General features: G+C 37.9%; 76 protein-coding genes, 4 tRNA genes, 1 pseudogene and 1 riboswitch. Of the genes and pseudogenes, 37 read left to right on the forward strand and 44 right to left on the reverse strand.

What is annotated here, in order from left to right; genetic code table 11:
• Positions 1-119: 119 nt before the first annotated feature.
• Both purL and ACIQ32_RS00010 read right to left on the reverse strand, forming a co-directional pair.
• Positions 120-3,800 carry a phosphoribosylformylglycinamidine synthase gene (gene purL / locus ACIQ32_RS00005; protein WP_396193575.1) on the reverse strand — a complete coding sequence of 1,227 codons (3,681 nt, stop codon included), beginning with the start codon at positions 3,798-3,800 and terminating at the stop codon, positions 120-122.
• A gap of 77 nt (positions 3,801-3,877) precedes the next feature.
• Complete coding sequence (locus ACIQ32_RS00010) at positions 3,878-5,374, reverse strand: hypothetical protein (protein ID WP_396193576.1); 1,497 nt, start codon at positions 5,372-5,374, stop codon at positions 3,878-3,880.
• Positions 5,375-5,579: 205 nt separating this feature from the next.
• On the opposite strand from ACIQ32_RS00010, the gene ACIQ32_RS00015 reads away from it, so the two are divergent.
• The 4 genes from ACIQ32_RS00015 to ACIQ32_RS00030 all read left to right on the forward strand — a co-directional run bounded on the left by ACIQ32_RS00015 (position 5,580) and on the right by ACIQ32_RS00030 (position 7,989).
• Positions 5,580-6,005 (forward strand): PaaI family thioesterase, encoded by a 426-nt coding sequence (locus tag ACIQ32_RS00015; protein ID WP_396193578.1) that lies wholly within the window; start codon positions 5,580-5,582, stop codon positions 6,003-6,005.
• Positions 6,002-7,066, forward strand: coding sequence for a chorismate-binding protein (locus ACIQ32_RS00020; RefSeq protein ID WP_396193579.1), 1,065 nt, complete (start codon positions 6,002-6,004; stop codon positions 7,064-7,066). Before ACIQ32_RS00015 ends, ACIQ32_RS00020 begins: the two co-directional genes overlap by 4 nt.
• A gap of 45 nt (positions 7,067-7,111) precedes the next feature.
• The gene (gene bshB1 / locus ACIQ32_RS00025; RefSeq protein WP_396193581.1) at positions 7,112-7,828 is read left to right on the forward strand and encodes a bacillithiol biosynthesis deacetylase BshB1; all 717 of its coding nucleotides are present in this window, start codon (positions 7,112-7,114) and stop codon (positions 7,826-7,828) included.
• A gap of 85 nt (positions 7,829-7,913) precedes the next feature.
• Positions 7,914-7,989, forward strand: a tRNA-His gene (locus ACIQ32_RS00030).
• Between the two features lie 53 nt (positions 7,990-8,042).
• Here ACIQ32_RS00030 and ACIQ32_RS00035 read toward each other — a convergent pair.
• Together ACIQ32_RS00035 and ACIQ32_RS00040 are read right to left on the reverse strand one after the other, a co-directional pair.
• On the reverse strand, positions 8,043-9,068 hold the full coding sequence (locus ACIQ32_RS00035; protein ID WP_396193583.1) for a M28 family metallopeptidase: 1,026 nt from the start codon (positions 9,066-9,068) through the stop codon (positions 8,043-8,045).
• Positions 9,069-9,070: 2 nt separating this feature from the next.
• Positions 9,071-10,174, reverse strand: a complete 1,104-nt coding sequence (locus ACIQ32_RS00040; protein WP_396193584.1) for a DUF3667 domain-containing protein — start codon at positions 10,172-10,174, stop codon at positions 9,071-9,073.
• A 71-nt stretch (positions 10,175-10,245) separates the two neighbouring features.
• On the opposite strand from ACIQ32_RS00040, the gene ACIQ32_RS00045 reads away from it, so the two are divergent.
• From ACIQ32_RS00045 to ACIQ32_RS00060, 4 genes are read left to right on the forward strand one after another with little or no spacing between them, the layout of a single operon-like run.
• A complete protein-coding gene (locus ACIQ32_RS00045; protein WP_396193586.1) occupies positions 10,246-10,701 on the forward strand; it encodes a DUF1801 domain-containing protein in 456 nt (151 codons plus the stop codon).
• A 2-nt stretch (positions 10,702-10,703) separates the two neighbouring features.
• Positions 10,704-11,201: a GNAT family N-acetyltransferase gene (locus ACIQ32_RS00050; protein ID WP_396193587.1), complete on the forward strand. Its 498-nt coding sequence runs from the start codon at positions 10,704-10,706 to the stop codon at positions 11,199-11,201.
• Between the two features lie 5 nt (positions 11,202-11,206).
• The gene (locus ACIQ32_RS00055) at positions 11,207-12,163 is read left to right on the forward strand and encodes an ion channel (RefSeq protein ID WP_396193588.1); all 957 of its coding nucleotides are present in this window, start codon (positions 11,207-11,209) and stop codon (positions 12,161-12,163) included.
• A gap of 11 nt (positions 12,164-12,174) precedes the next feature.
• The gene (locus ACIQ32_RS00060; protein WP_396193590.1) at positions 12,175-12,750 is read left to right on the forward strand and encodes a DUF5777 family beta-barrel protein; all 576 of its coding nucleotides are present in this window, start codon (positions 12,175-12,177) and stop codon (positions 12,748-12,750) included.
• A gap of 71 nt (positions 12,751-12,821) precedes the next feature.
• Here the strand turns inward: ACIQ32_RS00060 and ACIQ32_RS00065 are convergent, their stop codons facing one another.
• The 3 genes from ACIQ32_RS00065 to rmuC form a co-directional block, all read right to left on the reverse strand.
• Positions 12,822-15,281, reverse strand: coding sequence for an FG-GAP-like repeat-containing protein (locus ACIQ32_RS00065; RefSeq protein ID WP_396193592.1), 2,460 nt, complete (start codon positions 15,279-15,281; stop codon positions 12,822-12,824).
• Between the two features lie 34 nt (positions 15,282-15,315).
• Positions 15,316-16,443 carry a hypothetical protein gene (locus tag ACIQ32_RS00070; RefSeq protein ID WP_396193594.1) on the reverse strand — a complete coding sequence of 376 codons (1,128 nt, stop codon included), beginning with the start codon at positions 16,441-16,443 and terminating at the stop codon, positions 15,316-15,318.
• Positions 16,444-16,577: 134 nt separating this feature from the next.
• Positions 16,578-17,903, reverse strand: a complete 1,326-nt coding sequence (gene rmuC, locus ACIQ32_RS00075) for a DNA recombination protein RmuC (protein WP_396193596.1) — start codon at positions 17,901-17,903, stop codon at positions 16,578-16,580.
• A 148-nt stretch (positions 17,904-18,051) separates the two neighbouring features.
• Here rmuC and ACIQ32_RS00080 point away from each other — a divergent pair, with 148 nt between their 5' ends.
• The 3 genes from ACIQ32_RS00080 to ACIQ32_RS00090 all read left to right on the forward strand — a co-directional run bounded on the left by ACIQ32_RS00080 (position 18,052) and on the right by ACIQ32_RS00090 (position 20,121).
• Complete coding sequence (locus tag ACIQ32_RS00080) at positions 18,052-19,011, forward strand: DUF4476 domain-containing protein (RefSeq protein WP_396193597.1); 960 nt, start codon at positions 18,052-18,054, stop codon at positions 19,009-19,011.
• Positions 19,012-19,080: 69 nt separating this feature from the next.
• Entirely contained in the window at positions 19,081-19,650 is a 570-nt protein-coding gene (locus ACIQ32_RS00085) for a pseudouridine synthase (protein ID WP_396193598.1), read from the forward strand.
• An 18-nt stretch (positions 19,651-19,668) separates the two neighbouring features.
• Entirely contained in the window at positions 19,669-20,121 is a 453-nt protein-coding gene (locus ACIQ32_RS00090; RefSeq protein WP_396193599.1) for a tRNA (cytidine(34)-2'-O)-methyltransferase, read from the forward strand.
• An 8-nt stretch (positions 20,122-20,129) separates the two neighbouring features.
• On the opposite strand, the gene ACIQ32_RS00095 is transcribed toward ACIQ32_RS00090, so the two are convergent.
• The 3 genes from ACIQ32_RS00095 to ACIQ32_RS00105 are packed head-to-tail and all read right to left on the reverse strand — an operon-like array spanning position 20,130 to position 23,082.
• Positions 20,130-20,915, reverse strand: coding sequence for an ABC transporter ATP-binding protein (locus ACIQ32_RS00095; protein WP_396193600.1), 786 nt, complete (start codon positions 20,913-20,915; stop codon positions 20,130-20,132).
• On the reverse strand, positions 20,916-21,944 hold the full coding sequence (locus ACIQ32_RS00100) for an iron chelate uptake ABC transporter family permease subunit (RefSeq protein WP_396193601.1): 1,029 nt from the start codon (positions 21,942-21,944) through the stop codon (positions 20,916-20,918).
• A 1-nt stretch (position 21,945) separates the two neighbouring features.
• Positions 21,946-23,082 carry an ABC transporter substrate-binding protein gene (locus tag ACIQ32_RS00105; RefSeq protein ID WP_396193602.1) on the reverse strand — a complete coding sequence of 379 codons (1,137 nt, stop codon included), beginning with the start codon at positions 23,080-23,082 and terminating at the stop codon, positions 21,946-21,948.
• Between the two features lie 262 nt (positions 23,083-23,344).
• Positions 23,345-23,543: riboswitch (cobalamin riboswitch) on the forward strand.
• A 159-nt stretch (positions 23,544-23,702) separates the two neighbouring features.
• On the opposite strand from ACIQ32_RS00105, the gene ACIQ32_RS00110 reads away from it, so the two are divergent.
• On the forward strand, positions 23,703-25,655 hold the full coding sequence (locus ACIQ32_RS00110) for a TonB-dependent receptor plug domain-containing protein (protein ID WP_396193603.1): 1,953 nt from the start codon (positions 23,703-23,705) through the stop codon (positions 25,653-25,655).
• Positions 25,656-25,726: 71 nt separating this feature from the next.
• Here the strand turns inward: ACIQ32_RS00110 and ACIQ32_RS00115 are convergent, their stop codons facing one another.
• A complete protein-coding gene (locus ACIQ32_RS00115; RefSeq protein ID WP_396193604.1) occupies positions 25,727-27,127 on the reverse strand; it encodes a S41 family peptidase in 1,401 nt (466 codons plus the stop codon).
• A 121-nt stretch (positions 27,128-27,248) separates the two neighbouring features.
• Here ACIQ32_RS00115 and ACIQ32_RS00120 point away from each other — a divergent pair, with 121 nt between their 5' ends.
• The 4 genes from ACIQ32_RS00120 to ACIQ32_RS00135 are packed head-to-tail and all read left to right on the forward strand — an operon-like array spanning position 27,249 to position 29,334.
• Positions 27,249-27,758 (forward strand): RNA polymerase sigma factor, encoded by a 510-nt coding sequence (locus tag ACIQ32_RS00120; protein ID WP_396193605.1) that lies wholly within the window; start codon positions 27,249-27,251, stop codon positions 27,756-27,758.
• The gene (locus ACIQ32_RS00125; protein ID WP_396193606.1) at positions 27,745-28,191 is read left to right on the forward strand and encodes a hypothetical protein; all 447 of its coding nucleotides are present in this window, start codon (positions 27,745-27,747) and stop codon (positions 28,189-28,191) included. Before ACIQ32_RS00120 ends, ACIQ32_RS00125 begins: the two co-directional genes overlap by 14 nt.
• 60 nt (positions 28,192-28,251) lie before the next feature.
• On the forward strand, positions 28,252-28,794 hold the full coding sequence (locus ACIQ32_RS00130) for a DUF4252 domain-containing protein (protein WP_396193660.1): 543 nt from the start codon (positions 28,252-28,254) through the stop codon (positions 28,792-28,794).
• A gap of 6 nt (positions 28,795-28,800) precedes the next feature.
• Positions 28,801-29,334, forward strand: a complete 534-nt coding sequence (locus ACIQ32_RS00135) for a DUF4252 domain-containing protein (RefSeq protein WP_396193607.1) — start codon at positions 28,801-28,803, stop codon at positions 29,332-29,334.
• A gap of 34 nt (positions 29,335-29,368) precedes the next feature.
• Here the strand turns inward: ACIQ32_RS00135 and ACIQ32_RS00140 are convergent, their stop codons facing one another.
• From ACIQ32_RS00140 to ACIQ32_RS00170, 7 genes are all read right to left on the reverse strand, one after another.
• Complete coding sequence (locus ACIQ32_RS00140) at positions 29,369-29,812, reverse strand: sterol desaturase family protein (RefSeq protein ID WP_396193608.1); 444 nt, start codon at positions 29,810-29,812, stop codon at positions 29,369-29,371.
• 4 nt (positions 29,813-29,816) lie between these two features.
• On the reverse strand, positions 29,817-30,656 hold the full coding sequence (locus ACIQ32_RS00145) for a phytoene/squalene synthase family protein (protein WP_396193609.1): 840 nt from the start codon (positions 30,654-30,656) through the stop codon (positions 29,817-29,819).
• A gap of 13 nt (positions 30,657-30,669) precedes the next feature.
• On the reverse strand, positions 30,670-32,127 hold the full coding sequence (locus ACIQ32_RS00150; RefSeq protein ID WP_396193610.1) for a phytoene desaturase family protein: 1,458 nt from the start codon (positions 32,125-32,127) through the stop codon (positions 30,670-30,672).
• A gap of 48 nt (positions 32,128-32,175) precedes the next feature.
• The gene (locus tag ACIQ32_RS00155; RefSeq protein ID WP_396193611.1) at positions 32,176-33,072 is read right to left on the reverse strand and encodes a MerR family transcriptional regulator; all 897 of its coding nucleotides are present in this window, start codon (positions 33,070-33,072) and stop codon (positions 32,176-32,178) included.
• 196 nt (positions 33,073-33,268) lie between these two features.
• A tRNA-Leu gene (locus ACIQ32_RS00160) sits at positions 33,269-33,350 on the reverse strand.
• A gap of 41 nt (positions 33,351-33,391) precedes the next feature.
• Positions 33,392-33,464 (reverse strand) — tRNA-Lys (locus ACIQ32_RS00165).
• Positions 33,465-33,490: 26 nt separating this feature from the next.
• Positions 33,491-33,563, reverse strand: a tRNA-Lys gene (locus ACIQ32_RS00170).
• A 127-nt stretch (positions 33,564-33,690) separates the two neighbouring features.
• On the opposite strand from ACIQ32_RS00170, the gene ACIQ32_RS00175 reads away from it, so the two are divergent.
• Positions 33,691-34,209, forward strand: a complete 519-nt coding sequence (locus tag ACIQ32_RS00175) for a shikimate kinase (RefSeq protein ID WP_396193612.1) — start codon at positions 33,691-33,693, stop codon at positions 34,207-34,209.
• On the opposite strand, the gene ACIQ32_RS00180 is transcribed toward ACIQ32_RS00175, so the two are convergent.
• Together ACIQ32_RS00180 and ACIQ32_RS00185 are read right to left on the reverse strand one after the other, a co-directional pair.
• On the reverse strand, positions 34,201-34,698 hold the full coding sequence (locus ACIQ32_RS00180) for a phosphoribosyltransferase domain-containing protein (protein ID WP_396193613.1): 498 nt from the start codon (positions 34,696-34,698) through the stop codon (positions 34,201-34,203). The two genes, ACIQ32_RS00175 and ACIQ32_RS00180, sit on opposite strands and share 9 nt — an antisense overlap.
• 29 nt (positions 34,699-34,727) lie before the next feature.
• Positions 34,728-35,108: an RNA-binding S4 domain-containing protein gene (locus ACIQ32_RS00185; protein WP_396193614.1), complete on the reverse strand. Its 381-nt coding sequence runs from the start codon at positions 35,106-35,108 to the stop codon at positions 34,728-34,730.
• 79 nt (positions 35,109-35,187) lie between these two features.
• Between ACIQ32_RS00185 and ACIQ32_RS00190 the strand changes: the two genes are divergently transcribed.
• On the forward strand, positions 35,188-36,216 hold the full coding sequence (locus tag ACIQ32_RS00190; protein WP_396193615.1) for an FKBP-type peptidyl-prolyl cis-trans isomerase: 1,029 nt from the start codon (positions 35,188-35,190) through the stop codon (positions 36,214-36,216).
• 47 nt (positions 36,217-36,263) lie between these two features.
• Here the strand turns inward: ACIQ32_RS00190 and ACIQ32_RS00195 are convergent, their stop codons facing one another.
• Both ACIQ32_RS00195 and ACIQ32_RS00200 read right to left on the reverse strand, forming a co-directional pair.
• On the reverse strand, positions 36,264-37,217 hold the full coding sequence (locus ACIQ32_RS00195; RefSeq protein WP_396193616.1) for a transketolase family protein: 954 nt from the start codon (positions 37,215-37,217) through the stop codon (positions 36,264-36,266).
• A 4-nt stretch (positions 37,218-37,221) separates the two neighbouring features.
• Entirely contained in the window at positions 37,222-38,067 is an 846-nt protein-coding gene (locus ACIQ32_RS00200) for a transketolase (RefSeq protein WP_396193617.1), read from the reverse strand.
• A 199-nt stretch (positions 38,068-38,266) separates the two neighbouring features.
• On the opposite strand from ACIQ32_RS00200, the gene tgt reads away from it, so the two are divergent.
• The 6 genes from tgt (at position 38,267) to ACIQ32_RS00230 (ending at position 45,508) form a co-directional block, all read left to right on the forward strand.
• On the forward strand, positions 38,267-39,397 hold the full coding sequence (tgt, locus tag ACIQ32_RS00205) for a tRNA guanosine(34) transglycosylase Tgt (RefSeq protein WP_396193618.1): 1,131 nt from the start codon (positions 38,267-38,269) through the stop codon (positions 39,395-39,397).
• Between the two features lie 62 nt (positions 39,398-39,459).
• Entirely contained in the window at positions 39,460-40,545 is a 1,086-nt protein-coding gene (locus tag ACIQ32_RS00210; RefSeq protein WP_396193619.1) for an LptF/LptG family permease, read from the forward strand.
• Positions 40,532-41,416 (forward strand): DMT family transporter, encoded by an 885-nt coding sequence (locus ACIQ32_RS00215; RefSeq protein WP_396193620.1) that lies wholly within the window; start codon positions 40,532-40,534, stop codon positions 41,414-41,416. Before ACIQ32_RS00210 ends, ACIQ32_RS00215 begins: the two co-directional genes overlap by 14 nt.
• A 104-nt stretch (positions 41,417-41,520) precedes the next feature.
• Positions 41,521-42,474, forward strand: coding sequence for an acetyl-CoA carboxylase carboxyltransferase subunit alpha (locus ACIQ32_RS00220; RefSeq protein WP_396193621.1), 954 nt, complete (start codon positions 41,521-41,523; stop codon positions 42,472-42,474).
• 141 nt (positions 42,475-42,615) lie between these two features.
• Positions 42,616-44,163, forward strand: coding sequence for a replicative DNA helicase (dnaB, locus tag ACIQ32_RS00225; RefSeq protein WP_396193623.1), 1,548 nt, complete (start codon positions 42,616-42,618; stop codon positions 44,161-44,163).
• An 85-nt stretch (positions 44,164-44,248) separates the two neighbouring features.
• Positions 44,249-45,508 (forward strand): asparagine synthetase B, encoded by a 1,260-nt coding sequence (locus ACIQ32_RS00230; protein ID WP_396193624.1) that lies wholly within the window; start codon positions 44,249-44,251, stop codon positions 45,506-45,508.
• A 58-nt stretch (positions 45,509-45,566) separates the two neighbouring features.
• Here the strand turns inward: ACIQ32_RS00230 and ACIQ32_RS00235 are convergent, their stop codons facing one another.
• The 7 genes from ACIQ32_RS00235 to ACIQ32_RS00265 all read right to left on the reverse strand — a co-directional run bounded on the left by ACIQ32_RS00235 (position 45,567) and on the right by ACIQ32_RS00265 (position 54,548).
• Entirely contained in the window at positions 45,567-47,699 is a 2,133-nt protein-coding gene (locus ACIQ32_RS00235; RefSeq protein ID WP_396193625.1) for a DPP IV N-terminal domain-containing protein, read from the reverse strand.
• Between the two features lie 58 nt (positions 47,700-47,757).
• Entirely contained in the window at positions 47,758-48,219 is a 462-nt protein-coding gene (locus ACIQ32_RS00240) for a DinB family protein (protein WP_396193626.1), read from the reverse strand.
• 60 nt (positions 48,220-48,279) lie between these two features.
• The gene (gene cphA, locus ACIQ32_RS00245) at positions 48,280-50,904 is read right to left on the reverse strand and encodes a cyanophycin synthetase (protein ID WP_396193627.1); all 2,625 of its coding nucleotides are present in this window, start codon (positions 50,902-50,904) and stop codon (positions 48,280-48,282) included.
• 251 nt (positions 50,905-51,155) lie between these two features.
• Complete coding sequence (locus tag ACIQ32_RS00250) at positions 51,156-52,001, reverse strand: alpha/beta hydrolase (RefSeq protein WP_396193628.1); 846 nt, start codon at positions 51,999-52,001, stop codon at positions 51,156-51,158.
• A gap of 31 nt (positions 52,002-52,032) precedes the next feature.
• Positions 52,033-52,812 carry a zinc ribbon domain-containing protein gene (locus tag ACIQ32_RS00255; protein WP_396193629.1) on the reverse strand — a complete coding sequence of 260 codons (780 nt, stop codon included), beginning with the start codon at positions 52,810-52,812 and terminating at the stop codon, positions 52,033-52,035.
• A 3-nt stretch (positions 52,813-52,815) separates the two neighbouring features.
• Positions 52,816-53,910, reverse strand: a complete 1,095-nt coding sequence (locus tag ACIQ32_RS00260) for a Nif3-like dinuclear metal center hexameric protein (protein WP_396193630.1) — start codon at positions 53,908-53,910, stop codon at positions 52,816-52,818.
• Between the two features lie 68 nt (positions 53,911-53,978).
• Complete coding sequence (locus ACIQ32_RS00265) at positions 53,979-54,548, reverse strand: hypothetical protein (protein ID WP_396193631.1); 570 nt, start codon at positions 54,546-54,548, stop codon at positions 53,979-53,981.
• Between the two features lie 57 nt (positions 54,549-54,605).
• Between ACIQ32_RS00265 and lpxK the strand changes: the two genes are divergently transcribed.
• On the forward strand, positions 54,606-55,625 hold the full coding sequence (gene lpxK, locus ACIQ32_RS00270) for a tetraacyldisaccharide 4'-kinase (protein ID WP_396193632.1): 1,020 nt from the start codon (positions 54,606-54,608) through the stop codon (positions 55,623-55,625).
• Entirely contained in the window at positions 55,597-56,409 is an 813-nt protein-coding gene (locus tag ACIQ32_RS00275) for a purine-nucleoside phosphorylase (RefSeq protein WP_396193633.1), read from the forward strand. Before lpxK ends, ACIQ32_RS00275 begins: the two co-directional genes overlap by 29 nt.
• On the opposite strand, the gene ACIQ32_RS00280 is transcribed toward ACIQ32_RS00275, so the two are convergent.
• The 4 genes from ACIQ32_RS00280 to ACIQ32_RS00295 all read right to left on the reverse strand — a co-directional run bounded on the left by ACIQ32_RS00280 (position 56,406) and on the right by ACIQ32_RS00295 (position 61,941).
• Positions 56,406-58,583: an ATP-binding protein gene (locus ACIQ32_RS00280; RefSeq protein ID WP_396193634.1), complete on the reverse strand. Its 2,178-nt coding sequence runs from the start codon at positions 58,581-58,583 to the stop codon at positions 56,406-56,408. The two genes, ACIQ32_RS00275 and ACIQ32_RS00280, sit on opposite strands and share 4 nt — an antisense overlap.
• A gap of 44 nt (positions 58,584-58,627) precedes the next feature.
• The gene (gap, locus tag ACIQ32_RS00285) at positions 58,628-59,623 is read right to left on the reverse strand and encodes a type I glyceraldehyde-3-phosphate dehydrogenase (protein WP_396193635.1); all 996 of its coding nucleotides are present in this window, start codon (positions 59,621-59,623) and stop codon (positions 58,628-58,630) included.
• Positions 59,624-59,740: 117 nt separating this feature from the next.
• Entirely contained in the window at positions 59,741-60,610 is an 870-nt protein-coding gene (gene lipA, locus ACIQ32_RS00290; RefSeq protein ID WP_396193636.1) for a lipoyl synthase, read from the reverse strand.
• Between the two features lie 86 nt (positions 60,611-60,696).
• Positions 60,697-61,941, reverse strand: a complete 1,245-nt coding sequence (locus ACIQ32_RS00295) for an MFS transporter (protein WP_396193637.1) — start codon at positions 61,939-61,941, stop codon at positions 60,697-60,699.
• Between the two features lie 157 nt (positions 61,942-62,098).
• On the opposite strand from ACIQ32_RS00295, the pseudogene ygiD reads away from it, so the two are divergent.
• Positions 62,099-62,931, forward strand: a pseudogene (ygiD, locus tag ACIQ32_RS00300) (4,5-DOPA dioxygenase extradiol).
• Positions 62,932-62,954: 23 nt separating this feature from the next.
• Here the strand turns inward: ygiD and ACIQ32_RS00305 are convergent.
• On the reverse strand, positions 62,955-64,046 hold the full coding sequence (locus ACIQ32_RS00305; RefSeq protein WP_396193638.1) for a C1 family peptidase: 1,092 nt from the start codon (positions 64,044-64,046) through the stop codon (positions 62,955-62,957).
• 126 nt (positions 64,047-64,172) lie between these two features.
• On the opposite strand from ACIQ32_RS00305, the gene ACIQ32_RS00310 reads away from it, so the two are divergent.
• From ACIQ32_RS00310 to ACIQ32_RS00340, 7 genes are all read left to right on the forward strand, one after another.
• Positions 64,173-65,015, forward strand: coding sequence for a 1,4-dihydroxy-2-naphthoyl-CoA synthase (locus ACIQ32_RS00310; protein ID WP_396193639.1), 843 nt, complete (start codon positions 64,173-64,175; stop codon positions 65,013-65,015).
• A gap of 31 nt (positions 65,016-65,046) precedes the next feature.
• Entirely contained in the window at positions 65,047-65,562 is a 516-nt protein-coding gene (locus ACIQ32_RS00315; RefSeq protein ID WP_396193640.1) for a PH domain-containing protein, read from the forward strand.
• Positions 65,562-67,061, forward strand: coding sequence for a PH domain-containing protein (locus tag ACIQ32_RS00320; protein ID WP_396193641.1), 1,500 nt, complete (start codon positions 65,562-65,564; stop codon positions 67,059-67,061). The genes ACIQ32_RS00315 and ACIQ32_RS00320 overlap by 1 nt, the downstream gene beginning before the upstream one ends.
• A gap of 99 nt (positions 67,062-67,160) precedes the next feature.
• Positions 67,161-68,084, forward strand: a complete 924-nt coding sequence (gene menA / locus ACIQ32_RS00325; protein WP_396193642.1) for a 1,4-dihydroxy-2-naphthoate octaprenyltransferase — start codon at positions 67,161-67,163, stop codon at positions 68,082-68,084.
• Positions 68,085-68,098: 14 nt separating this feature from the next.
• Entirely contained in the window at positions 68,099-68,776 is a 678-nt protein-coding gene (locus ACIQ32_RS00330; protein WP_396193643.1) for a metal-dependent hydrolase, read from the forward strand.
• Positions 68,777-68,849: 73 nt separating this feature from the next.
• Positions 68,850-70,049, forward strand: coding sequence for a hypothetical protein (locus tag ACIQ32_RS00335; protein WP_396193644.1), 1,200 nt, complete (start codon positions 68,850-68,852; stop codon positions 70,047-70,049).
• A gap of 3 nt (positions 70,050-70,052) precedes the next feature.
• Complete coding sequence (locus ACIQ32_RS00340; RefSeq protein WP_396193645.1) at positions 70,053-71,096, forward strand: o-succinylbenzoate synthase; 1,044 nt, start codon at positions 70,053-70,055, stop codon at positions 71,094-71,096.
• Between the two features lie 108 nt (positions 71,097-71,204).
• Here ACIQ32_RS00340 and creD read toward each other — a convergent pair whose 3' ends face one another.
• The 5 genes from creD to ACIQ32_RS00365 are packed head-to-tail and all read right to left on the reverse strand — an operon-like array spanning position 71,205 to position 74,311.
• Positions 71,205-72,560 (reverse strand): cell envelope integrity protein CreD, encoded by a 1,356-nt coding sequence (gene creD, locus ACIQ32_RS00345; protein WP_396193646.1) that lies wholly within the window; start codon positions 72,558-72,560, stop codon positions 71,205-71,207.
• Positions 72,561-72,573: 13 nt separating this feature from the next.
• On the reverse strand, positions 72,574-72,891 hold the full coding sequence (locus ACIQ32_RS00350; RefSeq protein WP_396193648.1) for a hypothetical protein: 318 nt from the start codon (positions 72,889-72,891) through the stop codon (positions 72,574-72,576).
• Positions 72,892-72,893: 2 nt separating this feature from the next.
• Positions 72,894-73,349 carry a hypothetical protein gene (locus ACIQ32_RS00355; RefSeq protein WP_396193649.1) on the reverse strand — a complete coding sequence of 152 codons (456 nt, stop codon included), beginning with the start codon at positions 73,347-73,349 and terminating at the stop codon, positions 72,894-72,896.
• Between the two features lie 54 nt (positions 73,350-73,403).
• Complete coding sequence (locus tag ACIQ32_RS00360) at positions 73,404-73,700, reverse strand: winged helix-turn-helix domain-containing protein (protein ID WP_396193650.1); 297 nt, start codon at positions 73,698-73,700, stop codon at positions 73,404-73,406.
• 2 nt (positions 73,701-73,702) lie between these two features.
• Positions 73,703-74,311 carry a hypothetical protein gene (locus tag ACIQ32_RS00365; RefSeq protein ID WP_396193651.1) on the reverse strand — a complete coding sequence of 203 codons (609 nt, stop codon included), beginning with the start codon at positions 74,309-74,311 and terminating at the stop codon, positions 73,703-73,705.
• An 86-nt stretch (positions 74,312-74,397) separates the two neighbouring features.
• Between ACIQ32_RS00365 and ACIQ32_RS00370 the strand changes: the two genes are divergently transcribed.
• A complete protein-coding gene (locus ACIQ32_RS00370) occupies positions 74,398-75,771 on the forward strand; it encodes a M28 family peptidase (RefSeq protein WP_396193652.1) in 1,374 nt (457 codons plus the stop codon).
• Positions 75,772-76,122, forward strand: a complete 351-nt coding sequence (locus ACIQ32_RS00375) for a DUF1801 domain-containing protein (RefSeq protein WP_396193653.1) — start codon at positions 75,772-75,774, stop codon at positions 76,120-76,122.
• 36 nt (positions 76,123-76,158) lie between these two features.
• On the opposite strand, the gene ACIQ32_RS00380 is transcribed toward ACIQ32_RS00375, so the two are convergent.
• The 5 genes from ACIQ32_RS00380 to ACIQ32_RS00400 all read right to left on the reverse strand — a co-directional run bounded on the left by ACIQ32_RS00380 (position 76,159) and on the right by ACIQ32_RS00400 (position 86,020).
• Positions 76,159-83,244: a gliding motility-associated C-terminal domain-containing protein gene (locus ACIQ32_RS00380; RefSeq protein ID WP_396193654.1), complete on the reverse strand. Its 7,086-nt coding sequence runs from the start codon at positions 83,242-83,244 to the stop codon at positions 76,159-76,161.
• A gap of 32 nt (positions 83,245-83,276) precedes the next feature.
• Entirely contained in the window at positions 83,277-84,122 is an 846-nt protein-coding gene (locus tag ACIQ32_RS00385; protein ID WP_396193655.1) for a hypothetical protein, read from the reverse strand.
• Between the two features lie 20 nt (positions 84,123-84,142).
• The gene (gene kdsA / locus ACIQ32_RS00390) at positions 84,143-84,961 is read right to left on the reverse strand and encodes a 3-deoxy-8-phosphooctulonate synthase (RefSeq protein WP_396193656.1); all 819 of its coding nucleotides are present in this window, start codon (positions 84,959-84,961) and stop codon (positions 84,143-84,145) included.
• A 68-nt stretch (positions 84,962-85,029) separates the two neighbouring features.
• On the reverse strand, positions 85,030-85,488 hold the full coding sequence (locus ACIQ32_RS00395) for a 2-dehydro-3-deoxyphosphooctonate aldolase (RefSeq protein ID WP_396193657.1): 459 nt from the start codon (positions 85,486-85,488) through the stop codon (positions 85,030-85,032).
• Between the two features lie 40 nt (positions 85,489-85,528).
• Positions 85,529-86,020, reverse strand: coding sequence for a DUF4199 domain-containing protein (locus tag ACIQ32_RS00400; RefSeq protein ID WP_396193658.1), 492 nt, complete (start codon positions 86,018-86,020; stop codon positions 85,529-85,531).
• A gap of 96 nt (positions 86,021-86,116) precedes the next feature.
• Here ACIQ32_RS00400 and ACIQ32_RS00405 point away from each other — a divergent pair.
• A partial coding sequence (locus ACIQ32_RS00405; RefSeq protein WP_396193659.1) for a YeeE/YedE family protein occupies positions 86,117-86,615 on the forward strand: 499 nt, incomplete at its 3' end.

An 86,615-nucleotide genomic window follows, 5' to 3' on the forward strand; every position in this document is an offset into this window, starting at 1 on the left:
ATGCAATGGTTCGCGTGAGGGATGGGAGAGGTTACCGTGTAACCCGGACAGCCCGGTCTCGTTTTTTGGAACGAGACACGCCCAAATAAAAAACCCACTCATTGGAGCGGGTTTTCAATTTATTTATCTTGATTTTCAATCCATTCTCTGGCATTGACAAAGGCTTCAATCCAAGGAGAAACTTCGTCTTTTTTGTCATTCGGATAATGCGCCCAATTCCATGGGAAAGTTGAACGTTCAATGTGTGGCATCATTACTAAATGTCTACCGGTTTTATCACACAGCATAGCAGTATTGTAATCGGAACCGTTTGGATTGGCCGGGTAACCTTCGTAAGCGTATTTGGCTACAATGTTATACTGACTTTCTTCATATGGTAAATTGAATTTTCCTTCGCCATGCGAAACCCAAACCCCTAAGGTAGTTCCGGCAAGTGTTTTTAGCATTACCGAATGGTTTTCCTGTACTTTTACCGAAGTGAATATGCTTTCGTGTTTGTGCGAATCATTGTGTTTCATCTTACCGTGAATCTCGTGTTCAGGGTTGATGACTTCTAGTTCCATGAACAATTGGCAACCATTGCAAATTCCGACTGAAAGCGTATCTTCTCTTTTAAAGAAGTTCTTCAATGCAATATTTGCTTTTTCATTGTATTTAAACGCTCCGGCCCAACCTTTAGCGGAACCTAATACGTCCGAATTAGAGAAACCACCCACAGCGCCAATGAATTGAATGTCTTCTAAAGTTTCGCGTCCCGAGATTAAATCGGTCATGTGAACATCCTTTACGTCAAATCCCGCTAAGTACATCGCATTGGCCATTTCACGTTCGGAATTGCTTCCTTTTTCACGGATTATAGCTGCTTTCGGACGTGGTTTAGTGTTGTCAATTATCGGCTTTATACCTGTAAAATGACTTGGAAATTGATATTGTAAAGGTTGGTGACTGTAGTTGTTAAAACGTTCTCTAGCGGTATTGTTTTTGGATTGTTTTTGGTCCAATAAATAAGAAGTTTCAAACCATACATCTCTTAAAGAACGAATATCAAGTACTAAATCTTCTATAGTTAAAGATTCTGAATCCAATACTTCTCCAATTTTGAAGAACTCTATTCCTTCTAAAGCTTTTTCAAATGTAGTATCGTTTTTCGCTTGAAGCACTAAGCCAATGTTTTCGGCGAATAAAATCTTCACTAAATCATTTTCTTCGAATGAACTGAAATTGATTTTAGCCCCTAAATTAGTATCGGCAAAACACATTTCCAATAGAGTCGTAATCAATCCCCCGCTTCCAATGTCGTGTCCGGCCAAAATTTGTCGGTCTTTAATTAAATCTTGAACGGTATTGAACGCTTTTTTGAAGAAAGCAGCATCTTTAATAGTTGGGGTTTCGTTTCCGATTTTATTCAACACCTGAGCAAATGAGCTTCCCCCTAATTTAAACTCGTCTTGTGACAAATTGATATAATAAATCGAACCACCGTTTCTTTGCAAAACCGGTTCAACGACTTTAGTAATATTGGAACAATTTCCTGCTGCTGAAATAATTACCGTTCCCGGTGCAATCACTTCATCGTTAGGGTATTTTTGTTTCATGGAAAGCGAATCTTTTCCGGTGGGAATGTTGATGCCTAATTCGATGGCAAAATCAGAACAAGCCAGAACGGCTTCGTATAAACGAGCATCTTCACCTTCGTTTTTACAAGCCCACATCCAGTTGGCTGAAAGTGAAACGCTTTTTAAATTTTCTTTTAACGGCGCAAAAACAATATTCGATAATGCTTCGGCAATCGCATTTCGTGTCCCGGCAGTTGGATTAATTAAAGCCGAAATAGGAGCATGGCCAATGGAAGTGGCAATCCCTTCTTTTCCGTTAAAGTCTAAAGCCATTACGCCCACATTATTCAATGGCAATTGCAATGGTCCGGCACATTGTTGTTTGGCGACTCTTCCGCCAACACAACGGTCGACTTTATTGGTCAACCAATCTTTACAAGCTACGGCTTCGAGTTTTAATACATCTCTTAAATAGTCTTGGATATAATCGTTGCTGTATTCTAAATCAGCGTAATTTCTATCAATGGTTTTATCCGTCATAATCGTTTTTGGCGAACTTCCAAAGAAATCTTCCAAAGCATAATCCATTGGTTTGACTCCGGATGTTTTGCTTTCAAAGGTAAAACGATGGTCGTTGGTTACATCACCAACTTGATACATAGGCGAACGTTCTCTGTCTGCTATGCGTTGTAAAATATTGATGTCTTTTTGGCCAATCACTAATCCCATTCTTTCTTGAGACTCATTACCAATGATTTCCTTGGCAGATAAAGTTGGGTCGCCTACAGGTAATTTATCCAAATCAATCAAGCCGCCGGTTTCTTCAACTAATTCGGAAAGACAATTCAAATGTCCACCGGCACCGTGATCGTGTATCGAAACAATCGGATTGTTATCACTTTCTACCAAACCACGAATGGCATTGGCTGCACGTTTTTGCATTTCAGGATTAGAACGTTGGATGGCATTTAATTCAATTCCGGAACCAAAAGCACCGGTATCTGCTGAAGAAACGGCTGCGCCACCCATACCAATTCTGTAATTTTCACCGCCAAGGATGACGATTTTGTCTCCGGCTGTTGGTTTCTTTTTGATGGATTGGTCTAATTTTCCGTAGCCAATGCCGCCTGCTTGCATGATGACTTTGTCGTAGCCTAACTTTCTATTTGTATTAGGTTCATCCTCAAATTCAGATGCTTCTTGGTGTTCGAAAGTTAAGATTGAACCCGTGATTAACGGTTGCCCGAATTTGTTACCAAAATCAGAAGCACCGTTAGAGGCTTTGATTAAGATGTCCATAGGCGTTTGGTACAGCCATTTTCTTTCGGTCATGCCATTTTCCCAAGTTCTATTGTCTTTCAAACGAGAATAAGCGGTCATATAAACGGCAGTCCCGGCTAATGGTAATGAACCTTGTCCGCCGGCAAGTCTGTCTCTGATTTCTCCACCCGAACCGGTTGCGGCACCGTTGAAAGGTTCAACTGTAGTTGGGAAATTATGGGTTTCGGCTTTTAAGGAAATTACGGAATCAAATTCTTTAGTCTCGTAAAAATCAGGTTTGTCAGCACTTTTAGGAGCGAATTGTGTAACTCTAGGTCCTTTGATAAAAGCGACATTGTCTTTATAAGCCGAAACAATATCATTTGGATTTTCAGCGGATGTTTTTTTGATGAGTTTGAATAGGGAAGTCTCTTTTTCTTGACCGTCAATCACAAAAGTGCCGTTGAATATTTTGTGTCTGCAGTGCTCCGAATTGGCTTGCGAAAAGGCAAAAACTTCTGAATCTGTTAGTTTTCTGCCAATTTTCATCGCTACGCCATTCAAATAATCTATTTCTTCATCACTTAGAGCAAGACCTTCTTGTTGGTTATAGGCTGCAATATCATCAATTTCCAAAATCGGTTCCGGCTGGATGTTGATAGTGAAAATTTCTTGGGTTAACTCGCTGTATTTTTGAGAAAGCATTGGGTCGAAATTGGTAAAATCAGTTGAAACCTTTTCGAATTCCTCAATTCTGATGATGCCTTCAATACCCATATTTTGGGTTATTTCAACAGCGTTTGTACTCCAAGGCGTTACCATAGCCGCACGTGGTCCAACAAAAAAATCCGTCAGGACGGATTTTTCTATTTTATTTGCTTTGCCAAAAAGCCAATTTAGTTTTGAGATGGTTTCTGCCGAAAGTTCGTTTTGCGTTTGTACGGCAAAAACGGTGGCACTTTCGTTTCCGAAGAAATGAATCATTGTGTTGTATTTAGTAGTTGTTGTTGGTGCAAATTTAGGGTAAAAAATGCGAATATGGAAAAAGGTTTTTCAACAAATTAATCCTCAAAAGTAGTCCAATTATAAGCACCTGCATCAAATGGTGAAACTCTCGGATTTCCTAAAATATCATTCGGAACGCCTACAGCATCGCCAAAACCTCTGGCGGCAGAATCATCTCCAATGTTGAGTTGGTTGTTTTGTACTCTCAAAAATTTAGGGTTTTCATTGCGCTTAATTTCCGGATTATCAAAAAGGAAGTTGTATAGCGGATTGGTGCTGCTGCCAAATTTTAATAAACATTTGGTGAATGAATGATTGAAAATACCTGTACTAGCAGGATCAAGAGATAGCTCGTATGTGTTACTACCGTAAATGATACAATTTTTAAAATCAGCCTGCGCCAAATCGAAGGGTACTTGAGCACCATTTTCATCTTCAAAATAATTGTTTAGTAAAACCGCTACTTGTCGGGAACTCGACCAATTGTTGTTAAACGTACAATGTTTGAATTCGTAACTTCCGCCTAATGTACAGGCTAACGAAGCAATACCGGCTGTATTGATTACTATATTTTCTCCTCTGATTTTAGCTGTTTTAGCATACAAACCAATCAAGGAAGAGTCGTATATCTGGGTGTTCTTAATGGGCATAAAATTACCATCATTGCTGTCGATGTTCAAACCTACCACCGCATTTTTGATAATAACATGATTGATTTCATTCCCTGTGCTTCCGGCGGTAAGCCAAATGGTTTGCCATTGACCTGCAACGTCTGAAAATCCGGGCTCTAATCGGTCGCCTTCAAAAATGATATTATTTTCCAAAGTACCATTAGCTTTAAATGAAGCGCCATTGCCCACAATTAATCCGGAATCGGCATGAAAATGCACTCGAGCACCGGGTTGTACATTTAAGGTTTTACCACCGGGAACGGCGGCATATCCATAAACAACATATGGCTTATTGTTACCCCAAATGTATTCGTTACCATTTACAGGATCATTTTCGTCGAGGAAAAATCCATAAACCGGTTCCTCAATACCTTCAATAGTTAAAGTTTCGGTTGTGCCATCGGCAAATCGTTTCGGATATAAAAAATAAGCATCTTGGATTAAGGTTACCAAGTCTACATCTTGAATTTCACCATTGGCGTGGCGGAATTCAATAATATCGGTATATAAAAAATCTGTCGGATTGGCTTCAGCTACATCAGAAGTAACTTCAACAAAAATGTACATACTGTCTTTGGCCAACAATTCTACATTATTGAACACTCGATTGTTATTGCCTACCATACCGTCAACTGTAATTCGGTATTTGGAAGCTTGTCCTTTTCCTAATTGAATCGTTGGGATTTCGATGTCTTTGTCGCTTCTGTTATACACTTTAAGGGTGTATGTACTGGAACCGATATTGGTGAAAACGGTATCTAAGTATACGGTGTCTTTAGAAAAAAACAAACCGCCGGTGCTGGGTTCAAATTCAAAATCTTGTCGACAAGAACTGTTGAGTAATGTTAAACCCACTATAAAAAGAAAAATAAGATAGCGCATTGGTGTTACGAATTTTTACGTTGTACAATTCGGCCTAAAGGCCTCGGGTGGTAAATGTAGGTATTAAAGTTTAATTTGAAAATAAGTCAATTTGAAAATTTGAAGATTGTCTCCCTAGATAACGATAAAAAGACAATTTTAGTATTTTGATTTTGCCTGCTTTTTTCCTTGTGCCAAATAAGTAGTATTTTTACAAAAAAAAGCTATGTCATTGGATAGAGAGAAAGTGTTGCAACTCTGCAACGAATGGAGTAAAAGCACTTTGATGGAAACCTTAGAAATTGAATATATCGACGCAGGAGAAGGATTCTTAACCGCTAAAATGCCGGTGAATTCCCGAGTGCACCAGCCAATGGGATTATTGCACGGCGGTGCTACAGTGGCTTTAGCCGAAAGCGTTGGCAGTGCCGCATCTTTGATGTTTATCAATACTGAAAAGCAAGAAGTAAGAGGCATAGAGATTTCAGCCAACCATTTAAAAAGCAAGCGAGACGGGACTGTATTTTGTACGGCGAAAATAATTCACCAAGGGAGAAGTATTCATTTGTGGGAAATTAAAATCACCGATGAAAACGGCAAACTCATTTCGCTTTGTAAGCTGACCAATATGATTTTACCCCGAAGAGCATGACCGATTTGTTTGTAAAAGTCAAAGTTCACCAAGAGCAACAATTACCGTTTGTATTGTATGTTAAGCCCAATGCTGATCGGGTTATTGGCGTATTTCAGGAGAACGATTATTTGTATTTTTTAGAGGATTTTAGTGAAAAAGGATTTGTTTTTGCCCCTTTTGATGGCGAGTCGATTCCTTTTATTCCACAAACGAAATCGGAGGTTTATGTTGAAAAGATTAGCGAGACGGACTTTATAATGTCTCCTAATCCAACATTCAGTATTGATGAAGAGGCTAAAATGTATTTTAAAGCATTAGTTGCAAAAGGCGTTGGTGCTATTATTAAAGACGAGTTCAAAAAAGTTGTTTTGTCACGTAAAGAAGTTGTTGAAGTCAACTCTTTTGAGATGGAAACCGTTTTTAAAAAGTTGGTTGCCTTTTACCCTACTGCTTTTAGATATTGTTTTTTTCATCCTAAAATCGGCATGTGGTTAGGAGCCACACCGGAGCAGTTTTTAAAAGTGAACCAACAAACCTTGCATACGGTAGCTTTGGCCGGCACTCAAGCCTCAACAGCATCAAACAATGTTGTTTGGCAAGATAAAGAAATTGAGGAGCAGCGATTGGTAACCGACTATATTACCCAAATTTTGGAAGACAAAGTTTCGGAGCTTACAGTATCGAGTCCGTATTCGGTAAAAGCCGGCAATTTATGGCACATAAAAACCGATATTTCGGCAACAATTGATAATGAAAGTAACTTAAAGGAAATTATTAAAACCTTGCATCCAACCTCGGCAGTTTGCGGTTTGCCCAAAGTTGCGGCTAAAGATTTTATTCTGCAAAATGAATATTATAATAGAGAGTATTACTCAGGATTTTTGGGAGAGTTGAATATCGATTTGGCGACTTTTAGAACCGATCAATCCGATTTATTTGTTAATTTGCGGTGTATGAAACGCAACGGTAAACAAGCGGAATTGTTTGTTGGTTGCGGGATTACCAAAGACAGTATACCGGAGGCGGAATTTATGGAAACGGTCAACAAATCAATGACCATGCGCAAGGTTTTGCATTAAGAGTTGTTAGTTGAACAACTTATAACCTATAACAAAATAAAAAATATGAAATTAGACATATTGGCTTTCGGAGCTCATCCTGATGATGTTGAATTGGGTTGTAGTGGCACAATCGCTAAAGAAGTTTCGTTGGGAAAAAAAGTTGGGATAATTGATTTGACGCGCGGTGAACTCGGTACGCGTGGTTCTGTGGAAATCAGAGACCAAGAGTCGAGTTTGGCGGCTGAGATTTTGGGAATTTCCGTTAGAGAAAATTTAAACATGCGCGATGGTTTTTTTGTCAATGATGAAACACATCAGATGGAAATCATCAAACGAATTCGCAAATACCAACCCGAGATTGTAATTTGTAATGCTATTGATGACCGTCATATCGATCACGGAAAAGGCAGCAAATTGGTTTCGGATGCTTGTTTTTTATCGGGTTTGAGAAAAATTGAAACCACTCATGAAGGTGTTGTTCAGGAAGCTTGGCGGCCTAAAGTGGTATATCATTACATGCAGTGGAAAAACATTACACCTGATTTTGTGGTGGACATCTCCGATTTTATTGATAAAAAAACAGCCTCTATATTGGCTTATGCCTCCCAATTCTACTCTGAAAATTCCAATGAACCGGTAACACCGATTGCCACTAAGAATTTTTTAGAAAGCATTCATTACCGTTCGCAAGACTTTGGTAGATTGATTGGCGTTGATTATGCAGAAGGTTTTACAGCCGAGAGATATGTGGCTGTCAAGAGCTTAGGAGATTTGATTTAAAAAATATAAAAAACCTTTGCAAAAGTTAAGTTTTGCACTATATTTGCACTCGCAAAAGCAACCTAGGTTGTGAATGCCCACAAATGGTGATTGTAGCTCAGTTGGTTAGAGCGTCGGATTGTGGTTCCGAAGGTCGGGGGTTCGAGACCCCTCATTCACCCAAAATTCAAAAGCCCCGTAATTCGGGGCTTTTTTTGTACCTGTAATTGGGTTTTTATTTATCGCTTTTGTCTACCACCAAACGTTTGTCTCTATTGGCAATTTCCCAAGCAATGGCAAAGGCATATTGGGTTCTTTTGGTTAAAGCATCAAATTCAATTTTGCTTACATCATCACCGGGTTTGTGGTAATCAGCGTGCGTTCCGTTAAAGAGGAAAACCGACGGGATATTGTGTTTGGCAAAGTTGTAATGGTCGGAGCGATAGTAAAATCGGTTCGGATCATTTTTATCGTTGTACTTGTAATCGATAGTTAAGTTTATGTATGCTTTGTTGACACTTTCACAAATGTTGTATAAATCCGTCGATAAATAATCGGAACCAATTACATAGACATAGTTGTTGCTTTCTTTGTGGAAGTCATCGCGTCTGCCAATCATGTCAATATTCACATCGGCTACCGTATTTTTAAGCGGAAACAATCGGTTTTCGGAATAATAACGAGAACCATGCAAACCGTGTTCTTCGCCGGTTACGTGTAAAATTAAGACAGAACGTTTAGGTCCGTTGCCTTCGTTTTTCGCTTTTTGAAAAGCGGCAGCCATTTCCATCAAGGCTACTGTTCCCGAGCCGTCATCATCGGCACCATTGTATACTTCTCCGTTTTTTACCCCAACGTGGTCGTAATGGGCCGAAAGCACTACAATTTCTTCCGGCTTTTCAGAACCTTCGATGAATGCCCAAATGTTCTCTGAATCGGGTAAGTTTTCGTTTCTTTTGGCATTTAAAAAAGCCGCCGGAACTTTTTGATAATAACTGTCGGCACCTTTTGGAAAAGGGATTCCGTTTTTTTTATAGAAATCGATGATGTATTGACCGGCTTTCTTTTGGCCTTCGCTACCGGTTTCTCTGCCTTCCATTTCATCGGAAGCGATATAAGTTAAGTTGGAGCGCAAACGTTCAATAGAGATTGTATTAAGATAAGCGTTCAAATCGACCGTCATCTTATTGCTTGATTTTGAAAGGCTACAGCTTGTTAAAAGAGCAATAAGCGCCAGTGAGAACAGTGTTTTTTTTAGCATGATTAATGAATATTAATGAATGAAAAGAAGAATAGACCAATCAAAATAATACTTAAGATGATCATATTGATGAAGAATATCAAAATTCCTTTGAGGATAGTTTTGAATCGGCTTTGCTCGTAAAAGCGATGGTGAGCCGGGAAAAAGTAATACAGCATGTACACAATAATGATCGTATCTACTACAGAAATGACTATGTCCAACACCCAATGATTGCCTAACAAACCAATGAAAGAATTAAACAATTCCAAGAGTAATGAGGCGAGCAACAAAAAAGAAAAGTAATGCAAAGTAAAAATACCATGGTCAAAATAGTACCAACGCTTTTTATTTTGAAACACCCAAAGTACGAAGGCAAATAAAGGCATATAGATAAATAAAGCTTTGGGTATATTACGGATAAAAACTTCTGACATTTTATCCATAACTTCATCTTTTGTTTTACCTTGTTTGGCCAGAAGTATTTTTTTGTGAAACCAATATCCTACATCACCAATTTTTTCCTCAGCTTTGCCATATTTTTGAATAGAATCTAATTGTGCTACCGAATGGTATCCGAAATTCATATAGGTACTGCTCTCATCAGTCAGATTTCTCTGTTTATAAGCATTTTGCAGAGAATCGGCCATTTTTTTATCGATATACCCCTTTTGTTCCAAATTGGCTATCCATTGCTGTCTTTGAATGCTGTCCTGAGCATTATCTATGGAATCAGTTTTGGAGTTTTCAACATGCTCCGTCTGCTTGTGACGATTGTTTTTTTGGGCTTCAGTTACTTCTTCATCTGAGCCGTCGGGAATGACAGAAAAAAGAAAGAAAGTCACAAAACTGATAAAAATATACAGTCGGATAGGAGCCAAGTAGGACATTCGTTTGCCGGAAAGGTATTCTTTAGTTAAGGCAGAAGGCTTAAAAATTAAGTTCCTGATAGTTTTCCAAAAAGAATTTTCGTAATGCGTCAAATCTTCAAAGAAATGAACAAATAACTGTACAAAGGTTTTTCGAGTATCGGTGTTTTCTTGCCCGCAATTGGGACAAAATCGTTCTGCTACCACATGACGACAATTCAAACACGTTTTATCTTTCCTTAATTCGTTTTTCGACATAAATTTGTAATAAAAATCAGTACGTAAATCTATAAAAATATTTCTATTTTTGAGAAACAAAATCTATTGTCATGCAATCCAAAGCTCAAACAACACAAGACTATATTAACGAACTTCCTGCCGATCGTAAAGAAGTCATTCAAAAACTCCAACAAGTCATTACTAAAAATCTCCCAATAGGTTTTCAGGAATCCATGGGCTATGGTATGATGGGTTATTGTGTACCACACGATATTTATCCGAGCGGTTATCATTGTAATCCCAAAGATCCGCTGCCGTTTATGGGCTTGGCCTCTCAAAAAAACTTTGTGGCTTTTTACCATATGGGCATTTATGCCGATCAAAAGTTGCACGATTGGTTTGTGGAAGAATACGGCAAACGATGTAAATACAAGCTCGATATGGGGAAAAGTTGTGTGCGTTTTAAAAAGATGGATGACATTCCGTATGATTTGATAGGTGAATTGGTGCAGAAAATTTCTGTTGAAGATTGGATTAAAACCTACGAATCAGCTTTTAAAAAGTAGTTATGTTTGAAATTATTCCCAATTTGGATGACCAATTCACTGAAGTAAGAAATATTGCTTTTGAAATTTGGCCTAAAACTTACGGCAATATTCTAACCGAAGCCCAAATTGAATATATGCTCGAAAGAATGTACAGTATACCGTCGTTACAAGAGCAAGCCAATACAAAAAACCATCATTTTATTTTGATTCGAGATCAAAACGAAACAGTTGGATTTGCTTCTTATGAGCACAATGCCGATTCTTTAAAAAAAACAAAAATTCACAAGATTTACATTTTGTCTTCCCAACAAGGGAAAGGAACCGGAAAAGCTTTGATTGATTCTATCGAAAATCAAGCTAAAGTCAATAATGATATTGCTTTGTTTTTAAATGTTAATAAAAACAATTCGGCCATTCAATTTTATGAAAAAGTTGGCTTTAAAATTATAAAAGAGGAGATAATTGATATAGGCAACAGCTATGTTATGGATGATTATGTAATGGAAAAAGCAATTTGATTACTATGGAGTTTTTAAAAAAAATTAATACCAAAGCCAAATCAGATAACAATACCGGTTTTGGAACTAATCCCGGGAGTTATGGTGGTAGGTTTTTAACTAAAACAGGAAATGCTAATATTAAAAGAACCGGTATAGGTTTTTTTGAAGGGATTAGTTGGTTTCATACCATGGTTAACATATCAAGATGGAAGTTTTTGTTGATAATACTCTTGTTTTATTTTATGGTAAACTTGTGTTTTGCCAGTATTTATTATTTAATTGGAGTTGAGCATCTTAAAGGGATTAATGCAGATACTCCGTTGGATAAATTCGGTCAAACTTTTTTCTTTAGCATACAAACTTATACAACGGTTGGTTACGGTCATATTAGTCCGAGTGGATTTTTGACCAGTTTTGTAGCTGCAGTTGAAGCTTTATTTGGTTTGTTGAGTTTTGCTATTGCGACCGGATTATTTTATGGGAGATTTAGTATGCCGAAAGCTTTTTTGCTTTTTTCTGAAAATGCTTTGATAACACCATATGCCTCAGGAACAGCTTTGATGATTAGAATGACACCATACAAAAATACTCATCTCACCGAAGCAGAAGTAAAAATGACCGTTGGCTTGAGGCTTGATGAGAATGGCCAATTGATCAATAAGTTTTATAATCTTGATTTGGAGTTGTCAAGAATTAATGCTTTAACGTTGAGTTGGACCTTGGTACATCCGATTACTGAAAACAGTCCTTTTTATAATTTATCGGCTAATGATTATCAAAAATTAAGTGGCGAAATTATGGTTTATGTAAAGGTTTTTGATGACCGTTTTAGTACTACAGTGGTAAAACGAACTTCGTATACTTTTGATGAGATAGTTTATGGTGCTAAATTCAACCCAATGTTTTCTAAAAGCCATGATGATAATCGAACTTTATTGCATATTGATAAACTAAATTCTTTTGAAAAGATTTCAATTTAAGGAAAAGCCCAATGGTTTTGCTTTTTTATCGGAGTGTAGCTTCGAGTGATACGGCAACCTTTTTAGTAAGTTTCTTGCTCACCACGGCCGGAATATCAATATCGAAATCATCGGTATTGACTGTGAAATCTGCTTCTATTTTAACACCGCCGTCTACTTTTTTTATTTTGGCAATAATTACTATGTCCTTCGATAACCGATTAATTTATGTTACCCAGCTTTTAATTTCTCGTAAAGTGAATACTAATTTGTCACTTGAATTAGCGCCGACCTATTTTCATGAGAATTTTGTACTTGATGATAATCAAGACAATGGTCAATATGCTATTGGGATGGGAGGAAGATACAAATTAGGCAAACGTTGGTCATTGAATATTGATTATGCCGCTCATTTAAATCGTTCGGATTCATCACCTTTTCGTGATCCGTTATCCATTGGGATAGATTTAGAAACCGGTGGCCATGTTTTTCAAATGCACTTCAGTAATTCACAAGGCATACACGAAGCCGGATTTTTAGGGAATACTACCGGTGATTGGGGTAAAGGAGATGTCTTTTTCGGATTTAATTTGTTGAGAGTTTTCTAATCCAATAAGTTCTTTAAATAAAAAAGTCCCGAATTAGATTCGGGACTTTTTTATTTAAATATAAGCTAACGTTATTCTTTGATGAATTTTTGACTGTAGTCTTTACCGTTATTGTCTCTCAGCATTAAAATGTAAGTTCCTGTTGAAAGATTGTCAACAGTAACTGTTCGATTTAATACTTTAGTTTGTTGTACCATTCTTCCGCTTAAATCATAAATTTGAGCCGCTACAAATTCAACCGGATTGGCTGTATTGATGGCAATATTGATAGTGCTTTTTACAGGATTTGGATAAACAGTAAATACGGTGCTTTCAAATGCCTCTAAACCTAAAGTAGCACCTTCAACCACATGCAAAGGTTGATTAGGAGTTACATTATTGTAAGTGTCAACTAATCCAGAAGGCCATCTAATAATTACTTGGTTGATTACACTGTGTGTTCCAATTCCGAAATGCGCATTTAAGGAGCTCATATAACGGAAACCTTCACCACTGCGGATGTCTCTGATTTGTTTTCCCCATGGGCCATAAATTTCAACACGAGCACCAATTCCGTTTCTGTTACTTTGAATCCCTTGTAATGTTACTTTTACCCAATTATTTCCATTAGGAATACCGTAGCGAACGGTAGTGCCGTTTTGGATGTCTAGGAATCCATCGTTATTTAAATCCCCAACAGCTCCTACGCTGATGGCATTGTAGTTTACCGGTGCGAAGACATTATTACCTTGGTTGAACATAATTTTGTTACCACCACCAAGAACATCCACTTTGCCATCATTATCAAAATCGTAGGCAATATTGTCGATGTTAGTAGAAGTATTTGTATCCCAACCAGAACCTGCTGTGATGTTGGTAAAAGCCACTGTTGAAGTTTCTAAGTTATTTCTAAAGAATCTGTGTGTTCCGGCACTGGCTGTGATAATAACATCCATATCGTCGTCATTATCAAAATCTGCAATAGCAGAAGACCAAGTTTGGATAGGCGTAACGTTGATTCCCGCTTGAGCAGAAATATCAGTAAATACGCCATTACCATCGTTTCTGTGTAATTCACATGGAGGACCGGAACATTTAGAAATAAACATATCTAAATCTCCGTCATTATCCATATCAGACCATAAAGAAGCGTAGTTTCCGCCACTAGGCGTAATACCTAGCATATAAGCGCCAGGTGTTCCTGATTGGTAATAAGTCATGTTGGCATTTCCATCGTTCAAATAATATACATTCGGATCAATATCATGACAAGAGAAAGCATCTAGATGTCCATCGTCGTTAATGTCAACAAAGTTGGTTCTTTGACAGAAGATATAATCTGAAGGATTAATGTTCGTATACTCCGTCCCATTGTTTGCTGATCTCCAAAAAGTTAATCCAGTTCCGCTACCCAAAAGAATATCATTAAATCCGTCTTTGTTGTAATCACCGGCAGCCAAACTCCAAGAAGGCATGTCACTTGTTCCTGTTATAGGGAAATCGGTTACTGTGAAAGTCCCCGGAGTATTGCCTTGGAAGTGTACTCTTAAGTTGTTGGTACTCACCCCAACAATATCATCTTTGTAATCTCCATTCATATCGACAATGGCAATGTTATAAATGTTATTACCGGTAGTGATAGTAGAAATTGTTTGATTGTTATAACTAATTGGAACTACAATTGGAGTTTCTGTAATGATAAAGTTGAAACCATCGGCACTCCATTTATTATCCCAAACAATGTAATAAGTGGTACCCGCTGAGGCTATGAAAGAGTAAGTTGAAAGGTTTGAGTTGCTGTTGCCTGTAGTACAAGCAATAACTCCGGAATTATCATCACTACCCACACAACTTAAGCCTGAAGTACAATTTCCGGTATATATACTAACATTAGTATCTTTACAGGTATTGATTACCAAGTCAGATGAGATGGTAACATTAGCGTTTACTGTTGGTGTGTAAGAATACCATTTTGACAATGAAGCCGTAGAACAACTGGTATTGATGTTGGTTTGGTCAATACTGGCTACATTTGTTGTTCCGGCGGAAATTGCGATTGCAGCATTACACGGGTTATAACCCGCTGGTATTTCCGTCACTTGAAAGTTAAAGCCCGTAGATTGGTATCGGTTATCCCATACAATATAATAAGTTTGTCCGGCAACCGCATTAAAGGTTGCTTTGGATAAAAAGGAGTTGGTGTTACCAGAATTACAAGCTAAAATACCGGAGTCATCATCGGCGGTAACACAAGTCATAGTTGTACAATTACCGGTGTAAATTCTTAGTCTAGTATCCCTACAAATATTTTCAGGCAAATCAGAAGATACAGTAACTGTATAATTTTGAGATGGTGTATAGGCATACCATTCTACTGCGGTTATGTTATTATTGCTGTAATTACAAGTAATAGTAGGAAGTTGTAACCCGTTTATTGCACTTATTGTATAAGTTCCTGCTGATGTTATAGGTGATGCCGTTGCACAAGTATCTTGGGCGAATGACAAAGCACTTCCTAAGAGCAAAGTAATTAAAAGTGTAATTTTTTTCATTTTTTATTTTTGGTTTTTTAATTGATTTAGTGTTTTATGGACAATTTTGTAAGGCATTAATCCATTCTTCTATCAAGGCAACACCTTCGTCATGAATCAATGATCTTCCGTGTAATGGCATCATATAGCTTTCATTGGTAGTGTTCATTCTGAAAAATAACATAGATTGTGATGGTTTGCTTGGTGTAATCAAATTATTCAATTCAGGATCAAAATCCTGCATGTCAACAGTAGAAACACAAACCCCCATATTAGTGTGACCGTTTATTCCACCGGTTTCAGTAAAACTCAAGCGTAACGGTCTGTAATCACAATGCCCTGATTCTCTGTGACAATGTGCACAGTTAATATCAAAATAGGAACGGGCTCTTTTTTCCAAAGGTTGGGTTGCGTCGGTGTAATTTATTGTGGTGTGATCAGCAGTCGGGAAAGTAAAACTGTTTTCCAAGTAACCTTGTTCTATCCACTTAGTTAATTGGTTTTTGGTTTCATTTCCGTAATTGTAATTAAAGTTAAGGTTTTGCGGTTTAATTCCAATTGGAATAAAAGTGGTTACTTCTTCTCCGTTAATTGTTTCTTTGTATTTGTGGCAAACAATACATTGCGCTTCAGAAGGTATTCTGTAATTTACATTGCGAAGAACGTTGTTGTCATCTTTAAAAGAAATTTGTTTGTAACTTCCGTTTAAATCCAAAAAAGCTTCTGTTTGCTCGTCATTCCATACATAATCAACAAACATCCAGCCATCAGCTTTTCGAATCATCAAACGTGTTTCAATTATGAAAGCTGTGTTTGAAGGTTGTATTTTGTCGTAGAAGAAATTCTTGATTAATACAGCTCCAACGGGTAAATTCAATACTTCATCGTCACCGTTAAAAGTGGCCTTTGTTCCATCAGGCATCCAAACAAATCTTTTTTTGTGAGCGTAATCGCTGAACAAAACGCTGGCAGGTTCATAAGGAATCACATTTAATGAAGGAGATAAATTTTTCATGGCACCTTCAAAAAATTTATAATCTGATAATTTAGGATAAGGTACTTGAGTTAAATCAACCACCACAGGTGATACCGGTGTGTATTCCTCATCATCATTATTAGAACATGATGAGAAAAAGGTTAACGTAAAAACTAAAAGGAGTGCTTGTAAGTAATTCTTTTTCATAGGATTTTTAAAATGCAGTCCAAATATAACAATATTTTGGTAACAATCTAAAAATTAACAATTTTCCTCAGAATACTTTTGGGTTTTTTAAGAAAAGATTTTATTTTGTGTATTTTTACTGAGGTTAATATCGATTATTCCAAATTTTTATCAGCGCGTTGCAAGATGTTTTCCGGTAATGATTTTTTAGCTTTGGCTCCCATTTTTTTCAATTTTTCCACACTGTTGATAAGATTTCCCTTGCCATCAAAAAGTTTGTTCATGGCATTGCCATATTCTACTTTAGCTTCGTCCATTTTTTTGCCGATTTTAACCAAATCCGACACGAAACCTTCAAATTTATCATACAAAGCTCCGGCTTGACGAGCAATTTCAAGCGCATTTTCTTGTTGTTTTTGATTCGTCCACATGCTGTCAATTGTTCGTAAAGTAGCCAGTAATGTGGAAGGCGTTACTATAACTATATTTTTCTCAAATGCTTTGTTGTACAGACTCGTATCTTCATTCAATGCCAAGGCAAAAGCTGATTCAATAGGAATGAAAAGCAATACAAAGTCAGGGCTTTCCATCTGATACAAATCGTGGTAGTTTTTTTCACTCAATTGGTCAATATGACGTTTGATAGCCAAGAGATGCTCCTTCATAAATTGTGACTTCTCGGTATCGTCTTCGCTATTTATGTATCGTTCATAGGCGGTTAAAGTTACTTTAGAATCAACTACCATTTTCTTACCATCCGGCAAATTAATCACTACATCGGGAAATACTCTATTGCCCTCTTCGGTTACAAAACTTTGCTGCACTTCGTATTCGCGGCCTTTTTCTAAACCCGATTTTTCCAAAACTCGTTCTAAAACCAACTCGCCCCAATTCCCTTGCATTTTACTGTCGCCTTTGAGCGCTTTGGTTAAGTTTAAAGTTTCCTTGCTCATTTGCTCATTCATTTCGCGCAAACCTAAAATTTGCTGACGCAAAGCCGCATGATAATCGATGCTTTCTTTGTGCGTGTCTTCGACTTTCTTTTCAAACAACTGTATTTTGTCTTGTAAAGGCGAAAGTATGTTTTTGAGATTTTCTTTGTTTTGTTCGGTAAACTTGACTGTTTTTTCTTCCAAGATCTTGTTGGCTAAATTTTCAAACTCTTTAGTGAACTTTTCCTGAAGTTTTTCTACTTCTTCTTTTTGTTCTTTGTGCCGTTCCCATAGATTTTCAAAATCAGTTTCTTTTTTGGATAACTGAATGGCCAACGCTTCTTTCTCAGTACGAATGTTTTCGCGCTCCAAAATGGTTTGACTGACTTGGTTTTTGAATTGCTCAATTTGTAGTAGCAAGCCGTTTACTTTTTCTTCCAATGAGGCTTTATCCGATTGCGATTTTGCGGCTAAAAGTGTTTTGCCCAAGAAAATTCCAATGGCTAAGGCAATAATAAAAGCGATGATTATCATTAGATTATCGTTCATGTGGTTTTAGAAAATAAAAGTCTAAATATACAGAGTTTTGAAATCTTTATGCAGTAATTTGAAAATTGTTTTTTAAATTGGCATCGTTTTTGAAAACTGCAAATTCAGAAGACAATAATTATTTAAACCTATTTTAAACCTTTAAGCTATGATTAAAAGAATTACCTTTTCAGCTCTTTTACTTTTCACTTCGCTTTCTTTTGCCCAATTGGGACCGGTTGGTCATTTGACAATTTTTTCGGAAGACGGTGATAAGTTTACCCTAATTCTTAATGGTGAAGTCATTAATGATGTTCCGCAAACCAACTTAAGAGTGGAAGATTTGAATCAACCTTACTACAATGCCAAAATCAGATTTGAAGATAAGAGTTTGATGGATATTACCAAAAACAATCTCATGTTAACCGATGTTGATGGTATTTTTGCGGATGTAACCTACAAAATTAGGAGAGACAAAAACAACAAGACCAAAATGAAGATGAACTATTTTTCATCTATTCCGGTACAACCTGATTTTATTCCGCCTTCCAATGTACATGTTATCCACTACGGACAACCTCGTCCGGTTCCTGTAGCTGTTCCGGTACAACAACCGGTTAGAGGTGTTACACAAACTACTACTACAACCACTACTCAAACAGGCGGTGCTTCCGTTGGCGTTGGGGTTAATGTTGGCGGTGTGAATATGGGAGTAACCATTAACGATACTATGGGCGGCGGAGCTGTAACACAAACTACCACTACCACTACAACAGTTGGAGGCAGTCATGCTATAGATTATGATGCTCCTGCACCGGTTAGAGGATGTAATGGAAGAAGTTGTATGACTCCTGGTAACTTTAATGCTGCTTTGGCCACTATCAAAAGTCAAAACTTTGAAGATACTCAACTGAAAACAGCCAAGCAGGTAATCACGGCAAATTGTTTGAATGTGGATCAAATTATCCAAATTGCAAATACCTTCAATTTTGAAGATAATAAATTGGAATTTGCTAAATATGCATACGATTTCTGTATAGAACCAAGAAATTATTTCAAGTTGAATGGTATTTTTTCTTTCAGCAGTAATGTAGATGCCTTGTCAGATTATGTTCAAAGCCGACAATAATTTTCTAAAATAATAGTTACTAAAGACCATCCGTTGCGATGGTCTTTCTATTTTTGTTCCAATTAAGTCATGAAACACCATCATTTTTTATTGCACAAACCACACGGCTATCTGAGTCAGTTTGTTTATGAAAAAAAACGGCACAAAAAGCTATTGGGAGCAATTTATGATTTTCCTGAAGGAACCATGGCCATAGGAAGGCTCGATGAAGATTCGGAAGGCTTACTTTTGTTGACCACAGATGGTATGATGAGCGAATTAGTGCGAAGTAAAACAATTGAAAAAGAATATTACGCACAAGTCGATGGTATCATAACTCCCGAAGCGATAGCACAATTAAAAAAGGGTGTCGAAATCGGATTCAAAGGGGTTCGTTATGTCACCAAGAACTGTGAAGCTCAAATCCTCTCTCAATTACCCGAATTCATAGGCGAAGGAAGAAAAATTCGAGACGAACGCCACGGACCAACGAGTTGGGTGTCTATAACACTTACCGAAGGTAAATTCCGCCAAGTTAGAAAAATGACTGCTGCCGTAGGATTTCCTACCTTGCGATTAGTCAGAATTCGGGTAGGAAACCTAACTTTGCAAAACCTAAAAGCAGGTGAAGTACTTAAACTAGATCAATTCGAACTCTAAAAATACAAATTCTCCAACATGTTAAATATCGTTCTTGTCGAACCCGAAATCCCTAACAATACCGGTAATATCGGTCGTCTTTGCGTTGGTACCGAAAACCGATTGCACTTGGTTAAGCCTTATGGTTTTGAAATTACCGATAAAAATTTAAAGCGTTCAGGCTTGGATTATTGGGTGCATTTGGATTGGAAAGAATACGATACCGTAGCCGATTGGATAGCACAAATACCTAACAAATCAAGAGTTTTTCTAATGAGTTCTCATGCTTCAAAATCGATTTATGAAACCGAATTTCAAGACGAAGATTGGTTGGTTTTCGGGAAAGAAAGCGTTGGATTAAGTCAGGAAGTTTTAGCCCAATTTGAAAATCATTTAACCATACCCATGTCGAAACTGATTCGTAGTTACAACATTGCCAATTCAGTAGCTTTTGTAGTTGGTGAAGCCAAACGCCAGCTTAGTTTGAAGTAGATTAAGTCTCAGGAAATGATAAACTTTCCTTTTTCGCCATCAAAAGTGATGGAGTCATCTTTAAAAAGGGTATTGAAAACGCCTTGTGAAATCAGGTTGCAAGGTTGGTCATAGTAGACTTTGCTATCGGTCATGACAATCATTTGATTACTGAGTTGTATGGCCAAGTCGACATCATGCGTAGAAAACAGTATGCATTTGTCGGTTTCCAAAGACAGCTTCTTCAACAGTTTAAAGACAGAAACTTTGTGCAACAAATCCAAATGCGTAGTCGGTTCATCTAAAATAATCAGCGGTGTATCCTGTGCCAAAGCTCTGGCTATAAGTACAATTTGCAATTGCCCATCACTGATTTCATAATGCTTTTTGGAAACCAAATGCTCAATATTTGTCAAGGCAATCGCTTGTTTTATTTTTTGATGGTCGTCTTCGGATAGTTGGCCGAGCCAATTGGTGTAAGGTTGTCTTCCCAAGGCTATCAACTCGTAAACCGTTAAGTTATTCGGCGGTAAATTTTCGGTTAACACCAAACTCAGTTTTTGTGCCAATTCAATTGTAGGGATTTGATGGATGTTTTTATCATTCAAATAAACCGATCCTTGCAAGGGTTTCTGAATCCCGGTTAAAGTCCGCAACAAAGTAGATTTTCCAATCCCATTTGCTCCAACCAACGAAATCAGTTGTCCTGAAGCCAAACCAAAATTCATTTGGTCTGCTATGGTATTGGTTTTGCCTTTGGCATGGTAACCAATGCTCAAATCTTTTGTTGTGATTATGTATTTATCGGAACCCATCTATGACAAACTTTTTTTTCTGACAATCAACCAAACTACTACCGGCGCACCAACAATAGAAGTGATGGCATTGATAGGCAATGTAAAATCAAAACCGGGCATTTGCGAAATTGTATCACAAAAAAGCATGATGATAGCGCCAATAAGCAAAGTACTGACAAATAAAATGCGATGGTTGCTGGTTTGGAATAATAATTTAGACAAATGCGGTACCGCTAAACCGACAAAAGCAATCGGACCGGCAAAAGCGGTAATACTTCCCGCCAAAATACTGGTGGCCAGTATGATTGCGTAACGGGCTTTTTTGAGGTCCAATCCCATACTTTTTGCATAGTTTTCGCCCAACAATAAAGCGTCTAACGGTTTTAAAGTTAGCAAACTCAGCAACAAGCCAACCGCAACCGAAATAGAGAGCAACAAGATACTTTCCCAAGACAAATTGCCGATGCTTCCCATAGACCAAAAGGTGTATTTTTGGAGTTGTTCAGCGGTACTGAAATAGCTTAATACACTTACAATAGCTCCGGTAAAACTGCTGAACATTAATCCGATAATGAGTATCGACATGGTATCACGCAGTCGTTGCGAAACTACCAAAATCATCAATAAAACAAACAAACTTCCCAAACAAGACGCTAATATGATACCGTAAGATGACAACAAAAATTGCGAGAAGAGTTTGGGTAAAAATCCGGCACCTAACAATACAAAAGCCACGCCTAAACTCGAACCCGAACTCAACCCTAACACATAAGGTCCGGCCATAGGATTTCGAAAAAAGGTTTGCATTAATAAACCGCTGACCGACAATCCCATACCAACCAATATCGCAGTAATGGCTTTAGGCAATCTGAAATTGACAATGATGTATTCCCAAGTTTCTTTTTCGGCTTGACCGCCAAACAAACTTTTAAATGTTTCTTTTATAGGAATGGCTACTTGACCAAAGGAAATATTCAAGAGCAATGCCAATAACAATAGCAATGACAAAGAGGTGAAGAGTAAAGTATTTCGACTTTGATTTTTCAAATTATTGTAATTTCTCGAAAAAGAATGGTTTGTAACTCGTCAGCAGTTCGGGATGTAAAATCTTGACAATGTCTTTCAAAACAATATCCGGACGATTCGGTGCCAATTCATAGTACAAGATACCGCCGGTTTTTCCTTTTCTGCCACTGAACGAATATACATTTTTATTTTGGAATGCTTTAAATTGAGCATAATGCGGGTTGGTCATTGTCATCTCATGCAATGAATCAAACTGTCCGGAAGTAATCCAAATATCGGCGTTTTGCGCTTTTTCCAGCACTGCTTCAAAGGAAAGTGATAAACTTCCGGTTCCTTTGGTAGCAGCCCACAAATATTGCCCTTTGGCTTCTTTTAAAAGTAAGCTTCCCCAACTGTTACCTTTGGGCAAATACCAACGGTCTTCAAACATGTCTCCGGCCAAAATGGTAGGTGTTGCCACAGCACTTTGGGCAATTTTAATGGTTTTCAAATACTCCTTTTCAATCTTAGCAAAGATTTCATTGGCTTTTTTTTGCTGACCGTACAAAGCCCCGAAAAACTTAATCCATTCGGCTTTACCTAAAGGAGTTTCTTCATTCCAGTCGCCGTTCAGCATGACTTTTAGACCGCTTTTTTGCAGATTTTCTAATGTTGGATTGTTATTGTCGATACCGTAACCGATAATCACATCGGGTTGCAAATTGAGCAGTACTTCGGTGTTTAAACTTTGGTTCATACCCAATTCTTTCACCTTTCCGGCTTCAATTTGGGCTCTGACTTTTTCAGAAGAAATGTAATTCAAGTGTGGAAAACCCACCAAAGTTTTCTCTTTTTTGAGTATTTCCAACGAGGGAATATGAGTTGTTGAGGTAACCACTATACTTTTAATCGGTACCGGAATAATAGTGTTTTGTTGTAAACTATCGGGTATTGTACCGTTTTTTTCTTTTAAAATATAAGTATAAGTTTTAGTGGCTTTAGGCCACGGATTTTGTACAGTTACTATGGTATAGCCTTCGTAGTTTTGAATGGAAAAACCTTTGGCATACCGTATAGTGTTTTCGGGAGTTATTACGTTTGAAGCGATGGTTTCTTTTTTGCATTGTACTGATGACAATCCAAGGACAACTAACAACAGGAAACGAATAAAGCTTTTCATCAAATGAATTTTTGCAAAAGTATAAGATTGTTGCTTAATATTTAGACTTTGGTAACATTTGCTGCCAAACCAAAACATTTCACGTTGTAAATTTACTGAAAATTAAACCCATGAGAGACAGTTCCAATACTTTCATCTATATCGTAGGCGCGATTATTCTATTGCATTTTTTGGTTGGATTTATTTGGTTGATTGTCAGGTTTTCCAAGAAAAAGGAAGAATAAATTCAGTCTTCAACTTTGAAGTTGCATTATTTCTTTTACATTTGCAATCGAATTAAGGTTGCGATTTCTGTTTTTCAAAATCGCATTAAAAGGGAATTTGGTGGAATACCAAAGCTGTTCCCGCAACTGTAAGCTATCAAGCTTGTTGTTATCTGCAACACCATTGTTCCGTTTAGGAATGAGAAGGTCAACAACAAGACGCGAGCCAGGAGACCTGCCTAATTCATTGAGTAACAAACTTTCGGGACAAAAGGTTTGGGTGTGGGTAAATTCTATGCTTTTCTCCCAACATTAGTAATTCAGTAAAATTGAAAATTATTTCTTTGTTTTACGCTGCTTTAATCAGTGTTACTGTTGAAATAGTCGTTTAGTTTTATTGACAGTGTTTAATTTAAAATGAAAAAAAACAGTACAATCAGTGCACTCTTCGCATTGATGGCAACTTGTGCTTGGACGCAAGAACAGGATTCCGTAAAAGTGAATCCTTTGCAGGAAGTAGTAATCTCGGATACCAAATTTGCACAAAGCAAAGAAAAATCGGGAAAAATCATCGAAGTCATTTCTGCCAAAGATTTGGAAAAGAAAACCGGTCAAAGTTTGGCCACGGTCTTGTCTCAAGTCACCGGAGTCGAAATCAACGGCAACCAATCGGCCAACGGTAAAAACTTAGGCTACTACATTCGCGGCGGTAAAAACCGACAAGTATTAATCTTAATTGACGGTATTCCGGTAACTGATGCTTCAGGAATCAGTTTGGAGTACGATTTGCGTTTACTTCCGGTAGAGCAGGTGGAAAGCATCGAAGTGATGAAAGGCGCTGCCAGTACTTTATACGGAACCGGTGCAGCCACCGGTGTAATCAATATCACATTGAAGAAAGGAACCAAGAAAACTATCGAAGGCAATGCTTATTTCAACATAGGTTCTAACAACACTGCTGACAATAAAAAATACAATGGGCAGGATTTTAACCAAGGAATTTCGGTAAACGGTAACTTCAAAAAAGTCAATTACTTTGCCGGTTTTAATAGTACCGAAACCGGAAATATGTCACAAATTGCAGCACCGAATACTTTAGTTTCATACGAAGAAGATCGTTTTTCACGTCAAAATGCTATCGCTAAATTCGGATTTAAAGCGACAGAAAAACTTACTTTAAATTTTTTCGGGAATTACGACCGATTGAAAAACGGCTACGACTTGACTTTCGACAATACCGGTTTTAATGACACCAACATCAACACGACCACTTCTGAACAGTTTCGCTTTGGGTTTTCGCCAAAATTTCAATACAACAAAGGCGAGTTTGTGTTGCATTCGGGTTTCAACAAAATCGTTCGCGATTATCAAGAGTTCAACAGTTTTTCAGCTACCACGGATTATTCCGTTTACGAGTCAAGAAATGTAGTGGTTGACGGAGTAAACAAATACAATATCAACAAAAGTTTTGCGGTGATTTTGGGTGTGAATTATCAGTTCAACGATATGTTGAGCGAAACGCCTTTCGGCAATATTGAAAACCAATCCACTAAGTTTAACATCCTCGACGGGTATTCGACTTTGGTCTATAATTTCGATTTCGGTTTGAATATTAATACCGGAGCTCGATTGAATAACCATAGTGCTTATGGCAATAATTTCGTTTACAATTTTAATCCGTCCTATAGTTTTAAAACGAGTTTTCCACTAAAGTTAGTTGCTTCCTACAGCACGGCATATATTACACCGAGTTTGTACCAACTCTATTCTGAATTTGGCAACGCTAATTTAACGCCTGAAAAAAATGCCACTGCAGAAGCAGGATTCGAAACCCAGTGGTTGTCGAAAAAACTGAGATTGGAAGCTGTTGCATTTTATCGTGACCAAACCAATTCTATCGATTTCTTTTACGATGCCAACACGTTTGAAGCTTATTATATTAACATCAACGGAACCAATAAAGCCAAAGGAGTTGAGACAGAAGTTGCCTATGAAGTCACTTCACAATTAAAGTTAAACGCCAACTATACTTTTACCCAAGTGGATAAAGCTTTAGACCGATTGATTCCAAAACACAAAGCCAATGCAAGTTTGGATTTTCAACCCAATAACAGAACACTGTTCAATATCAATTATCAATACTTTGATGCCAGAAACGATGTGTTTTTTGATGGCAATACTTTTGGTGTTACCGGCGTAAAATTGGATGCTTACCAATTGGTAAACTTTTTGGCCCAATACGAATTGGTTAAAGGAAGAACGACAGTTTTTGCCACAGCTACTAACTTATTTAATGAGGCGTTTACTGAAAATATCGGTTACTCCACCCGAGGAAGAAATTTCAAGTTGGGGATAAACATTGTTTTATAACATTGAAACAGGTTTAAATTTTTTGTGTTAAAAAAGGCTAACTTTTAGGGTTAGCCTTTTTTTTTTGCTTTCTATCTTCGATCAATGTACATCTCGCTTTTCAACGGAGACATCGCTTTGGCATCGGTAAAGTCGGGCTGAATATTGCTTGGTATCGGCTGAGTCATTCTGCCGCTGCCTATAATTTGATTGATAGCTTGGTTCAGTAAAGGCTCCTCAGGATTTCCTAAAACGCCTAAGTTTTCTAAATTTTCCGGCAAAACAGTTCCGGGTACTATACCCGAAGTATAATCTCCTGAACCATTTTTATTTACAATTTTTAAAACAATCGGTTGCATGGCATATTTATGGCGAGTATTGACATTTTGTTTGGCAAAAGTTGGGGAATCATATAAGGTAATAGAACCTACATTTTTTCCGGTTGTGGTAGTTCCGATTTGCACAACGGTAATATAAGGTTTTAAACAATTAATCACCAATTCGCTGGCAGAAGCAGTTGCGCTAGTAGTTAAAATGTAAACTTTATTTAAGTTTAAACTATTGAGGTTGCCCACAAATCTATTTTCTAAACTTCCCGGATTGTTGGTTTCAAAGTAGCTTTGCGCTTTGGCATTCCATTGCTGTTTGGCAAAAAGTTGTCCGGTAAATTGTCCGGTAATCATGCTGGCCAATTTGGTGGCGGTGCTAACAGAACCACCTGAATTATATCGTAAATCTATTACTAAATCGGTTACGTTTTGGGCTTGAAAAGTACCGAAAACCGCATTCAACTGGTTGTCAAAATTGGAATAAAAAGCATTGTACATTAAATAACCAATATTGTGTGTGCCTTCGTTGATAACACTGCTCAACAGTATCGGGTTTTCTGACAATGCTGTTTTGGTAAGTGATACCGATTGTCCGTTGGGTGTAATATTGCCACCATCGTAATCAGCTAAATTAATGGTATAAGTTTCATTGGCCAGCAAGCTTCTATAATTATTAACCGTTAGCGGAGTACCATTGATGGCGTAAAAAATATTGCCGCGTTGGATAGGTTTGGTCGAAGCGTCTGAGTTAGGAATGATGTAACGAACCCAACCATAAATATCAGTTGTACTGCCGGTTTTGTATCGCAATGCGAAATCCATTCCATTGTTGAGTGTATTGCCTGAAAGCGCTCCTTCTAATACTGAATAATCGCTGTAGATGACACTAAAACGGTCGATGGAGTTATCAACTCTTAAGGCATTGAATAAGGTTGTCGGATCCTCAAAACCATCCAAGAAAGTATTGAGTTCGTTTTGAGTTGCAAAACGGTCGTCTGCTAATTCAGGAACATCAGCTTGCCATAAATAGTACAAATTCATGCCTTTCCATACAAAATCATTAATCTCCAAGCCTGTTGGCACCGGATTGTCGTCATTATCGGTACAGCTGAAAGAGCAAACTAATAAGCATAACCATAGTGCAGATTTAAGTAAGTTTTTCATAGCAGTTTTTAATTAATAAACGTAAATTTAATCAGTTTAGATTAATTATTTGTAATTTGTTTGTAACAAAAAAAATAATGACTCGTCTTGCTTTTATAACCGTTAACCAAATGTCGTTTTAATGAACCAAAAAGAGTTTATGCAATTGGTCAATCCTTTCAAGGATAAAGTTTTCCGAATGGCTAAACGTTTGTTGGTCAGTACGGAAGAAGCCGAAGATGCTACTCAAGAAGTTTTGGTGAAATTGTGGAATAAAAGCGAAAATTTAGACGATTATAAAAGTGTTGAAGCTGTAGCGATGACTATGACGAAGAACTATTGTTTGGACCAACTGAAATCGAAACGCGCCGGAAATATGCGAATTGTGCATAACAATTTTACCGACAAAGAAGCAGGTTTGCAAAAGCAAGTAGAAGACAAAGATACTTGGCAATGGGTTGAGAAAATAATGAATGATCTACCGGAGCAGCAAAAGTTGATAGTGCAAATGCGCGACATTGAAGAAATGGAATTTGAAGAGATTAGTGATATTTTGGGCATGAATGAGTCGGCTATCAGAACCGCCTTGTCCAGAGCCAGAAAGTTGATAAGAGAAACCATGATAAAAACCCATCATTATGGCATTGGATAGAATTGAAAAATTAATAGAGAAATACTTCGAAGCAGAAACCACCTTAGCAGAAGAAAAAGAGTTAAAGGCCTATTTTTCTTCCGAAAATGTTGCTCCGCCTTTAGAGCAATACAAGGCTATATTTGGTTACACTGCTCAAGCAAAGCAAGAAGAGTTTACCGCTGCAGTTTCTTTAAACAGTAAAAAGAGTAATCTTGTTGTTTGGATATCTGTTGCTGCCTCTGTAGTAGTTTTGTTAAGTGTAGGTTTGTTTACTTTTAATCATTATAATCAGCCCGTAAACGAAAATTACGGTACTTATGATGATCCTGAGGTGGCTTTCAGAGAAACGCAAAAAGCGCTGGAGATGATCTCACAAAGTGTAAACGAAGGTATAGGAAGTATGAACTATTTAAGTGAATATGAACAGTCAAAAAACATCATTTTTAAATAAAAAAATCAAGAAATTATGAAATCAACAATCAACAAATACCCTAACAACAATTTTTTAACCATGAGTAAAAAAATGCTTTTAAGTCTGTTATTTTTAGTAATAACCAATACTGTATTCGGTCAAAGTGTCTTTGATAAATTTGAAGACCAAGAAAAAATCAGAACCGTAATAGTAAACAAAAAGATGTTTGCCCTTTTGAGCAAAATGAAAGTGGAAGACAAAGAAACACAGCAATACGTTAATTTGATCAAAAAATTAGAGAACCTTAAAGTTTTTGCTACTCAAAGTGATGTGAAAGCTGCCGAAATGAAAGCGACTGCTGATAAGTATTTGAAATCTGCCGCGATGGAAGAATTGATGCGCATTACCGACAAAGGGAAAAGTGTGAAGATTTACGTAAAATCGGGTGCCACTGATTCTCAAATCAAAGAATTGCTGATGTTTGTTGACGGCACGGGTAACGAAGAAACCGTATTAATGTCATTAACCGGGAATTTTGATTTAGACGAACTTTCTGTTTTAACCGAAAAAATGAAATTACCCGGCGGCGATGATTTAAAAAAAGCATCAAAAGGAAACAAAGGTCCGAAAGGCAGTAAATAATCAATTATGAGATTCGCTTTTTTCACCGCTGTTTTAGTTTCTTTATTTTTAATGAGTTGTAGTAACGAGCCTAGTCTGCAAAAGTACTTTGTAGAAAACTCTGAAAAGAAAGATTTTGTGATGTTGGATGTTTCTCCAAGCATCATTAATGTAGATGAGGTTAAGTTGACACCCGAGCAAAAAACGGCCTTGCAATCATTCGACAAAATGAACATCCTAGTTTTTAAATCGAATGATAAGAATAAGTCACTTTATCAATCTGAAACTAAAAAGCTAGGGACTATTTTAAAAGGTCAGGATTACCAAGAATTGATGTGGGTTGGTTCCGGAAAAGATGGCGCTTCTGTCAGTTTTGTCGGCGAAGATGACGACATCGATGAGTTTATCTTTTATGCCAAAAATCAGGACAACGGTTTTGCTGTAGTCCGAATTTTAGGCAACGATATGAATCCAAACAACATTATGAACATGATTAGTGTTTTGCAAAGTGCAAAAGTTGATATGGAGCAGTTAAAACCACTGCAAGGTTTGTTAAAATAAGAAGATAAAAAAGTCCCGAATTCTCGGGACTTTTTTAGTTTTTAAAATATTTTAGCGGAACGATTAACATTCCAAAACATTCCCCTTTTTCTTTGCCAATGTGTTTGTGGTGCATTTTGTGTGCTCTTCTAACGGCTTTGGCATAGCGGTTATTTGCATTTCTAAACAACTTAAAGCGTTGATGAATAAAAATGTCGTGAACCGTAAAGTAAGCTAATCCATAAGCGAAAATTCCCAAACCTATGGCTAAACCGACCTCTAAAATGTCATATTGCCAAAGTAAAAAGAATCCAACACTTACTACGGCATAAAAAATAAAAAAAGCATCATTGCGTTCGAACCAAGAATCGTGGTCTTTTTTGTGATGATCGGCATGCAAACTCCACAAAAATCCATGCATGATATACTTGTGACTAAACCAAGCCATAAATTCCATGACGCAAAAAGTAACTAAGAAAACAATAATATGTAGTAACATAAACTTACAATAAATTTAAACGATAATTTACATAGCATTTTGCCAATAGGCCTATTTTTTCATAATCAGGCACTCTGATACGGGTATTTTTAATTTCCATCGAAGGCGTCTTCTTTAATTTAGACAAGAGCTTTTTATAATAAATAAAAGCGGTGTAAACCCCAAATTTGGCTTCTAACGGCAATTTTAAAATGCCTTCAAAACCCATTTGGAAATCGGCTTCAATTTCTTTGATGATTTCATTTTTCGATTGTTCGTCTAATCTGGACAAATCAGTGTTAGGGAAATACGTTCTGTTTAAATCTTCAAAATCAGCTTTCAAATCCCTAAGGAAATTTACTTTTTGAAAAGCAGAACCCAATCGCATAGCCGAATGCTGTAACTCATCATATTTTTTATCATCGCCGTTTACAAAAACTTTTAAACACATTAAACCAACCACATCGGCCGAGCCATAAATGTATTCGTTGTATTCGTCAAAAGTTTGGTATTCTTTTTTGTGTAAATCCAATTTCATGCTTTTCATAAAAGCGGCAATCAAACTATTCGGAATTTGGTATTTGTTTACAGTATGTTGAAATGAATTTAAAATCGGATTCAAACTGATTTTATTTTCCAAAGCATCTGCTAAATCTTTTTCAAATCTTTCAAAAAGAAGTTCTTTATTGTAATCGTGAAAAGTATCCACAATTTCATCGGCAAATCGCACAAAACCGTAAATGTTATAAATGTCTTGGCGTATGCTTGGTGCCAACATTTTTACTGCAGCAGAGAAAGAAGTGCTGTAAGACTTGGTTACGTTTTTGCTGCAATCGAAAGATACAGTGTCAAAAATTGATTTCATAGAATCTTGTGTTTTAATTTTTTTCAATAAGTTCAGCAACCAATTTACCCGAAATTAATGAAGGTGGAACTCCGGGTCCTGGAACAGTCAATTGACCGGTGAAAAATAGATTTTTAACTTTTTTACTTTTCAATTTAGGTCTTAAAAAAGCAGTTTGCAGTAAGGTATTGGCTAACCCGTATGCATTCCCTTTGTACGAATTGTAATCTTTAATAAAGTCATTTACACAAAAAGATTCTCTAAAGATAACGTTTTCTTTTACAGTTTGTTGTGTTAGTTTTTCAAAACGATTGATTATTTTTTCAAAATATCGGTTTCTCAATTCAGCAGTGTCTTTTAATCCGGGTGCCAAAGGAATTAAAAAAATTCCGGCTTCTTTTCCTTTGGGCGCCGCATTGTCATCTGTTTTTGATGGAAAACTGGCATAAAACAAAGGTTCTTTAGGCCACTCCGGAGTGTCATAAATTGCTGCAGCATGGGCATCAAAATCAACATCAAAAAACAATGAGTGGTGTTCTACATTGTCAATTTTTTTGTCAAAACCAACATAAAACAAGAGGGAAGAAGGGGCAAATGTTTTTCTTTCCCAATACTTTTCTGAGTAAGCTCTGTATTTAGGTTCTAGCAAGGTTTCACTATGATGGTAATCTGCTCCACTCAAAATAATATCACCTTTCACAATTTCTCCATTAACAATTATTGCCTTGGCTTGACCGTTTTCAACAACGATCTTTTCAACATTGGCGTTCAGTTGAAAGGTTACGCCCAACTCTTTAGCCAAACTTTCCATACCTAAAATCACGCTATACATACCGTTTTTAGGATGCCAAGTACCTAAACCAAAATCAGCAAAGTTCATAAAACTATAAAAAGATGGCGTGTCTGATGGTTTTGCTCCTAAGAAAAGCACCGGAAATTCGAGTATTTGAATCAATTTGGTACTTTTAAATCTACGTCTGATATCTTTGGAAATGTTCCCAAAAAATTGATTGACTTTTTTGGCCGTTTCTAAGGTTACCAATTCTATTGGAGAAACGCCTGGACGATACACTAAATCTTTTATAGCGATATCATAATTGCTTTGGGCTTCTTTCATGAATTCGGCTAGTTTTTTACCACTTCCTTTTTCAATGGATTCAAAAAGCGCTATGATTTCCGGAAGATTATCGGCTATAGTAACAAATTCTTTTTCGCCGAAATAAACTTGATAAGCCGGATTGAGTTTGATAAGATGGTAATAATCAGAAGGTTTTTTGCCAAAGTCTGCAAAGAAACGTTCAAAAACATCGGGCATCCAATACCAAGTTGGACCAATGTCAAATGTAAAACCATCTTTCTTAAGTTGGCGTGCTCTTCCGCCTATAGTACTGTTTTTTTCGTATACAGTAACTTCGTTCCCCTGTTGAGCAAGATAACACGCCGCCGCCAGCGATGAGAATCCGGAACCTATTATTTTGATTTGCTTCTTCATATTGTTTAACAAAGATAGAAAAAAGTTAAACAATAAAAAAATATTTGTCTATATAAATTCTACTAATTCTTTGATGCTGCTAAAGGTAAGCGTTTTTTCTGTTACTAATTTGGGTTCTACAAATTCAATCATTCTACCAATTAGCCATAATTGTGACGAATCATCCATAATTTCTGTTTGTAATTCTTTTACATACGGATTTATTTCAGATTTGGTTGGTTCAACCGTTGAATAACACAAATAGACAATATTGTCAAAATGCTTTTTTAAATCTTTCAAACTTTCTGTTGGAACACTTTCACCCAAATATATAGTTTTATAACCGTGATTTAAAATTTCGTAATTCAAATACATCAATCCTAATTCATGGATTTCATTCATAGGAAGGTACAATACAAAAACCTTGTCGGATTTGGTTGGTTCTTTAGACTGAACTACTTCGGTGTTGGTTAAAATCTTCTGTTTGATGAGATAAGTAATAAAGTGCTCGTGAGACGGACTAATGGTATTGGTTTGCCACAATAATCCTATTTCTTGTATTAAGGGTATAAAAACTTCATAAAACACATCTCTAAATGATTTTTCAGAAAGTAATTTATTGTAAGTATTGAAAAATAATGCTTGATCAAAATTCATCATAGCCACTTTAAAAGAACTTATTGCATGATGTTTTGCACTTTTTTCAGAAATAATTTCATTCACCAACTGCGGAATCCTTTCTTCTGAGAGTTTTGAAATCTTAGATATTTTATAACCGTGATTGTGCAGTAAGGTTATGTTTAAAAGCTTTTGAAGATTTTGAAGATCATACATTCGGATATTGGTTTCCGTTCTCATGGGTTCGAGTGCATTGTATCTTTTCTCCCAAATTCTGATAGTGTGTGCTTTTATTCCGGATAGGTTTTCCAAGTCTTTGATACTAAACACACTTTTGATATTGTTCATCTTTTTATTAAATTTATTAAACAAAATTAGTAAAATAAATTTACCAAGTGTCTTTTTACACCAAAACTTTCCAAAAAAAACAGTAATTGTATGAGTGAATTACTTATCGGACAGAGTAATAGGGTAGGAAACGCAAGGTTTTAGTAGCTTTTCAAAAAAAAAGCACTCAATAAGAGTGCTTTAATAAATTGATTTGTGACCACGATCAGATTCGAACTGACACGTCTTGCGACACCACCCCCTCAAGATGGCGAGTCTACCAATTTCTCCACGTGGCCCGAAAACAAAAAAAGTCATCCGCTTGGCGAACAACTTTTTGTGACCCGACTGGGGCTCGAACCCAGGACCCCAACATTAAAAGTGTTGTGCTCTACCAACTGAGCTATCGAGTCAATGGTGCAAAATGAAATAAAAAAAGTGACCCGACTGGGGCTCGAACCCAGGACCCCAACATTAAAAGTGTTGTGCTCTACCAACTGAGCTATCGAGTCAATTTCATTTCTTGAATGCGGGTGCAAATATAAGACCTTATTATTTATATTTCAAAGCAATTTTACTATAAATTTGCCTTTTTTCAAGGATGGTCTGTAAGGGCTTAATTTATAAGGTTTTATTGAAATGGTAAAAATAGTTTTGGTTGGATATATGGCTGTAGGGAAGTCGACTATTGGTAAATTATTGGCCGAAATAATGCAAATTCCTTTCTTAGATTTAGATGAAATGATTGAAAAAAATGAAAACTTAACGATTAGTGAGATTTTTTCAAAACACGGTGAAATTTATTTTAGGAAGAAAGAACACCAAGAATTTAAAAAGTGGATGGAGAGTCAGGATTCTTTAGTTATAGCTACAGGTGGTGGCACACCTTGTTACAGTAACAATCATTTGTTGTTAAACGGTCCTAATGTAATTTCAATTTATTTGAAAGCTTCCATTGAAGTTTTAGGAGAGCGACTGTTTTTAAATGCTCAAAGCAGACCCTTGGTTTCTGAAAAAAGCAAAGAAGAACTACAAGAGTTTATTGCAAAAAACCTTTTTGATCGCAGTTATTTTTACCACCAAGCCACTTATACTGTAAGCGTAGATAAAAAAACTCCGGAAGCTGTAGCCGATGAAATCTTGCAAAAATTAAACTAAATAGGCATGGTCATTGTTGTCTTCAAAAACCACTTGCACATGTTCTTTCAAAGAGGTAGAAAGTGAAAGTCCTTTGAAATCCGCTTTTACCGGATATTTCTTGTGATTGCGATCAATTAAAACTACTGTTTTGAATTTTTTTACCGGAACATTTAAAAAATGCTTGACACCATAAATTAAAGTTGTTCCCGAGTTTAGTACATCGTCTACCAGTACAATACATTTATTTTCGTATTCTTCTTTTTTAATGGAAGTTGTGATGGCGCTAAAAGGATTGGTTTTATCAATCTTTACTTCGCACAAAATAATTTTACAGTCAGTTATTTCATTGAGAATCTGTCCTATTTTCTGAGCAAATAAAAAACCGTTTGAAGCAATTCCGGCCAATACAACTTCATTTTCATCAACAAAGGTTTCATAAATCTGATAGGCAATTCGTCTGGTTTTATGTTCTATCTCCTGATGGTTAAGAATAATATTTTTTATCATTTTGTTAAGTTTTATTTTTTAAAATCAAATTATTCTTCCAAATCAAAGTCAAATTCAAAATCTTCCAAATCTCTTCTGTCTTTTTTGGTAGGCCTACCCACACCGGTTTTTCGGTAATGCTCTTTTGATAGTTTCAGCATTTCCAAATGGGCAAAGGCTTCAGCAGGCGTTTCATCTTTTCTGTAAATGTCAACTAATTTAGCACCCACTCGATTTAACGGAATATCTAAAACAGAGATTGAATAAATGATTTGATCTTTTCGGAAAGTAATTTTATCCATAGGAAAAACTTCTCGAGAGGGCTTGGCAACCTGACCGTTCACGGTTATTTGATTCTTTCTGCAGGCTTCTGTTACCATGTTTCGGGTTTTGTAATAGCGCACACACCAAAGATATTTATCTACTCTCATTTTTTTTCCAAAATCAACGTTAAATACTTCACAAAAATAAATCAATATTGTATCTTGCGACCTCAAAAATAGAATAAAAATGAATAATTTTTTTAGAGTAGCTTTCTTTACTGTTGTGGCTTCTTTTGTTGTTTCCTGTTCTAAAGGAGACGGTAATTCCGTAGTTCCAAAGCGCGATTATGCTGAACAATATGCTACTGATTTAGCCAATATCGAAGAGTTTTTGCAAACGCATTATATGGAAGTAACCAATAATGCAGGGAATACAGAAGATCAAGACGTATCATTTTATGAAATTCCTGAAGGTGGTACCCAGACCTCTGTATGGAACCAAACAATTTATCCCTTACAAGCCCATTATGTGGCCCAAGATGATATTACCTATAAAATTTATTACCTGCAATTGCGACAAGGTTCTGGAGCAAACACTAACTCACCATGTAATTTAGATCGAGTGTTAACCTCATATAGAGGAAGTTACATTTACACTAAAAAAGAAACTGTTAATGAGGTTGAAGTGGAAACATTAACCCTTAAACAATTTGAAGAATCTATTACGCCTGAAAGTTATTTAACATTATCAACATTAATCAAAGGTTGGTCTGAAATCCTTCCGAAGTTTAAAACCGGAAGTTATAGTGCTAACCCCGATGGAACTTTATCCTATTCTAATTTTGGAGCCGGTGTTATGTTTATTCCTTCAGGATTGGGATACTTCAATAATTCTACAGGATCAATTCCCGGATATTCTCCACTAATTTTTAGTTTTAAATTATATGAGATTCAAAGAGTTGATAATGATAATGATGGTATTCTTTCTTATTTGGAAGACCACAATTCTGCTATTGTAAATGCGGATGGTTCTGTAACAACGATTAATGGTGTACCAGACGGATACTTAAGAATTTTAGAAGAAGATGTTGATAATCCTGACGATACTGATGGCGATGGTACACCTGATTTCTTAGATATAGATGATGATGGTGATTTCTTCACCACAGCTAGTGAAATCAAGAATCCTTTAACAAATGATCCTTTTCCATTCGCAGACATTCCGCTTTGTAGTGATGGTAAGAAAAGGCATCTGTCAAATCTTTGTCATCATTAATAATAAAAAAAGCCGCTAATTTTAGCGGCTTTTTTTATGGATTGTTTTTATTTTCTTTGCAGGACTCTTTCAACAGCAACAACTATGGCTTGGTGATTTAACTTGTACTTTTCCATTAGTTGTTCAGGAGTACCACTTTCTCCAAAACTATCATTGACGGCAACAAATTCCTGAGGAGCAGGAGTATTCAAAGCCAATACTCTGGCAACACTTTCGCCTAAACCTCCTAAAATATTATGCTCTTCAGCCGTAACGACACATCCGGTTTTGGCAACCGATTTCAAAATCGCTTCGTCATCTAAAGGTTTAATGGTGTGAATATTAATGACTTCAGCAGAAATTCCTTTGGCTTCTAAAGCCTCGGCTGCGATTAAAGCTTCCCAAACCAAATGACCGGTAGCTATAATGGTAACATCGGTTCCCTCATTGAGCATAATAGCTTTTCCAATAACGAAGGGTTCGTCTGCCGGCATAAAATTAGGCACAACCGGACGGCCAAAACGCAAATAAGCAGGACCGTGATGGTCAGCTAAAGCAATAGTAGCAGCTTTGGTTTGATTGTAATCACAAGTGTTAATTACAGTCATGCCGGGTAGCATTTTCATCAATCCGATATCTTCCAAAATTTGATGCGTAGCGCCATCTTCTCCTAAAGTTAAACCAGCGTGTGAAGCACAAATCTTCACATTTTTATCTGAATAAGCTACCGATTGGCGAATTTGATCGTAAACTCTTCCGGTAGAAAAGTTAGCAAAGGTTCCGGTAAAAGGAATTTTACCGCCTATGGTTAATCCGGCAGCTATTCCAATCATGTTTGCTTCTGCAATTCCCACTTGGAAAAAACGTTCCGGGTGATTTTTTTTGAAATCGTCAAATTTCAACGAACCAATTAAATCGGCGCAAAGCGCCACAACATTTTCATTTTTTTGTCCCAATTCGGTCATTCCTGCCCCAAATCCGGAACGGGTATCTTTACTTCCTGTGTTTGTGTATTTTTTCATAGTCTTAGTAGTCGCCTAAAGTTTCATTGTTTTGTGCTAATCCGTTAGCCAATTGCTCGTCATTTGGTGCTTTACCATGCCAAGCGTGCGTGTGCATCATAAAATCAACACCATTCCCCATTACAGTGTGCAAAAGGACACAAACCGGTTTTCCTTTTCCGGTTCTGCTTTTAGCTTCGGCTAATCCGGCAATGATAGCGTCAATATTATTCCCTTCTTTAATTTCCAATACGTCCCATTCAAAAGCTTCAAATTTGGCTTTTAAATTCCCCAAACTCAAAACATCATCAGTCGAACCGTCAATTTGTTGGCCATTGTAATCAATGGTAGCAATCAAATTATCTACTTTTTTGGCAGAAGCATACATAATGGCTTCCCAATTTTGGCCTTCTTGTAATTCGCCGTCTCCGTGAAGTGAATAAATCAAATGAGCATCACCGTTTAGTTTTTTAGCTTGTGCGGCTCCAATGGCAACCGATAAACCTTGTCCCAATGATCCCGAAGCCATTCGTATTCCTGGCAATCCTTCATGTGTAGTTGGATGTCCTTGCAAACGAGAATTTAGTTTTCTGAAAGTGGCTAATTCTGCTACAGGGAAATAACCGCTACGCGCCAAAACGCTGTAAAAAACCGGCGAAATATGTCCGTTAGAAAGGAAAAATAAATCTTCTCCAATACCATCCATATCAAATCCGGCTTTGCGTTGCATTTGGTGTTGGTACAATACGGTAAAAAATTCGGCACAGCCCAATGAACCTCCGGGATGTCCCGAATTTACTGCGTGTACCATGCGAAGAATGTCTCTTCTGACTTGGGTTGTAAAATCTTGTAAATGTTGTGTGTTTGACATTATAAATAGGATGTATAATTATGGCTCAAAAGTAATTCTAATTTTATAGGAAGGCAAATGATTTTGTAACAAGTTATTAAGGGGTTGTCAATAAAAATTTTCAAGTTAAAATAAGGCTAATAATCTCTGTTAAATAAAATCCTAAATCCTAAATCCTGAAACCGAAATCTTTTATCTTTGCCGACTGTAAAAGAGTTATATGAAATTTGATTTATTAGCCAAAGACCTTAATTCAAGTGCGCGTGCCGGTAGCATTACAACTGATCACGGTGTAATTGAAACCCCTATATTTATGCCGGTTGGTACAGTAGCATCTGTGAAAGGTGTACACCAACGCGAATTAAAAGAAGAAATCAATCCCGATATCATTCTCGGAAATACATACCACTTATACCTTCGTCCGCAAACCGATATTTTAGAAAAAGCCGGAGGATTGCATAAGTTTATGAATTGGGATAGAAATATCCTAACCGATAGCGGTGGTTATCAAGTTTATTCACTTTCAGCCAACCGAAAAATCAAAGAAGAAGGCGTAAAGTTTAAGTCGCATATCGACGGTTCTTACCACGTATTTACACCCGAAAATGTAATGGAAATCCAACGTACCATTGGTGCCGATATCATTATGGCTTTCGACGAATGTACGCCTTATCCGTGCGATTATCGCTATGCCCAGCGTTCGATGCACATGACACACCGTTGGTTGGATCGCTGTATCAAGCATTTGGAAAAAGTGCCGACAAAATACGGTTACGACCAAACTTTTTTCCCCATAGTACAAGGAAGCACTTACAAAGATTTGCGCCAACAATCAGCCGAGTATATCGCCAATGCCGGTGCTCAAGGCAATGCCATCGGAGGATTATCTGTTGGTGAGCCGGCCGAGGAAATGTATGCCATGACCGAAGTGGTTACGGCTATTTTACCACAAGACAAACCGAGATATTTAATGGGAGTTGGAACACCAATTAATATTTTGGAAAATATAGCTTTGGGTATTGATATGTTCGATTGCGTTATGCCAACCCGAAATGCCCGAAACGGAATGTTGTTTACTGCTAACGGTACCATCAATATCAAAAACAAAAAATGGGAAGATGATTTTTCTCCAATTGATGCAATGGGACACACTTTTGTGGATACCGAATATACCAAAGCTTACCTGCGACATTTGTTTGCTGCCAATGAATTTTTGGGCAAACAAATTGCAACCATTCACAATTTAGGGTTCTATATGTGGTTGGTTCGAGAGGCCAGAAAACATATCTTAGCCGGAGATTTCAGAGCCTGGAAAGACATGATGGTGAAACAAATGAGTCAACGATTATAATTTTGTTTGAAGTTCCAAGTTTTTAACCTGAAACTTGAAACCTGAAACCCGAAACCAAAACAATGCTTAAAATAATTGATAAATACATCTTAAAACGATACTTAGTTACATTCTCTGTAATGTTGCTGATGTTTATCCCTATAGGTATAGTGATTGATGTATCGGAAAAAGTCAATCGCATGATTGAAAATAAAGTTCCGTTCAAAGAAATTGCGTGGTATTATCTCGATTTTACGATATATTTTGCCAATTTACTTTTCCCCATTTTTCTTTTCCTTTCTGTAATTTGGTTTACCTCTAAATTAGCTAATAATACAGAAATTATAGCCATTTTAAGTTCAGGAATTTCTTTTAGTCGTTTTATGCGACCTTATATCATTGGGGCAACGATAGTTTCTTTTTTTGCCTTAATCATGAGTGTTTTTTTAGTGCCAAGTGCCAGTGCCGGTTTTAAAAGTTTCCGATACAATTATCTCATAGGTAACGGAAGAAATGAAGTAAGAGACAAGTCGGATGTATTTCGACAAATCAGTAAAGATGAGTATATTTTTGTCAGCAATTTTAATGAGATTTCCAAAACGGCTTTCAACTTTTCTATGGAAAAATTTGAAGGGGATCAATTAAAATACAAACTCATTGCCAGCAGGATCAAGTGGAATGAAAAAGAGAAAAATTATACGCTTTTCAATTACACCAAACGAAAAGTGGGTGTTATGGGCGATATCATTGAATCTGCCGAAAAAAAAGACACCGTTTTTAATTTTGATTTAGAAGATTTAACACCGGTGGTTTACATAGCTGAAACATTACCTTTAAATGAACTCAATAAGTTTATCGATAAAGAAAAAGCCAGAGGTTCTTCTAACATCAATACATATTTGGTGGTACTTTACAAAAAGTACAGTATTCCGGTTTCGGCCTTTATTTTAACCATTATTGCGGTTGCGGTTTCAGCCATGAAACGCCGTGGCGGAATGGGAGCCAATTTAGCCATAGGCATTGTATTGGCTTTTGCCTTCGTTTTTTTGGATAAAGTTTTCGGAGTTTTAGCTGAAAAATCTACTGCGCCACCATTACTAGCTGTTTGGACACCCAATATTGTCTTCGGATTATTAGCCTTTTACCTCTTGCGCAATGCCAAGCGATAACTTGAAAAGCTATCTGCATCTTCATTTGATTGTTTTCATTTGGGGATTTACTGCCATACTTGGAGCGCTGATTACTTTAGACGCACTGCCGTTGGTTTGGTTCAGAATGTTGTTTGCCGTTGGGTTTATAGCCATTTTCATTTATTACAAAAAACTACCATTAAAGGTACCAACAAAAGTTTTACTGCAATTTTTATTCTCCGGATTAATCATTGCCCTGCATTGGTTTACTTTTTTTCATGCCATCAAAATCTCTAACGTTTCTATTACACTAGCCTGTTTGTCCACCGGTGCTTTGTTTGCCTCCATCATAGAACCGGTTTTATACGGAAAAAAAATAGTACCCTATGAAGTATTCTTTGGTTTATTGGTAATTGTTGGTTTGTATATTATTTTCAATGTCGAAGGCAATTATTTTCTAGGCATCATAACAGCATTGACTTCTGCGTTTTTATCGGCTTTGTTTGCTGTAATCAACAGTCGTTTGGTCAAAACATACGATGCTACTGTAATCTCTTTCTATGAACTTAGTGGCGGTGTGGTTTTCTTTTCTTTTTTATTGCTGTTTTTCGGCAGTTTTTCAGTGGAGTTTTTTCAGTTATCTATGAAAAACTTACTGTATTTGTTGATTCTGAGTTCGGTTTGTACTGCTTATGCTTTCATCGCTTCAACCGCTGTAATGAAGTTTTTAAGTCCGTACACTGTGATGCTTACCATCAATTTAGAACCCATTTACGGGATTATTTTAGCGGTTATAATTTTTGAGGATAAAGAAAAAATGAGCCTCGGCTTTTATATCGGAGCAGTTATTATCTTGTTAACCGTTCTTTTAAATGCGATTATTAAGAGCCGTAAAGCCATTAAAGAGTAGCATTATTCAGGTACTCATTTGTTTAAAACTAATCTGCCGGAATTGCTTTTTATCACAATATAAAATTTTATATTTGCTATTCGATTAAACAAAACTAACAACCTATGGAATATTTAGATTTTGAACTCCCTATTAAGGAATTAGAAGATCAGCTAGATAAATGCCAGTTAATCGGTCAGGAATCTGATGTAGATGTGACCAATACTTGCAAACAAATAGAAAAAAAATTAGAGGAAACTAAAAGAAAAATCTACAAAAACCTCACCGCTTGGCAACGGGTACAGTTGTCTCGCCATCCAAACCGACCATACACTTTAGAACACATAACCAACCTAACCAAAGGTACATTCCTCGAAATGTTTGGCGACAGAAATTTCAAAGATGACAAAGCCATGGTGGGTGGATTAGGTAAAATCGACGGTCAGTCGTTTATGCTTATCGGACAACAAAAAGGAATCAATACTAAAATGCGTCAGTTGCGCAACTTCGGTATGGCCAGTCCGGAAGGGTATCGCAAAGCCTTGCGCTTAATGAAAATGGCGGAAAAGTTCAACATTCCTGTAGTCACTTTAATCGATACTCCGGGAGCCTTTCCCGGGTTGGAAGCTGAAGAACGCGGACAAGGAGAAGCCATTGCCAGAAATATTTTAGAGATGATTCGTCTAAAAGTACCCATCATTTGTGTCATTATCGGTGAAGGTGCTTCAGGCGGCGCTCTAGGAATTGGAGTTGGTGATCGTGTGTTAATGATGGAAAACACTTGGTACTCGGTTATTTCTCCCGAATCTTGTTCTTCTATCCTTTGGAAAAGTTGGGAATACAAAGAACAAGCTGCAGATGCTTTAAAACTGACTTCTTCCGACATGAAGAAAATGAAATTGGTAGACGATGTAATCCCCGAACCTCTTGGCGGTGCTCATTACGATAAAGAAACCACATTCAAAACAGTTGAACAATATATTATGAAAGCGTTTAATGAGTTGAAAGATTTATCAACAGCCGAATTAGTGTCGCAAAGGATGGATAAATACAGCAAAATGGGCGAATTCAAGGAATAAATTCTCACAAAATTTAACCCAAATCCGAAGCCCTATGGTTTCGGATTTTTTTTGGGTTATCAACAAAAAAAACAAACTTATAAACATCGTTTTTGAATAACTCAATCTCGTTCATTAGCCCAAATTGGTTACTTTCGTTTCATGGAAAATCTCAGAAATATGAACCCGATAAAAGTGGATAAAACTACGATTATCAATTTAGAAAAAGGAAAACTCCCGCCGCAAGCACTCGATTTAGAGGAAGCGGTTTTGGGCGCGATGATGATAGACAAAAAAGGGGTGGATGAGGTAATCGATATCCTGCAACCTGATGCTTTTTACAAAGACGCTCACAAGCATATTTTCGAGGCTATTTTTCAGTTATTCACAGATTCTCAACCTATTGACTTGTTAACAGTTTCGGCCCAACTCAAAAAGAACGGAAAACTCGATTTGGCCGGTGGTGATTTTTACTTGATTCAACTCACCCAAAAAATCTCTTCTTCGGCTCACATTGAGTTCCATTCGAGAATTATTTTACAGAAGTACATCCAAAGAAGCTTGATCAAAATTTCTTCGGAAATCATTGAAGAATCTTACGACGAATCAACCGATGTATTTGATTTATTGGACAAAGCCGAATCCAAACTCTACGAAGTAACCCAAGGCAATATTAAACGTAGTTCCGAAACGGCTCAAAGTTTGGTAATCCAAGCCAAAAAAAGAATCGAAGAAATAGCCAACAAAGAAGGCTTAAGCGGTATAGCTACCGGTTTTGATAAATTGGACAAAGTCACTTCAGGTTGGCAACCCTCAGATTTAATCATCATTGCGGCTCGTCCGGGTATGGGTAAAACGGCTTTCGTATTATCAATGGCACGTAATATGGCTATTGATTTCGGCGCACCGGTGGCTTTATTCTCATTAGAGATGTCTTCCGTGCAGTTGATTACCCGTTTGATTTCTTCGGAAACAGGTTTGTCTTCGGAAAAATTGAGAACCGGAAAACTCGAAAAACACGAGTGGGAACAATTGTCTACCAAAGTAAAAGATTTAGAAAAAGCGCCTTTGTATATCGATGATACACCTTCGCTTTCAATCTTCGATTTAAGAGCTAAAGCGCGTCGTTTGTCTTCCCAGCATGGCATCAAAATGATTATCGTTGATTACCTTCAATTGATGACCGCAGGCGGAAGCAACGGAAAAGGCGGCGGTAATCGTGAACAGGAAATTTCTACCATTTCACGGAACCTCAAAGCATTAGCCAAGGAATTAGAAGTACCGGTAATTGCCTTATCTCAGTTGTCGCGTGCCGTGGAAACGCGTGGTTCAAGCAAACGACCATTGTTATCCGATCTACGTGAATCAGGTGCCATTGAGCAAGATGCCGATATCGTATCGTTTATCTACCGTCCGGAATACTATAAGATTGATGAATGGGACGATGAAGAGCAATCACCAACCGCAGGTCAGGCCGAGTTTATCATCGCCAAACACCGTAACGGTTCCTTGGAAAATATCCGTTTAAAATTCATCGGAAACTTAGGTAAATTTGACAATCTTGAAGAATACGGTAGTACTTTCGACGATTTGCCTTCAAGAATGAACAGCGATGACAATCCGTTTTTTACCAAAAATCTCCCGTCAGCGAATGAAGCCTTCGGAAGCAATATCAATTCCAATGACGATGATAGCGATGTACCATTTTAAAAAAATACAATCCCGTTTAGTCGGGATTTTTTTATGATTATTTTCACAGGTAAATCTGTTATCTTTGGTTAAAATATTGCTGCAAATGTTTAAAAAGTCAATCTTTATTTTCATAATGTTACTTTCCTTTTCCGTTAAGGCTAACTTTTTGTTGCTGCCTATGGATGAAGTAGCGCAGAAAAATCACTTAAAAGCATACGGCATTACTTATTGGGCTTTAGACAAACAGTATAAGGCGAGTTGGTTGCTCAACTACCGCGGTGGTTCTTTTTTATTGCCCGATGTACCCGAAATCCGAAAAGAATGTCAAATCCGTGGTGTGAGTTTTGAAGTTTTGTCCGATGGCGAAATGCAATCGATATTAGACGATATTTCCAGCCCGTCACAAAATATGGAAACCGTAGTTTTAGAAAAAGCTCCGAAAATTGCTGTATACTCACCACCGGGAAAACAACCTTGGGACGATGCGGTAACTATGGTTTTAACCTATGCTGAGATACCATTTAAAGTGGTTTATGATGAAGAAGTGTTGAGCGATCAATTGATTTTATACGATTGGCTGCACTTACACCACGAGGACTTTACCGGTCAATACGGTAAATTTTACGGTGCTTACCGAAATGCGCCTTGGTATATCGAACAAAAAAAGGAATCTGAAGCGTTGGCTGCTAAATTAGGTTTCGGTAAAGTAGCCCAAGAGAAATTAGCTGTGGCCAAAAAAATACGCGATTTTGTAATTGGTGGCGGTTTTATGTTTGCCATGTGTTCCGCAACTGATAGTTTTGATATTGCGCTTTCAGCGGAAGGAGTTGACATTTGCGAACCGATGTTTGACGGCGACAACAGCGATGCCAATTACCAATCTCAAATAGATTACAACAAAACTTTTGCATTCAAGAATTTTATTTTAGACCGAAAACCGGAACATTATGAGTTCTCCGACATCGACATGACAGAGAAACGCCGCATTCCCTTTGAAAAAGACTATTTCACACTAATGGAGTTTTCCGCCAAATGGGATGTCATTCCGAGCATGTTGTGCCAAAACCATACCCAATTAGTAAAAGGTTTTATGGGCCAAACCACGGCTTTCGACAGCGAATTGATCAAATCGAATGTATTGACTTTAGGCAAAAACGAACTCAATGACGAAGCCCGTTACATTCATGGTCAAAAAGGAAAAGGTTTCTTTACGTTTTACGGTGGTCACGATCCGGAAGATTACCAGCATAGAGTAGGCGATGAGCCAACGGTGCTAGACTTACATCCAACGTCACCGGGTTTCCGATTGATTTTGAACAATGTGTTGTTTCCGGCTGCGAGAAAGAAACCACAGAAAACCTAAAGGTTTTAAAAGCCAATTTGCAATTTGGAATTTGGAATTTAAAATTTGGAATTTTTAACTATTTATTATTCTCAATCACGTAGTTAAGTACTTTTTGAATCAAATGCACTCGGTCTTTACCGGTTACGTTGTGTTTGTGCATCGGATAAGGGAAATAATCAACTTGTTTTCCGGCTTCTACGAACTTTTTCACTAAGGATAAATTGTGTTGTTCCACCACGACATCATCATTGGTTCCGTGGATTAAAAGCAATTTACCTTTCAGGTTTTTTACGTAATTGTATACGGTGTTTTCTTCAAATCCTTTAGGGTTTTCGGTCGGCGTGTCCATATAGCGCTCGCCATACATCACTTCATACCATTTCCAGTCGATTACCGGTCCGCCTGCAACGCCTACTTTAAAAGTATCCGCTTTGCGCAACATCAAAGAAGTCGTCATAAATCCACCATAACTCCAACCGTGAACGGCTAAACGATTGCCGTCAACATAAGGCAATGATTTTAGGTATTCCACACCTTTTAATTGGTCGTCCATTTCGTGGGTTCCTAATTTTCCGTGGATGATGCTTTCAAATGCAAAACCTCTATTGTCTGAACCTCTATTGTCTACCGTGAAAACCAAATAGCCTTGTTCTGCCATCCAATACATCCACAAATTGGCGCCGTCCAGATATGTATTGGTAATCATTTGTGCATGTGGTCCGCCATAAACGTAGACTAATACCGGATATTTTTTGGTTGGGTCAAAGTTACTCGGCTTAATCAAACGCGTGTATAAGTCGGTTGTACCGTCGGCAGCTTTGATGGTTTTGATTTCGGCGGTTCCCATTTCATAACCTTCATATTTATTTTTGCTCACCAAAAGCGTTTTGGCTTTCAAACTTTTGTCATACAATAACGATTTGGAAGGGGTGTCGTGGTTTGAAAATTCATCGAAGAACCAATTACCATCAGCACTCGGAATCACATTGTGTACGCCTTGGTCTTTGGTGATTAAGGTCTGTTTGCCTTTTAAATCCACTTTGTAAACCAGCATATTGGTTGGATTTGGTCCGGTGGCTTTGAAATAAATTTCAGTACCGGCAGTGTTGGTGCCAATGATAGCGCGCACTACGAATGGGTTATTGGTCAATTGCTTGATTAATTTTCCTTCGATTGAGTAGTAATACATATTAGGAAAACCGTCTTTTTCGCTAAACCAAACGAAGTTATTTGACTTGGCATTCGGGAAGAAAGCATCGTGTTCAGGTTCTACCCAACGCGGATTTTTTTCGTTTAAGATGGTTCTGATGAACGCGCCTGAATTGGCATCATATACATTTAAATTCATGTCGTTTTGACCGCGATTCAATTCGGCAATCAACACATATTTTTCATCCGGTGTCCAGGACAAGTTGGTTAAGTAGTCGTCTGAATTGCCTCTTGGTGTAATGAAAACGGTTTTTTGAGTGGCCAAATTGAAAATGCCAACGCGTGGCTTTTCACTTTTTTGTCCAATCATCGGGTATTTGATGTTGACCAATTTGCCCGGAGTTTCATTAATGTCTAACAGCGGATAATCGGCTACTTCGGTTTCGTCTTTTTGGTAGAAAGCCAAATAAGAAGCTTTAGGTGACCAAAAAATACCATTGCTAATGCCAAATTCGTTTCTAGCGATAGATTGTCCGGATACGATGCCTTTGTTGGTTTCGTTGGTTACGGTTACTTTTTCGCCCTTGCTGTTTAAGAAGTATAAATTGTTAGCTTCGGTAAAAGCCAAGTTTATTTTGTTGTTGTCGAAAGTACTGTTTTCAGCGGTTTCCGGAACTTGAAGTGTTAGTTTTCCGGTTTTAGTAGTTAGGTTGTAACTGTAATATTTACCGTTGTCAGCAATCATAAAAGTGTTAGCATCAAGCCATTGTAAGCCAAAGAAGTTTCTTAATTTGGTGCCCAATGCCGTGTTCAAGTCAGCCAAAGAAATCAATTCTGTTGCGTTGTCATTGGATGTGGAAGCCGACTTCATTTTGGTCCATGCATCTGTGTAGAACACGTATTTATTGGTATTCGGAATCCATTGAAAACCGGTTAAACCATCCGCTCTGAAAGCACGGCCTTGTTGTAAAACCGATTCCTCTAACGTTATTTTTTTTAATTGGGCTTGGGTTGTAAAAGCCACGAATAAGCTAACGAAAAGTATGATCTTTTTGTTCATGAAGTAAAGTTTTTGTTGACTGTAAAAGTATAAAAAAAGGATAATCTTTAGCTCAGAATTATCCTTTGTTTATGATGTCGTTAACGATTTTTAAATGGTGTTTGGTATGCAATTTCAGAAACCAAATGGTAGCTTTCAGATTCAAGTCGCCAAAATAGGGATGGGTGAAATAGCTGTTCTTGGGCAAGCTTTCCAACAAGATAATGTTGTTTTGCGCTAATGCCAACTTATTTTGTAAATCTTCAATAGTGATTGTTTCCGCCGGGCGTACTTGTTTTGGCGCTTTGGCTTTACCTCGTGGTATTGAGTTTCGGCATTGAATGTAGGTACGATTTAAATTAAACCTCCACCGGAAATGGTTGGGATTGGATTGGCTTAGTTGGGCAATAATACCGTTAATGACTAACAAGCTATGGTCTAGTTGCCAACCGATACTAGATTGTGAAACCTCAGGATTCATTTTTTCGTGTTGCGGAATGTGACTTTCGATTTGGTCGAGAAGTTGTTGGAGTTGGTTCATGCGTTTTAATTTAAAAATCCCAAAAACCGATTGGAATTTGGGATTTTTTCAAGTTATGTTTTAAAGGTTACCGTTCTCGTTTTCCTTGTCTAAATATTCTTGAACGATTTCGATGGCATTGGTTACTACATCACTCAAAGCAGTGATGAAAGTGCCTTCTTGTGCGCTATTGATGGCGTGCTTGATGGCTTCTACTTCTTTAGTGATGATTTCGTGGGTTACATTTCTGCCCGATGCATTGATGCCTTCCATAATCAAACCGATGATTTCTTCTTCCGTTCTGCCGCGCAAGTGTTTTTCCTGGCGGATGATGATGTGGTCAAACATACGAGCGGCTATAGTGGCACATTCTTTAATGTCTTCATCTCTTCGATCGCCTACACCGGCAATGATTCCGATTTTTTTACTCGCTTCTACTGTCGATAAATATTCTTCAACACCTCGATATCCTGCCGGATTGTGGGCAAAATCAATCAACACTTTGAATTTTTTGAAGTCGAATATGTTCATACGACCCGGCGTTTGCGCCGCACTCGGGATAAAGGTTTGCAACGACAAACTAATGTCTTCCGTTTTGAATCCCCATAAATAACTGGCTAGGGTAGCAGCCAAAGCGTTGGCAATCATAAACTTGGCTTTGCCACCTAATGTTAACGGAACGTGAGTGGCGCGTTCTACTCTGATTTTCCATTCGCCTTTTTTAATGGTGATGTAACCGTTTTCATAAACCGCTACAATTTTACCTTCTTTGGCAAATTTTTGAACCATAGGGTTGTTTTCATCCATGCTGAAGTAAGCAATGTTACAGCTCAATTCATTGGCAATTTTTAAACATTGTTCGTCTTCGGCATTCAGAATAGCCCAACCGTCTTTTTTTACCGAACGAACCACAGTTGCTTTTACTCGAGCCAAATCATCTAAAGTATGAATATCGGCTAAACCTAAATGGTCTTCTTGAATATTGGTAATGATGGCAATGTCGCATCGACTGAAGCCCAAACCAGAGCGCAATATTCCACCGCGAGCGGTTTCCAATACAGCAAATTCTACGGTTGGATCTTTTAAGATGTACTCGGCCGAAAGTGGTCCGGTGGTGTCTCCTTTTTCCATCATGTGGTTTTGGATGTAAATCCCATCGGAAGTGGTAAAGCCAACTTTGTAGCCGTTATTTTTAACGATGTGAGCCAACAATCGGGTAGTGGTGGTTTTACCATTGGTTCCCGTTACGGCTATAATCGGAATGCGGCTTGGTTTTCCGGGAGGATACAACATATCGATTACAGGTGCGGCTACGTTTCGCGGCAAACCTTCACTAGGTGCCAAGTGCATACGGAATCCCGGTGCAGCGTTGACTTCTAAGATACAGCCGCCGTTTTCTTTGAGAGGTTGCGTTAGGTTTTCCGCCATAATATCAATCCCGCAAATGTCTAAGCCGATGACTCTTGAAATTCTTTCGCAAAGGAAAATATTTTCAGGGTGCATCATGTCGGTTACATCTATTGAGGTTCCGCCGGTGCTTAAGTTGGCGGTTGATTTTAAATAGACGATTTCTCCGTTTTTGGGAACGGAATCAACCGTATAATTTAATTTTTCCAATAAGTCTAAAGTGTCACGGTCAACGTCGATTTGAGTTAGGACATTTTCGTGTCCGTAACCGCGTCTCGGGTCTTTGTTGGTTTCTTCTATTAAGGTTTGAATGCTGTCTTTTCCGTTGCCGACTATGTGTGCCGGTTCACGTTTGGCCGCTGCGACCAATTTATTATCGATAACCAAAACCCTAAAGTCGAAACCGGTGATGAATTTTTCTACGATGACTCTTCGGCTGTATTTTTTGGCATATTCTAAACCGGCAACAGCATCTTCCCAAGTAACCACGTTGATGGAAGCACCTTTGCCGTGGTTCCCGTCGAGCGGTTTGATTACTATGGGATACCCAATTTTCTTGATGGTGTTTTCCAAATCTTCTTCGTCTACACAAATACTACCGCTGGCTACCGGAATGGAGGCTAAGTCGAGCATGCGTTTGGTTTCCTCTTTGTTGCAGGCAATGTCGACCGCAATGTTGCTGGTTTTACAAGTGATGGTGGCTTGGAAGCGCATTTGGTTTACCCCGTAACCTAATTGTACTAAAGAATTGGTGCCTAAGCGAATCCACGGAATATCTCGGGCTACGGCTTCGTCTACGATACTTCCGGTAGAGGGGCCGAGACGAACGCGTTCGCGGATTTCACGCATTTTTTGGATGTCGGCATCGACATCGTAGTCTGTGCCGGCGATAAGGGCTTCGGCTATGGCTACCGAACTTTCGGCGGCAAACATCCCTACGCTTTCTTCGGTGTAGCTGAACACTACATTGTATACGCCGGGTGTTTTGGTTTCGCGGGTTCTACCGAAACCGGTTTCCATACCGGCGAGGGTTTGGATTTCCAAAGCGATGTGTTCTATGACATGTCCCATCCAAGTACCGCGCTCGATGCGGGAAAAGAAACCACCGCGAACACCTTCCGAACAACGATGTTCAATCATGGTGGGAAACATGGCTTCTATGCGTTCGCGGAAACCTTCTATTTTATTGGTGGGAAATTGCTCCATTTCCTCTAAGTCCAAACGCATTTGGATTAATTTTTTGCGTTGTACACTCCAAATGTTCGGTCCGCGTAAAGCTTGTATTTTTAGAATCTTCATGATTGAGAATAATTTGTAATATTAAAAGGGAATGATTTTGTTAAAAATAGGAAATATTTGTTTTTATCCGACGCTTTTTTTGCACAAAACTTAAAAAAGCAGTTTAAGTTCCGGTCGTTTGCTTTTGGAGGGTTGATAGTCAGTGATTTAAATATTACTGACACAAAAGACCATGACTATTTAGCCCCGATAGCAGCAGCTACCTTGTAGCGCGAATAGCGGGAACAAGGACAACAAGAAAGCGCAAGCCTTTACGCTTCTGCAATAAATAGGGCAATCTTTTGGTAGAGTTCTTTGTTGTGCATGCTGTGACCTAAACCTTGGGTTTCGATATAAGTCGCATTTTTCCAAGCGGAAGCATATTGTCGGCCTTCTTCTACCAGAATTACGGGATCGTTTATATCGTGTGCAATGATGGCTTTTTGCAGAAAATTTTGGGCAAATAAATGACCGGCAAAGTCATCTATGTGGATGTTGAACTTTTGCTGGTAATATTGTTCCAAACGATTTTTTACGGTTTTGTTCAGACTCAACAGTTGGATAAAATTGTCACTGATTTTTTTAAAGTTGGACGGTGCGCCGAGCATCACAATTTTTTCGATTTGGTCGTTGGGATATTTGTTGAGGTAAAAAGCAATCGCGGCACCGCCTATGGAGTGGCCGATTAGGGTTTTGGGTTGGTATTTTTGAGCTAAAACGTGAATGAATTCGGCATATCTTGGCGCATTGAATTCTTTGCCGGTGCTTTGTCCATGAGCCGGTGCATCGATAGCGATGATGGTTTGGCCCAAAGGTTTTAAATGATTGAGTAATTTTTTCCATCGCGCGGCATTGCTTTCCCAGCCGTGTAGTAAAAGGATAATATCTTCGGAACCTTGCCAAATGTAGGTTTGGAAAGCTTCGCCATCGTAATGCAATGTTTCTTGCTTGGCGTTTTGTAAAGTTTTGGGAAGCTTGCCGTTTTTGATTTTTCCTTTTCTGGGTTGGCTGAAAATGGAGTAAGCGATATGCTTTGCCTTTTCCGGGTGGAAATAGCTGATGAGGTTGATGTATAAACCAACCGATTTGGTGATTAAAAAGTATTGGATTTTCTTCATAAAAAAATCCCGAGCGAGTCGGGATTAATTATTATAAGTGAGCAAATAATTGTTGCATTTTTTCTCTTTCTTCTTCAGCCAGTGCAGCATCAACTAAGATTCTTCCTGAATGTTCATCGGTGATGATTTTTTTACGGGCTGCAATTTCCACTTGTGTTTGCGGTGGTATGGTAAAGAAAGAACCGGCAGAAGCGCCACGCTCGATAGATACTACGGCTAAACCGTTTCTAACGCTTGAACGGATTCTTTTGTAAGCAGCCAATAAACGCTCTTCAATTAAGTTTTCAAACTCGGTTGATTTTTCCAATAAGAAGTTTTCTTCTTTTTGGGTTTCGGCCATAATGTCGTTTAATTCAGCTTTTTTGTGTTTTAAGTGCGCGGTTTTTTGCTCCAAACGCTCTTTAGAAGAAGCAATTACTTCTTTTTTGTGCTCGATAGAAGCTTTTAATTCTTTGATTTGTTTTTCGGCCAATTGGATTTCCAATTCCTGGAATTCTACTTCTTTGGTCAAAGAGTTGAATTCTCTGTTGTTGCGAACATTTTTTTGTTGTTCAGTATATTTTTTGATGGCCGCTTGGTGTTCTTCAATGGCACTTTTTTTGGTTTTGATTTGGTCTTCAATAGTAACTAAATCGCTTTTCAATTTGTCTAAACGAGTGCTTAAGCCGGTAACTTCATCTTCTAAATCTTCCACTTCTAAAGGTAATTCTCCTCTAACGTTTCTGATTTCATCAATTCTGGTATCTATGATTTGCAAGTCATAGATTGCTCTTAATTTGTCTTCAACACTTAGTTCTTTTGTAGTCGCCATATTTTATAAGTACTTAACTGGATTTGTATTTTCTTCCGAAAAAATGATGGCAAAATTAAGTATTTTTTTCTTAAGAAAATCAACAATATAATTTTTTGTAAATCTTTCACTTTCAAAGTGTCCGATATCGGCTAAAACCAACTGGTTTTCAGCTTCATAAAAGTTGTGGTACTTTAAATCGGCTGTCAGAAAAATGTCGGCTCCGGCTTGTTTGGCATTGCTGATAGCAAAGCTTCCTGAACCGCCAAGGACTGCTACTTTTTGAATTGGTTTTCCAAGCAAAGTGCTGTGACGAATACCGCCGCATTGCATTTTATCTTTGACAAAGGTTAAGAAATCTGTTTCGTTCATGGGCTTTTCGAGTTCGCCTATCATGCCGAGACCGATGTTTTGGTGTTGGTTTTGCAGGTCGTAAATCTCGTAAGCAATTTCTTCGTAAACGTGGTTTTGGAAGAGTGTTTTCAAGATTTTGGATTGTAGATTTTTTTCGAAGGTGACTTCGATTTTAATTTCTTCATTTTCTACGAATTCGAAGCGTTCGCCTATTTCGGGATTGCTGTCTTCGTTGCCCATATAGGTGCCGATGCCTTTAGAGCTGAAACTGCAATCTTCATAGTTGCCTATTTTTCCAGCTCCGGCATCAAATAGTGCATTGCGCAATTGTTCAGCGTTTTCAGCAATTGTATAAGTGATTAACTTTTGGATGAAATTTTTCTTAGGAACCAGTATTTTGGTTTGGGTCAAGCCCAAAGCATCGCAAAATATTTTGTTCACGCCGTGTTTGTGGTTGTCTAAAGCTGTGTGTACTGCGTAAATGGCAATGTCGTTCTTAATGGCTTTAAGCACAGCTCGTTCGACGTAATTTTTACCGGTAATTTTCTTCAAACCCGAAAAAATAATAGGATGGAAGCAAACCACTAAGTTGCATTTTTTGGCCATGGCCTCGTCGATTACGCTTTCCAAAGCATCGTGGCAAACTAAGATTCCGGTAGCTTCGGCATTAGCATCGCCTACCAGTAATCCAACGTTATCAAAGTCTTCTGCGTAAGCTAATGGCGCCATTTCTTCGAGTATTGGGAAAATTTCTTTTATTTTCATTTTGGTTATCGGTTGTCTGTTATCTGTTATCTATTGTGTACTTCTTCTTACTGAATACTGAACACTGCTCAAGTTGCCCATTCGTTTAAATATTCCTTAATAACCCATTCGCCGTTGACTTTTTCCAGCAATAAAAATCGGCCACTGTTGTGTTCTATGCTTCGGTAAAAAGCCACCTTTACTAATGCGAATTGGTTTTTAGCAAAGTAAATGGGTTTGTTAATGATGAGTAAGCGTTGGTTGTTTTCGCCGAATTGTTTGGATACTTTTTGGAATTCTTCCAGTGATAAGCAGGCGTTGACTTTGCTTTTTAAGTATTGGTTTTGATTGTTGAATAACAGATTGTATTCATTAGACCAATCTTCATTAATTCCGATGACGATTTGTTTTTTGATTTCGGTGGCATTTTTCTTTAGAAAATCATTTCCATTAATCACTTCTAATACTTCTTCATTATTTGGGGCTTTGAAACAGTAGAAGTTTAACAGCTGCAATCGGCCTTTGGCAATCACTTTTTCGTTTTTGTAATATTTGGTAAAGATCATTTTGAGTATGGCGGTATTGTCTGCTTCTTGTGCAAAAGACGCCGGCATAACAAACAGCAATAGTAAAAGAAAATGCAGGTTGAGTGATTTCATTAGTTATTGGAACGGTAATATTTTCATTCAAAGATAAAAAATCGTTACTTTCGTGCTATGATTTTATTGCGAAAATTACTTTTTCCGATAGCCATTCTTTATGGTTTAATTACTGCGGTTAGAAATTATCTTTACGATAAAGGTATACTAAAATCTTATTCATTCGACATTCCGATAATCGCTGTTGGCAACCTCAGTGTTGGCGGAACCGGAAAAACGCCGCAAATTGAGTATTTGGTGCGTTTACTTTCCCCTAAATACAAAGTAGCAACTTTGAGTAGAGGTTACAAAAGAAAATCGAAGGGTTTTGTATTGGCAGCCGCTAATGCTGATGCCGAATTGCTGGGTGATGAACCGTATCAATATTTTAAAAAATTCCCACAGATTCAAGTCGCCGTTGATGCTGACAGGTGCAACGGAATTACACAGTTATTGGCTCAAAAAGACAAACCGGAAGTGATTTTATTAGACGATGCTTACCAACACCGCAAAGTAAAAGCCGGATTTTATATTTTACTGACTACTTATGACGAGTTGTTTTGTGACGATTTTATGTTGCCCACCGGAAATCTAAGAGAAAGTCGCGCCGGAGCTAAAAGAGCCGATATGATAATTATCACTAAATGTCCGAGCGATATTACTGAAATTGCACAAGATAATATCAGACAGAAGATTGGATTGGACACACCCATATATTTCAGTTTTGTGGCTTATGATGATAAGGTTTACAATGCTTCAGGAAGTATAAAGGTTTCAGCAATCAAAAATCAACCTAAAGTTTTGCTCGCCGGAATTGCAAAGCCAAAGCCATTTATGGATTATTTAGGAACTGAAAATGATGTGGTTATCACGTATCCGGATCATCATCCTTTTACGGAGTCTGATATTGCCTCGATAAAAAAGCAAGCAGCTGAAAAAATTATTGTTACAACCGAAAAGGATTTTGTACGTTTGGAGGCTGAAATTTTACGAAAACAATTATATTATTTACCCATCAAAAGTCGGTTGGTTAACCACGACAAAACTTTTGATCAAACCATTTTAAATTATGTGGGAACTTGTACAGGAAACCGTTAGTTATATAAAAAATAAGACCAATTTTACGCCCGAATACGGTGTGATTTTGGGTTCAGGATTAGGAAGTTTTACCAATGATATTGATATCAAATTTACGTTGCCTTACAGCGAAATTCCTAATTTCCCGGTGTCAACGGTAGAAGGTCACAAAGGTGCTTTGGTCTTCGGAACCATAGGCGATAAAAAAGTAGTAGCCATGCAAGGAAGATTTCATTATTATGAAGGCTATTCTATGCAGGAAGTGACTTTTCCGGTACGCGTGATGAAGTATTTAGGCGTTACGAAACTCATAGTTTCTAATGCTTCCGGAGGTGTAAATCCTAATTATAAAGTTGGCTCTATAGCAGTGATAACCGATCATATTAACATGATGCCGGAACATCCGTTGCGCGGTAAAAATGACCCGCGTTTTGGACCTCGTTTTGTTAATATGAGCGAGCCTTACAGCATGAAAATGATAGCCCAAGTTAAAGCGATTGCCCAACAAGCCGGGATTGAACTTTTTGATGGGGTTTATTTAGGATTGCAAGGACCAACCTTCGAAACTTTGCACGAATACAAAATGGTAAAAACCGTTGGGGCCGATTGTGTCGGGATGTCTACCGTACCCGAAGTTATAGTAGCGCGTCATATGGAATTGGAAACTTTCGGGATTTCGGTTATCACAGATATCGGGAGTGAAGAACACTTGGAATCTATTACCCACGAAGAAGTGTTAAAAGCTGCGAATGCTGCAGAACCTCATGTAAGACACTTGATCAAAGAATTGATTTTACAATATTAGTTGGATTTTGAAAGGCAAACTGCTATAGCTTTGTAAAAGTTATCCGGTTCGAAAGGTTTGGTTACTACATCGGTCATTCCGAAAGACATTAACATTTCTCTGTTTTCATTCAGGGAAATAGCAGTTAAGGCAATAATCGGAATATGATGGTTGAATTCGCGGATGTATTGCGTGGCTATTGTACCGTTAATGCCGGGCAAGTGAACGTCCATCAATACCAAATCAAAATTATGTTGGGCTTTCAGGACTTCAATAGCTTCCTCACCATTATCGATTATTTTGCACGACATGCCTTTGTTTTCTAACATTTTTTTGGTGACCATTTGGTTGATTTTGTTGTCTTCAATCACCAATACATTTTTTCCGATTAAAATCTCCTCAGAGTACAAAACGACCGTTTTCGTTTTGCTTTCTTTACCACTATTAGCCAGGTTGAATTCTACCTGAAACACAGTTCCTACACCGACTTCGCTTTCCAAAGAAATTTCGCCGCCAAGCAAATCAACAAGTTTTTTCACTATGGTTAAGCCCAATCCGGTTCCTCCGTATTTGCGGTTGATTTCGATAGAGCCTTGGGAAAAACTGTCAAATATGGTTTCTTTTTTCTCTTCGGGAATGCCAATACCGGTATCGCTGACTTGTATTTTAATTCTCGAATATTCGGTTTCTTTTTCGATTAAAGTGGCGGTTACTTTTACTTCTCCATTTTCGGTAAACTTCAAAGCATTATTGATCAGGTTGATAAAAATTTGAGAGAGTTTTGTGGTATCACCTATTAGGGTTTCCGGAATATTGTCATCTATGTCGAGTAAAAACCGATTTTGGTTTTTGGCTGCAATTTCATTCATCGAATTTTGAATATCGATTAACAATTGCTTTAAATTGAAATCGAGGTATTCTATTTCTATGTTGCTCGATTCAATTCGGTTGATTTCTAAAATTTCGTTGATGAAAGTCAATAGATAATTCCCGGAAAACTTTAAGGAGTTCAAATAGTGCAATTGGGTTTTCTTCGGATTGTCTTCAATCAATAAATGGGTAATTCCGTTGATGGCATTGAGCGGTGTGCGCAATTCGTGACTAACAGTAGACAAAAATTCAGCCCGCGCTTTAGAAGCTTTTTCCGCTTTATCTTTGGCTATTTGCAACTCACTGTTTTTCTCCTTCAATAGTTCATTGGATTTGCTTCTGATGATATTATTTTTGTATAAAGACAAACTTAAAAGCGATAAAATAGAGATCAAAGCAATTCCTAAAATACTGATTAGCTTGACAAACTTGTTGGTTTTTTGCTGAATTTGACTCTCTTTTGTCATTTGTTCGATAGTCTTTATTCGCTCACTTTCTTTAAAGTCCATGAAGTCATCACCCGATAGTTTAGTGCTGTTGTTTTGAACAAGACTGTCTTTGATTTGCAAGTGTTTTTTGAGAAACTGATGCGATTTTTTTATGTCTAAAAGTTTTTCATACGACTTGCTCAATTCTATTACTATGGATGCTTTTTGCTCTAAATTGTTGTCTTTTTCATTCAGTTTTAAAGCTCTATTCAGGTAGTTAACCGCCAAGTTGTTGTGGTTTTGCTCGCTTTCGATAACGCCCAATTGATATAAGGCTTCGGCTTTAATTTTATAGATATCCTTGCCGTCAGGTTTGGCTGCAATTTGGTTAAAAAGTATTGAGGCCAAATCATTTCTTCCGCGCTTTTTGTACAAAATCCCTTTTTGAAGATTCAGTGGTTCCGTGGCGTCAATTTTTAACAGGCTATAAACTGCTTGCGATTTGTTGAAGTATATTTCGGCTTTGTTAAATTCATCTAAGTTCATCAAACACATACCCATATCATAATAGCAAATGGCTAGTTGGTCTGTGGGAGGCAATGTACTTAAGAGAAGGATGCATTTTTGAAAAACTATGATAGCATCTTCATACTTTTTTAATTCAAAATAAGTGGTTGCCAAAGAATATTGTGCTGAAGCTTCTGATTTTTTGTCACGCTTAGCATTGGCAAAGTCAATTGCTTTTTGGGAAAATTCAAGAGAAGATTTGTAATTATCCGTTTTTCTGTTAAAAACAGCCAAATCTATATAATACTTAGTACTATCAATTGAGGTGTTGGGTTTTTTTTGCCCAAAACTTAACGTTAGCCAAAATAGTAAAAGCCAAAACCATTTCATGATTTGTTGGTTTAGAAAGATTTAGGTTTATAAAAATAGCGAAATTATTTTTTTAACAACACTATTAAGTCAATTATTCTGGAAGAATAACCGATTTCATTGTCATACCAACCTACTACTTTCACCATTTTGCCAATTACTGAGGTCAGTTGCGCATCAAATAGGCAAGAATTCGGATTTCCCAAAATATCAACTGAAACAATCGGGTCTTCGGTAAATGCAAGAATTCCCTTTAGCGTAGTTTTGGCTGCATTTTCAAAAGCGGCATTGATTTCTGCTATAGTGACTTGTTTTTGAACATAGCAAGTAATATCGGTGAGTGAACCATCCGGAACGGGAACACGGATACCGCTGCCACCGATTTTCCCTTCCATTTCCGGGAATATTTTGGTCAATGCTTTGGCTGCACCCGTAGTTGTTGGCACGATAGATTGGCTGGCACCGCGGGCACGACGCAAATCTTTATGGGGTTGGTCGTGTAAGCTTTGATCGGTAGTGTAGGAGTGAACTGTGGTAATATAAGCTTGTTCGATGCCGCACAATTCGTTGATGACTTTAATCATTGGAGCCGCATTGTTGGTGGTGCAACTGGCATTAGAAACGATAAGTTCTGTGCCATCAAGAATATTTTCATTCACGCCTAAAACGACGGTTTTTATTTCGGGCACTTCGCTTGGTGCGGAAAGAATGACTTTTTGGGCTCCGGCTTTTAGGTGTTGGTTGATTTCGGCAAAAGTTTTGAATTTTCCGGTTGATTCTACTACGATATCGACACCATTCCAATTCAAATTAGAAATTTCTCTCTCGTGAAAAAAGGGATAATGTTTACCGTCAACTATAATCGAATTTTCATCATAGGAAACCTGATAAGGTAAAACACCATGTATGCTGTCGTATTTGATTAAGTGTGCCATCGTTTTATTGTCGGCGATATCGTTGATGGCAACGACTTCTATAGTAGGATGATTCAATAGTAATCGAAATACATTTCTTCCGATTCTTCCGAAACCATTGATGGCGATTTGCGTTTTTTGTTTCAAGTCAATATAGTTTAAAGTCGTTTAATTTGGTTTAAGATAGTTTGATTTTATTTAAAATAGTATAAAAACAATTTTAAACCTTTAAACCCTAAAACTTTTAAACGTTTTTACTTTTTTTTACAAAATATGCTTTTCAGCATGGTAAGAGGAGCGCACTAAAGCACCACTTTCCACATGACGGAAACCCATAGCTTTACCGATTTTTTCATATTTTTCGAATTGTTCCGGAGTGATGAATTCTTTTACCGGTAAATGTTTTTTACTCGGTTGCAAGTATTGGCCAATAGTTACAATATCAACGTTGTTATCGCGTAAGTCTTGCATGGTTTGGATAACTTCTTCTTCGGTTTCACCTAAGCCAAGCATGATGCCCGATTTGGTTCTGCGAATGCCTTTCTCTTTTAAGTATTTTAAAACTGCTAAACTTCGGTCATATTTGGCTTGTATTCTAACTTCTCGAGTTAACCTTCGTACTGTTTCCATGTTGTGGGAAACAACTTCCGGATTGGCTTCTACAATTCGGTCAATCATGCGTTCATTGCCTTGGAAATCAGGAATAAGCGTTTCCAAAGTAGTTTGCGGATTCATTCTGCGAATGGCTTGAACCGTTTCAAACCAAATGATAGAACCCATGTCTTTCAAATCGTCACGGTCAACACTGGTAATCACAGCATGTTTGATTTTCATGATTTTAATGGAACGGGCTACTTTTTCAGGTTCATCCCAATCTACGGTTTCCGGTCTTCCGGTTTTTACTCCGCAGAAACCACAGGAGCGGGTGCAGATGTTTCCTAAAATCATGAAAGTAGCAGTGCCTTCACCCCAACATTCTCCCATATTCGGACAACTGCCTGAAGTACAAATAGTGTTTAGGTTGTATTTGTCTACCAAACCCCGAAGTTCGGTGTATTTTTGACCGATCGGTAGTTTGACTTTTAGCCATTTTGGTTTGCCAATCGGTTGGTTGCTTTCGATTACTGATTCCATAGTCGCTTTTTTTGCCTTGCAAAGATACAAAGGATGATTGAAGAATAATGGTTTAAAGTTTCAGAAATTGTTGTTAAAAATATATTTTACTCCACAAAATCCAAGTGTTTATTATGGGTTTCACTGATGGTTAAAATGGCATAAATACCCAAGCCGAAAGCAATCAATCCAATTACTGCTGCAGAAAATATAACCGAATTGTTTTGTTTCAAGTAATCGTAACCAACTAACATAATTGGAACTGTTCCGCGGACCATATTGGGAATACTGGTCGTTGCAGTACTTCGCAAGTTGGTTCCGAATTGTTCTGCCGAAACTGTGACAAACATAGCCCAAAAACCGCAGCCCAAACCAATCCATCCACAATAGAAGTAATACATATTCTCAGTTTTAATCCCACTGAAAAGGAGTAAAGCCACGCCAATTAGGGTAAAGAGCAGCATGTATAAAATTGTTTTTTTACGCGAATGCAAGGCATGTGAAATAAAACCACTGGAGAAATCACCAACCGAAGTAGTGATGTATGCCCACATGATAGCCTTTCCCGGATCAATTGAAGCGATACCCATCTCGGGAGCGAATTGGTTGGCCATGAATACCAGAATTCCGATACAATACCAAATCGGAACGCCAATCAGTATGCATTTCAAGTATTTAATGAAAAGTGTTTTGTTAGTGAAAAAAGCCAAAAAATCTCCTTTTTTTACCGCGGTATTTTCTTTTACAGATTGGTACATACCGCTTTCGGCGACACTGATTCTGAGTACTAACAACATCAAGCCTAATCCGCCACCAATAAAATAGGCGGTGGTCCAACTGCCGGCCAACTCTACAGTGAATTGGGCTACTACAGCTCCTAAAACCCCAAAACCGGCTATGATAGAAGTGCCGATAGCGCGAAGTTCTTTGGGTAAAGTTTCGGAGACTAAAGTAATTCCGGCACCTAATTCTCCGGCAAGTCCGACACCGGCTATAAATCTTAGCCAAGCATAAATGATTCCTTTATCGGCAAAATCCATTTGAGGTAAAAATCCACAAGCAATGTTGGCTAAAGAGTAGACTATAATCGATCCGAAAAGGACTGAAAGCCGCCCTTTTTTATCACCAAAAATACCCCAAATGATGCCACCCAAAACCAAACCGGCCATTTGATAATTCAGAATCATGGTGCCAACAGTGTCCGCTTCCAAGCCCATGTCTTTTAAGCTGGGTATTCGTACTATACCAAACAATAGTAAATCATAAATATCTACAAAGTACCCTAAAGAGGCTATGATAACCGGAAATCCTAATACGTGTTTGAATTTTTCACGGCGAGTAAAGTGTTGCATGTTTTACCTATTTGAAATCAAATATATACTTTTTTATTGATTGTTAATTTTTTTGTAATTCGGATATTGACAGGATTATTGTTATACATTTGTATATACAAATATTAATAAGATGAATCGAAATAATTTCATCAAACTAGCAATAGGAGGCACTACAATGATGGCATTAAACCCTTTATATGATTGGTCTAAGGACTTGAAAGAAACCGGAGTAAAATTACCGGCTTTGTTTATTGGTCACGGTTCGCCTATGAATGGTATAGAAGATAATGTCTTTTCAAGAACTTGGGCTAAGTTTGGCGCCGAAATTCCCAGACCTAAAGCTGTGCTGGTGGTTTCTGCTCATTGGTTAACCAAAGGGACGACATAACGGCGATGGAAAAACCGAAAACCATACATGACTTTGGTGGATTTCCTAAGGAGCTTTTTGAGGTACAATATCCCGCAAAAGGAAGTCCGGAATTGGCTTTAGAAACCTCAAAATTAATTACTTCTACTGCTGTTGGTTTGGACCACGATTGGGGATTAGATCACGGTACATGGACTGTGGTAAGGCATATGTATCCGAAAGCAGATATTCCCGTGTTGCAATTGAGTATTGATTATAGTCAACCTTCTCAATACCATTATAATCTTGCCAAAGAATTGGCTTCTTTAAGAAAAAAAGGAGTATTAATTATTGGCAGTGGCAATATGGTTCATAATCTGCGAATGGTGGCTTGGGATAAACTGAATGAGCCGGATTTTGGTTATGATTGGGCTCTTGATATCAATCGGGTTTTTAAAGATAAAATAGTTTCAGGGGATGTCAAATCTTTAATTGACTACCAACAATTAGGCAATGCCGCTAAGTTAGCAATTCCCACTCCGGATCATTATTATCCGTTATTGTACATTTTAGGCTTACAACAAAAAAATGATGCCGTTGACTTTTTTAATGATAAAGCGGTTGGCGGCTCTTTGACGATGACATCAGTCAAAATTGGTTAAAATGCAAGGGTAACCAACTGTTTTTAAAAACCAAAGGTTTTTTTTGTTTTGGTAATTAAAGCTTCTGTGTGTAGCATAACCGATATGGCTTTTAAGCGCAGATAGGGCACACTCATGAACATATAGCCATCTTTACCCGATTCTTTACCCCAAGAATTTTTGACCTTATAATAAATATTCCCTTTTTGATCTCTGGCTTTGCCCACTATATGCATCAAGTGATCGTCTGTAGTGTTATAGTTTTCAAATTCAGCTTGGCGAAATTCAGCAGTGATTACTTTTTCCGGTTTTATTTCTGTTACAATAGCAGCGGTGTCCGCTTCATTTTGCGGTACAACTGCAATACCTGTTTTGCTTGAAAAAGTAGATTCGCTTACATCACAATCTAGTGCTACAGTATAGCCTTTATCTAATGCATTATCAATGTTTTGAACAAATTCATCTAAAGTGATATTGTGGAAATAACCATTAGAAAAATTATCCGGTATATTCAAAATAAATTTAGTGTGATAAGGAACATGGGTAAAAGAAGTTAAGGTAATGTAATCGTTGAGGTTGATTTTGTATTCTTGTAGCAACCTCTCTTTGTTCATAGGTTTAATGTCCTCAATCTTACCCATATGTTTGTCTAAAATACTGTTGTAATCTGCTTTCCAATTCGGGTATTTCTTAGGGGTTATTTCAACCACTTTTTTTAGGATGTCTTCCAATTCAGCCAGCATCAATGAATGGTCGTAAGGCGCATTCGGATCTGCTTTTCCGGAATACTCTTTTTGTTTGGTGACGCCATATTTTTCCACACTGTTGATTACATCATGATTCAGTCCGCCTTCACCAAATTGAGCTTTCCCTTGGCGCATCACATAGTTTTCGGCTTTATCCATGTAAATATTTCTAACAGTATACATTTCCGACAAATCAACAGAAGCACCTGTTTTTCGAATAATCTCAGCTTCTAGAAAGGAGGTTGAGGAGAAACTCCAACAAGTACCTGTTTTTTGCTGAGCAGTTACCGGAGTAGTTTCAATATCTTTAATTATTTGAAAATCATACTTTTGAGAAAAAGTATTTAAAGTCGTAAATAATACTAAAAAAGAGATAAAAGTTTTATTCATAAGAATATGTTTAGTGATGAGGTTAAACCCAAAAAATGATTTATTTTTACGCTAAAATAATAGTTTTCGTTGGCTAACCGTTATTTTTAACCAAAATATAAGAATTTTAAAAAAGATAGTTTTGTTATGAGTACAATCCAATGGGTTACTGCTAAAGAGTATGAAGATATCACTTATAAAAAATGCGACGGTGTAGCTCGTATAGCTTTTAATCGTCCCAATGTGCGCAATGCCTTCCGCCCGAAAACCACTAGTGAACTCTACAATGCCTTTTATGATGCTATGGAAGACACTTCTATCGGAGTGGTTTTACTTTCTGCAGAAGGGCCAAGTACTAAGGATGGAATTTGGTCATTTTGCAGCGGTGGCGATCAAAAAGCGCGCGGTCATCAAGGCTATGTTGGCGAAGACGGTTACCACAGATTGAACATTTTAGAAGTACAACGCCTCATTCGTTTTATGCCAAAAGTTGTGATTGCTGTTGTTCCCGGTTGGGCTGTTGGCGGTGGTCACAGTTTGCATGTGGTTTGCGATTTGACCTTAGCCAGCAAAGAACAAGCAATTTTTAAACAAACCGATGCCGATGTAACTAGTTTTGACGGTGGATACGGTTCGGCCTACTTGGCCAAAATGGTCGGGCAAAAGAAAGCCCGAGAGATTTTCTTTTTAGGACGTAATTATACTGCACAAGAAGCCTTTGAAATGGGTATGGTGAATGCCGTGATTCCACACAATGAGCTGGAAGCTACCGCTTACCAATGGGCTCAGGAAATATTAGAAAAATCACCAACTTCTATCAAAATGCTGAAATTCGCCATGAATTTAACCGATGATGGTATGGTAGGTCAGCAGGTATTTGCCGGAGAAGCTACGCGTTTGGCTTATATGACAGACGAAGCGATTGAAGGAAGAAATGCCTTTTTGGAAAAGAGAAAGCCTAACTTCGGGAAGAATAAATGGATTCCGTAAACAGTGTTCAAAATCAAAATCACTTAAGTGTATGACAGACTTTACCAACGAAAAAATCGATACGTCACTATTGCCCAGATATGAAGCTGTACCATTAACTCCTTTGCATCCGAATTATTGGAAAGAGTTATTGGTAGCCAGAGGATTGTTGATTTTAGCATCGACTATTGCTGTGGTTTTGGTTTTAGTTTTTGTAGAAGATTTAATTGATTATCGATGGTTTGTCGTTGGTGGTTTTGGATTTTTAATCGTTTTAATGCTTCTGATTACCCGAATTGTTTACCTGAAAAAAGCCTACGCTTTCAGAAACCATGACCTTATTTTCAGAAGTGGTATTATAGCTACCAATACCATGGTAATTCCATACAACAGAGTGCAGCATGTAGCGCTTCACGAAGGTTGGATAGCGCGCTTTTTCGGTTTGGCTAAAATTGAAATCTTTACCGCCGGTGGTGTGTCAAGTGATTTAGAAATCCCGGGCATAGCCAAAGAAGAAGCCGAAAACATCAAGCAATTGTTAATGGGCAAAATTCAAAAGCAATTGTAATGGAAGCACATTTTAATCAGCCGCAACGCCAATCTGCTGTCGGAGTTTTGGTTATTTTTTTAGAGATGATTTTTGTCTTGTTGAAAAATATTTGGCCGATTATAGTGATTACTTTATTGCGAGCTGAAAATCAATCAGTTTTGGTTTTAGTGTTGATTGCCTTGGGAATATTGGTTTATTTCGGAGTCTACTCTTTTTTAAAATATCGAAATTTCACTTTTTATATTGATGCCGATAACGATGAGTTTGTCATCAACGATGGCATTATCAATAAAACCAAAACAACCATACAGTTGCATAAAATTCAGCAGGTAAATATCAAACAGAATTTTATACAACGTTTGATCGGTGTGTACGCCTTAGATGTTGATTCCGCCGGAAGTGATCAAAAAGAAGGTAATATCAAAGCGGTATCCCATACTTTGGCCTTGGCGTTAAAGTCGAAGTTGTTAGAAAACGAAGGCAATACAGTTCTTGCTGAAACTGAAAACCAAAATTTGCCATCAACCGAAATACCGGCGCCTTTTTTGAAAATCAATTTGGTGAGTTTACTCAAAATCGGATTCACCTCGAATTATGTGAAAAGCATAGGTTTGATTTTGACTTTTTTCTTTACCATATATGAAAATCTACACCAAGCCGGTGCAGAAGATTTGGTTGACACCGATCGCATCAAAGGCTTAGTAAATGGCTATTCTTTGCTCTATTCGATTTTGATTTTTGTGTTGACCATGTTTACCATCGTTTTTGTTATTAATGTTGTTCGCACACTGATCAAGTTTTTTGATTACACCGTTGCCAAGCAAAAAGGGTCTTTACTGTTGTCTTATGGTTTAATTAACACGCAAAGTACCATCCTAAAACCCGAAAAAGTTCAAATCGTTAAAGTTTCTGAGAATTATTTGCAACGGAAATTAAATGTACTCGAAATCAAAATCCGTCAAGCCATCAGTAATGAAAAAAAAGACAGCAAGTCACTTATTGAAATTCCGGGTTGTAACGCCATAGAAAGGGATGAAATTCTAAAGTTGTTATTTGCTGCATTGCCTCAAAAAGGTGAGACAATGTTGCCTAATTTTCGCCGACTCATTTTTTCAGTATTCCTCATAATAATGCTACCTTTAACCGCTTATTATGTTGTTGGGGAATTTATTTTACCGGAAGTTTTAGATTACCGGAATGTGGCACTGATTTATGTTATGTTGATGGCAGTACTCCTGTTTTTTGGGTTTAGGAACTATAAGTTGTTTGTGGGAGACAAACACATTATCAAGCAAAGCGGTGCTTGGGATGTTGATCAGGAAATTATTCAAATTGAAAAGATTCAAGCCATCACAACTTCGCAGTTATTTTGGCACAAAAGTCTTAATATAGGTTCGTTAACCATGCATACCGCCGGAGGAAATATTACATTCCATTTGGGACAATTCGACAAAATAAACGAATATGTAAATCTTTGGCTGTATGAAATAGAAACATCCGACCGCAATTGGATGTAGCAACAAAATGAGATAGTAGATTTGAAATGCCAAATGGCAACATTAAGATAGTTTCATCTCTAATATCTAAAATTTAATATCTAATATTAAAACAGAACTATGAAACATTGGGTTGAAGCCGCAAGAGTCAGAACTTTACCTTTATCGGTATCAGGAATCATCGTTGGGAGTTTTTATGCTATGTCGCAAGGCATGTTCAATTGGAATATTGTAGTGTTCGCCTTGCTTACTACTTTAGGGTTGCAAATATTATCCAATTTTGCCAACGATTACGGCGATGGCGTTAAAGGAACGGATAATCAAGACCGAGTAGGGCCAATGCGCGCCATTCAAAGCGGTGTCATTTCTCCTGCAGCCATGAAAAAGGCAATGGTACTGACAGCCGGGATAACTTTGTTGTTTGCGGTGTTGTTGATTTACTTTGCCTTTAAAGACCATTATTTGCTTTATTCTTTAGTATTCTTTGTCTTGGGAATATTGGCTATTGCTTCGGCCATTCGCTATACGGTAGGAAAAGGCGCTTACGGTTACCGAGGTTTCGGCGATTTGTTTGTGTTTGTTTTCTTTGGTTTGGTGAGTACTTTCGGGGTGTATTTTATGTTTTCTAAGAATATTGATTGGTTGTTGTTACTTCCGGCTACAGCCATAGGTTTTTTAAGCGTAGGAGTATTAAACCTAAACAACATGCGCGATGAGGAAAGCGACCGAAAATCAGGAAAGAATACTTTAGTGGTAAAAATGGGAGGCGCTACGGCTAAGAAATACCATTACTTTTTAGTGATTTCGGCTATGGTTTTGGTTTTGGTTTTCGCGTTTTTAAACCACTTCCATTTCGATCAATACATCTTTGTAGTGGCTTATTTTCCTATGATTGGTCACTTGATTACAGTCTACAAAAATCAAAATCCCAAATTATTAGATCCCGAATTGAAGAAACTGGCCATCAGTACTTTTTTATTAGCAGTATTATTGGCTTTGTGTTTAATTTTCTTTATTTCGGATATGGTAGTAAATTATGTTTAATTAATGAGATAGTTATGAAAATTACTTTTTACGGTCATTCTTGTATCGGAATTGAAGTTGGTGGAAAACATTTGTTGGTTGATCCGTTTATTTCGCAAAATGAAAAAGCGTCTCACATAGATATTAACACCATTAAAGCCGATTATATATTAATTACACACGCTCATTTTGACCATATTTTAGATGTTGAAGTTATTGCAAAGCAAAACAACTCAGTAATCATCTCTAATTGGGAAATAGCCACTTATTTCGGCAATAAAGGGTTGCAATACCATCCTATGAATTTTGGTGGCAGTTGGAGCTTTGATTTTGGCAAAGTGAAATATGTGGCAGCGGTACATTCCAGCTCGTTTCCCGATGGCACTTATGGCGGAAATCCGGGTGGATTTGTAATCGAAGGCGAACACAAAAACATTTACATTTCTGGCGATACGGCTTTGACTATGGACATGAAGTTAATCCCGATGAGAACCCAATTGGATTTGGCCATTTTCCCCATCGGAAATTGTTTTACCATGGATGTCGAGGATGCCATTATTGCAGCCGATTTTGTGGATTGCGACAAGATTTTAGGTTGTCATTACGATACTTTCGGGTATATTGTAATCAATCATGATGAAGCCAAAAAGAAATTTTTCGACGCCGGAAAAGATTTGATGCTATTGGAAATAGGCGAAAGTATCCAACTGTAATCAAAACCAGTATACTTAAACGAGAGTGTCATTTTTTGGCACTCTTCTTGTTTAAAAAACGAAAAAAAATACCATGAGATTTTCAATTATTGCCTTGAGTTTGTCGTACACCGGTTTTGCTTTCGCCCAAAGCAACGAAGGGTATTGGGACAATATTCGCACCACTAACGAAACCATAATTTTAGAAGCCGGAAAGCGCAAAGCAATTAAATCAACAGATTTGCCGGCCGGAACTACTGAAGTGGTTTATCGCATTTCACTGTTAGACGACAATCAAAAAATCAGTTCCAGTTTGGTTTCGGTATTAAAAGCCATTCCGGATCCGAGTGGTATTAGCCAAGGCACAGCGGGAGCGGTTTTTTTATTATCAACCATTTCAGGTGATGACAAATGCCAATTTTATGTTTTTACTGACGAAAGCGATGCCTTGCTGTTTGAAAAATCGGGAACCGTCAAAAATGCTTGTGTATCTCAAGATGAACCGGTAAATAAAGCAGCCAAACTCTTGTCAGAAAAATCAAGCTGTATGGCAACTCAGCCAAAAGAATTATGGTTTGGATTTGAAAGCGATAATTGGGTTATGAAGCAAAAAATTGTATTAGAAGTCGTCCCGTGGGTGAATAACAATTTAAAAAGTGGTTGGTCAGCAGAAGCCAAAAAAGAACTTTTAAAAACCATTCCGATAGCTGAAATGGCTTCAAAAGTAGCGAATAAAGACTTGTTATTTGGGACTTTTCTGGAGACTTTCACTAAAAAATATACTTATGCTGAGTACCAAAAGTTATTGATCGCAGAGAAAACCAAAGCCACAGCAACGTTAGCTGAAGAGAGTTTGGTGAAGTCGGGTCAGCTTAACAGTTATCTCGAAAACCTTCGAAATCAAGCAAAGCAACTTCTTTTCAGTAATAAAACTTCGGAAGCCATTGTGGCTATCCAACAAGAAATCATAGATAAAAAAAGAGCTGCGGCAACTGATTACGGATTGTTGGGCCATTTGTTTTTGTCATCTAAGCAGTTTGTCAAAGCCGAAGAAGCTTACCTAAAAGCCGTTGAAATGAATAAAACAGAATTGAACGTCCAAATGCAATTGGCGCATGTTTACATGTTTACCAATCGGATGGCCAAGGCGAAAGACATTCATAAAAAATTCCAAAGTAACTATATGTCGGACGGGAAAAGTTGGGCCGAACAAACCAAAGTCGATTTCCAACAATTCGAAAAGAACGGATTCGAAACGTCAAATTTTAAAAAGATTTTACGCCTTTTTTACTAAAAGATGAAAGCAACTTACCACCAATACGTCCTTCATTTCAAACAACCTTCAGGAACATCCCGTGGTGTTTTAACGGATAAAGAAACCTGGTTTTTGGCCATCGAGGATAACGGTAAAAAGGGTATAGGCGAGTGCGGCATTTTGCGTGGATTATCAGCAGATGACCGACCGGATTATGAAGAAAAACTGCAATGGGTTTGCGAAAATATCCATCTCGGTGTTGCAAAATTATGGGAAGCGTTGATGGAATTTCCCTCGATTCAGTTTGGTGTAGAGATGGCTTTTTTGTCGTTGCAAAGTCAAAATCCATTTGTTTTATTTCCATCAAAATTTACTTCCGGGAAAGAATCGATCTCGATTAACGGACTCGTTTGGATGGGCGATGAAGCGTTTATGAAACGTCAAATTGAAGAGAAAATAGAGCAAGGTTTTCGTTGCATCAAACTAAAAATCGGTGCCATAGATTTTGAAAAAGAGATGGCATTATTGCACTTTATTCGCCAAAATTTCGATGCCCAAACCATAGAGATTCGGGTAGATGCTAACGGTGCTTTTTCTGAAAATGAAGCTTTAGATAAAATTAACCAAATTACTGGTTTTCAAATCCATAGTATAGAACAACCTATACAAAAGAATAAGACTGACACGATGTCAGTTCTCTGTAAAAACACCCATTTACCCATTGCTTTAGATGAAGAACTAATAGGTGTCTTTTCTTTGGCAGCTAAAGAAGCTTTACTGCAAAAAGTGCGGCCGCAATACCTCATTTTGAAGCCGAGTTTTATTGGTGGATTTCGAGGAACTTCGGAATGGATTGCCTTGGCTGAAAAATACCAAATTGGTTGGTGGATAACTTCGGCTTTGGAAAGTAACATCGGTTTGAATGCGATTGCCCAATTTACTTTTTTACAAAACAATCCAATGCCGCAAGGTTTAGGAACGGGAAGTTTGTATACTAATAATTTTGAATGTCCGCTACAAGTTTCTCAAGGCCAACTTTGGTATCGAAATGAGTTCGAATGGTCATTCGATTTTGCCCGACTTTAATCTCTTTAAATAAAAAAAAATACTCGATGAATCCCTGTGTAATTAAAAAAGTTTCACGGAGATTCACCGAGTAAAAATGAAATTCACTAAGTTTTAACCAATGATTTTTTATTTTCCCCAATCAATTTTTCGGGAGAAATACATCACGCTTCCAAGGATTAAAAATAAACCAATGCTTCCAACCAACAGCGCGTAATCTTCCAATTGAATGATTACATAAATGAAGCTGTACAAAACCGTAAGCGCAGCCGCAATAAACAGCGGGAATTTTCTGTTTTTTAATATCGATATCGAGTAGAGTGTAATCATGGTTATAACAGCAGTTCCGGCTATGGCGTAGGCTAAACTGAAGCTACTGTGTTCCGTAATGGAAATGAGCAAAGTGTAAAACATAATGAGCGCAATGCCAATCATAGAATATTGGAAAATATGGATGTTGATTTTGCTGACGGATTGTATTATAAAGAAAATCAGAAAGGTCAAACCAATCACCAAAAAGCCATATTTAGACACGCGTTCGTTTTGTTGGTATTCGTCAACAGTATCAATTAGAGTCACACCAAAAGCATAATCTTCTAAATTAGGCAAAGAAGCAGCGTATTGTTGGCTGAACGTTCGGTTGATGTCTAATACTTTCCAATCAGCATGAAAGCCCTTTTCGTTGATAACTTTAGTGTTGTCGTTTGCTGCAAAAGAGCCTTCAAAGCTTGGCGATTCCCAATCGGAATCCATAGCGATAGTCGTTGTTTTTCCAATCGGGATAAAATTGATACTGTTGCTGCCGTTGTACTGGATATCGAATTGAAATTGAATAGGTTTTCCCGCAGCTAAATCGGAATAATTGAAATTGTTGGTCGCTAAAAGGCTGTATTGGCTTTTGTCATCGGGTTGAGGTTCGAATAATAGTTTTTCTTGGTTGAGTTTGATAGACAATTCGCTTTTGATGCTTTTTAGGTTAGTCGTTCTCACCAAAACAGCCGCTTTATCCCATTGGACATTGGCTTCCGGAATGTTGAGTTTGGCAAAGTTGGGTGCTGTAAAATTCCCCTTGAATTTCATATCCGCCCTAAACACTATCGGATTGAAAATGCCACGTTTTAGGGATTCGTTTTTCTTTACATTGGAACTATTGTTCAGTTCGTTCGGAAAGAAGTAAGCGTATTGGGTGAAGGCTCTTTTTTGTATCGTAGTAGCGCCTGTTTTAGTATCAGTTACGTTATAGTTTTCATACGTTTGATAGGGAATTCGGAGTATCGGACCGTAAAAAGTAACATCGCTTCCCCAAAGTGTGGCAATTTCTTGGTCGACTTCGTATTTTCTTTGAGAGCGTTCCTGAATTAAATCTTGCACAAACAGTAAAGGGATGAGTAAAAAGAGCGTTAGCATTCCCACCATAATCATTTTGGCGGTATTGGATTGTAAAAATGATTTGGGTTCGTTGGTTTGCATTTCTTGATTTTCCATGAGATTGTTTTTTTTAAAAGTGTTTGTAATTGAAGATAATGTTGAGGTATAAAAAGGCTATCGGTAGGTTGGCCAACATGATGAGCATTTTAATGGCAATTTGTTCTCGGTTTTGCCAATGCAGTAGGCATTCGATTGTCAAACTGATGAACGCAATACTATTGACTAGCAAGGCGCACAGTACATACCAAAATCCGATATAAATCAAGTTCGGATTGGGATTAAGCATAAAAGCGAGGAATAGCAAAGTCCCTACACCAAAGGAACCTAAGGCCAAGTAGGTGGTAAACTTGCTGTCGTTTTTTGCATTGTTTTCTAAAGTAGTTTCCATAATTATTGAATGTTAAAGGTGTTTTGGATTTTTTTCAGTGGTTGTAGTAACATTTTTTCAAAGGGTAAATCGTAGAAATGATGCGCCGATTTTCCACGCTTATAAAATGTAATGAAGGTTTTCCAGTGCAAAGGGTAGAAGAGCGTTCCGATAGCAATAACGGCAAACTGATAAGTGCTTCTTTTACCATTGCCCAGCAAATAATATTGCATTCCGATTTCTTCGGTTACCGAAACACCGGTATTGGTTAGTACGTGAAAAACATCGTGATCTTCCAATTTGGGTTGTATTTCAAAATTGTATTTTAACAAGAAGCAACCCATGTGAAAACCTAAACTTTCGGGTGGAAATTGTATTAAATCTTTGGAAGTTATTGCCCAAGGTTTATTTTGTTTAAAGAATTTTTGATAGGGCTTTTTGCTCCATTCGTACATTTTTTCGATGATTAAATCTCTCATAATTTTTAATTAAAAGTACTTTGAAATTCAAAGTAAATGGGTAAAAAAATAGGGTTAACTTTTTTGTATTAATTTTTCAAGTGCTTCAATGTGTTCTTGGAAAGCTTTCTTTCCGGCAGCTGTAGCAATATAGCGTGTATTGGGTTTCTTGCCGATAAATTGTTTTTCAATCATAATATAATTTTCGTTTTCCAACGCTTTGGTGTGACTGGCCAAATTCCCGTCGGTAACGCCCAACAATTCTTTGAGCATATTAAAATCGGCGCTTTCGTTCACCATCAATACCGACATAATCCCCAAACGAATTCGGTGATCAAAGGCTTTATTGATATTTTGAATGAGGTTTTTCAATGTTAATTTCTATCGTACTTATAATACATCACAGCACCGTAAATAATATGGCAAATGCCGAATCCCAAAATCCACACATACAAGCCGTAACCTGAATATTGTACGGCAATCAAACCCAAAATAATCTCGGTGATGCCTAAGTAACGAACATCGCGTAAAGTGTATTTACTGGCATTTACACACGCTAATCCGTAAAAAATCAGCGTGATAGGCGCTATGAGTCCGTATATCCCTTGTCTCAATAAAAGTAAGGACAAAATACCGCCGGTAAACAACGGAATGCAAAAATTAATTAACAGTCTTTTCGACGATGGATTCCAAACTTTTTCGCCCACTTTCTTGGCTTTTTTTACCGTTAGTAAGTAAGCTGTAATTAGCGATAAAGCCAAAACTATAGTCGCTACCGCTATGATTTGTTTGAAAGTAGTGCTTTCTAAAGTAATGAATTCACCCTGGTGATGGTCAATCAAAAAATCAACTACTACGGCACCACATAAAGCATACAATCCCGCCAGTATTCCAGATAATCCGCTCAAGGAGATAAACTGAGTCGATTGAGCCATCATCTGCTTGATGTCTTGTATGTCTTTCAAATAATCTTTTGCTTCCATATTAAAGTACTTTGAAAAACAAAGTAAATGAAATATTTTTCTGTGACCAAATGTTTTTTCAATTATTTTTGAGAAAAATTAATCGCATGAAAAAACTGCTTTTCGGTTGCTTATCTCTACTGGGTTTTTTGGGTTACTCACAAACTAACGATGAGCAAATGTTGCAATCAATTTACAAAACCGCTTTAACTGATTCTCGATGTTATTCGTGGTTGGATGATTTGTCTAATAAAGTAGGCCAACGTTTATCGGGTTCTGAAGGTGCCGAAAAAGGGGTGATTTATACCAAACAGCAACTCGAAACGCTGGGATTGGATCGGGTATTTCTGCAAGAAGTTATGGTGCCCAAATGGGTGAGAGGCGAAAAAGAATCGGCTTTTATCATCGACCATAAAAATAAAATCAGCGTTCCCATTTGTGCGTTAGGCGGTTCAATTGCCACACCAAAATCGGGAATCACTGCTGAAGTTATTGAAGTCCACAGTTTAAAAGAATTAGAAATTTTAGGGGAAGCCAAAATCAAAGGCAAAATTGTATTCTACAATCGTCCGATGGAACCCGAAAATATAGATGCATTTGTGTCTTACGGAAGATGTGGCGATCAAAGAAGATCCGGTGCATTCGAAGCGGCCAAGTATGGCGCGGTTGGTACCATAGTGCGTTCGCTGAATTTAAGATTAGACGATTTCCCACATACCGGTGCCACCAGCTACGGCGATTTACCAAAGTCACAATACATTCCCACTGCAGCCATCAGTACCAATGGAGCTGAATTATTAAGCAAAAAATTGAAAGAAAACCCGAAACTGACATTTTACTTCAAACAATCGTGTCAACAAATGGAGGATGTGCTTTCTTATAATGTCATTGGTGAAATTAAAGGTTCGGTTCATCCGGAGAAAATTATGGTAGTAAGCGGTCATTTGGATTCTTGGGATTTAGCCGATGGTTCTCACGATGACGGAGCCGGTTGTGTACAAAGTATGGCTGTTTTGGAACTCTTTAAAAAACTCCGATACCAACCCAAAAATACCATCAGAGTGGTTTTGTACATGAATGAAGAAAATGGCGGAAGAGGAGGACAACAATATGAGGCCGAATCCAAGCGCAACCACGAGAATCACATTTTTGCCATGGAAAGCGATGCCGGCGGATTTACTCCAAGAGGTTTCTCCTTGGAATGTGATGACAACAATTTTAGTAAAGTCAGAAGTTGGGCATCCTTATTTGAACCTTATTTGATTCATTTGTTTTTCAAAGGACATACCGGTTCTGATATTCATCCGTTGACTTCTGAAAAAATAGTAAAAGCCGGTTTACGTCCCGATTCCCAGCGTTATTTTGATTACCATCATGCCGCTAATGATACTTTTGATGCTATCAACAAAAGAGAATTAGAATTAGGTGCTGCTACTATGGCTTCTTTGCTGTATTTGTTTGACCAATACGGCATAGATTAAGTGAAACCAACTGATCGTTATCTTTTAAATCAGCCACAGCATTACAGGGATATTTTGCTTTGTATAGTTGATGTGGTGCAACATACTTTACCTGAAGCTACTTTAGAGTACAAATGGGGTATTCCTTATTTTTATTACAAGAAGAAGCCGTTTTGTTATTTAAATGCGAGTCACAAGAAGCAATTCGTAGATGTTGGTTTTGCCAAAGGATTTCAATTGCAAAATTACAGCAATCATTTAGTAGCTGATAACGGAAGAAATACCATCAAGTCATTGCGTTATACAGCATTAGAAAGTATCGATATTGATGTTTTGCGAGCCGTAATTCAAGAAGCCGAAAAGTTATACTAAAAAAAGTCCCGACTATACATCGGGACTTTTTATTGACTAGTTTTCTTTTACTTTATAAATCCAACCGGTTTTGGTTTCGCTGTCGTTGTTGAATTCGATTACATAGTAATACGTGCCATCCGGCAGTTCATCGCCATTATCTGATTGGCCTTTCCATTCGTCTTTGTATTGGTTTTTACTGTAAACTTTCATACCGTAACGGTTGAATATTGTCAAGTTTTTTACATCTAACAAACGCAAATCAAAGAATTCGTTCTTGCCGTCATTGTTTACAGAAATCCCTTTTTGAATGCCACAGAAGATTCTATCCAAAGTGATGGGTTCATTTCGCCAACAACCATCCGGTGTAGTAACCGTTAATGAGAAAGTAATTGGTAAAGTTTGTACGGAAGATAAAGTCAGTATATACTCGGTTACATTGAATGTAGTGGCGTTTGAGCCAACTAATTGTTGGTTACTGTTGTACCAAGCATAACTGGCATTGTCCACATTGAATGTATCGTTAACTGCTGTTACTTCAAGGATAAAGTTATTGTCAACACAGCTTCCGTTAATTTCAAAATCGAATCCACTTTGTACGGTTACCGAGAGCGAACCGTTGGTAGCACATTGTCCTGCATTAGGCGCAAAATTATACACACCCGAAATGGTATTGTCTATCAAAGCCGGAGTCCAAGTTCCATTGATCCCTTCTAATGAAGCTGTTGGTAGCGATGGTGCACTTTCGCCTATACACAACTGACCGATAGGGTTGAAGGTTGGGGTTACATTAGGATTCACCACTATAGTCATAGTAGCGGTAGTGGCACATTGTCCAGCATTTGGATTGAAGGTATAAGTAGTAGTTGCTGTATTATTCAAAGCCGGAGACCAAGTTCCGTTAATTCCGTTGTCGGAGGTTAATGGTATAGCATTTAAAGTGCCGCCACTACAAATAGGAGCAACTGCCGTAAAGCCAGGCAATGTTGGGATGTTGACCGTGATGGTTAAACTACCGTTAGTAGCGCACTGACCGGCATTGGGTGTAAAAATGTAAGTACCACTTTGGGTATTGTCTATGGTCGCCGGTGACCAAAGACCACTAAATCCTTCTAATGAAGTGGTTGGCAACGTCACACTGTCTCCTTGGCAAATAACAATATTGTTGAAAGTAGCAGTTATGGTTGCATTTACATTGATAGTTCCGTTTAAGGTGACTACATTACAACCACCATCAGTAGTTACCGTATAATTAAAGTTACCTGAAGCTGTTGGGATTCCACTGATAGTGAATACTCCGGTGTTAGTATCATAAACACCGTTAACTCCGGCCGGTAATCCACTCACTGTAACATTGGTGGTATAGGCAGCAGTATAAATAATATTCTGAATTGGGGTATTGATACAAACACTTTGCGTGTTGTTGGCCGTGTCTAATGTCAGAGTCACAGCAGGAGTTACAGTTACGGTACCTGATGCCGGTACTGATGTACATTCTGTAGAAGTTACACTTACCGCATCTAAAAGATTGCCTACGGTTGGGTCGCCACCTGAACTGGATACTGATACAAATCGCAAGGAATAATTATTGCCTCCACCGGTTGGTATGGTGTAATTCAAGGTGTGGAATACCCAAGTGGCATTACTATCGTTAAAATCTCCTAAAGACGTGAAAGGACCGCCCACCGGACCAATTTCAACACGGACAACATCATTGCCCCAACGGCCTTTGTGTGCGAAGGAAATTTGCAATTCAGCACCGGGATAAGTGGTAAAGTCTTGGAAAATAGTTGCAGCTGAATTTCCGTTAATTTCTATTAATTGAGTTCCTTGGTAAGCAACTGAACTTTCAAATCCTTGTGGCCAAACTTCTAAAATACCGTCAGGGGCATTGGTGTCCCAACACGGAACGTTATTTTCATTCAACATATTAGGGAAAGCTCCAGCAGTAGCGGGATTTTCAAAACTTCCGTTACAGAAAGTGGTTCCAACCGGAGTTACTGTTACAGTATAGTTACCCGCAACATTGGTGACAAAACTATCTACGTTTCCTGGATTTGTAAATCCTGCCGGAACTGTCCAAGAATAAATGTAATTACCAGGTGTTTGTGGTGTTGCTGTTATGGTAGTTGATTGATTGAAACAAATAGTTTCGCTGTTAACAGTTACTGCCGGAACATTTGGATTGGTCAAATTAACCACTTGATTAGAAGCAAATGTACAGTTAGTTGAAGCTAAATTGAAGCCGGCATAAGTTCCTGCATCCAATCCGATGATGATAATTTGACCGTTATTGTCTGATGTCAAATTCAATGGGCCAATAGGAGTAGTGTCATCAGTGTAAGTTACAACATAGGATTGATTCGGGTTAACACCATTAATCACAATAGTACCACTAGTACCATTACAAGTTAATGGATTGGTACTCGAAATCAAAACGGTGGATTGTCCATTTAGAATAATCGTTTCAGTAGAATTTATAGCACATCCATTGAAAGCAAAAGTAAATCCGTTATAAGTCCCTATACTTAAACCGTTAATGGTATACTGACCCAAATTATCGGTAGTAATTGAGCTTGGTCCTGCAACAACAGTGTTATAAGTATATGTAAAATCGTAAGTAGTATTTGGCGCTAAGGCACTTATGGTTATTGTTCCGTCAGTTGCATTACAATTTGTCGGATTAGTTGAAGCATAACTAGGATTCGCCTGTAGCGTATAAGTAGCAATAAAATTTGCACCATTATTATTGATTAAAATAGTATCATCGCACTGCGAAGTTGAATTGACATCTCCGGTAACATCATAGAAGACTTCAATCACATAATCTCCCGGAGGAAAAGTGGTTAAATCTACAGGTGATTGGCTATCGTTTAAAACCCTTTGCCATTTTTGGTCTCCCGGACTACAAGGCCCACCGCTTGGGAATGAGCCGGAGACACAGTCGTTGAAGAATGGTAAATCCAATACAGTAAAGGCTCCGGGAGTGCCTGATACCGGGTAAATGCGGTAGTTCATACGAGCACTGCAAACATTTGCTGTGGCAATTTTGAATGTTTTTACCTCACCACCTCTCAACTTAAATGTGCCTGAGTTTGTTAGATAAGTTCCGAAATCAACATTAGGAAAAATGTTCTGAATCGGCCCGATAACAGAAGTTCCTGAACCAACTGTATTGAAAAAGTTACTATCCTCACAATTGGTTAGCCAAACAGCATTCGCAAAACTTCCGAAAGAGCAGTTTTGATAAACTGTGATTACCATGGTAGTACTATCGGCACATTGACCTGCATTAGGGATAAAAGTGTAAGTTGTCGTTTGTGTATTGTCGACAACTGCCGGTGACCATGTTCCGCTGATGTTGTTTAAAGAAGTTGTGGGTAATGTAGGGGCAACGTCTCCACTACAAATAGGTGCCGGCGATAAGAAAGTAGGTGTTATTATTTGGTTAACAATCACATTCTCTGTTACACTAATAGCGCATTGACCATCAGTTGGTGTAAAAGTATAGCTGTCAGATTGGGTGTTGTTTACCACTAACGGAGACCAAGTTCCTCCAATGTTGTTGTTGGAAGTATTAGGTAATATAGGTGCTGTTTCTCCGAAACAAAGTGGCGCTACCGCTGTAAATGTTGGAGTAATTATAGGATTTACAGTAACATTTATTGTAGTTGGTGAGGCACAAGTATTGGCAGCAGGATTGAAGGTGTAAGCTCCGGATTGTGTATTGTTTATGGTTGACGGCAACCAAGTTCCGTTTATATTGTTGTTAGAAATCGTAGGCAGAACTGCTACAGTATCACCGGCACAATAAGGACCAAATGTATCAAAAGCAGGGACTAAGTTTTCGTTAACAACTATAGTGACCGAATCCATAACATCCTGAGGGCAAACAGTATTACCGTCTGTGGAAGTTGCTGTAATGGTATAAGTTCCCGGAGTGGTTGGTGTAAAAGTAACATTGGATCCTGTGGTTGCACTTAATCCTGTTGTGGTTGGTGTTGAAGTCCAATTGTAATTTCCGTTACCACCGGTTGAGTTCAGTGTAGTGCTTTCCCCTAAACAAATAGTATCCTCTGAGGTTGTAACATTCACTTGCGTTTGAATTCCGGTATTGGCTGCAATAACATAGTCACAAACATCTCCACCATAACCATCTATCATGATATAATAGGTATTACCAACCACAAGACCGCTAGCCGAGATGTTAGTTGAACCCGTTGGAACTATTCCAGGACTCCAACAAGTTAAATTGTTCACAGCTCCGGAACAATTAGTGGCACTGAAAATCATGATTTGAATACCATCGTTTTCTATAGAACTGGTTACCCAAACATCGAAAGATATAGTGTTGGAAGTAGCTACAAAAGTCAAGAACGAGTTGTTTTCAATTGAACCACAAAATGTACTGTTCAACTGAGACCAAAAATCGGCTGTGTAAGTTGAAGAAGTACTACCACAATAGCCGTTTAAGTTACATATAGGTGTTGCGGTTTGACAAGTATTTCCGGCAGGTTGGTTATTAATACAGGTTGGTGGAGGCACCGGAGTTCCTATGCAAACATTAAATGTGGTTGTTTGTCCCGGTGTTGAAGTATACGAGTATATTCTGATGTAATAGGTTTGTCCAACGGTTAAATTGTTAGCGGTACTATTATTGGGGTCACTACAGTATAATTGTGTCAAAGTTCCACAATTTCCGCTATACAATACATGGTATAAATCTGTTGTACTTCCGACAATATTTAGCAAAGAAATCAAATGTTGTGTACTTGTTGCTGTAAATTGGAACCAAACATCATCGTCATCTGTTCCGCCACAAGAATTCGCTTGTGAAGAGGCAGTTGCTCCCAATAAACTGCCAGGAGTGACTAAAGTACAAGTTGTAGTGGTATTAACAGTAACATTTACGGCATTTATACATTCATCATTGGCAATTAAAGTAGTAAATGTTATTTTATTCGACCATAAACTGATATCAGTTGGGTTGCAAATGGCGCGAACATAAACATCATAAGAGGTAGCCGAAGTTAATCCTGAAAGAGCATAAGGGTTATTAGTTGTTATTACTCCGGTTGCAGAGGCCAAAGGTGCAGGTGAACCGGCAGGTAAAATCAAGACTTCCCAAGTAGTTGCAGTTCCAACTTCTGTCCAATTAACGGTAGCACTGTTTTGCCCGTTATTGGTTATGTTTACTGCTGTTGGTTTAGGACAAGTTGGTGGTGGATCACAGGTAATAGTAGCGTCCCAACCGGCTAAAGTAAGACTAGTGTCTGATGTAAATACAAAGGTCAAACATCCGTTAACCGCACTTGAAGTGAATGACGGAGGAATTGCTCCACCGGTAAAGTTACCTAACAAAGTTGCACTGGCGCTATTCCCATCGTATATTTTTAGAAAATCATAATTATTTTCAAGGTTAAAAGCATTAAAGACGACAGTCACTTGATCTCCGGGGGTATCCGGACAAATTACAGTAGTAACATTGGCGTTATTATTATAAGCTCCTGTTGCACCTCCAGTATCATAAAAGTGGTTACCGGCACAATAATTAGCAGCAGTTGTAAACAAGAAAGGACCTGCCCAAGCACTAAAAGTTCCGTTGCCACAATCGGCTCTCACATAATATTGATAATTGGTTCCTGAAGCTAATCCTGTTGCCGGAAAGTTAGTGTTGGAATTTGTTTGAATACCCGAACCCGTTGGTATTGCAGAACCAGCCGTTTGAACGGCTACTTCCCAAGAAGTAGCACCTCCCGGATTTGCCCAACTTAAATTAGCCGAGGTTTGATTGATTCCTGAGGCGCTAAGTGTTGATGGTGGAGGACAGTTTACCGTTTGTAACGTTAAAGTGTAACCGGTAGTTTGTGGAGATGCCCAAGTTGAAATAACAATATAATAAGTGGTTCCTGCCGTTACTGTTACATCAAAGTTTCTTACAGCTGTTCCTGAATTAGCGGCACCGGCAATACAGCTAACCCCAATATTGGCACAACTGTTGTATACAAAAATTCCGGAATAAGTGGCAGTTGGAGTCATGGTTACATTGACCACACCATTAGTGGTTGCAGTGAATGAATACACTACATCATTTCCGTTAAGGTAATTGTTTGTTACCCCACAAGAGGTACCGGGAAGTCCTTCAATACTCGGATTATCACCGAAATTGGAAGTGTTATTTGTGGTACTGTAAGGTAAAGCAGGAATTACAATAGGGGAACTACAACTCAAACCCGGGGAAGAGGTTGAAAACGAAAACGGTCCAACCCATTGGCTACTGGCACCGTTAGCACACAAAGCTCTTACATAATATTTGTAATTAGTGGTTGGAGTTAATGGTGTTCCGGTTGCAGTTGCGGTTGTAACATAAGGTAAAGTTCCGTTATAAACCACCCCTGTTCCGGTTGGAGCATCAGCAAACGGCAATACTTCAATTTCCCATGAAGTGGCGCCACTTGGATTTCCCCAGCTTAAATTAGCAGATGTTTGTGTAATACCACCCGCCGCTAAAGTCGTTGGATCTAAACATTGCTCTAATATCGTTACGTTGTCTATCAACCAGCGGTCTCCGTCTATAACACCTAATGGTTGGGTGTATACTTTTACAAAAGAAACATATACTTGTTGTCCGGCATAAGCCGCAAGACTGACTACTTTTTCCTCATAAATATTGTACGTTGCCGTTAAATCAACCTCAGTCCATTGTTGTACCAAAGTATAAGCTGCAGGATTGGTTTGTGAAGCTGAGGCAGGCGCTACTTTAATTTGAAAAAGCGTTCCTTGGTTTCCAAAGGTAAAACTTCTGGTATAAAAACGAAGTTGTCCGTTGGTAGGAATGGTCACCAATGGAGTAGCCAAATAATCTTCAGAAGTATTATTTTGCCCGATAAACTCACGGCTTACAAAAGCCGCATTGGCCCCTTGATAAACAATAGGAGGTGTTGCTACTGTAGAGTTGATTCCCCAGCGCTGAGCAGTACCGACACCATTGTCAAAAACTGCCCAGTTACCTGTACCTAAAGTCCAGTTGGTGGAAGGCAGTGCACTCGGACCTGCTGTTGATTCAAATCCTTCTAAAGCCATTTGTGAGTAGCCACAAATTGACATTAGAGCAGTCAATACTAAAATTGTAATTTTTTTCATAATGGTTGGTATTTGGTCGAGGGTAATAGATTTTAGACTTTAAAAATGCCGCCTATAGTAACAATCCGTTGCAAAAAGAAAAAATGTTGAGAAGCTCTATCGATTGGATTATGTGTAACCCTGATATCATTCATATCAATATAGCCGCCTTTAAATTCTGTTTGAAGGAAAAAATGTTTGAAAAAAGTAAAGTTTAATCCAATTTTAGCCGAAAGTCCGTATCCTGAAATATGAAATTCATCATAACGTTGTCTTCCCATTACTGTTGCATTGGTCTTTGGATATAAAAATCCGGCACCAATACCTTCGGTTAAATTGATTTGAAAAATATCTGTATTGTTGAGTTTGAAGATTTTTGAAATATCATCAACTCTGCAGATTTCTGTGTTGATGTAGTTTAAACCGTCGGTGTGTTCAAAAGTTAAGAAGTCTTCGGTCAGCACTATAGGGTCATTGTTATAAGTTCCATCAAATTGACCACCCTCATTAATATTGCCACTGATTGTAGCCACTTGATTTTGATTCATAACATACTTCATATGATCTATACCAATTGAAATGTTATAATTATCGGAAATAAAGTATCCGATTCTCAGGTTGGTTTGCGGGATAGTCATTCTGGCGGGGTTGAAGTAGTCTACATGCCAGCCTTTCGGTTTGTCATTGGCTGTAATATCGTGCAAAGTAAAATTGTAATTTTCTCCTCTGAAATGAATATCTGATTTCGAATAGCTTTCTCGATTTCCTCCCCAAAATATATACATTTTTCCTTTGTTGTGGGCAGTATATTTACTTGGATTTGCTTGTTGGTCTTGGGCTGAAATGGTTTGCGTTAAGGCACAGTATGTCAATAATGAAAATAAAAATAAATTTTTCAAGGCTTGAATTGATTAAAAAATTAAAACGTATTGATGGTTTTACGAATGGCAACTAAGCGAGTCATTAGTGATTCAAAATAATCCAAATGAAGCATGTTGGCACCGTCACTTTTAGCGTTGGCCGGGTCAAAATGGGTTTCAATAAAAATACCGTCAACACCAACAGCAATTCCTGCTTTGGCTATCGTTTCAATCATGTCCGGTCTACCTCCGGTAACTCCGGCAGTTTGGTTGGGTTGCTGCAATGAATGGGTAACATCAAGTACGGTAGTTGCATATTGTTGCATCGTCGGAATTCCTCTGAAGTCTACAATCATATCTTGGTAGCCAAACATGGTTCCTCTGTCGGTTACCATTATATTTTGGTTGTTACAATCGAGTACTTTTTGCACCGCGTGTTTCATGCTTTCCGGACTCATGAATTGCCCTTTTTTTAAGTTGACTGTTCTTCCGGTATTAGCAGCGGCAACGACCAAGTCGGTTTGGCGAACCAAAAAAGCAGGAATTTGCAAAACGTCAACATATTGAGCCGCTTTATCCGCATCTTCATTGGTATGAATGTCAGTAACTGTAGGAATATGAAATGTTTCGGAAACTTTTCGAAGTATTTTTAGCGCTTTTTCATCACCAATCCCCGAGAAGCTGTCAATTCTGGAGCGATTGGCTTTTTTAAAAGAACCTTTAAAAACGTATGGGATGGCTAATTTATCAGTAATCGCCACTAATTTTTCGGCAATTTGCAATGCCATTTCTTCGCCTTCTATAGCACATGGTCCGGCAAGAACAAAGAAATTCCCACTATCAGTATTCTTGATTTGTGGAATGGAATTAATATTCATAAATTTTGGATTTTAAAAACCGCTAAGTTATGAATAATTTGCTTATTTAGGGCAGATAATCTCTTAACTTATTTTTTGATACTCAGCCCTAATGGGACTAATAAATAGCCTCGTTCATAAATGTTTAAGTACAACTTTACAGGATTTTTTTGTCCTTCCCATTGCAATTCATAAATGTCTAAAAATCCGGCACCCATTTCACTTTTTTTGGTTGGAAACGGACAGCAACTTTCTATTTTAGTAAAAGTTATTTTTTCTCCGTTTGGACCTGCCAAGGCATTTAAGAATCGCTCGGCATTTAGGTTTTCGTCTTTGGTGTTTTTATAGAAAACATTAATCGGGTAATCCGGATCAAAACCGTATTTTTTATCTTTACTGTATTCGGTCAGTACAAAAGTATTGTTTTTGGTCAGCGTTGGGATAGGCGCATTGTCGTCAACATTTTTTAAAGTAGATTTGGTACTGATGCATGATGAGAGCAGCAATGTCAGGACAATTAAAGAAGAAATTTTATGCAATCGTTTCATGGTAAAAATGTTTTTTTAAGCGTTTGCAATAACCGTGCAATTATTTTTTATTTCTTAAAAATAATGAAGCAATAGCTCCGGAAACGGTTCCCATAGACAAAGCACTAAAAGCTCCTTGAATCATAAAACTTTTTAAATTAAAATAACTCTCGGCGTCTTTCAAAGTAATGTGTCTGGTTAACAACGGACTATTGGTTTTGTATTCAATTATGGTTTCAAAAAAATGAGGAGTAATGCTTTTGTAAATTACCAATTGTGCAATCGGCATCAATAGCGCTATGAAAAAAGACAAAATAACACCACTTACAAATCCTTGTGTCCACGTCATTTGATTGTTGAAAAAATATTTCTTTTTTTCTGCCAAAGCCAAGAAGTAAAACAACAAGGCCGGAATTCCGAAAAGATTGGTGTAAAGGGCATATTTATCAATGTGTTGGTCGTGCAAACCCATGAATTTTTCACCAATTGCCCAAGCCAATACCAACAAAATAAATCTCAATGTCCATTTTATTTCTATGCTGTAATTTTTCATGTCAACCTTTTAATTTGAATTCAAAAGTACTTCATTTCGATAAAATTTCATCTTTCCGCCATTTATATTTCTATTTTTGTGAAAAAATGAGCAAATATGGAATTAATCAGTCAAACTTGGCATTGGGCCATCTCCGGTTTTTTGATTGGAATGATCATGCTAACCTTGAATTATTTCGGTAAAGTTTTTGGAATGTCGTCCAACCTAAGGTCGTTGTGTTCCATGACCGGAATCGGAAAGAAAGTCCCTTTTTTTGATTGGGATTGGAAATCACAACGCTGGAATTTAGCCGTAGTGGCCGGAGCCATGTTGGGTGGTTTTGTAGCCGTACACTTTTTAAGTGATGCTTCGAATGTTGATTTGAATCCGAAAACGGTAGCGCAATTAGCGGCAATGGGTATTGAAGCCCCAAACGGTAAACTATTACCGGATTCGATTTTCGGAATCGATGCCTTGCAATCCCCCAAAATGATTGTCATTTTAATAGTGGGTGGGATACTCATTGGTTTTGGTTCCCGTTATGCCGGTGGCTGTACTTCGGGTCATGCTATATCGGGTTTGAGTAACTTACAATTACCTTCTTTAAAAGCGGTCA

Origin of the sequence: Flavobacterium sp. (genome assembly GCF_044373165.1) — a bacterium.
Lineage (GTDB): Bacteria > Bacteroidota > Bacteroidia > Flavobacteriales > Flavobacteriaceae > Flavobacterium.

Excerpts from the sequence above, each read along its gene's own strand:
- ACIQ32_RS00240 (WP_396193626.1), bottom strand. The coding sequence starts at position 48,219 with ATGAACCAACTCCAACAACTTCTCGACCAAATCGAAAGTCACATTCCG.
- creD (WP_396193646.1), bottom strand. The coding sequence starts at position 72,560 with ATGGAAAATCAAGAAATGCAAACCAACGAACCCAAATCATTTTTACAA.
- ACIQ32_RS00065 (WP_396193592.1), bottom strand. The coding sequence starts at position 15,281 with ATGAAAAAAATTACACTTTTAATTACTTTGCTCTTAGGAAGTGCTTTG.
- ACIQ32_RS00130 (WP_396193660.1), top strand. The coding sequence starts at position 28,252 with ATGAGTAAAAAAATGCTTTTAAGTCTGTTATTTTTAGTAATAACCAAT.
- ACIQ32_RS00085 (WP_396193598.1), top strand. The coding sequence starts at position 19,081 with ATGAAACACCATCATTTTTTATTGCACAAACCACACGGCTATCTGAGT.
- ACIQ32_RS00040 (WP_396193584.1), bottom strand. The coding sequence starts at position 10,174 with ATGTCGAAAAACGAATTAAGGAAAGATAAAACGTGTTTGAATTGTCGT.
- ACIQ32_RS00250 (WP_396193628.1), bottom strand. The coding sequence starts at position 52,001 with ATGAAGAAAATCCAATACTTTTTAATCACCAAATCGGTTGGTTTATAC.
- kdsA (WP_396193656.1), bottom strand. The coding sequence starts at position 84,961 with ATGAATATTAATTCCATTCCACAAATCAAGAATACTGATAGTGGGAAT.
- ACIQ32_RS00215 (WP_396193620.1), top strand. The coding sequence starts at position 40,532 with ATGCCAAGCGATAACTTGAAAAGCTATCTGCATCTTCATTTGATTGTT.
- ACIQ32_RS00125 (WP_396193606.1), top strand. The coding sequence starts at position 27,745 with ATGGCATTGGATAGAATTGAAAAATTAATAGAGAAATACTTCGAAGCA.
- ACIQ32_RS00150 (WP_396193610.1), bottom strand. The coding sequence starts at position 32,127 with ATGAAGAAGCAAATCAAAATAATAGGTTCCGGATTCTCATCGCTGGCG.
- ACIQ32_RS00080 (WP_396193597.1), top strand. The coding sequence starts at position 18,052 with ATGATTAAAAGAATTACCTTTTCAGCTCTTTTACTTTTCACTTCGCTT.
- ACIQ32_RS00340 (WP_396193645.1), top strand. The coding sequence starts at position 70,053 with ATGAAAGCAACTTACCACCAATACGTCCTTCATTTCAAACAACCTTCA.
- ACIQ32_RS00315 (WP_396193640.1), top strand. The coding sequence starts at position 65,047 with ATGACAGACTTTACCAACGAAAAAATCGATACGTCACTATTGCCCAGA.
- ACIQ32_RS00020 (WP_396193579.1), top strand. The coding sequence starts at position 6,002 with ATGACCGATTTGTTTGTAAAAGTCAAAGTTCACCAAGAGCAACAATTA.
- ACIQ32_RS00190 (WP_396193615.1), top strand. The coding sequence starts at position 35,188 with ATGAATAATTTTTTTAGAGTAGCTTTCTTTACTGTTGTGGCTTCTTTT.
- ACIQ32_RS00070 (WP_396193594.1), bottom strand. The coding sequence starts at position 16,443 with ATGAAAAAGAATTACTTACAAGCACTCCTTTTAGTTTTTACGTTAACC.
- ACIQ32_RS00175 (WP_396193612.1), top strand. The coding sequence starts at position 33,691 with ATGGTAAAAATAGTTTTGGTTGGATATATGGCTGTAGGGAAGTCGACT.
- ACIQ32_RS00155 (WP_396193611.1), bottom strand. The coding sequence starts at position 33,072 with ATGAACAATATCAAAAGTGTGTTTAGTATCAAAGACTTGGAAAACCTA.
- ACIQ32_RS00055 (WP_396193588.1), top strand. The coding sequence starts at position 11,207 with ATGGAGTTTTTAAAAAAAATTAATACCAAAGCCAAATCAGATAACAAT.
- ACIQ32_RS00110 (WP_396193603.1), top strand. The coding sequence starts at position 23,703 with ATGAAAAAAAACAGTACAATCAGTGCACTCTTCGCATTGATGGCAACT.
- ACIQ32_RS00185 (WP_396193614.1), bottom strand. The coding sequence starts at position 35,108 with ATGAGAGTAGATAAATATCTTTGGTGTGTGCGCTATTACAAAACCCGA.
- ACIQ32_RS00180 (WP_396193613.1), bottom strand. The coding sequence starts at position 34,698 with ATGATAAAAAATATTATTCTTAACCATCAGGAGATAGAACATAAAACC.
- cphA (WP_396193627.1), bottom strand. The coding sequence starts at position 50,904 with ATGAAGATTCTAAAAATACAAGCTTTACGCGGACCGAACATTTGGAGT.
- tgt (WP_396193618.1), top strand. The coding sequence starts at position 38,267 with ATGAAATTTGATTTATTAGCCAAAGACCTTAATTCAAGTGCGCGTGCC.
- ACIQ32_RS00045 (WP_396193586.1), top strand. The coding sequence starts at position 10,246 with ATGCAATCCAAAGCTCAAACAACACAAGACTATATTAACGAACTTCCT.
- ACIQ32_RS00330 (WP_396193643.1), top strand. The coding sequence starts at position 68,099 with ATGAAAATTACTTTTTACGGTCATTCTTGTATCGGAATTGAAGTTGGT.
- ACIQ32_RS00265 (WP_396193631.1), bottom strand. The coding sequence starts at position 54,548 with ATGAAATCACTCAACCTGCATTTTCTTTTACTATTGCTGTTTGTTATG.
- ACIQ32_RS00380 (WP_396193654.1), bottom strand. The coding sequence starts at position 83,244 with ATGAAAAAAATTACAATTTTAGTATTGACTGCTCTAATGTCAATTTGT.
- ACIQ32_RS00200 (WP_396193617.1), bottom strand. The coding sequence starts at position 38,067 with ATGTCAAACACACAACATTTACAAGATTTTACAACCCAAGTCAGAAGA.
- menA (WP_396193642.1), top strand. The coding sequence starts at position 67,161 with ATGAAACATTGGGTTGAAGCCGCAAGAGTCAGAACTTTACCTTTATCG.
- ACIQ32_RS00090 (WP_396193599.1), top strand. The coding sequence starts at position 19,669 with ATGTTAAATATCGTTCTTGTCGAACCCGAAATCCCTAACAATACCGGT.
- ACIQ32_RS00210 (WP_396193619.1), top strand. The coding sequence starts at position 39,460 with ATGCTTAAAATAATTGATAAATACATCTTAAAACGATACTTAGTTACA.
- ACIQ32_RS00095 (WP_396193600.1), bottom strand. The coding sequence starts at position 20,915 with ATGGGTTCCGATAAATACATAATCACAACAAAAGATTTGAGCATTGGT.
- ACIQ32_RS00260 (WP_396193630.1), bottom strand. The coding sequence starts at position 53,910 with ATGAAAATAAAAGAAATTTTCCCAATACTCGAAGAAATGGCGCCATTA.
- ACIQ32_RS00305 (WP_396193638.1), bottom strand. The coding sequence starts at position 64,046 with ATGAATAAAACTTTTATCTCTTTTTTAGTATTATTTACGACTTTAAAT.
- ACIQ32_RS00015 (WP_396193578.1), top strand. The coding sequence starts at position 5,580 with ATGTCATTGGATAGAGAGAAAGTGTTGCAACTCTGCAACGAATGGAGT.
- ACIQ32_RS00355 (WP_396193649.1), bottom strand. The coding sequence starts at position 73,349 with ATGAGAGATTTAATCATCGAAAAAATGTACGAATGGAGCAAAAAGCCC.
- ACIQ32_RS00275 (WP_396193633.1), top strand. The coding sequence starts at position 55,597 with ATGTGGGAACTTGTACAGGAAACCGTTAGTTATATAAAAAATAAGACC.
- ACIQ32_RS00140 (WP_396193608.1), bottom strand. The coding sequence starts at position 29,812 with ATGTTACTACATATTATTGTTTTCTTAGTTACTTTTTGCGTCATGGAA.
- lipA (WP_396193636.1), bottom strand. The coding sequence starts at position 60,610 with ATGGAATCAGTAATCGAAAGCAACCAACCGATTGGCAAACCAAAATGG.
- ACIQ32_RS00010 (WP_396193576.1), bottom strand. The coding sequence starts at position 5,374 with ATGCGCTATCTTATTTTTCTTTTTATAGTGGGTTTAACATTACTCAAC.
- bshB1 (WP_396193581.1), top strand. The coding sequence starts at position 7,112 with ATGAAATTAGACATATTGGCTTTCGGAGCTCATCCTGATGATGTTGAA.
- ACIQ32_RS00145 (WP_396193609.1), bottom strand. The coding sequence starts at position 30,656 with ATGAAATCAATTTTTGACACTGTATCTTTCGATTGCAGCAAAAACGTA.
- ACIQ32_RS00335 (WP_396193644.1), top strand. The coding sequence starts at position 68,850 with ATGAGATTTTCAATTATTGCCTTGAGTTTGTCGTACACCGGTTTTGCT.
- ACIQ32_RS00320 (WP_396193641.1), top strand. The coding sequence starts at position 65,562 with ATGGAAGCACATTTTAATCAGCCGCAACGCCAATCTGCTGTCGGAGTT.
- ACIQ32_RS00220 (WP_396193621.1), top strand. The coding sequence starts at position 41,521 with ATGGAATATTTAGATTTTGAACTCCCTATTAAGGAATTAGAAGATCAG.
- ACIQ32_RS00115 (WP_396193604.1), bottom strand. The coding sequence starts at position 27,127 with ATGAAAAACTTACTTAAATCTGCACTATGGTTATGCTTATTAGTTTGC.
- ACIQ32_RS00050 (WP_396193587.1), top strand. The coding sequence starts at position 10,704 with ATGTTTGAAATTATTCCCAATTTGGATGACCAATTCACTGAAGTAAGA.
- ACIQ32_RS00035 (WP_396193583.1), bottom strand. The coding sequence starts at position 9,068 with ATGCTAAAAAAAACACTGTTCTCACTGGCGCTTATTGCTCTTTTAACA.
- ACIQ32_RS00295 (WP_396193637.1), bottom strand. The coding sequence starts at position 61,941 with ATGCAACACTTTACTCGCCGTGAAAAATTCAAACACGTATTAGGATTT.
- ACIQ32_RS00310 (WP_396193639.1), top strand. The coding sequence starts at position 64,173 with ATGAGTACAATCCAATGGGTTACTGCTAAAGAGTATGAAGATATCACT.
- ACIQ32_RS00105 (WP_396193602.1), bottom strand. The coding sequence starts at position 23,082 with ATGAAAAGCTTTATTCGTTTCCTGTTGTTAGTTGTCCTTGGATTGTCA.
- ACIQ32_RS00395 (WP_396193657.1), bottom strand. The coding sequence starts at position 85,488 with ATGAAACGATTGCATAAAATTTCTTCTTTAATTGTCCTGACATTGCTG.
- ACIQ32_RS00230 (WP_396193624.1), top strand. The coding sequence starts at position 44,249 with ATGTTTAAAAAGTCAATCTTTATTTTCATAATGTTACTTTCCTTTTCC.
- ACIQ32_RS00350 (WP_396193648.1), bottom strand. The coding sequence starts at position 72,891 with ATGGAAACTACTTTAGAAAACAATGCAAAAAACGACAGCAAGTTTACC.
- purL (WP_396193575.1), bottom strand. The coding sequence starts at position 3,800 with ATGATTCATTTCTTCGGAAACGAAAGTGCCACCGTTTTTGCCGTACAA.
- lpxK (WP_396193632.1), top strand. The coding sequence starts at position 54,606 with ATGATTTTATTGCGAAAATTACTTTTTCCGATAGCCATTCTTTATGGT.
- ACIQ32_RS00365 (WP_396193651.1), bottom strand. The coding sequence starts at position 74,311 with ATGGAAGCAAAAGATTATTTGAAAGACATACAAGACATCAAGCAGATG.
- ACIQ32_RS00255 (WP_396193629.1), bottom strand. The coding sequence starts at position 52,812 with ATGGCGACTACAAAAGAACTAAGTGTTGAAGACAAATTAAGAGCAATC.
- ACIQ32_RS00235 (WP_396193625.1), bottom strand. The coding sequence starts at position 47,699 with ATGAACAAAAAGATCATACTTTTCGTTAGCTTATTCGTGGCTTTTACA.
- ACIQ32_RS00120 (WP_396193605.1), top strand. The coding sequence starts at position 27,249 with ATGAACCAAAAAGAGTTTATGCAATTGGTCAATCCTTTCAAGGATAAA.
- ACIQ32_RS00195 (WP_396193616.1), bottom strand. The coding sequence starts at position 37,217 with ATGAAAAAATACACAAACACAGGAAGTAAAGATACCCGTTCCGGATTT.
- ACIQ32_RS00370 (WP_396193652.1), top strand. The coding sequence starts at position 74,398 with ATGAAAAAACTGCTTTTCGGTTGCTTATCTCTACTGGGTTTTTTGGGT.
- dnaB (WP_396193623.1), top strand. The coding sequence starts at position 42,616 with ATGGAAAATCTCAGAAATATGAACCCGATAAAAGTGGATAAAACTACG.
- ACIQ32_RS00135 (WP_396193607.1), top strand. The coding sequence starts at position 28,801 with ATGAGATTCGCTTTTTTCACCGCTGTTTTAGTTTCTTTATTTTTAATG.
- ACIQ32_RS00400 (WP_396193658.1), bottom strand. The coding sequence starts at position 86,020 with ATGAAAAATTACAGCATAGAAATAAAATGGACATTGAGATTTATTTTG.
- ACIQ32_RS00060 (WP_396193590.1), top strand. The coding sequence starts at position 12,175 with ATGGTTTTGCTTTTTTATCGGAGTGTAGCTTCGAGTGATACGGCAACC.
- ACIQ32_RS00280 (WP_396193634.1), bottom strand. The coding sequence starts at position 58,583 with ATGAAATGGTTTTGGCTTTTACTATTTTGGCTAACGTTAAGTTTTGGG.
- rmuC (WP_396193596.1), bottom strand. The coding sequence starts at position 17,903 with ATGAACGATAATCTAATGATAATCATCGCTTTTATTATTGCCTTAGCC.